97 protein-coding genes, 1 tRNA gene and 2 pseudogenes are annotated in these 104851 nt (G+C 60.9%); 64 read left to right on the top strand and 36 right to left on the bottom strand.

The features are described from left to right. The 16 genes from PTE30175_RS20500 to PTE30175_RS20425 all read left to right on the top strand — a co-directional run. A partial coding sequence (locus PTE30175_RS20500; RefSeq protein WP_476703890.1) for an EF-Tu C-terminal domain-related protein occupies positions 1-138 on the top strand: 138 nt, incomplete at its 5' end. Positions 139-204: 66 nt separating this feature from the next. Further along, a tRNA-Trp gene (locus PTE30175_RS20495) sits at positions 205-280 on the top strand. A 24-nt stretch (positions 281-304) separates the two neighbouring features. After that, the gene (gene secE, locus PTE30175_RS20490) at positions 305-685 is read left to right on the top strand and encodes a preprotein translocase subunit SecE (RefSeq protein ID WP_150698917.1); all 381 of its coding nucleotides are present in this window, start codon (positions 305-307) and stop codon (positions 683-685) included. A gap of 1 nt (position 686) precedes the next feature. Next, positions 687-1241 (top strand): transcription termination/antitermination protein NusG, encoded by a 555-nt coding sequence (gene nusG, locus PTE30175_RS20485; RefSeq protein ID WP_150698916.1) that lies wholly within the window; start codon positions 687-689, stop codon positions 1239-1241. 140 nt (positions 1242-1381) lie between these two features. Then, a complete protein-coding gene (gene rplK / locus PTE30175_RS20480; RefSeq protein WP_150698915.1) occupies positions 1382-1813 on the top strand; it encodes a 50S ribosomal protein L11 in 432 nt (143 codons plus the stop codon). After that, a complete protein-coding gene (gene rplA, locus PTE30175_RS20475) occupies positions 1814-2509 on the top strand; it encodes a 50S ribosomal protein L1 (RefSeq protein WP_150698914.1) in 696 nt (231 codons plus the stop codon). Positions 2510-2845: 336 nt separating this feature from the next. Then, entirely contained in the window at positions 2846-3343 is a 498-nt protein-coding gene (gene rplJ, locus PTE30175_RS20470) for a 50S ribosomal protein L10 (RefSeq protein WP_150698913.1), read from the top strand. A gap of 63 nt (positions 3344-3406) precedes the next feature. Beyond that, on the top strand, positions 3407-3781 hold the full coding sequence (gene rplL, locus PTE30175_RS20465) for a 50S ribosomal protein L7/L12 (protein WP_150698912.1): 375 nt from the start codon (positions 3407-3409) through the stop codon (positions 3779-3781). A gap of 395 nt (positions 3782-4176) precedes the next feature. Next, entirely contained in the window at positions 4177-8286 is a 4110-nt protein-coding gene (rpoB, locus tag PTE30175_RS20460; RefSeq protein ID WP_150698911.1) for a DNA-directed RNA polymerase subunit beta, read from the top strand. Between the two features lie 27 nt (positions 8287-8313). After that, positions 8314-12525 (top strand): DNA-directed RNA polymerase subunit beta', encoded by a 4212-nt coding sequence (gene rpoC, locus PTE30175_RS20455; protein ID WP_150698910.1) that lies wholly within the window; start codon positions 8314-8316, stop codon positions 12523-12525. A gap of 396 nt (positions 12526-12921) precedes the next feature. Beyond that, a complete protein-coding gene (locus tag PTE30175_RS20450) occupies positions 12922-13797 on the top strand; it encodes a hypothetical protein (RefSeq protein ID WP_150698909.1) in 876 nt (291 codons plus the stop codon). Between the two features lie 247 nt (positions 13798-14044). After that, positions 14045-14524 carry a GNAT family N-acetyltransferase gene (locus PTE30175_RS20445; protein ID WP_150698908.1) on the top strand — a complete coding sequence of 160 codons (480 nt, stop codon included), beginning with the start codon at positions 14045-14047 and terminating at the stop codon, positions 14522-14524. A gap of 122 nt (positions 14525-14646) precedes the next feature. Beyond that, the gene (locus tag PTE30175_RS20440) at positions 14647-14871 is read left to right on the top strand and encodes a hypothetical protein (RefSeq protein ID WP_150698907.1); all 225 of its coding nucleotides are present in this window, start codon (positions 14647-14649) and stop codon (positions 14869-14871) included. A 198-nt stretch (positions 14872-15069) separates the two neighbouring features. Beyond that, positions 15070-15774, top strand: a complete 705-nt coding sequence (locus tag PTE30175_RS20435) for a dienelactone hydrolase family protein (RefSeq protein WP_150698906.1) — start codon at positions 15070-15072, stop codon at positions 15772-15774. Positions 15775-15950: 176 nt separating this feature from the next. Next, positions 15951-16607 (top strand): methyltransferase family protein, encoded by a 657-nt coding sequence (locus PTE30175_RS20430; protein WP_150698905.1) that lies wholly within the window; start codon positions 15951-15953, stop codon positions 16605-16607. Between the two features lie 322 nt (positions 16608-16929). Further along, entirely contained in the window at positions 16930-17628 is a 699-nt protein-coding gene (locus tag PTE30175_RS20425) for an HAD-IA family hydrolase (protein ID WP_150698904.1), read from the top strand. 130 nt (positions 17629-17758) lie between these two features. On the opposite strand, the gene PTE30175_RS20420 is transcribed toward PTE30175_RS20425, so the two are convergent. Both PTE30175_RS20420 and PTE30175_RS20415 read right to left on the bottom strand, forming a co-directional pair. After that, the gene (locus PTE30175_RS20420; RefSeq protein WP_191629154.1) at positions 17759-19240 is read right to left on the bottom strand and encodes a DUF1254 domain-containing protein; all 1482 of its coding nucleotides are present in this window, start codon (positions 19238-19240) and stop codon (positions 17759-17761) included. 61 nt (positions 19241-19301) lie between these two features. Then, positions 19302-21578, bottom strand: coding sequence for an arylsulfatase (locus tag PTE30175_RS20415; RefSeq protein WP_150698902.1), 2277 nt, complete (start codon positions 21576-21578; stop codon positions 19302-19304). Positions 21579-21835: 257 nt separating this feature from the next. On the opposite strand from PTE30175_RS20415, the gene PTE30175_RS20410 reads away from it, so the two are divergent. Together PTE30175_RS20410 and PTE30175_RS20405 are read left to right on the top strand one after the other, a co-directional pair. Further along, on the top strand, positions 21836-22507 hold the full coding sequence (locus PTE30175_RS20410) for a TetR/AcrR family transcriptional regulator (protein ID WP_224788895.1): 672 nt from the start codon (positions 21836-21838) through the stop codon (positions 22505-22507). Between the two features lie 50 nt (positions 22508-22557). Further along, complete coding sequence (locus PTE30175_RS20405) at positions 22558-23673, top strand: formylglycine-generating enzyme family protein (protein WP_150698900.1); 1116 nt, start codon at positions 22558-22560, stop codon at positions 23671-23673. On the opposite strand, the gene PTE30175_RS20400 is transcribed toward PTE30175_RS20405, so the two are convergent. The 3 genes from PTE30175_RS20400 to PTE30175_RS20390 all read right to left on the bottom strand — a co-directional run bounded on the left by PTE30175_RS20400 (position 23663) and on the right by PTE30175_RS20390 (position 25264). Next, positions 23663-24613 (bottom strand): SRPBCC family protein, encoded by a 951-nt coding sequence (locus PTE30175_RS20400; RefSeq protein WP_150698899.1) that lies wholly within the window; start codon positions 24611-24613, stop codon positions 23663-23665. The genes PTE30175_RS20405 and PTE30175_RS20400 overlap by 11 nt on opposite strands. Continuing rightward, positions 24597-24953 carry an ArsR/SmtB family transcription factor gene (locus PTE30175_RS20395; protein WP_150698898.1) on the bottom strand — a complete coding sequence of 119 codons (357 nt, stop codon included), beginning with the start codon at positions 24951-24953 and terminating at the stop codon, positions 24597-24599. Before PTE30175_RS20395 ends, PTE30175_RS20400 begins: the two co-directional genes overlap by 17 nt. Positions 24954-25015: 62 nt before the next feature. Further along, positions 25016-25264: a hypothetical protein gene (locus PTE30175_RS20390; protein ID WP_150698897.1), complete on the bottom strand. Its 249-nt coding sequence runs from the start codon at positions 25262-25264 to the stop codon at positions 25016-25018. Positions 25265-25493: 229 nt separating this feature from the next. Here PTE30175_RS20390 and PTE30175_RS20380 point away from each other — a divergent pair, with 229 nt between their 5' ends. The 3 genes from PTE30175_RS20380 to PTE30175_RS20370 all read left to right on the top strand — a co-directional run bounded on the left by PTE30175_RS20380 (position 25494) and on the right by PTE30175_RS20370 (position 26838). Continuing rightward, complete coding sequence (locus tag PTE30175_RS20380) at positions 25494-25802, top strand: hypothetical protein (protein WP_150698896.1); 309 nt, start codon at positions 25494-25496, stop codon at positions 25800-25802. 9 nt (positions 25803-25811) lie between these two features. Beyond that, entirely contained in the window at positions 25812-26228 is a 417-nt protein-coding gene (locus tag PTE30175_RS20375; RefSeq protein WP_150698895.1) for a DUF1801 domain-containing protein, read from the top strand. 85 nt (positions 26229-26313) lie between these two features. After that, positions 26314-26838: a GlcG/HbpS family heme-binding protein gene (locus tag PTE30175_RS20370; RefSeq protein ID WP_150698894.1), complete on the top strand. Its 525-nt coding sequence runs from the start codon at positions 26314-26316 to the stop codon at positions 26836-26838. A 48-nt stretch (positions 26839-26886) separates the two neighbouring features. Here PTE30175_RS20370 and PTE30175_RS20365 read toward each other — a convergent pair whose 3' ends face one another. Continuing rightward, entirely contained in the window at positions 26887-27717 is an 831-nt protein-coding gene (locus PTE30175_RS20365) for an SIR2 family NAD-dependent protein deacylase (RefSeq protein WP_150698893.1), read from the bottom strand. Positions 27718-27957: 240 nt separating this feature from the next. Here PTE30175_RS20365 and PTE30175_RS20360 point away from each other — a divergent pair, with 240 nt between their 5' ends. Together PTE30175_RS20360 and PTE30175_RS20355 are read left to right on the top strand one after the other, a co-directional pair. Further along, complete coding sequence (locus tag PTE30175_RS20360; RefSeq protein WP_150698892.1) at positions 27958-28635, top strand: hypothetical protein; 678 nt, start codon at positions 27958-27960, stop codon at positions 28633-28635. A gap of 101 nt (positions 28636-28736) precedes the next feature. Continuing rightward, complete coding sequence (locus PTE30175_RS20355) at positions 28737-29828, top strand: helix-turn-helix transcriptional regulator (protein WP_150698891.1); 1092 nt, start codon at positions 28737-28739, stop codon at positions 29826-29828. 29 nt (positions 29829-29857) lie between these two features. Here PTE30175_RS20355 and PTE30175_RS20350 read toward each other — a convergent pair whose 3' ends face one another. After that, positions 29858-31963: an AAA family ATPase gene (locus PTE30175_RS20350; RefSeq protein WP_224788893.1), complete on the bottom strand. Its 2106-nt coding sequence runs from the start codon at positions 31961-31963 to the stop codon at positions 29858-29860. 87 nt (positions 31964-32050) lie between these two features. On the opposite strand from PTE30175_RS20350, the gene PTE30175_RS20345 reads away from it, so the two are divergent. Continuing rightward, on the top strand, positions 32051-32425 hold the full coding sequence (locus tag PTE30175_RS20345; protein ID WP_150698890.1) for a hypothetical protein: 375 nt from the start codon (positions 32051-32053) through the stop codon (positions 32423-32425). A 107-nt stretch (positions 32426-32532) separates the two neighbouring features. Here the strand turns inward: PTE30175_RS20345 and PTE30175_RS20340 are convergent, their stop codons facing one another. The 4 genes from PTE30175_RS20340 to PTE30175_RS20325 form a co-directional block, all read right to left on the bottom strand. Continuing rightward, complete coding sequence (locus PTE30175_RS20340; protein WP_224788892.1) at positions 32533-33363, bottom strand: histidine phosphatase family protein; 831 nt, start codon at positions 33361-33363, stop codon at positions 32533-32535. Positions 33364-33497: 134 nt separating this feature from the next. After that, complete coding sequence (locus tag PTE30175_RS20335; RefSeq protein ID WP_150698889.1) at positions 33498-33746, bottom strand: hypothetical protein; 249 nt, start codon at positions 33744-33746, stop codon at positions 33498-33500. Between the two features lie 197 nt (positions 33747-33943). Further along, the gene (locus PTE30175_RS20330) at positions 33944-34612 is read right to left on the bottom strand and encodes a response regulator transcription factor (protein WP_224788891.1); all 669 of its coding nucleotides are present in this window, start codon (positions 34610-34612) and stop codon (positions 33944-33946) included. Between the two features lie 15 nt (positions 34613-34627). Beyond that, positions 34628-35566: a S1C family serine protease gene (locus tag PTE30175_RS20325; RefSeq protein WP_150698888.1), complete on the bottom strand. Its 939-nt coding sequence runs from the start codon at positions 35564-35566 to the stop codon at positions 34628-34630. A gap of 160 nt (positions 35567-35726) precedes the next feature. Here PTE30175_RS20325 and PTE30175_RS20320 point away from each other — a divergent pair, with 160 nt between their 5' ends. Beyond that, positions 35727-36206, top strand: coding sequence for a VOC family protein (locus PTE30175_RS20320; RefSeq protein WP_150698887.1), 480 nt, complete (start codon positions 35727-35729; stop codon positions 36204-36206). Between the two features lie 139 nt (positions 36207-36345). Here the strand turns inward: PTE30175_RS20320 and PTE30175_RS20315 are convergent, their stop codons facing one another. The 5 genes from PTE30175_RS20315 to PTE30175_RS20295 form a co-directional block, all read right to left on the bottom strand. Next, positions 36346-37293 (bottom strand): pseudouridine-5'-phosphate glycosidase, encoded by a 948-nt coding sequence (locus PTE30175_RS20315; protein WP_150698886.1) that lies wholly within the window; start codon positions 37291-37293, stop codon positions 36346-36348. A 121-nt stretch (positions 37294-37414) separates the two neighbouring features. Continuing rightward, a complete protein-coding gene (locus PTE30175_RS20310; protein WP_150698885.1) occupies positions 37415-38827 on the bottom strand; it encodes a pyridoxal phosphate-dependent decarboxylase family protein in 1413 nt (470 codons plus the stop codon). 206 nt (positions 38828-39033) lie between these two features. Continuing rightward, entirely contained in the window at positions 39034-39945 is a 912-nt protein-coding gene (locus tag PTE30175_RS20305) for an alpha/beta fold hydrolase (RefSeq protein WP_150698884.1), read from the bottom strand. A 22-nt stretch (positions 39946-39967) separates the two neighbouring features. Next, positions 39968-40369 (bottom strand): cupin domain-containing protein, encoded by a 402-nt coding sequence (locus PTE30175_RS20300; protein WP_150698883.1) that lies wholly within the window; start codon positions 40367-40369, stop codon positions 39968-39970. Between the two features lie 161 nt (positions 40370-40530). After that, entirely contained in the window at positions 40531-41166 is a 636-nt protein-coding gene (locus PTE30175_RS20295; protein WP_150698882.1) for a J domain-containing protein, read from the bottom strand. 240 nt (positions 41167-41406) lie between these two features. Between PTE30175_RS20295 and PTE30175_RS20290 the strand changes: the two genes are divergently transcribed. The 4 genes from PTE30175_RS20290 (at position 41407) to PTE30175_RS20275 (ending at position 44728) form a co-directional block, all read left to right on the top strand. Continuing rightward, the gene (locus PTE30175_RS20290; protein WP_150698881.1) at positions 41407-42051 is read left to right on the top strand and encodes a DUF1326 domain-containing protein; all 645 of its coding nucleotides are present in this window, start codon (positions 41407-41409) and stop codon (positions 42049-42051) included. Then, on the top strand, positions 42048-42839 hold the full coding sequence (locus PTE30175_RS20285) for a DUF2182 domain-containing protein (protein ID WP_150698880.1): 792 nt from the start codon (positions 42048-42050) through the stop codon (positions 42837-42839). The genes PTE30175_RS20290 and PTE30175_RS20285 overlap by 4 nt, the downstream gene beginning before the upstream one ends. Positions 42840-43008: 169 nt before the next feature. Next, positions 43009-44265, top strand: coding sequence for a DEAD/DEAH box helicase (locus PTE30175_RS20280; protein ID WP_150698879.1), 1257 nt, complete (start codon positions 43009-43011; stop codon positions 44263-44265). 25 nt (positions 44266-44290) lie between these two features. Next, positions 44291-44728: a VOC family protein gene (locus PTE30175_RS20275; RefSeq protein ID WP_150698878.1), complete on the top strand. Its 438-nt coding sequence runs from the start codon at positions 44291-44293 to the stop codon at positions 44726-44728. Between the two features lie 50 nt (positions 44729-44778). Here PTE30175_RS20275 and PTE30175_RS20270 read toward each other — a convergent pair whose 3' ends face one another. The 4 genes from PTE30175_RS20270 to PTE30175_RS20255 all read right to left on the bottom strand — a co-directional run bounded on the left by PTE30175_RS20270 (position 44779) and on the right by PTE30175_RS20255 (position 50069). Beyond that, the gene (locus PTE30175_RS20270; RefSeq protein ID WP_150698877.1) at positions 44779-45087 is read right to left on the bottom strand and encodes a DUF4148 domain-containing protein; all 309 of its coding nucleotides are present in this window, start codon (positions 45085-45087) and stop codon (positions 44779-44781) included. A 307-nt stretch (positions 45088-45394) separates the two neighbouring features. After that, positions 45395-47443, bottom strand: coding sequence for an elongation factor G (fusA, locus tag PTE30175_RS20265; RefSeq protein WP_150698876.1), 2049 nt, complete (start codon positions 47441-47443; stop codon positions 45395-45397). A 104-nt stretch (positions 47444-47547) separates the two neighbouring features. Further along, a complete protein-coding gene (locus tag PTE30175_RS20260) occupies positions 47548-48312 on the bottom strand; it encodes a Mut7-C RNAse domain-containing protein (protein WP_150698875.1) in 765 nt (254 codons plus the stop codon). Between the two features lie 176 nt (positions 48313-48488). Beyond that, positions 48489-50069, bottom strand: a complete 1581-nt coding sequence (locus PTE30175_RS20255; RefSeq protein WP_150698874.1) for an isocitrate lyase — start codon at positions 50067-50069, stop codon at positions 48489-48491. 473 nt (positions 50070-50542) lie between these two features. Between PTE30175_RS20255 and PTE30175_RS20250 the strand changes: the two genes are divergently transcribed. The 5 genes from PTE30175_RS20250 (at position 50543) to PTE30175_RS20230 (ending at position 56369) form a co-directional block, all read left to right on the top strand. Beyond that, complete coding sequence (locus PTE30175_RS20250) at positions 50543-51238, top strand: dihydrofolate reductase family protein (protein ID WP_150698873.1); 696 nt, start codon at positions 50543-50545, stop codon at positions 51236-51238. Between the two features lie 195 nt (positions 51239-51433). Continuing rightward, the gene (locus tag PTE30175_RS20245) at positions 51434-53215 is read left to right on the top strand and encodes a Rieske (2Fe-2S) protein (RefSeq protein WP_191629153.1); all 1782 of its coding nucleotides are present in this window, start codon (positions 51434-51436) and stop codon (positions 53213-53215) included. Positions 53216-53320: 105 nt separating this feature from the next. Beyond that, positions 53321-54631, top strand: coding sequence for an MFS transporter (locus PTE30175_RS20240; protein ID WP_150698871.1), 1311 nt, complete (start codon positions 53321-53323; stop codon positions 54629-54631). Between the two features lie 112 nt (positions 54632-54743). After that, positions 54744-55157: a hypothetical protein gene (locus PTE30175_RS20235; RefSeq protein WP_224788890.1), complete on the top strand. Its 414-nt coding sequence runs from the start codon at positions 54744-54746 to the stop codon at positions 55155-55157. A gap of 126 nt (positions 55158-55283) precedes the next feature. Next, complete coding sequence (locus tag PTE30175_RS20230; RefSeq protein ID WP_150698870.1) at positions 55284-56369, top strand: helix-turn-helix domain-containing protein; 1086 nt, start codon at positions 55284-55286, stop codon at positions 56367-56369. Between the two features lie 144 nt (positions 56370-56513). Here the strand turns inward: PTE30175_RS20230 and PTE30175_RS28800 are convergent. After that, positions 56514-56669: pseudogene (locus PTE30175_RS28800) on the bottom strand (helix-turn-helix domain-containing protein); the annotation flags it as partial. Between PTE30175_RS28800 and PTE30175_RS20220 the strand changes: the two are divergent. The 4 genes and pseudogenes from PTE30175_RS20220 (at position 56637) to PTE30175_RS20205 (ending at position 60882) form a co-directional block, all read left to right on the top strand. After that, entirely contained in the window at positions 56637-57248 is a 612-nt protein-coding gene (locus PTE30175_RS20220) for an SDR family oxidoreductase (RefSeq protein ID WP_224788889.1), read from the top strand. The pseudogene PTE30175_RS28800 and the gene PTE30175_RS20220 overlap by 33 nt on opposite strands. Positions 57249-57703: 455 nt before the next feature. Continuing rightward, positions 57704-59341, top strand: a complete 1638-nt coding sequence (locus PTE30175_RS20215) for a hypothetical protein (RefSeq protein ID WP_150698869.1) — start codon at positions 57704-57706, stop codon at positions 59339-59341. A gap of 121 nt (positions 59342-59462) precedes the next feature. Further along, a pseudogene (locus PTE30175_RS20210) lies at positions 59463-59591 on the top strand (helix-turn-helix domain-containing protein); the annotation flags it as partial. Positions 59592-59685: 94 nt separating this feature from the next. Next, a complete protein-coding gene (locus PTE30175_RS20205; protein WP_150698868.1) occupies positions 59686-60882 on the top strand; it encodes an ATP-binding protein in 1197 nt (398 codons plus the stop codon). 57 nt (positions 60883-60939) lie between these two features. Here the strand turns inward: PTE30175_RS20205 and PTE30175_RS20200 are convergent, their stop codons facing one another. After that, positions 60940-61959 (bottom strand): patatin-like phospholipase family protein, encoded by a 1020-nt coding sequence (locus PTE30175_RS20200; protein ID WP_150698867.1) that lies wholly within the window; start codon positions 61957-61959, stop codon positions 60940-60942. A gap of 23 nt (positions 61960-61982) precedes the next feature. Here PTE30175_RS20200 and PTE30175_RS20195 point away from each other — a divergent pair, with 23 nt between their 5' ends. Then, positions 61983-62369 (top strand): hypothetical protein, encoded by a 387-nt coding sequence (locus tag PTE30175_RS20195; RefSeq protein WP_150698866.1) that lies wholly within the window; start codon positions 61983-61985, stop codon positions 62367-62369. Between the two features lie 42 nt (positions 62370-62411). Continuing rightward, positions 62412-64034 carry an NAD(P)/FAD-dependent oxidoreductase gene (locus tag PTE30175_RS20190; protein ID WP_150698865.1) on the top strand — a complete coding sequence of 541 codons (1623 nt, stop codon included), beginning with the start codon at positions 62412-62414 and terminating at the stop codon, positions 64032-64034. A 22-nt stretch (positions 64035-64056) separates the two neighbouring features. On the opposite strand, the gene PTE30175_RS20185 is transcribed toward PTE30175_RS20190, so the two are convergent. The 11 genes from PTE30175_RS20185 to PTE30175_RS20135 form a co-directional block, all read right to left on the bottom strand. Next, entirely contained in the window at positions 64057-64476 is a 420-nt protein-coding gene (locus PTE30175_RS20185; protein WP_224788888.1) for a lecithin retinol acyltransferase family protein, read from the bottom strand. Between the two features lie 415 nt (positions 64477-64891). Continuing rightward, positions 64892-66943, bottom strand: coding sequence for a sigma-54-dependent Fis family transcriptional regulator (locus PTE30175_RS20180; protein WP_224788887.1), 2052 nt, complete (start codon positions 66941-66943; stop codon positions 64892-64894). A 147-nt stretch (positions 66944-67090) separates the two neighbouring features. Further along, a complete protein-coding gene (locus PTE30175_RS20175; protein WP_150698863.1) occupies positions 67091-68023 on the bottom strand; it encodes a transporter in 933 nt (310 codons plus the stop codon). 115 nt (positions 68024-68138) lie between these two features. Continuing rightward, positions 68139-68330, bottom strand: a complete 192-nt coding sequence (locus tag PTE30175_RS20170) for a hypothetical protein (protein ID WP_150698862.1) — start codon at positions 68328-68330, stop codon at positions 68139-68141. A gap of 41 nt (positions 68331-68371) precedes the next feature. Continuing rightward, on the bottom strand, positions 68372-69478 hold the full coding sequence (locus PTE30175_RS20165) for a WD40 repeat domain-containing protein (protein WP_150698861.1): 1107 nt from the start codon (positions 69476-69478) through the stop codon (positions 68372-68374). Further along, complete coding sequence (locus PTE30175_RS20160; RefSeq protein WP_150698860.1) at positions 69475-70494, bottom strand: CobW family GTP-binding protein; 1020 nt, start codon at positions 70492-70494, stop codon at positions 69475-69477. Before PTE30175_RS20160 ends, PTE30175_RS20165 begins: the two co-directional genes overlap by 4 nt. A gap of 30 nt (positions 70495-70524) precedes the next feature. Beyond that, the gene (locus PTE30175_RS20155; protein WP_150698859.1) at positions 70525-71568 is read right to left on the bottom strand and encodes an NAD(P)-dependent alcohol dehydrogenase; all 1044 of its coding nucleotides are present in this window, start codon (positions 71566-71568) and stop codon (positions 70525-70527) included. 390 nt (positions 71569-71958) lie between these two features. Then, positions 71959-72312: a c-type cytochrome gene (locus tag PTE30175_RS20150; RefSeq protein ID WP_150698858.1), complete on the bottom strand. Its 354-nt coding sequence runs from the start codon at positions 72310-72312 to the stop codon at positions 71959-71961. Between the two features lie 16 nt (positions 72313-72328). Next, positions 72329-73897 (bottom strand): GMC family oxidoreductase, encoded by a 1569-nt coding sequence (locus tag PTE30175_RS20145; RefSeq protein ID WP_150698857.1) that lies wholly within the window; start codon positions 73895-73897, stop codon positions 72329-72331. A 33-nt stretch (positions 73898-73930) separates the two neighbouring features. Continuing rightward, positions 73931-74542 (bottom strand): tat (twin-arginine translocation) pathway signal sequence, encoded by a 612-nt coding sequence (locus tag PTE30175_RS20140; protein ID WP_224788886.1) that lies wholly within the window; start codon positions 74540-74542, stop codon positions 73931-73933. A gap of 43 nt (positions 74543-74585) precedes the next feature. Then, complete coding sequence (locus PTE30175_RS20135; RefSeq protein ID WP_150698918.1) at positions 74586-74981, bottom strand: VOC family protein; 396 nt, start codon at positions 74979-74981, stop codon at positions 74586-74588. Between the two features lie 609 nt (positions 74982-75590). On the opposite strand from PTE30175_RS20135, the gene PTE30175_RS20130 reads away from it, so the two are divergent. The 9 genes from PTE30175_RS20130 to gloB all read left to right on the top strand — a co-directional run bounded on the left by PTE30175_RS20130 (position 75591) and on the right by gloB (position 84813). Further along, positions 75591-77264: an aromatic/alkene/methane monooxygenase hydroxylase/oxygenase subunit alpha gene (locus PTE30175_RS20130; protein WP_150698856.1), complete on the top strand. Its 1674-nt coding sequence runs from the start codon at positions 75591-75593 to the stop codon at positions 77262-77264. A gap of 72 nt (positions 77265-77336) precedes the next feature. Further along, positions 77337-78377 carry an FAD-binding oxidoreductase gene (locus PTE30175_RS20125; RefSeq protein ID WP_150698855.1) on the top strand — a complete coding sequence of 347 codons (1041 nt, stop codon included), beginning with the start codon at positions 77337-77339 and terminating at the stop codon, positions 78375-78377. Positions 78378-78440: 63 nt separating this feature from the next. Beyond that, complete coding sequence (locus tag PTE30175_RS20120; protein WP_150698854.1) at positions 78441-79526, top strand: aromatic/alkene monooxygenase hydroxylase subunit beta; 1086 nt, start codon at positions 78441-78443, stop codon at positions 79524-79526. A 41-nt stretch (positions 79527-79567) separates the two neighbouring features. Next, positions 79568-79927, top strand: coding sequence for an MmoB/DmpM family protein (locus tag PTE30175_RS20115; RefSeq protein WP_150698853.1), 360 nt, complete (start codon positions 79568-79570; stop codon positions 79925-79927). A gap of 191 nt (positions 79928-80118) precedes the next feature. Next, on the top strand, positions 80119-81756 hold the full coding sequence (gene groEL, locus PTE30175_RS20110) for a molecular chaperone GroEL (RefSeq protein ID WP_150698852.1): 1638 nt from the start codon (positions 80119-80121) through the stop codon (positions 81754-81756). 32 nt (positions 81757-81788) lie between these two features. Beyond that, the gene (locus PTE30175_RS28315; RefSeq protein WP_191629152.1) at positions 81789-81953 is read left to right on the top strand and encodes a hypothetical protein; all 165 of its coding nucleotides are present in this window, start codon (positions 81789-81791) and stop codon (positions 81951-81953) included. Positions 81954-82079: 126 nt separating this feature from the next. Continuing rightward, entirely contained in the window at positions 82080-82403 is a 324-nt protein-coding gene (locus PTE30175_RS20105; protein WP_150698851.1) for a DUF4148 domain-containing protein, read from the top strand. A 141-nt stretch (positions 82404-82544) separates the two neighbouring features. Then, positions 82545-83918 (top strand): Nramp family divalent metal transporter, encoded by a 1374-nt coding sequence (locus tag PTE30175_RS20100; RefSeq protein ID WP_150698850.1) that lies wholly within the window; start codon positions 82545-82547, stop codon positions 83916-83918. A 91-nt stretch (positions 83919-84009) separates the two neighbouring features. Next, the gene (gene gloB / locus PTE30175_RS20095) at positions 84010-84813 is read left to right on the top strand and encodes a hydroxyacylglutathione hydrolase (RefSeq protein ID WP_150698849.1); all 804 of its coding nucleotides are present in this window, start codon (positions 84010-84012) and stop codon (positions 84811-84813) included. A gap of 82 nt (positions 84814-84895) precedes the next feature. On the opposite strand, the gene PTE30175_RS20090 is transcribed toward gloB, so the two are convergent. Continuing rightward, positions 84896-85435: an Lrp/AsnC family transcriptional regulator gene (locus tag PTE30175_RS20090; RefSeq protein WP_150698848.1), complete on the bottom strand. Its 540-nt coding sequence runs from the start codon at positions 85433-85435 to the stop codon at positions 84896-84898. 159 nt (positions 85436-85594) lie between these two features. On the opposite strand from PTE30175_RS20090, the gene mdeB reads away from it, so the two are divergent. The 4 genes from mdeB (at position 85595) to PTE30175_RS20070 (ending at position 92096) form a co-directional block, all read left to right on the top strand. Then, entirely contained in the window at positions 85595-88309 is a 2715-nt protein-coding gene (gene mdeB, locus PTE30175_RS20085) for an alpha-ketoglutarate dehydrogenase (protein ID WP_150698847.1), read from the top strand. A 187-nt stretch (positions 88310-88496) separates the two neighbouring features. Beyond that, complete coding sequence (locus tag PTE30175_RS20080; RefSeq protein WP_150698846.1) at positions 88497-90596, top strand: PstS family phosphate ABC transporter substrate-binding protein; 2100 nt, start codon at positions 88497-88499, stop codon at positions 90594-90596. A 532-nt stretch (positions 90597-91128) separates the two neighbouring features. Next, complete coding sequence (locus tag PTE30175_RS20075) at positions 91129-91413, top strand: hypothetical protein (protein WP_150698845.1); 285 nt, start codon at positions 91129-91131, stop codon at positions 91411-91413. 173 nt (positions 91414-91586) lie between these two features. Further along, entirely contained in the window at positions 91587-92096 is a 510-nt protein-coding gene (locus tag PTE30175_RS20070) for a DUF1697 domain-containing protein (protein ID WP_150698844.1), read from the top strand. Positions 92097-92491: 395 nt separating this feature from the next. On the opposite strand, the gene PTE30175_RS28310 is transcribed toward PTE30175_RS20070, so the two are convergent. After that, the gene (locus PTE30175_RS28310) at positions 92492-93544 is read right to left on the bottom strand and encodes a hypothetical protein (RefSeq protein WP_191629151.1); all 1053 of its coding nucleotides are present in this window, start codon (positions 93542-93544) and stop codon (positions 92492-92494) included. A gap of 1017 nt (positions 93545-94561) precedes the next feature. Continuing rightward, positions 94562-95494 carry a LysR family transcriptional regulator gene (locus tag PTE30175_RS20060; RefSeq protein WP_150698842.1) on the bottom strand — a complete coding sequence of 311 codons (933 nt, stop codon included), beginning with the start codon at positions 95492-95494 and terminating at the stop codon, positions 94562-94564. Between the two features lie 84 nt (positions 95495-95578). Here PTE30175_RS20060 and PTE30175_RS20055 point away from each other — a divergent pair, with 84 nt between their 5' ends. From PTE30175_RS20055 to PTE30175_RS20000, 11 genes are all read left to right on the top strand, one after another. Next, positions 95579-96589, top strand: a complete 1011-nt coding sequence (locus tag PTE30175_RS20055; protein ID WP_150698841.1) for a zinc-binding alcohol dehydrogenase family protein — start codon at positions 95579-95581, stop codon at positions 96587-96589. 84 nt (positions 96590-96673) lie between these two features. Further along, positions 96674-97117 (top strand): GlcG/HbpS family heme-binding protein, encoded by a 444-nt coding sequence (locus tag PTE30175_RS20050; protein ID WP_150698840.1) that lies wholly within the window; start codon positions 96674-96676, stop codon positions 97115-97117. Then, positions 97114-97563 (top strand): nuclear transport factor 2 family protein, encoded by a 450-nt coding sequence (locus tag PTE30175_RS20045; protein WP_150698839.1) that lies wholly within the window; start codon positions 97114-97116, stop codon positions 97561-97563. Before PTE30175_RS20050 ends, PTE30175_RS20045 begins: the two co-directional genes overlap by 4 nt. A 442-nt stretch (positions 97564-98005) precedes the next feature. Continuing rightward, on the top strand, positions 98006-98380 hold the full coding sequence (locus PTE30175_RS20035) for a VOC family protein (RefSeq protein ID WP_150698838.1): 375 nt from the start codon (positions 98006-98008) through the stop codon (positions 98378-98380). A gap of 359 nt (positions 98381-98739) precedes the next feature. After that, complete coding sequence (locus PTE30175_RS20030) at positions 98740-99081, top strand: hypothetical protein (RefSeq protein WP_150698837.1); 342 nt, start codon at positions 98740-98742, stop codon at positions 99079-99081. A gap of 15 nt (positions 99082-99096) precedes the next feature. Beyond that, positions 99097-99609 (top strand): hypothetical protein, encoded by a 513-nt coding sequence (locus PTE30175_RS20025; protein ID WP_150698836.1) that lies wholly within the window; start codon positions 99097-99099, stop codon positions 99607-99609. Positions 99610-100154: 545 nt separating this feature from the next. After that, complete coding sequence (locus PTE30175_RS20020; RefSeq protein ID WP_150698835.1) at positions 100155-100532, top strand: PBECR2 nuclease fold domain-containing protein; 378 nt, start codon at positions 100155-100157, stop codon at positions 100530-100532. 404 nt (positions 100533-100936) lie between these two features. Then, positions 100937-101311 (top strand): 30S ribosomal protein S12, encoded by a 375-nt coding sequence (rpsL, locus tag PTE30175_RS20015; protein ID WP_010804142.1) that lies wholly within the window; start codon positions 100937-100939, stop codon positions 101309-101311. Between the two features lie 121 nt (positions 101312-101432). Continuing rightward, positions 101433-101903 (top strand): 30S ribosomal protein S7, encoded by a 471-nt coding sequence (gene rpsG, locus PTE30175_RS20010; RefSeq protein ID WP_150698834.1) that lies wholly within the window; start codon positions 101433-101435, stop codon positions 101901-101903. A gap of 119 nt (positions 101904-102022) precedes the next feature. Further along, the gene (fusA, locus tag PTE30175_RS20005; protein WP_150698833.1) at positions 102023-104128 is read left to right on the top strand and encodes an elongation factor G; all 2106 of its coding nucleotides are present in this window, start codon (positions 102023-102025) and stop codon (positions 104126-104128) included. 43 nt (positions 104129-104171) lie between these two features. Continuing rightward, the coding region (locus PTE30175_RS20000) for a GTP-binding protein (RefSeq protein ID WP_150698832.1) at positions 104172-104851 on the top strand (680 nt) is incomplete at its 3' end.

The following is a 104851-nucleotide window of genomic DNA, read 5'->3' as shown; positions in this document are numbered from 1 at the left end:
ATGGTCATGCCGGGTGACAACGTGTCGATCACGGTCAAGCTGATCCACCCGATCGCCATGGAAGAAGGTCTGCGTTTTGCAATCCGCGAAGGTGGCCGTACCGTCGGCGCCGGCGTGGTTGCAAAGATCATCGCTTAAGCTCGGATCTTCCAAAGATCCGCGCTTATGGGGTCAGCGCTTGGCTGCTGACCCTACTGCTGTTTTAGGGGTATAGCTCAACTGGCAGAGCGTCGGTCTCCAAAACCGAAGGTTGGGGGTTCGATTCCCTCTGCCCCTGCCAAACTCAATTGTCTGCATCCTGGAAATGGCGAATTCACCCGTAGAAACTGTGCGTACCACTGGCGATAAGCTGCTGTTGGCTTTGGCAGTCGTGCTGGTGGTCGTTGGTGTGGTGGCGTTCTATGCGCTGGCACAGCAAGCACTGTTTGTGCGCGTGGGTGCGCTCATCGTGCTTCTGGTGATTGCTGCAGGCGTTGCGTTGGCAACGCAGTCCGGTAAAGGCTTCACCGCTTTTGCCAAGGACGCGTATCGTGAAGTCGGGAAGGTCGTGTGGCCATCCCGCAAAGAAGCCACTCAGACGACCGCGATCGTATTCGCCTTCGTCCTGATCATGTCGTTGTACCTCTGGCTGTCCGACAAATCGATCGAATGGGTGGTGTTCTCTCTGATTTTGGGCTGGAAGTGATATGACCGATACCGCTGCAAAGAATACTAAGCGCTGGTATGTCGTTCACGCTTATTCCGGCATGGAAAAAAGCGTGATGCGCGCGTTGCAAGAGCGCATCGACCGCGAAGGTATGCAAGGCCAATTCGGGCGCATTCTCGTGCCGACCGAAGAAGTCGTGGAAATCAAGGGTGGCCATAAAACGGTCACCGAACGTCGTTTCTTCCCGGGCTATGTGCTCGTGGAAATGGATATGACGGATGAGTCGTGGCACCTGGTAAAAAACACCCCCAAGGTGACCGGGTTCGTCGGCGGTGCACGTAACCGCCCGGCGCCGATTTCCGAAAAGGAAGTCGAGAAGATCATGTCTCAAATGCAAGAGGGGGTCGAAAAGCCCCGTCCCAAGACGTTGTTCGAAGTGGGCGAGCTGGTGCGAGTCAAGGACGGTCCTTTCACGGACTTCAATGGCTCGGTCGAAGAAGTGAACTACGAAAAATCCCGCCTCCGTGTTTCCGTCACCATCTTTGGGCGGGCAACTCCAGTCGAACTGGAGTTCGGACAAGTCGAAAAGACCTGAGTTTAATGCGCCGGCGCGACGTCCGGCGCGTTTTGCATGGTGACACCCCGTCGCCGAGGAGCGCCAGTAGTCCTGTCGGGATGAAAACGCGTTATCACTCAACCCCGAATATGCGCCACATATTCGTTCCGGAGTAAAGCATGGCAAAGAAAATCGTCGGCTTTATCAAGCTGCAGATCCCTGCAGGTAAAGCCAATCCGTCGCCCCCCGTGGGCCCGGCTCTGGGTCAGCGTGGCCTCAACATCATGGAGTTCTGCAAGGCGTTCAACGCGCAGACCCAAGGTATTGAGCCGGGTCTGCCGATCCCCGTCGTCATCACCGCGTTCGCCGACAAGAGCTTCACGTTTGTCCTGAAGACGCCGCCCGCAACCGTGCTGATCAAGAAGGCCGCCAAGCTCGACAAGGGCTCGGCCAAGCCGCATACCGACAAGGTCGGCAAGATCACCCGCGCACAAGCGGAAGAAATCGCGAAGACCAAGATGCCTGACCTTACCGCAGCCGATCTCGACGCAGCGGTTCGTACCATCGCTGGTAGCGCACGCTCGATGGGCATCACGGTGGAGGGTCTGTAAATGGCTAAGATTTCGAAACGTCAAAAGGCGCTCGCCGCCAAGGTCGACCGCAACAAGCTGTACGCCATCGACGCTGCCCTGGCACTGGTCAAGGAATGCGCAAGCGCCAAGTTCGATGAATCGATCGACGTCGCCGTTCAACTCGGCGTCGACGCGAAGAAGTCGGACCAAGTGGTGCGCGGTTCGGTCGTTCTGCCGGCCGGTACCGGCAAGTCGGTTCGCGTCGCCGTTTTCGCCCAAGGCGAAAAGGCTGAGCAAGCCAAGGCCGCCGGCGCTGATATCGTCGGTATGGAAGACCTGGCCGAGCAAGTCAAGGCCGGCAAGATGGACTTCGACATCGTGATCGCTTCGCCGGACACGATGCGCGTCGTCGGTACGCTCGGCCAGATCCTCGGCCCGCGCGGCCTGATGCCGAACCCGAAGGTCGGCACTGTGACGCCGGACGTTGCCACGGCCGTGAAGAACGCCAAGGCAGGTCAGGTCCAGTTCCGCGTCGACAAGGGCGGCATCATCCACGCGACCATCGGTCGTGCCTCGTTCGAAGCCAGCGCACTGCAACAGAACCTTTCGGCTCTGCTGGACGCACTGACCAAGGCCAAGCCGGCCACGAGCAAGGGTTCGTACCTGCGCAAGATCGCCCTGTCGAGCACGATGGGCGTCGGCGTGCGCGTCGATCAAAGCAGCCTGGCTGCCTGATCACGAGTTCACGCGGCAGTCAGCAATACGCAGGATCGTCGGGCGTTGGCGTACCCGGCGAATGACGGTGACGGTCGAAAGGCCGTTGCGTCACGCAGTAAAGAACTTTGGGCGGCAGTGAGGCTTTTGGGCAGCACTGCCGGTTATCAAAGACCGTTGGCGGGAGTGGGCACGCAATGCCATTCCCTTAATACGCCAGCCAACGCAGATGGCGAACCCGAACACGTTATGTAGTGGTGTGTCTCGCGCAAGCGAGGTGTGCAAAGCTCCTAACAAGTCGGACGCCGTTGGTGGAACGGCATCACCATTGGGTGATGTCAATTTTGGAGGTTAACCGTGGCACTTAATCTGGAAGATAAGAAAGCCGTCGTGGCTGAGGTTTCGGCAGAAGTTGCCGGCGCCCAGACCATCGTTCTGGCCGAATATCGCGGTATCACGGTTGGCGATCTGACGAAGCTTCGCGCGAATGCGCGTCAGCAAGGTGTGTATCTGCGCGTGTTGAAGAACACGCTGGCGCGTCGCGCCGTGGAAAACACGCCGTTTGCTGATCTGGCTGAGCAGATGACCGGTCCTCTGATCTACGGTATCTCGACGGATCCCGTAGCCGCTGCGAAAGTCTTGAACGACTTTTCGAAGGGCAACGACAAGTTGATCTTGAAGGCCGGTTCGTACGACGGAAAGGTGATGGACAAGGCAGGCGTGCAAGCGCTGGCTTCCATCCCGAGCCGCGACGAACTGCTCGCGAAGTTGCTGGGTGTCATGCAAGCGCCGGTTTCCGGCTTTGCCCGCGCCCTGGCTGCCCTGGCAGAGAAGAAGCAAGCGGAAGCTGCTTAATACTCGCCCGGGTATCCGAACGATCGCTGACTACGGTCCGAACACAATCTAGGAGTTTTACAAATGGCAATCACGAAAGAAGACATCCTCGAAGCCGTTGGCTCGATGAGCGTTATGGAACTGAACGACCTGGTCAAGGCGTTCGAAGAGAAGTTTGGCGTGTCGGCTGCCGCTCTGTCGGTCGCTGGCCCGGCTGGCGGCGCAGCGGCTCCGGTTGCTGAAGAGCAGACCGAGTTCAACGTTATCCTGGCCGAAATCGGCGCGAACAAGGTTGGCGTCATTAAGGCTGTCCGTGAAATCACGGGCCTGGGCCTGAAGGAAGCCAAGGACCTCGTCGACGGCGCACCGAAGGCTGTCAAGGAAGGCGTGGACAAGGCTGCCGCTGACGAAGCGAAGAAGAAGCTGGAAGACGCAGGCGCGAAGGTCGAAATCAAGTAATTCGACGCCGCGCGTAGGGAAGGCTGGCGACTATAAGTCGTCAGCCTTTTTGTGCTTTGTGGGCCGCCAAATCCCGGCGACTTTCGCATCAAGCACAAAACGGTCCAAGACCGTTGATTTACAAGGGATTCGCCGAATATGACCGGCGAGAGGCCAAAGAAAAGATCGCCATTGTTGCGGTTTTCTCTTTGTCTTCTGAAGCGACTGCAGAAGGCAAGTTTGGTCGGGCGACGGGCAACACAGGCATCCGTCGCCGTCAGCCATGGTTGGTAGCGGCCAACCACCAAGCTCGTTGCTTCACGGCAAGCCCGCCGTGGGGGACGTCTGGTCTCAGTCGAGGAACACCCGTTGGCGATGCCTGCCGTCGTCGTCACCGTAGTGATTCGGAGATCGTAATGCACTATTCCTTCACCGAGAAGAAGCGTATTCGCAAGAGCTTTGCGAAGCGTCCGACCGTGCACAAGGTGCCTTTTCTGCTGGCTACCCAGCTCGCCTCGTACACCTCATTCTTACAAGCCGACACGATCGGCACGGAACGGAAGGCCGAAGGCCTGCAAGCCGCATTCAGCTCCATCTTCCCGATCGTTTCTCATAATGGGTTCGCCCGCCTCGAGTTCGTCAGCTATTTGCTGGGAACGCCGGCGTTCGACGTCAAGGAATGTCAACAGCGTGGCCTGACTTTCTGTTCGGCCCTGCGCGCCAAGGTTCGTCTGGTGATCCTCGATAAGGAATCGCCGAACAAGCCCGTGGTCAAGGAAGTCAAGGAACAGGAAGTGTACATGGGCGAAATTCCGCTCATGACTTCGACCGGTTCGTTCGTCATCAATGGCACCGAGCGTGTCATCGTCTCGCAGCTGCACCGTTCGCCGGGCGTGTTCTTTGAACACGACAAGGGCAAGACGCACAGCTCGGGCAAACTGCTGTTCTCCGCACGGATCATCCCCTACCGCGGTTCGTGGCTCGACTTCGAATTCGATCCGAAGGATATCCTGTACTTCCGCGTGGACCGTCGCCGCAAGATGCCGGTCACGATCCTGCTCAAGGCCATCGGCCTCACGCCGGAACAGATCCTGGCGAACTTCTTCGTGTTCGACAACTTCACGCTGATGCCCGAAGGCGCGCAAGTGGAGTTCGTGCCGGAGCGTCTGCGTGGTGAAGTCGCACGCTTCGACATCAGCGACCGTGAAGGCAAGGTCATTGTCCAGAAGGACAAGCGCGTCAACGCGAAGCACATCCGCGATCTGGAAAACGCGAACACCAAGTTCATCTCGGTGCCGGAAGACTATCTGCTCGGCCGCGTGCTGGCGAAGAACGTGATCGATGCCGATACCGGCGAAGTGATCGCGAACGCCAACGACGAAATCACCGAAGGTGTGCTGGCCAAGCTGCGCGAGTGCGACGTCAAGGAAATGCAGACGCTGTACACGAACGACCTGGATCAGGGGCCGTACATTTCGGCAACGCTGCGCATCGATGAAACCATCGACCGCACGGCTGCGCGTATTGCAATCTACCGCATGATGCGCCCGGGCGAGCCGCCGACCGAAGAAGCGGTCGAGGCCCTGTTCAACCGTCTGTTCTACAGCGAAGAAGCGTACGACCTGTCGAAGGTGGGTCGTATGAAGTTCAACCGCCGTGTCGGCCGCGACGAAGTGCTCGGACCGATGACGCTGGAAGACGACGACATCCTCTCGACCATCAAGATCCTCGTGGATCTGCGCAATGGCCGCGGCGAAGTCGATGACATCGATCACCTGGGTAACCGTCGCGTGCGTTGCGTCGGCGAGCTGGCCGAAAACCAGTTCCGCGCAGGTCTCGTGCGTGTCGAACGTGCCGTCAAGGAGCGTCTGGGTCAGGCCGAGTCCGAAAACCTGATGCCGCATGACCTGATCAACAGCAAGCCGATCTCGTCGGCGATTCGCGAGTTCTTCGGTTCGTCGCAGCTGTCGCAGTTCATGGACCAGACCAACCCGCTGTCGGAAATCACCCACAAGCGCCGTGTTTCGGCCCTTGGCCCGGGCGGTCTGACGCGCGAGCGTGCCGGCTTTGAAGTCCGCGACGTGCACCCGACCCACTATGGCCGCGTGTGCCCGATTGAAACGCCGGAAGGCCCGAACATTGGTCTGATCAACTCGCTGGCGCTCTATGCCCGCCTGAACGAATACGGCTTCCTGGAAACGCCGTACCGCAAGGTGGTCGACAGCAAGGTCACCGACCAGATCGACTATCTGTCGGCCATCGAAGAAGGCCGCTACGTGATCGCCCAGGCGAACGCGACGGTCGACGTTGAAACCGGCACGCTGACCGACGAACTGGTGTCGTCGCGTGAAGCCGGCGAAACGATGATGGTCACGCCGGACCGTATCCAGTACATGGACGTGGCGCCGTCGCAGATCGTGTCGGTCGCAGCCTCGCTGATTCCGTTCCTGGAACACGATGACGCGAACCGTGCATTGATGGGTTCGAACATGCAGCGTCAGGCCGTGCCTTGCCTGCGTCCGGAGAAGGCCGTTGTCGGTACGGGTATCGAACGTACCGTGGCAGTCGACTCGGGTACGACCGTGCAGGCATTCCGTGGCGGCGTGGTGGACTACGTCGACGCGGGCCGTGTCGTGATTCGCGTGAACGATGAAGAAGCACTGGCCGGTGAAGTCGGTGTGGACATCTACAACCTGATCAAGTACACGCGTTCGAACCAGAACACCAACATCAACCAGCGCCCGATCGTGGAAGTGGGCGACAAGGTCGACCGTGGCGATGTCATCGCCGACGGCGCATCGACCGACCTGGGCGAGTTGGCGCTGGGCCAGAACATGCTGGTCGCGTTCATGCCGTGGAACGGCTACAACTTCGAGGATTCGATCCTGATTTCGGAGCGCGTCGTCGCGGAAGACCGCTACACGTCGATCCACATCGAAGAGCTGAACGTTGTCGCTCGCGACACCAAGCTCGGACCGGAAGAAATCACGCGCGATATCTCGAACCTGGCGGAAGTTCAGCTGGGTCGTCTGGATGAGTCGGGCATCGTCTACATCGGCGCGGAAGTCGAAGCGGGCGACGTGCTCGTCGGCAAGGTCACGCCGAAGGGCGAAACCCAGCTGACGCCGGAAGAAAAGCTGCTGCGCGCGATCTTCGGCGAGAAGGCTTCGGACGTGAAGGATACGTCGCTGCGCGTGCCCTCGGGCATGAACGGCACGGTCATCGACGTGCAAGTGTTCACGCGTGAAGGCATCCAGCGCGACAAGCGTGCTCAACAGATCATCGACGATGAGCTGAAGGGCTTCCGCCTGGACCTGAACGACCAGCTGCGTATCGTGGAAGGCGATGCGTTCCAGCGTCTGGAGCGTTTCCTCGTCGGCAAGACCGCCAATGGCGGCCCGAAGAAGCTGGCGAAGGGCACCAAGATCACCAAGGAATACCTGGCCGATCTGGACCGCTACCACTGGTTCGACATCCGTCTGGCCGAAGATGAAGGCGCGCAACAGCTCGAGCAGATCAAGGAATCGATCGAGCAGAAGCGTCACCAGTTCGATCTGGCCTTCGAAGAGAAGCGCAAGAAGCTGACGCAGGGCGACGAACTGCCGCCGGGCGTGCTCAAGATGGTCAAGGTGTACCTGGCCGTCAAGCGCCGTCTGCAGCCGGGCGACAAGATGGCCGGCCGTCACGGTAACAAGGGCGTGGTCTCGAAGATCGTGCCGATCGAAGACATGCCGTACATGGCCGATGGCCGTCCTGCCGATATCGTGCTGAACCCGCTGGGCGTTCCGTCGCGGATGAACGTGGGGCAGGTTCTCGAAGTGCACTTGGGCTGGGCTGCGAAGGGTCTCGGCTGGCGTATCGGCGAGATGCTCAAGCGCCACACCCAGACGCAAGAACTGCGCAAGTTCCTCACGCAGATCTACAACGAGAGCGGTCATCAGGAAGATATCGACAGCCTGAGCGACGACGAAATCGTGTCGCTGGCGCGCAACCTGCAGAACGGCGTGCCGTTCGCGACCCCGGTGTTCGACGGTGCGCATGAAGACGAAATCCGCCGCATGCTCGATCTGGCTTATCCGGACGACATCGCCAAGGAACTCGGCATGACCAAGTCGAAGAACCAGGTCACGCTGCACGACGGCCGCACGGGCGAAGCGTTCGAGCGTCCGGTGACGGTTGGCTTCATGCACATGCTGAAGCTGCACCACTTGGTCGACGACAAGATGCACGCGCGTTCGACCGGTCCGTACTCGCTGGTGACGCAGCAGCCGTTGGGCGGTAAGGCCCAGTTCGGTGGCCAGCGTTTCGGTGAGATGGAAGTGTGGGCACTGGAAGCGTACGGCGCATCGTATGTGCTGCAGGAAATGCTGACCGTGAAGTCGGATGACGTGACGGGCCGTACGAAGGTGTACGAGAACCTCGTCAAGGGCGATCACGTGATCGATGCCGGCATGCCGGAATCGTTCAATGTGCTGGTCAAGGAAATCCGTTCGCTCGGTATCGATATCGACCTGGAGCGCGGTTAATCGCGTTCAGGCAAATAGGAGAAAGCAATGAAAGCTTTGCTCGATCTATTCAAGCAAGTCCAGCAGGACGAACAGTTTGACGCGATCAAGATCGGTCTGGCTTCGCCGGACAAGATCCGTTCGTGGTCGTTCGGTGAAGTGAAGAAGCCGGAAACGATCAACTACCGGACCTTCAAGCCCGAGCGCGACGGCCTGTTCTGCGCCAAGATCTTCGGTCCGATCAAGGACTACGAGTGCCTGTGCGGCAAGTACAAGCGCTTGAAGCATCGCGGCGTGATCTGCGAAAAGTGCGGCGTGGAAGTGACGCTGGCCAAGGTGCGCCGTGAGCGCATGGGCCACATCGAACTGGCTTCGCCGGTTGCCCACATCTGGTTCCTGAAGTCGCTGCCGTCGCGTCTGGGCATGGTCCTGGACATGACGCTGCGCGACATCGAACGCGTGCTGTACTTCGAAGCCTACGTGGTCCTCGAACCTGGCATGACGCCGCTCAAGCGTTGCCAGATCATGACGGAAGAGGATTACTACAACAAGGTCGAGGAATACGGCGACGAATTCCGTGCCGAGATGGGCGCGGAAGGCGTGCGCGAGCTGCTGCGTTCGATCGACATCGATTCCGAAGTCGAGCGTCTGCGCGCCGAGCTGCAAGTCACGGGCTCGGAAGCCAAGATCAAGAAGTATGCGAAGCGCCTGAAGGTCCTCGAGGCATTCCAGCGCTCGGGCATCAAGCCCGAGTGGATGGTGCTCGAAGTGTTGCCGGTGCTGCCGCCGGAACTGCGTCCGCTGGTGCCGCTCGACGGCGGCCGTTTCGCGACGTCGGACCTGAACGACCTGTATCGCCGCGTCATCAACCGTAACAACCGTCTGAAGCGTCTGCTCGAGCTCAAGGCGCCGGACATCATCGTGCGCAACGAAAAGCGCATGCTGCAAGAGTCCGTCGACTCGCTGCTCGACAACGGCCGCCGCGGCAAGGCCATGACCGGCGCGAACAAGCGTCCGCTGAAGTCGCTGGCCGACATGATCAAGGGCAAGAGCGGTCGTTTCCGTCAGAACTTGCTCGGTAAGCGCGTCGACTACTCGGGCCGTTCGGTCATTACCGTGGGCCCGACGCTCAAGCTGCATCAGTGCGGTCTGCCGAAGCTGATGGCCCTCGAACTCTTCAAGCCGTTCATTTTCCACAAGCTGGAAGTGATGGGCGTGGCTACCACCATCAAGGCGGCCAAGAAGGAAGTCGAGAACCAGACGCCGATCGTGTGGGACATCCTCGAAGAGGTGATCCGCGAACATCCGATCATGCTGAACCGCGCGCCGACGCTGCACCGTCTGGGTATCCAGGCGTTCGAGCCGGTGCTGATCGAAGGCAAGGCCATCCAGCTGCACCCGCTCGTTTGCGCGGCGTTCAACGCCGACTTCGACGGTGACCAGATGGCTGTTCACGTGCCGCTGTCGCTCGAAGCGCAGATGGAAGCACGTACGCTGATGCTGGCGTCGAACAACGTCCTGTTCCCGGCCAACGGCGATCCGTCGATCGTGCCGTCGCAGGATATCGTGCTGGGTCTGTACTTCGCCACGCGCGACAAGATCAATGGCAAGGGCGAAGGCCTGTCGTTCATCGACGTGTCGGAAGTGCTGCGTGCGTACGACAACAAGGAAGTGGAACTGGCTTCGCGCGTGAACGTCCGTATCACGGAATACACGGTCGATGCCGAGACCGGTGAAAAGACGCCGAAGATCACGCTGTACCCGACCACGGTCGGCCGCGCGATCCTGTCGGAAATCCTGCCGCCGGGCCTGCCGTTCTCCGTCCTGAACAAGTCGCTGAAGAAGAAGGAAATTTCGAAGCTGATCAACACGGCGTTCCGCCGTTGCGGTCTGCGCGAAACCGTCATCTTCGTCGACAAGCTGATGCAGACGGGTTTCCGCCTGGCGACGCGCGCCGGCATCTCGATCTGCGTGGACGACATGCTCGTGCCGACGCAGAAGGAAGAGATCATCGGCGAGGCGTCGAAGAAGGTGAAGGAGTACGACCGTCAGTACATGTCGGGTCTCGTCACGGCGCAAGAGCGTTACAACAACGTCGTGGACATTTGGGGCGCGACCGGTGACGCCGTCGGCAAGGCGATGATGGAACAGCTGTCGACGGAAGAGACGATCGACCGCGATGGCAAGACTGTCCGTCAGGAATCGTTCAACTCGATTTACATGATGGCCGACTCGGGCGCTCGTGGTTCGTCTGCCCAGATTCGCCAGCTCGCCGGTATGCGGGGCCTGATGGCCAAGCCGGATGGCTCGATCATCGAGACGCCGATTACCGCGAACTTCCGCGAAGGCCTGAACGTGTTGCAGTACTTCATCTCGACCCACGGTGCACGTAAGGGTCTGGCCGATACGGCGTTGAAGACGGCAAACTCGGGTTACCTGACGCGTCGTCTGGTCGACGTGACGCAGGATCTGGTCGTGGTCGAAGACGATTGCGGCACCAGCAATGGTGTGGCGATGAAGGCGTTGGTCGAAGGCGGTGAAGTCGTCGAAGCGCTGCGCGACCGTATTCTCGGCCGTGTGGCAGTTGCCGACGTCGTGAATCCGGAAACGCAAGAGACGCTGTTCGAAGCCGGCACGCTGCTGGACGAAGACGTCGTCGAGGCGATCGAGCAATACGGTGTTGACGAAGTGCGTGTGCGCACGCCGCTGACTTGCGATACGCGCTATGGTCTGTGCGCGGCCTGTTATGGCCGTGACCTGGGCCGTGGCTCGCGCGTCAACGTCGGCGAAGCGGTCGGCGTGATCGCGGCGCAGTCGATTGGTGAACCGGGCACGCAGCTGACGATGCGTACGTTCCACATCGGTGGTGCGGCATCGCGTGCGGCAGTGGCCTCGTCGATCGAAGCCAAGTCGAACGGCACCGTTCGCTTCACGGCAACCATGCGTTACGTGACGAACGGCAAGGGCGAACAGATCGTGATCTCGCGTTCGGGCGAAGTCATGATCACGGACGACCATGGCCGCGAGCGCGAGCGTCACAAGGTGCCGTACGGCGCCATGCTGCTGCAACTCGACGGCGCGGTGGTCAAGGCCGGTGCGCAGCTGGGTACGTGGGATCCGCTGACGCGCCCGATCATTACCGAACACGGCGGTCTCGTGAAGTTCGAGAACGTTGAGGAAGGTGTGACGGTCGCCAAGCAGATCGACGACGTGACCGGTCTGTCGACCTTGGTCGTGATCGATCCGAAGCGTCGTGGTCCGGCGTCGAAGAACGTTCGTCCGCAAGTGAAGCTGCTTGACGAAAAGGGCGAAGAGGTCAAGATCCCCGGCACCGATCACGCTGTGACGATCGGCTTCCAGGTGGGCGCACTGATCACCGTGAAGGACGGTCAGAACGTTCACATCGGTGAAGTGCTGGCGCGTATCCCGACCGAATCGCAGAAGACCCGCGACATTACCGGGGGTCTGCCGCGTGTGGCCGAGCTGTTCGAAGCGCGTGCGCCGAAGGACGCCGGCATCCTGGCCGAAGTCACGGGTACCGTATCGTTCGGCAAGGACACGAAGGGCAAGCAGCGCCTGGTCATTACCGACCTCGACGGCAATCAGCACGAATTCCTGATTCCGAAGGAAAAGCAGGTGCTGGTGCACGACGGCCAGGTGGTGAACAAGGGCGAAATGATCGTGGACGGCCCGGCCGACCCGCACGACATCCTGCGTCTGCAGGGTATCGAAGCGCTGGCGCGTTACATTGTCGATGAAGTGCAGGACGTGTATCGCTTGCAGGGTGTGAAGATCAACGACAAGCACATCGAGGTGATTGTTCGCCAGATGCTGCGTCGTGTGCAGATCGTCGATTCGGGCGATACGCGCTTCATCACCGGCGAGCAGGTGGAACGCTCGGACATGCTCGACGAGAACGATGCCATGAACGCGGAAGACAAGCGTCCGGCAGAGTATGCGAACGTGTTGCTGGGTATTACGAAGGCGTCGCTGTCGACGGATTCGTTCATCTCGGCCGCATCGTTCCAGGAAACGACGCGCGTGTTGACCGAAGCCGCAATCATGGGCAAGAAGGACGATCTGCGTGGCCTGAAGGAAAACGTCATCGTCGGCCGTCTCATCCCGGCCGGTACCGGCCTGGCGTATCACAAGGCCCGCAAGGCCCGCGAAACGTCGGATCGCGAACGTCACGACCAGATCGCTCTGGAAGAAGCGTTCGCACCGATGCCGGCTTCGGTCGAAGAGCCGACGGCGGAGTAAGTTTTTCGCTGTAGTTCGATGCTGTGAAAACGGCGCTCTGAAAAGGGCGCCGTTTTTTTTGCCTGTCATGCTTTCGAACGGGCCGCAATGCCGGGCTCTGGCTGCCTGCCACCAGCCGAAACCTGCATCGTCAGCAGGCGGCCAAGCACCAATATGCGGATGAAAAGGACTCTGTATAACAGAGTGCATATGACGGTGCGGAACGAGCGTTGTGAAATCGCCCTGAAAGGCGCACGGCAACGTGCGACGCAGGGAAAACCCGATTCCCCATGTCACGGCTCGAACATATGGTTTATGCGAACCGCAACATAACCTTGCAAGTCTTGTCACCGGGCGTGCCTGGCGGTTATTTTGCATCCGGTCAGGATGTACTTTTTAAATAACCAGGGGACCTCAATGAAACATAAGCTTTTCCGTTCGCTCTCACGACTTTTACTCGGCACTGCAGCGCTTGGCTCGATGTGGACGACCCAGGCCCATGCTTTCGACTGGAGCGACACGTCAATCCACTATTGGTATGGTTCGACGTTCCGAGAGCCCGGTGTCACTGACTCGAATGGGAAGGCCTCTGACATCGGCAAGAACATTGTCACGTTCAACCATGTCGATGGTTATAAATACGGTACCAATTTCTTCAACATCGACGTGTTGATGTCAAACAGCAAGGATCCGTCCAACAACGGCACCTCGGGCGCTCAGGAAGTCTATGCGCTATATCGCCACAATCTCAGTCTCAATGCGGTGACCGGCACCAAGAACTTCGCTTTGGGTCCGCTTCGCGACATTTCGATCGAAGCCGGTTTCGACCTCAATACGAAGAACACCACCTTTGCACCGCGCAAACGTATGCTCGTGTTCGGCCCGAACTTTCAATTCGACGTGCCGGGTTTCTGGAACGTGGCGTTGCTGTACCACTACGAGAACAACTACAACGGGATCGTCGGACAATCAGTGCATTTCCGGGGCACCGGGATGCTGGAAAGCGCTTGGGCCATTCCGTTCAATCTCGGCGGAGTGCCTGTGAGCTTTGAAGGCTTCGCCGACGTGGTAGCCCCCAAGGGCAAGGATGGATTCGGCGAATCCACGAAGACGGAAATTCTGTTCCATCCCAAGCTGATGGTCGATGTGGGTAGTATGATCGGCATGAAGAAAAACGTGTTGCAGGCCGGCGTGGGTTGGGAATACTGGTACAACAAATTCGGTAATAACCATCACACGGTGCCCGGGGCGCTCGCGAACACCCTCTTCGTGGAGGCAGCCGTCCACTTCTGACGCACGCGATCTGATCCGCGCAGATTGAGGCGCGCCAGCATGAGTATCCTCAGATTGCTGGCAAAGCCCCCGACGCGGCGCGCTAGCGCCATCAGTGAACTGCTGCCACCGCAATGGCATCGGTTTTAGAGCCACGGCGAAGCACTGGGTGGCTCTTGTTTCCTCGATGTGTCGTTCTACAATCACCAGGGCAATGCAGTCTGTATGACGGGGTGAGGCCGATTCGCCAATTCGAAGGAGCGACAACGTGAGCGCAAACATTGAAACCGTGATTCGTCCGCTGCGCGCTGAGGATTACGCGGCATGGCTGCCGTTATGGCGCGGCTACCAGGCATTTTACGAAGTGGAGATTCCCGCTGCGGTGTCGGAGCTCACGTGGCGGCGGCTGATCGATCCGGCGGAGACCGTTGGCGGCGCTTTGGCTTGGCAGGGCGCGGATGCTGTCGGACTGGTGCATCACATTCAGCACCGCTCCTGTTGGACTGAGGGCGATTACTGTTATCTGCAGGATCTGTTTGTGAGCCCAAGCGTGCGCGGCGGTGGCGTGGGGCGAAAGCTCATTGAGCATGTGTACGAGACGGCGGCCCGAAATCAATGCTCGCGCGTGTATTGGCTCACGCATGAGACCAATACCAAAGCCATGTTGCTGTACGACAGGATTGCGGAGCGCTCTGGGTTCGTGCAATACCGGCACAAGCTTTCGACGGGGGCGATGCCGAGGGCGTGACGGCGATGGGCGCTGCCACGGTGGCTCACCCGGTGGCGGCAAGCGCACAAAGGTACAATACGGGTTGAGCCGGCGCGGTATCGTCCGCAGCCGCCATTCTGTTTTCAGCCATTCCCGTCAGCATGAGCAAACCCGCCCGCACCCTCACATTCAAGTGCAAGACGTGCACGAAGCCCGTCACGTTGTTTCTTCAGAAAGTCTCCGCATGCTCGCACATCACCCCGTACCAGGGCTGGTGCAAGTGCGGTCAATTGATGCGCCACGCCACCGGCGACAAGGAAGCTGTTGAATCCTTCGTCAGTTCAACCGACGGCAACTGGTCGCATCATCACCACCACCATCATTGAGCGGTTGTCGGCGCAGTCGCAACTTGTTCGGACGCTGCCGCGCCCTATCCAGCAGGAGACTTGGGTGTCTCTGCCGGCGTTCACAAAAGTGCCTATACTGGGCAGCTCGACGTTTTGAGTGCGTCGCCCGAAAGCCTAATTTGATATTGCCCACGCTTGGGCTGCGCGCATTTTCTACCATCAACGGAGCCAACTCCCATGTCGAACAGTCAATGGATCCCGGTAAAAACTGAAGATGGCGTTTTTGACGCGTATCTGGCGCTGCCGCCCACGGGCAAGACCACGCAAGCGCCCGGTATCGTGCTCGTGCAGGAAATCTTCGGCGTGAACGCGCATATTCGCGCGGTCGCCGACCAATACGCGGCCGACGGCTATGTCGTGATCGCGCCGGACATCTTCTGGCGTGCGGCGCCGCGCATCGAACTTGGCTACGCCGGCGACGACATGGCCCGCGGGATGGAGCTGCGCAAGACCGTCGATATCGAAAAGGCGGTGAAGGACATCGCCGCGGCCGTCGACGTGCTGCGCGGCAAACTCGACGCGGGGGCGAAAGTCGCCGCTGTCGGGTATTGCTTTGGCGGCCTGATGTCGTATCTGAGCGCCACGCGTGGCCTGGTGGACGCCGCAGTGCCGTACTACGGTGGCGGAATTCAGAACTATCTGAAGGAAGCGGCCAATCTGCGGGTGCCGGTCCAGTTCCATTTCGGCGGGCTCGACACGCATATTCCGGCGGAAGTTGTCGACGGTGTACGTACGGCGGTCGCCGGTCACGCGAACGCGGAAGTGTTCGTCTATCCGCAAGCCGACCACGGTTTCAATTGCTGGGCACGTGGCTCGTATCATCAGCCGTCGGCGGCGCTGGCCCATGGACGTGCGCTGGCTTTCCTGGCCGAGGCGCTGTAGGGCCGTAGCACTTGCAGACCGCAGTTCGGACCATCTCGTCAAGCGCGGGGCGTGATCTCGTCACCTCCTGCGCTTGACACATCTCAGGGAACCGGCGCTTGCGCCGCGTGCGCTTCTGTCGGGTTCAAGGGTCCTATACTGAGTCGAGAGAAGCGCATTCGACGGAGGTGACGGCGATGTCCAAAGTCCGAATCGTATTGATCTCGACGCTGGGCACGCTCGCCTATGTGTGGCTTGCTATCTTGGGTGCGGGTGGAATCAGCGCATTCTTCTCTCGTACATCCACTGTTGCCGCCACACTCGTGCTGATCGCATTGACGATTGCCGCGCTATTCACGGAGGGCAACCTCAGTTCGGGCGAGCGAGAGGATCGTAGCAACCGTTGGGTCCTGATTGTCTTCGGTGTCCTTGGCGTTCTATCGGCCTACATCCCCGCCTATACGGATCGCATCGGGTTCTGGGCATTCGGCGACGACGGCGTCCGCTGGATGGGTGTTGTTCTCCTCGCCGTTGGCGGAGTGCTACGCATCTGGCCTGTCTTTGTCCTCGGCAACCGCTTCAGCGGACTGGTTGCAATTCAACCGGGGCATACCCTCGTTACAGATGGCATCTATCGATACATCCGTAACCCGAGTTACCTGGGCTTGCTGGTCGGCGCGCTTGGCTGGGCGCTGGTCTTCCGCTCAGGCGCCGGGATACTGCTGGCGGCGTTGAACCTTCCCCCGTTGTTTGCCCGCATTCGTGCCGAGGAATCGCTATTGCGCTCCCAATTTGGTGATCAATACGACCAATACTGCGAGAAGACCTGGCGGCTGATTCCCGGCATTTACTAGCGTCTGACGACCGCCTCCACCGCCGACCGAGCGGGCTTTGCAATCGCGCGGGCCGGTTGTCGCGCCCACTCGCCCGGGGGGTGTGCGTTGGCGGCCATTTTTGCGGCAGGTCGACAGTCAAAACAAAATGCCGAATCGGGATTCAACAACAAAATTCTGTGCGGCGGTGGAGGGGCAGTTTGCTGCAAACGCATCCGACGGTCCCGTTAAGCTTACAACTGTTGCGCGCCCGATTGGCTTGACCGGTCCGGCCGTCGCTCGATGCGATTGTTGCGTCGGCAAGCCTTTGCGCGCCGTACAGACGGCCTCTTTGGAGTTTCACATGGCTTTGAAAGATTTCAAGGTAGTTACGTTCGACGTTGTCGGCACGCTGATTGATTTCGAAGGCGGAATGCTGGCTTATCTGCGCCGCGCGGTTCCCGACAGTACGGTGACGGATGAAGCGTTTCTCGCTGCCTATCGCGCTGCGCGCGCCGACGGCAACACCGGTGCGTATCCCGACGATCTGGAGCGTTGCTGGCATGTGATCGCGCCGAGTTTGGCGCTACCGGATTCCGACGCGCTCGCGAAAGGGTTGCGTGATTCGGTGGCCGCCTGGCCCGCGTTCCCGGATTCGGTGGAGGCATTGCAGCGTTTGCGAAAGCATTTCAAGCTGGTCACGATGACCAATGCCCAAACGTGGGCGTTGAAGCAATTTTCCGAGACGCTCGGCGAACCCTTCGACATGCTGTTGAGCTGTGACGATGCGCTTTGCGAGAAGCCTGATCCGCAATATTTCGCCTATGCGCGTGGCCGTTATGAAGGCGTGTGGGGTTTCACGCAGGCCGACAATCTGCACGTGGCGCAAAGCCAGTACCACGATATCGGCGTGTCGAAACGCCTTGGCATCACCACTTGCTGGATCGAGCGCCGGCACGGCAAGGCGAGTTCGGGCGGCACCATCGAGTCAGCGCACACCGTGCCCGATTATCACTTCCACACGCTGGCGCAACTGGCCGATGCGGTGGAAGCGGGCCGCTGAGTCCGTCTGCAACGGCAGGGCCTTTCCCTTGCGGGGAATTTATCGTCGCGATCATCGGATCGTTGGGCTGGCCGGCAGCCGCTGCTGCCACCTTGAATTAGTAGGCGGAATACATCGTTCGCTTGTGACGTTATCGAACAATTTCTGTGACGTCGCCCAGCTGCCACTTCCCTGTGTAGAACGCTTCCGTAGGTGAATAAAGCCGGAATAACAGGAAGAACCCATTGCCCGGCACTGTCTTGATCCAGTTTGACTGCATGCCTTCAGGGGCTTTGGGGCCGAAGTACAGATCCGTCGAGCCATCCGGATTGTGCTTTAGCGCCTTGAGCGAAGACAGTGAGGGGCGCCGTTGCTCCGTATTGATGAAACTGAAATTCTCGGCGTCATATGCGGAAGCGGACCAGTAATCGAGCACGGGCGCGTTAGCGGGGACATGCAGCCGGTAGGTCCGAGCGCCGTCCAGGAATGCCCCGCGCGCATCCCGGTAAGTCGTCGCATACGCGGCCCCTTTGCCAACGATCGGCTTTGCGTCAGGGTTAAGAAACTTGTGCATGGCGAACCCGAAACGGAACAGCGCGGCACGCTCGTCGACATCGGTCAATGGCCCGCGTTCTTGCGTATAACTGATCAAACCTGTCGGCAAGCGCCATTGGGTTCCCTTGAACATCACACGGCGGGGCCTGCGTGGATTGAACTCGAGGTTGGCCACCATCATTCGCCCGGTCTCGGAAGCGCGCTGCAAAATCGCGCGCAACCTCGCGTCCGGTGCAAACGGCTTTCCGCGCTCAATGCCCAACGTCGCTAGCATCCCCAGCATCATGCGGTCGCGCTCCTCGCCGGGCTCCGCATGGATCCGTTCGGCCAGCAGCGTGAAGTAGTCAAGTCCCTTCGGTGTGACGCCGTCATAGTCGGCGGATCCCATGCGGCGCATTTGCAGCGGAGGCGGTGCTGATCGCGAAGCGTAGGGATAAAGATTCGCGTGAGTCAGCTGCTCGGCGGCGCTTTCCACCGAATCGCCAGGCCCACGCACCGCCCGCAGGAACAGCACGCCGCGATTCGTCGGTGACTGACGCACGATGTACCCCTGCTCGGGCAAGTCGCCCCGATATCCCGGCGGCACGATCACATACTTGCCGCCTTTGCCTTCATCAGGGCCAATCCTGCCAACATCTTCGATCGGCCGCTGCCACGCGTCGAGCACCACGCCGTACTGGTTCCCTTGCGGGATCTCAATCACCAGCGGACCGCTGTCCTGCAGGTTGAAGTAGCTGAACGAATAGACGACATCGTCATTGCCCGTCTGCAACGTCTGATTGACTTGCTCCAGCTTGTCGAACACGAACAATTCCATCGGGCGGATGCCGATGCGTCGTGCCCCTTCGGCCATTGCGCCAAGACCCACCAGCGGCTGCGCCCAGATATACGCCTGCACTGCGCGTTGATAGTCCAGTTCGTCGTAGAGTTGTTGCGACGTGTTCGCGCTGGGGTAATGGGCAGCGTCAAACGCGAGTTTGCCCTTTTGCGCCGACGCACCGGAATCGGCGGCAATCGCCATTCCGGTGGTCAGCAACAGCGCCGCGACAACAACGCTCCGCAGACAGGTCGACTTCAACGGCACCTCCGTCAAGTGATGTGCAAAAGCCCGCCGATGGCGCACTGAATTCACCTCCGCCTTACCGCAGATCGATCGTGACATCGTTGATATGCCCCCCGGTAAAGGCGTAGCCAGGTGCAGACCCTTCGGGATAGTCGCCTGCGGGAGAGCCGTGGTCGATGCCGACGTCAAACGTCTCATCGATCGAGTAGAAAGCCGGCGGACTCGCGGGCAGATGGTCCTTGCCGACCGGTTTGCCGTCCGCGATCAAGCTGATGGCCGCGCCCTTCGCATAGCCACCGCCGTCATAGTCGAAGTCGAAACGAAGCTGGTGCTGGCCAGGCTGAAGCGGCGCAGGTCCGCGGAACGTCACCGTCTTCAGGTTGAATAGCCGATACGTAAACACCGGATGCCGTTCGGCGTCGAGATACAGCGACCATCCGGCACCGCTGCCGCCCAGCGTCGCAATCACACCGCGCGCATCCGGGCCGATATCGACGTTGCCGGTCACGCTCCACGACCGGTTGTACGTCTTGGGCAGTGCCGTCTCGGGAATGCCGACAGCACCTTCGTGGAAGGTCATGCGGGTGCGGCCCGCGTCGATTGAAGGAATCCCCTTCGAACTGTTGGCCACCATGTTCTGGAGCGGGAGCACTTGATTGCGCGCCGCTTCGCTCATGAACAACTTCTTCAACGCAGCGAGTCGCGCCGGCTCGCGCTGCGCAAGGTCGTTCCCCTGCGAGAAGTCATTTCTCAGGTCATAGAGTTCCCATTGATCGTCCTCGAACTTCTTGTTTGAGTAATCGAAGCCAGTCCACGGGAGCCTGCTGTGAAAGGCCGACGCCATCCAGCCGTCGTGGTAGATCGCGCGGTGCCCGAAAACCTCGAAATACTGTGTAGTGTGACGCTCGGGCGCCTTCGCATCGGCAAAGCTGTAGAGCATGCTGGAACCATCCATCGGCTTCTGGGCGATGCCGTTGACCGTCGTCGGCGCCTTGATATGCGCAGCCTCCAGGATGGTCGGGACAACATCGTCAACATGGCTGAACTGGCTGCGCAAGCCCCCGCGATCCGTGATCCCCTTCGGCCACGAAACCACCATCGCATTTCGCGTGCCGCCGAGATGCGAAGCGACCGTTTTCGTCCACTTGAACGGTGTGTCCAGTGCCCACGCCCAGCCGGCCGGATAGTGCGCATACGTTCCAGGTGCGCCAAGCTTGTCGAGCCTGGCGAGCTTCGAAGCATCGCTCTCCGGCAAGCCTTGGAGTTGGCCGAAATAATTCGCGCTGCCAAGCAAACCGCCCTCGGCGCTGGCGCCATTGTCGCCAACGATGTAGAAGAACATCGTGTTGTCGAATTGGCCGTTGGCCTTGAGCGCGTCGATCAGTTTGCCGACTTGGGCGTCGGTATGCGCCAGGAAGCCGGCATAAACCTCCATCAATCGCGAGGCAATGCGCTTCTGATCCGGGGTCAGCGAGTCCCATGCCGGCATGCGCGGATCACGCGGGGTGAGCGTCGTCCCCGCCGGAATGACGCCAAGCCGCTTCTGCCGCTCGAAAGTCTCCTCGCGAAGCTTGTCCCAACCTTGGTCAAACTTGCCGCGATATTTGTCGATCCATTCCTTCGGCGCCTGGAGTGGGGCATGCGTCGCTCCCGGCGCGAAATACATAAACACCGGCTTGTTCGGCGTCACCGAGTGCTGAAGACTTAACCATTGGGTCGCGCGGGTGGCGAGGTCTTCGCTCAGATGATAGTTGCGGCCCGGTGGGCGCATGATCGGCGTCGTACCGTCGTACAGCGACGGGTCGTACTGATCGGTTTCTCCGCCGAGGAAGCCGTAGAAGCGTTCGAAGCCCTCGCCGGTCGGCCAGCGATCAAAGGGCCCGCTCGGCGACACTTCCCAGTCCGGGGCCTGATGCCATTTGCCGAAGGCCGCGGTGTTGTAGCCGTGCTGACGCAAAATCTCGGCGATGGTCGCGGTGTCCTTGGTATGGAAGCCGCTGTACCCCGGACGATCATCGATCGTGTTCTCCACCGCACCGATTCCGACCGCATGCGCATTGCGGCCGGTCAGCAGCGACGCGCGCGTCGGCGAACAAATCGCAGTCGTGTGAAAACTGTTGTAACGCAGGCCTTCGTGCGCGAGCGATTCAAGCACCGGCGTCTGGACCGGCCCGCCGAACGTCGACGATGCGCCGAATCCGACATCGTCAAGCAACACGATCACCACATTGGGCGCGCCTGCAGGCGCGTTGACATGATACGCGGGGAGAGGCGCGGACTTGGCTTGCTGTGCGGAAACGGACGCCGCAAACAGCCCAAGACATAAGGCAAACCACTGACGGGAACAACGCATCAAGCATCTCCAAATTTATTCTTGTGGTGAAAAACGTGCGCCGTTCGCGCTACGTCTTGCCTGCACGGGAATTTGTTGTATCATTCGTTTGAATCAAATGATCTAATGGAATTTAGCCAGTATCTTGGAGCGCCGTCAAGTGGGGGCTTGTCTGGACCCTCGTTACAATACGTCGCGGCGCTTGCAGTCAGCAGGCGCGCAGTGACCCATGGCGCCGCTAACAGGCTGTGGCGCCTCAGAGATCGAATTCAACGTTGATGAAATCATCCATAGTCAAAGGCGAGGCAAGGGAACGCATTCTGCTGGCCGCTGAAGAATTGATTGCCAAGCACGGCGTCGATGGCGTATCGGCCCGCAGCATCAATGCTGCGGCCGGCGTCAGTGCAGGTATCCTCCACTATCACTTCGGCACGCTGGAAAACGTGCTGAACGCGCTGCTGGAGCGCCACATGGCGCCGTTGATGTCGGAGCGCCTTGTGATGTACGACGCGCTCCTGTCCATGCCTGAAGTCACGGCTCGCGGCGTCGTGGAGTTGCTCACCTTGCCGCTCGCAAGAAAAGTCATCGAGCAGGGCGAGGCGGGGGCGCGCTACGTCCGGTTCATGGCGCGCCTCAACTCCGACCGCGCCCCGGAAACCAGAAGGATTTTCGCCGAATCGTTCGGGGAGGGTGGGGCACGACTGATTGAAGTCCTTCACAGCGCGTTGCCCGCGATCCCGAAAGAGATCCTCAGACCCAGGCTAATTTTTTGCTCTCACGCGATGGTGCATAGCCTTGCCGAACTGGCAAGCACCGCCTTGCCTTCAATCCTTCCCGATCACCATCAGCGACAACAGTACCTGTGGAGCCAGGTTGAGGTGCTGATCGAGTTCCTGTGCGGCGGGTTGGCTGCGCCGACCCACATCGCTGTTCCGTCATCCTTGTCCTGACCGTCATCATGTCCGCCAAAACCCGTTCTCGCGAGCCACGCCAAGTTCTCATGCCTCGGCGTCGATTTCTATGGGTCGCCGCTTCGACGGCGGTCGTCGCCGGCGGCGCCGGCTTGGGTGTTGCCCTTTCGCGTATGCGGGCCGCTCGTGACGCGAAGGCGCCGGTTGTGGCCATCGCAGGGGATGGCAAGCGCGGCCCGATCAACATGATGTGGATACCGGGCGGCGAGTTCATGATGGGCAGCGAGAGCAAGCTTGCCCAACCCAACGAGCAACCGGCCCATCCGGTACGTGTGCATGGATTCTGGATGGATCGGCACCATGTCACGAATGCAGAATTCCGCCGCTTTGTGGAGGCAACCGGCTACGTGACTGTCGCCGAGCGCAAACCCGAATGGGAGACGCTGCGCGTGCAACTGCCGCCCGGCACGCCACGGCCGGCAGATGCCGATCTGGTCCCTGGCGCGCTTGTCTTTGTCGGCACCCAGCGACCCGTCAACCTGCAGGATTATTCGCAATGGTGGCGCTTTGTGCCCGGCGCGAACTGGCGCCGGCCTCACGGTCCTGGCACGTCAAGTGAAGGGCTCGACGACCATCCCGTCGTGCAGGTGGCGTACGACGATGTCCTGGCGTACGCAAAGTGGGCAAACAAGCGCTTGCCGACCGAGGCCGAATGGGAGTTCGCCGCGCGCGGCGGCCTGACGCAAGCGACGTACGCATGGGGCGACGATTTCGCCCCGGATGGCAAGCAGATGGCGAACGTTTGGGAGGGCCGGCAGCAGCAACCTTTCCCCGTCGTCAGCCCCAAGGCGGGCGGCGCTATCGGAACGAGTCCCGTCGGCACGTTCCCGGCGAACGCCTATGGTTTATCCGACATGACGGGCAACGCATGGCAATGGGTTGCGGACTGGTACCGGTCGGATGCATTCGGGCGCTTGGGTTCCGGCGTGCCCGTTGACCCCAGGGGGCCGTCGGAAAGCTTTGACCCGGACGAGCCAGGTGTGCCCACCGACGCGCCGAAGCGCGTCATTCGCGGCGGGTCGTTTCTGTGCAACGAGACTTACTGCCTGAGCTACCGCCCAAGCGCGAGACGCGGGTCCGACCCCTATACCGGCATGTCGCACTTGGGCTTTCGGCTGGTGTCCGACGCGCCGCCTATTGCTTGAGCGATTCGCCCAACTGGTCGAGCAGGAAGCCGGTGCCGAGTTCACGCGAGCCGGCGTCGTCGTAGCCATCAAGAAAGGCGCCTTGCTCGGTCACGACCAAACGGGTGCGGTTGCCGACGGGGGTGATTTCGACCGTCGCCAGCGATGCCGAAATCTTGCGCTCGTTCAATTGCATCTCATAGGCGTAGACGATTCGCTCGTCCGGCAAGACGTCGAGATAAACTGCGTCGAAGGTCGACACCAGGCCGTTTGCCCAACGTCCTTGAAGGTGCTCGCGACCGCCCGGGCGCACATCCATCGTGCGCGAGACGACCGTATAGTTGTCGCCGCCGGCGAACCACTTTGCCTTCGCTTTCGGTTCGGTGAACGCCCTGAAGACCAGCCACTGCGGCGCCTCATAAGTGCGCTCGATCGTGAAGGTCGCGTGCGTGACAAACCGGCCGGCAGGTTCTTCCGCGTCCATGCGCGCGACTTCTTGCGCGAGCCGGTCCAATGTCTGTTGCCAGCCGTGGAATGCGCCCTTGGTCATCCACGCATTCCCCGGGTCGGACAGCGTATAGCTTTGTGTCACCTCCAACCGCGTGCCTTCGCCCTCGTCAGTGAAAGTCGCGATCGTGTGGGCGCGGAACAGAGACGTGCCGTCCGCATCGCTCACGTCCGTTTCGATCACCAGCCGCGCGTCCGGCACGATTTCAACAAACGTGCCGCGTGACCAGTAGCGTTTGCCGTCGGCCGAGCGCATGCAGACGTTGAACGCACCGCCAACGCGAAACTCGACTTCGGCCTCCGGCACGCTGTAGCCCGCAGGACGAAACCAGTGCTGCAGGTGCTCTGCGGCGGTCCATGCTCTGAACACCAGATCGCGATCGGCCGGGAATACGCGGGACACCACCATCGGTTGCGACGGTGTGTCTTGCGGATTGTCATTCGGTGTCGTCATGACAGGCTCCTTCTCGTTCCATGGTTGCCAGGTATTCGCCGAGACGATCGAGATTGCCTTCCCATTCGTTACGGCGCTGATTGATCCACTGTTCCGCGATGCTCAGCGCCCGCGGCTCAATGCGGCAGGTGCGCGTGCGGCCGACCTTCTCCGAATGTACAAGGCCCGAGGATTCAAGAACGGCCAAGTGCTGCATCACCGCCTGGAGAGACATCGCCAACGGCCTCGCCAAGTCGGTGACCGAAGCCGGTCCACGGGTCAATTGCATCAGCATCGCGCGCCGGGTTGCGTCGGCGAGCGCCTGAAAGGTCAGATCGAGTGATATGGATTGGTCAAGCATGTACTTGAGTATAGTTCGTCGAATTACTAAAGCAAGTTATTTAGTAATTGGGTCGAGTCAGTTCACCCAAACGCACCCTGCGTCAGGTCCTTCTCAAATTCGACGGTCCAGGCGGTGCCATGTCCGATTCGGTATCCCCTTTCCTTGAGTGTCGACATACGAACGATGGTGACATGGCCCTGGATAGGGTAGACCTCGTCCACGACATCGGTGGTGTTGGTTTCTTGAAGCAGGAAGTCGGCCTCGGCAAGCTGGTGGCGGTGCAAGATGGCAACGAAATCCGCCTTTTCATCCGGCGCGATCACTGACATTTGGTGTCCCTCCAAATCGAACGCTTGACGTTTCCAAGTTAGCACAAACGCTAGCGCGGTGGCGGTGAGGCGCGCTTTCTCGTGGGACGCCATGAATATGTCTTGACGGGAATATACTCCGACAGGTATGGCTCGCGCCGTTCCGCCGATTCTGGTCGGTCCACATTGATGCACTCGAACGCCACCTGGATCAGATGAATCCTGAACCACGCCAAAAGGGTAAGAAACGATGAGCAATCGCGACGAATACATGCCGGGCCCCGCCACGGGCGCCGAGGTTCGACAGGATGCGGACCGAAGCCTCGCGTCTGTCGGCCCCGTCAAGCTTTCGACGGTCGGTACTCCGACGGCGCACATTTCGGAAACGCGGGTAACACGCGCCGACGCGCCGAACCTCCTCGATCGATTCCTCGCCGGCGAACCTCTCGGGCGCATCGTTGCTGGCGAAGCGATGAGATTCGGTTGGCCGCGCTTGAACACCGAGTATGCGAAGCGATTCGGTATCGAGCCCCACAGCGCGGCGAACGCGAAGAGCTAGGAGAAAAACATGAAAAAGTCGGATTCGATCGCGGGCCAGCCGGCATCTGAGCTGATTGACAAAAGAATCGCCGAGCTTGGGGACTGGCGTGGGGAGACCTTGCGCAGGATGCGCGAGCTCATCAAAGAGGTAGACCCGGACGTGGTGGAGGAGTGGAAGTGGATGGGCACTCCTGTATGGTCGCACGACGGGATCATCTGCACCGGCGAGTCCTACAAGTTGATAGTGAAGTTGACCTTCGCCAAGGGGGCTTCGTTGGAGGACCCGGCCAAGCTCTTCAACTCGAGCCTCGACGGGAATGTAAGGCGCGCGATTGACATCCATGAGGGCGAGGAGATCGAGGCAGGCGCGTTCAAGGCGCTCATCCGTGCCGCGATCGCTCTCAATACATCCGCCGGAAAGACAAGGGCAAGGCGAGCGAAGTAGGCTACGGGATATAGCCACGTGTCTTGCTGTAGTGGATCAATGGATCCCCGACACGGCGCTACGTTTTTCAACAGGAGATGGTGCGATGCAAAATCTTGTCCAGATGGCATGCGCAGCCTGTCTTGTCGTGGCGACCGCTGCGACGGCGCAAACCCCAGCCTCACAACCGTCCGCGGGTCGAACGCACGACAAGGTACCGTACGACATTCCCTACGGCACTGCAATTGGTTTGGACACCGCGAAGAGGCTGCTCGCAATTGCAGAAGCCGAAGCGAAGAAGCACGACTGGAAAATGACCATTGCTGTTGTTGACACGCATGGCGAACTCATCGCGTTCGAACGAATGGACGACTCACAGTATGCGTCGATTGCGATTTCGCAGAACAAAGCGCGCACGTCTGCACGATTTCGCCGCGAAACTAGGGTCTTCTACAATCAGTTCGAGTCCGGGCATACAGCCGTGAGCACGCTAGACGAGGGACTGGTCGCGGCGCCGGGAGGATTTCCGCTCGTGGAAGGAGGAAAGGTTGTCGGGGCTATCGGCTGTAGCGGTGGCTCAGGCGAACAGGACGCTTCCGTGTGCAAGGCTGCCGCGGATACGATCAAATAGTGCGGCATCACTGTCGGCCGCAGCCGACTGAGACGAGACATACAGACGTTATCCGCCAAGTTTCTTGATCATGACATCCAACGCGTCGAGGACGCCCAGTGCCGGCCCTTGCAAGCCGATACCCTTCGTTGGATCAATGGCATATTCATCCGGGTTGATGCGAATGACGCGTGGCCCGTTTCTCTCGCTCATGTTCCGAACGGTTGGAATTGCCCGGCCCGCACCGACTTCAACGACGACTCCTCGTTCCACGCTCAACTGCCACGCTTCGATCCTCATCCGCTGACGCTTCACCCGAGTTTCGATCCAGTTCGAGTCATCGAACATCAGGATATTGGGTCTCGCCACGCTGCCGCACTTCGGGCAACGCGGAAGCGGCGACGTCAACAGGCATTGCCCGTCGTCCACCTGTGGACATAATTCGTTTGCCGACCATACATCGTGCGAACAGGCTCGGGAGCATTGCAGGAAGTGAATTGAACCGTGGCATTCGAGGACGCGGTTCTCGACAAAGCCCGCCTTCTGAAAATGTCCGTCCACGTTGCTGGTGAACACGAAGGCGCCGCGTTCTTTCATGGATGCCCAACGCCGAAGGATTTCATACCCCTCGTGTGGAACGGTCTGGCGGTAGAGATTGAGCCTGTGCCCATAGAATCCCCATGCGCGTACCGGATGATTGAGGAACGTCTCACCGTTGGCGATATCCTGAAAGCCGATACCTTCGACCTGTAACGCAGGATACGCGCGCCAGAAGCCATGTTCTCCACGGAAGTCCGGCAGTCCGGAATCGATGCCCATGCCTGCGCCAGCCGTTATCAAAATGCCGTCGGCGTTTCGCAGCCATTCAGCTGCAATTTCCAGTCGGGATTGCTGGTCCATGATAAGGGTCATTTCATTCGCGGTTGAGTCGGCATAGCGTTTTGAACAGTGTCGCATTTGCCACACGACACGCGTATTTTCGCTGCGCAGTTAGACAATTCCTGTCCAACGATGCTGACTACAATGGGCAGGCATTCGAGAGTCCCATGAGATGGTTATTGCAATCAATCGGTTCGGGTTACCATCGATGGCCGGGGTGCCGCGTCCAGGAATCAGACTCATTATCAACAGAGATCGGGGATGAAAAAAAATTACGCAAACTTGATTCGGCAGCTTCTGATGAGCGAGGGATACCAACAGAGCATTGAAGATATTCACGTCCATCACAAGAACGTCAAAAATGAAGCCCGTTATCGGGATGCCCTTCTCAAGGAGATCAATAAGCAACACGGCGCACAAGGGTTGGTCGCCTATGCTGAGGTCGAACGGGTGGATCTGGTGCTTGCGGACAGGGAATCGAGTGATCGCGTTCGAATCGAGTTCAAGTATCAGTACACCTTTGACATGGCTTATCCCGTCGCGAGCAAGGTGGACGAATTCGACGCGCTTCGTGCCCGAGTTGCCGAGGGTGGAAGGGGAGTCGCCGAGCTCATCGTGGCGGATTGCGACGCCTGCGACTTTTTCGTCTTGATCGTTCAGGACCGCACGGGACATCCGGCATCCGGAAAGCTTGCGGGCGATGTGGATGCCGCTTTCATCGAAGAGCAGCGCCGGATGGACCGCGAGTTTGGCCCAGGATCGGATCGAAACAAAAAGGCGTGGCTCGAACCCACGCAAAAGTTGCTCGACAGTATTTGTCAGGTCTATGGTGGCAGGCAACTGGACCCCGTCGAGCTTGTCGTCGGTGATGCAACGGACCCGTTGACGAGCCATTTTTTCGTGCTCGACATGACCGGCAGGTGTGCGAAGGCCGCCTAGGGTGGCATTGGCCGCGGCTGTCTGGCAGTCGCTCTCATGCTGCCTGAAAAGCCGCAGCGCACATAACACTGTTACGCGAGCGTGACTGTCACTACCCGAAAATGTCGAACTACGATTCCGAAATTCTGTCGCTGTTGCCCGTGGAGGGTCCGGACGTAGAAGGGCGGACGATCGCACAACTACTGGAAAGAGCCGCTGCAAAGGGGCTGCCGTTTACGTATCGCCGGGCAATGCACCGGGCGTTGCTCGCGCTGCACGATCAAGGTCTTGTGTCCTTCGAGGTAGGGCCTGGCCGGACTTTCTACTGGAAAAAAAAGCCCGGTGCGAGTGGCTTGGCTGCCAACGCGCGGGCGATCATGCGGCCCGACGAGGCACTCGCGCTTCAGTTGCTCGAGCGCTTTGCCTACAACCAGATGCCGGCGCTGCTCGCCGGTGACCTGAAGGCGCTCTTCGACGTAGCAGGCGAGGTGCTGGCGCGTATCCCTGCCAGCGCGCCGCGCCATTATTCAAAGTGGCTGTGGAAAGTGGCCGTAGAGCCCGGCAATTTCACGCTGCGTCATCCGCAGATTGTGCGTGACGCGTTTGCAGCGGTGTCGCAAGCGCTGCTCATGGAACATGAAGTCGAAATTCATTACCGTTATCGCACTGACGATCCCTCGAAAGCCGGCAACGAGGCAATCAGGGTGGTCCAACCGCTGGGATTGGTGGAGGTCGGCGGCGTCGGCTATTTGGTCGCCGCAACAAAGGATCGGGCCAATCCCGTGATGTACCGGCTCGACCGGATGGTAACCGCGACGGTGCTTGACCCGTTCGCCTATCCGGAAACGTTTTCGATCGAGTCGTACATCAAGCGCCAACGCAACTTTGACTTTTTCCCCGAGGGAATGATCTGGCTGTCACTGCGATTTCGCGGCATGGCCGGCGATCACCTGATTGAGTCGCCCATGTCCGAAGACCAGCAAGTGAAGCGGCATGGCGACGTGTTGGAAGTGAACGGCACCGTGATGGCCAGCAAGCGACTGCGTTGGTGGGTCCGATCGTTCGGCGCCAACGTCGAGGTCGTGGCGCCGGAGGCGTTGCGTCAAGAGTTTGTCGAGGAGGCGCGAGCGCTATACGCCCAATACGCTGACACTGCGGCGAAGCCGGACGGCGCACATCGCGTGCGCCGCGCTCCGCAGGCCGGACGGCGTTGATGGCAGGCTTCCGCGTGGGCCACCCGCGCTCAGAGAAAGCCGAGACCGCTTCGCGGCCCCTCCTTCAACGCACATTCCGCTTCGAGCGCCGAAATGAAATCGGCGGGGCAGGCAAGGCCGCGTAACGGACGCTGACGCGCGATCACCGCGAAATCCCCCGGCGTCAGTGTCCGCAAGCGGCCAAGGCGGGTGCTGAGCGCCGCGCCAGGGGCCGGCAGCCCCAGCACGTCGCAGTACCGGCAAAGCAGGTCCCACGCCTGGCGGGGCAGCAGGTAGTCGAATTTGACCTTCAGGTCGAAACGCCGCAACGCAGCTTGATCGAGCCCGTCCATCAGGTTGGTCGATGCTACGAACACGCCGCAGAACGCCTCCATCTGCGTCAGCATCTCATTGACCTGCGTGACTTCCCAACTGCGCACGGCGCCCCGACGATCCTGCAAGAAGCTATCCACTTCGTCGATGAGCAGAAGCGCCCCTTCTCGCTGCGCCTGCCGAAATGCATGCGCGATATTCTTTTCGCTGCCACCCACCCACATCGACATCAAGTCCGACGCCCGCCGTACATGCAAAGGCACGCCGAGTTGGCGCGCCAGCCAACGGCCGAATGCCGTCTTGCCCGTTCCGGGCGGGCCGTAAAGGCAGAGCCGCCCGGAACGCGCACGCAACATACTGCTCGCCAGATTGCCCAGATCGACATCCGCATGAACGAATGCGGGATCGTAGGTTTGCGGCAATGCATCAGGACTCCCCTGCGCCGTAGGTGGGTGACCCTGTGCCTGAAGCGTACTGTCGATCAGGCGCTGCATTGCCGCAGCGGCTTCCTCCGGGCCCAGTTCTTCGCGAATGGAATGCACCACCGCTGCTGCCCGGGTCACAATCGCAGGCGCAAGATTTTCGGATGCGGCCATGAGATCGACAGCCGGCGCGTCGAGCAGACCGTTGCATGCGTTCTCGATGATTTTCGCGCGTTGGCTGCGAGGCGGCACGGGCAATTCGATCACCATGTCGAACCGACGAATGAAGGCAGCGTCGAGGCATTCAACCGAATTGCACAGCCAGAATGTCGGCACCGGGTTCGCTTCGAGTACCCGGTTCATCCATGCCTTGCGGGTCTGGGCAATGCTTTTGCGGCCAAAAAAGCGATCTCCGTCGTTGAATACGTCTTCCACCTCGTCGAAAACGATCATCGCACTACGTTGCCTGAGGAAGCTCTGGGCGGCTCGAAAGGCACGCATTCGCCGCTCTCCGTTGATCGGATCGCCGTCGTCGTTTTCACTCGCCACTTCGAAGAGCTCGCAGTCCACATGCGCAGCGAGTGCCTTGGCGAGTTCGCTTTTCCCCGTGCCCGGTTCCCCATGGACAAAGATGTTGACCCCCTTGCGCCGGGACGAAAGCGCGCGGCGAAGATACGGCAGCAGCACCGAAAGGGATTCGTCGACGTGCCGATAGTCACTGAGCGTCAGTTTCCCCGGCGAGGACAAGGCCACCGTATCGCGCAACAATGCAATGGGGTCGGTCTCCGAGGAGGCAATGTGATCGGCGAAGCTATCGGAGAGCAGTTGCAACTTGCCGTTCAACAACGCGGTCCTGCTACGGTCGATGCTGACAAGCCCGGAATGGGCCAGTACGCCCAGCGAGCCAAGCGACGCGCGAATCAGCGGCTCCGGCTCATCGAGCAGGACCGACAGGACATGGAACAGTTTGCTGGACGACAGTGAACCGAGAAAGTCCGCCGTATCGTCGAGCAGGCGCTCGTTCTTCAGCATCACGACGAACTCGAGAATCTTGCAATCCGTGGCGGAGAGTCCCGTGAGGCGTGCGAGCCGCGCGATATTTGCGCCGAGGCACGGCGAAATGTCGGCGTCGTCGCGTCGATTTTCGGCGGCGCGATAAAGCTTGCTCAGCTTCTTGCGTACGGCACTTGCGTCGAACGGACTTTGCTCGGCGTCGATCCACTCTCCAAAACCCAACACGTCAGCGAGCCGGTCGTCGCTGAAACCGTGGTGCTGAACAAAACTCTTGTGCCCGGCGAGGGGAACGAGCAGTCGAAGAAGCCACAACTTGATTTTCGGCGGCAAGTCGAGCGACGACTGATTTGGGCGGGTAGCGAGACGTTGCGTGTTCATGCTCGACATGTAAGCACCCCGTGCGTGGATTGAACGTTTGAATCGTCGGCCGGTGGGTCTCCGGGACAACGTCATTGTTGCGCGGGCATGAGACAAATGTTGTCTCACATCACAAATGCTCAGGCTTGTGTTGGCGCAAATGTCGGCCCCCTCCAAGCCGTTTTCGTCTTCGTCATCGGCGAAGTCGTACGCGCCTTCGCTTTGCGACTCGCGGTGGGGAAGCCGGCCAGCGCGCGTTTCATGGCCCTTGGCGCAAAGGACGACTGGACAGGCGTCAAAATTTGGGTGGAGGAAGACGGGAAACCGAGCTACGCCGGCAAACGGTTCGCCGCCATGAATGACCCCGAGATGTTCGCGGAGCTGCGCAAGACCTGTGTCACAAAGGGGGCGTCGGTGGGGCCAAACCCTCAGCAGAGGAAAATTGCAGCGAGCGACTTGATCGAGTTCCTCGACGAGACGATCGGCAAGTGAACCGATCTCAACGTGTTTTCCTGCAATGGGACGATCCCGTTCAGCAACGCGCCAACGTCATGGCGTGAACGGATGTGTCTGCCGCAATTTTCGTGCCGCCACGGCATTCACCGCTTGACGCCGGTCATATACTCGGCGTACTTCTCCAGCCCACTGGCGCGCGCGCGGTAATCGTTGCCATCCGGGCAGAGATTGATTGCCCGCACAATCCAGTCCTGGGGGCTGTCCCCCATGTCGAGTATGTTGATACATCCCGGTCCCTGCTCGATGTGCCCCAGGTAATCCGAGCCACCCGTCAGTGCCTGTGACAGGATCGCGCTGTTGACGCCGCCATGCAGGACCAATAGTGCAGTATCCCATGACGGATCGGCACGCAATTTCTCCAGCGCCGGGTACACTCGCGCTTGCAGTTCCGCAACAGGCTCACCGCCCCGTAAGGGGGCCGTGGGAGGCACGTGCGCCTGCGTAAGCACCTCGACCATTGCCTTCAACTGTGCGCGCGGCACCTGCGCAGCGCTCCAGGGGCTGATTTCCCGAAAGCCTAGCCACGGTTCCGGGGCGCCGGGCTGCCCGATCGCTGCCATAACCCGTTCGGCGGTTTCCACGGTACGCGGCAGGCCGCTAGTGATCACTTTGTCGAATTTCCTGATGCCGAGCGAACGGAAATAGCGGCCCGCTGCATCGGCTTCGGCTCGGCCTCCAGTGCTCAGAACGACCACGTCCTCGTTCTGTGCGGGTCGTCCCGCGGCATCGAAATAAGCGACGTTGCCATGACGCATTAAATAGATGCGTCGCCGGTGCGGGGCCAGATAGGGTGCTGCGGCAGTCTCTTGCGGTCGTGCGTGAACGGTGGCCGCTCCTTCGGCCCCGAAGGCCCAGCCACAAGCGGCTCCGAACAAGGTCAGGGCCGCGCCGATCATGGACAGCGTGCGAAGCATGCCTTCTCTCCTGCTGATTTGCGGAAACATCGGGAGATTGTGTCATCGCGCTTTCGCGCATGCGTCGCATATCATCGACGAACGCCGTTGCATGCTGCATCGTCTATTCAGATCACGTGAAGCTTGGGTCCTCCTCAATCGTCGAGCGCGGGGACAGCGCCTTGTTGCATGAGGACGCGCGGCGAATCCATGGCCCCCGTCTCGTTGTCTACCACCACTTCATAGGCCGCGATGCCGGCAAAGCCCGGCGCCATGGACTCGGCAATGCGGATGGCGCTGGCTTCATTGCTGGCCTGGCGCATTTCGGCGGGTTGTAACGTGCCGCCGTTACCCTTGCGGTACGGCACGATGATGAACTTGACGGCGCGGATAGCTGGCAACATGGTCGGACTCCGGACGTGGGGTAGGTGGTCCGGAATGTAGCACAAACAACTGTGTTTTTGTACAGTGCTTTTCGTCGAATATCTCAATCGCAGGGTCACAGACCATCAGACATTCGAGAGAACGCGGCCCGGCGGGATATGCAGTCGATACCTTTTTGTTCCGACCCGCGCCTGGCCAACATCGGCCTGGTCTCCGACTACACCATGATGAGGCCGTGTCGCATGCCCTGCATGACGGCCTCGGTGCGGCTGCTTGCGCCGAGCTTGCCAAAAATGGAGGAGAGGTGGAACTTCACCGTGTTATCCGATATGTCGAGATGACGCGCGATCTCCTTGTTGCCAAGCCCTTCGGCGAGCATTCTGAGCACGTCAATCTCGCGCGGGGTGAGCATTTCGATAAGCGCCGCGGATGCCGTCTGGCGAGGCGCCTTGCGCTCCGGCAGCAGTCTGGCGAGGATCTCCGGCGTCAGCACGCAAAGGCCCGCGGCCACAGCGTCTATCGCTGCGATGATTTCGTCGGGCGTCGCGCCGCGCGGCAGCAGTGCCGTGGCTCCGCCTGCCAACGCCACATGTATCCAGGTGCTGTCCGCCTCATCTGTGAGCAGGACGAGCGCCGGCGTTGCGGGATCCCGGTCCACCCCCGGCGCCGGAATGTCTGCTGCCTGCGGCTCCAGTTCGACCAGGACCACATCCGGCAATTCGCCGGCAAAGCGGTCGGCGATCACCGCAGTGTCGACCGCGCTGCCTGCGAATTCGAGCGCCGGCGTTGCCTCGACAAGCGCCTGCAGGCTTGCGCGCGCTTGTGGCGACGCGGCGACGACGGCGACCCTGAGCGGGCTCATCTGTGTCATCTCGGCACCCGACATGGGCCGTAAAGAATCTCACCGGCACGAATTCCGATGCGGGCGTTCGCCCACCGTGACCGAGCACTCGCTCAGCTCGCCGCCCCGGATCAGCCCGATCTTCAACAATTGTCCGATACGGTCGCCGCCAAGCGCGGCATGCACGTCGTCCATGTCTCGGCACGGCTTGCCATCCAGTTCGATCAGCACATCACCGATCAGCACCCCGGCTTGCTCCGCGGGTCCGCCCGCTGCAACCGAAACCACCAGCAGCCCGCGCTCGGACGCCAGATTCAGTTTCATCATCGACGACTCCGACAGCTTCACCGGTTGTGTGCCCACGCCAAGGTAGCCGTGCGACACACGTCCCATTCTCAGCAGTTCCTCGCTCACTCGCCCTACGGTCGTTGCCGGAATCAGGATCCCGGCGCCAGGCGCGAGCGCCGACGTGCACAGGCCCATGACCCGCCCCTTCATATCCACGAGGGCCGCACCGGAGAAACCCGGACGCAGGTCGCCGTCCAGCCGCACGAAGGCATCGAACTGGCCGCCCCGCCAGGTACGCCATGGACCGCTGGCAGTGCCGACAACGCCGAAATCCGCGCTGGTGCCGAGCCGGTCCACTCGCGCCACCGCGAGCACCAGATGGCCTGCTCTGAGGGCGCTCGCGTCACCGGTCTCGACCGGGTTCAGCTCCACGCCGCCGACCCTCAGTACGGCCAGGTCGGTGCCAAGGTCCCGTCCCGCCAGGACGGCCGCCACAGTACGGCCATCGGCCAAAGTCACTTCAATGCCGTCTTCGCGCCTGAGCGTATGCGCCGCCGTGACCACCACGCCGGGTATCCAGATTACTCCACTGGAGGGAAAGCGGTGTCGCCCGTGCACCGCGACGACACTCTGGCCGACGCGCTCGGCAATGGCGGCCAGGTTGACGGAAAGATCCTGCAAAGGATTTCCACTGGAGATCGGGGTTTCCATGATGACTCCTGCCATTTGCTACGTGAATCGATGCTTCGCGCGCCTGGCCAACCTGGGGATGGCGGGCAAGCGCAAACGAGTGGATTTACAATGACAGGCGCGCGGCGGCCGTGCACCACCCTAATGGGTAGCCGGTGCTCAACGCTTCAGGAGACACACAATGAACAGCAAGAACACGATCTGTCTGTGGTACGACGGCGACGCCCTCGACGCCGCAACCTTCTATGCTGAAACATTCCCCGACAGCGCCGTCGGCGCCGTCTTCCGCGCCCCGGGCGACTATCCGGACGGCAAGCAGGGCGATGTCCTGACGGTCGAGTTCACGGTCGCCGGCATTCCCTGCCTCGGGCTGAACGGCGGCCCGCATTTCAAGCACACCGAGGCCTTTTCCTTTCAAATCGCGACGGACGACCAGGAAGAAACCGACCGATTGTGGAATGCGATCGTCGGCAATGGCGGCCAGGAAAGCGCATGCGGCTGGTGCAAGGACCGGTGGGGATTGTCGTGGCAGATCACCCCGCGCGCCCTTATCGCAGCAATATCCGACCCCGATCGCGCGGCGGCCAAGCGCGCATTCGACGCGATGATGACAATGAAAAAGATCAACATCGCCGAGATAGAGGCGGCACGGCTGGGCTGAAATCCATCCAAACGCAGATCAAGCGTGTCCTGCACGTTCTGTCTTGTTCGGATCCGAGGGGATGGCTGACCGACCGAATTTCGGCCGGAAGCGGACAGCCAGTGACGCGAAGTCTTGTCGGAAGCGGACGTTGCGGCGGCTATGCTGCGCCCGCCCCGCGCCCCACGTGTGCCAGCGCCAGTGCCAGCCTTGCCCCCACCTCGGCGTTGTGTTTCACAAGTGCGATGTTTGTCGCCAGGCTGCGTCCACTCGTCAGCGCCTTGATGCGAGCGAGCAGGAACGGGGTCACGGCCTTGCCGGTGATTCCTTGCGCCGTGGCCTCGGCGAGTGCCTGCTGAGTTAGCGCATCGATCTCCTCCGACGCCATCGCCGCCGCTTCCGGCACCGGAGTGCTCAACACCACGCCTCCCGCAAGGCCCAAGTCCCACTTGGTGCGGATGAAGCGAGCCTGCTCCGCCGCGTCGTCCAGCCTGAAATCCGCGCGAAAGCCGCTGTCGCGCGTGTAGAACGCAGCGAAATTGTCTTGTTCGCAACTGAGCACCGGCACACCATGCGTTTCCAGGTATTCCAGTGTGAGCCCGATGTCGAGGATGGACTTCGCACCGGCACAGACCACCGCCACGGAGGTCTTCGCCAGTTCCTGCAGGTCGGCCGAGATGTCAAAGGTCTGCTGCGCACCGCGGTGCACGCCGCCAATGCCGCCGGTAACGAAGACCTCAATGCCGGCCAGCGCGGCACATATCATCGTGCCGGCCACTGTCGTGGCGCCGAGCCCGCCGCCGGCCAGCACGGCCGGCAGGTCGCGGCGGCTGACCTTGTGTACCTGGTCCGAGCGGCCGAGCAGTTCCAACTCGTCATCCGAAAGGCCGATATGGATTCGCCCACCGATCAGCGCAATGATCGCCGGCTCGGCGCCCTGGTCGCGGATCAAGGCCTGCACTTCGCGCGCAGTGCGAACGTTCTCCGGGTAGGGCATGCCGTGAGCGATGATGGTCGATTCCAGCGCCACGAGCGGGCGGTCGGCGGCCTGTGCAGCGGCCACGGGCGCGCTGCAGGTCAACCACGAGTGTGCAAGGTCCGCAACCATGTCGATGCTTCGGCAGTGTGATTCACTTAAAGCTTCGCTGAACGCCTCAATTCCACCCGCTATTTCAACGTAGCCTTAAGTATGCAGCAAAAGGCAGGTCCACGATGTGCCGCACAACCCATCAAGCGCCGGCATTGACTTGACGCCAGGACGCAATGATCGAATCGGCGGATCGATCGATATCCTCTTCGGTCGTTGCCCAGGAAATGACAGAGAAGCGCATCACAAGACGATCGTGCCAGGTAGCCTCGGCAACGTAGCAAGTCCCGGCAGCCTGGATGTTTTCGATGGTGGCCCTCGTCAAATGATCACGGCGCTCAGGTGGCTCCCCCGCGCCGAACTGTACGACAAACTGATTCAGCTCGACCTGATTGAGAACCTCCACACCGGCTTCGGATGTCAGGCGCATCGCCATGCGTCTGGCGAGAAGACAGTGCCGTTCGATCATTGCCGCAATGCCACGCCTTCCGAACGCGCGGATAAGTGCCCAGGTCGCGAAGCCACGCGCGCGTCTTGAAAGTTCGGGTACGTAGTGAAAGGGCTCCCGGCATTCTCCGCCTGCTGCCGGAAGATAGCTCGCTTCGTAAGCCATCGCGCGCCGATGGGCATCCGAGTCCCGGACGATCGCGTAACCACAATCGTAGGGGGTCTGAAGCCACTTGTGGCCATCAGTCGCCCAGGAGTCCGCTTGCTCAACGCCTGCGGTCAACTGGGCTAACGCTGGGCATGCGCGTGCCCACAGGCCAAACGCACCGTCGACGTGAAGCCATCCACCATAGCGATGAACGACGTCCGCAATTTCATTGAACGGGTCGAATGCACCTGTGTTTATTTGACCGGCTTGTGCGATTACGATGAGTGGCCCACCACGCGACGCCAACGCACCGGACAGGGCGGGAACCAACATGCGGCCAGCATCATCCGTCGGGATTCGGATGACACGATCGTGGCCAAGGCCCAGATAACGCAACGCGGCAAAGATCGCTGCATGCGCATCGTTGCCGATGCATACGTTGACCGGTGGTGCGCCGAACAAGCCATCTGCATCGGCATTCCAGCCCGCCAGGCGCAATACCTTGCTTCTCGCCGCAGCGAGGCAAACGAAACTTGCCATCGTCGCGCCCGTCGTGAAGCCTATCGAGCAGTCCGAGGGGAGCCCCAGCAAATCCAGAAGCCATGATGACGCGACTTGCTCGGCGACGGCGCCTGCGGGGGACCCGTGGTAGCTCCCACTGTTCTGCCCCCACATACTTGTCATCCAGTCGACCGCAACGCCGACGGGATGAGAGCCGCCCATGACCTTTGCGAAGAACCGAGGCCCTGCCGCCCCCATGAGGCCGGCATCTACCGCTGCGGCCAGTTGCGTGATGACTTCGGGGGCTGTCACCCCCTCATCCGGCGTCGGTACATACAACGCCGCCCGCAACGCTTCGAAGCTGGCTGTCGCCGCGGGGCTTCGGAGCGCGCGGGAGTCATGAAAAGCCAAGGCCAACGAATACGCCTGATCGAATGCGGCGCGATATTCGTCGGTCATGGTTGCCCCCTTGCGCGTCAAGTCTTTTATTTATAGACGCTGGGGAATCGAATTTACAGGCGATTTGCCCCCCTGGAATGTCGGATATTGGCCGCACTGAGACAAATGATGACCGTCTCGGATCGACCCTTTTCACAGCCAGCTTGCAAGCACGCGCAGCGCCCCTTGCGAGCCGCCCGACGGAATGATCGGCAGGGCCGTGACGCTCAATGCTGCTTCAGGAAGGCAAGTACTGCATCATTAAATGCAGAAGGGTTTTCAAACGGCGCGAGGTGCCGTGCATTTGGAATGACGACGAGACGGGAACCCGGGATGCAGCGGTTCGCCGTTTCGGAAAGGATCTTATAGTACGACCGTGTTGACTGCCCGACGGCGATTGCTACCGGCATTTTGAGCCCGCCGAGCGCAGCGCAGCTAATGGGTGGGGGTGGCGGTGCAGCGAACATCAGCGGGAGCGTCCGGGCATTATCCATGAGCATTGAGCGGATTGGGGGTGCAAGCGTGTCGAAGACGCCACTTTGGTTGCCTACCCAGTCAAGCATTTGACGCACGGCGCCGGCGACATCGCCGGCTTTGGACGCTGTCATTACCGGAGCAAGGCCTTTGCTCTCCCCCTTCATGGTTTCCACATCGGCAGATTCTGTTACGAGCGCGGCCAAACTGCCGGGCTCGTAAACGAATATGCTGCGGACAAGGCTCGGATTTCGCAGTGCTAGCCCAAGGACGATACCCCCGCTGTATGACCAGCCGACGACGTGCACAGGGCCTGCATTGAGCCCGCGAATAAAAGCTGCAAGGTCATCGATATGGGTGGCTACCGAAAACTTCGAGCCGTCCGTTGGCCACACGCCAGTGCCGAAGTAACGTTGGTCGAGCGCGACAAACCGATAATCACGGGCCACGGCGTCTCGCTGGTAATTCCAGGCGCGGTGATCCGAGATCGCCCCGTGGACAAAAACGACCGGTACTCCTTGGCCCTGTTCGAGATATGTCAGGCTCACGCCATTCACGTTCATCTGTTTGACGACGGGTTGGGCGGCATTACGCTGGGCGGGCGCCTGGCATCCAGTCATCAGGAAGGGCACGACCACTACCAGGATCGCTAACAGCTTTCGCATGATTCGCTCCTTATTCCCGCTTCTATTTCACATACTCGTATAAAGGCTTGTCTTTGTCGACGACATGAACGAGAAAGAGCTTGAGCGACTTGTCTCCGATAACCTTGAAGCCGCCATGAGGTACGTCCCGAAGAATCAAGATGGGAGTTCCAGTTTCCAGCATCGAAGGCTCCTTCCCAGGGCGTTGAATCATCGCCCCCTGGAGAACGTAGCCCGATTCGACACCATGATGCACATGCCGCGCAGCTTCACCTCCAGGCTTGATTTCAATAATGGAGCTGATCACTTCGATGCCGGGCGCTCCAGTCAAATCCGTGCGCTTCAATTCTGTTCGCGTCCATGAGTCCTGGGCATACACATGAGTTCCAAATGGCACCGTAAGAAGGCTGACCGCTAGCAGCAATGCCGGTCGAATTGCGCGCATCACGTCTCTCCTCTGCAGACGGGTTAACAACCATCTCAGGTATCGAGTTCAGACTCACCCCATTAACCGCACAGCAGGATACCTGTCCTCTATCGCTAAACACTGCATAGCGCCGGTCGCGCTCGATTTCCGCGTGCGCGAAACCCGCTAGTCCCCAAGATTCACGGGTGCAGCCCGAACATGCTTTGCCACAGAACGCTGAAAAAGTTCGCGTGCGCGCGTTCGTCGCCCCTTCGGGCGTCGCCCTCCGGTGCCGATTGCGGCATCCTGTCTGACGCTTGGGCGTCCTGTGGCGACGCCGTCTGTGTCGCCCCCTCATCGCGTTGCGGCATTGGGTCATCACGCTGCGCGTCCCGAGATGCGTCCGGCTGGCGCGAGGCATGCAGCTCGATTACGCTGCCGGCAATTTGCCCGGCGAGCTGCAATTCGCAATCACTGCCGAGCAGAACGCCGAACACGACGTCGCGGTTGTGCCCTTGCTCGGCGAAGCGCATCGCCAAGGCCACGAACCGCGTGTATGCTGCTTCGCGCTCTGCCTGCAAGCGCTCCTCCTCTTCGCGGCGGCGCGCGTGACGAAGCATCTCCTCAGCGTATACGGCGTCGTAGACGCGGCGCTGCGCCGGGTCCGAGAGAATCGCGTATGCCTCATTGATCTCCTGAAACCGCGCATTCGCAGACGCTTCGCACCCGACGTTGCGGTCGGGATGCGCTTTCATCGCGGCCCTCCGGTAACCGCGCTTGATTTGCTCGTCTGTGGCGTCCTCGCACACGCCAAGCATTTCGTACAAAGTCGTCATTGTGCGTCGGGGGGAAGTCGGATCGTGATGATCGTAGCATGTCACGCGCAGCGCCAATGTGTCACTGGAGCGCAAGATTGGCTTTCGTCTGCAATGATTGGCTGAGGCGCGTGCGACGCGTCGCTGTTCTTTTGAGTGCCGGGAGCGCGGCGCCTGAATTCGGCCCCAACTTTGACTTTACCCCTCACGTGAACTAGATTCGAACGATGCTGCTTGTCGCGGAGCGCAAGGAGAACAACCATGACTCCCTGGGAAATCCAAGGCAGTGAACTGATCAACTGCAATTGCTCATATGGTTGCCCTTGCCAATTCAATGCCCCCCCGACCAAAGGTTTTTGCGAAGCGATGGGCGCCATGTCGATTAGCAGCGGTTACTACGGTGACGTGCGGCTCGATGGCGTCAACATTGCGGTGGTGTTTCAGTGGCCGGGGCCGATCCACGAAGGCAAGGGCAAGTGCCAGCCGATCGTCGACGAACGGGCCAGCCCGGACCAACGCGAAGCCGTGCTGAAAATCATGACGGGGCAGGACACCGAGCCGTTCGCCACGGTGTTCTCGGTATTCGCAGCGACGCTCGAGCAGGCATTCGATCCGATTTTTACGAAGATCGACTTTGACGTCGATGTCGACGCCAGACGCGGCTGGATTCATGTCGAGGGCGTATTCGACGTCGTTGGCGAACCGATCCGCAATCCGGTGACGGGCGACGAGCATCGTGTCCGAATCGACCTGCCGCACGGCTTCGAATATGAACTCGCCGAGATCGGCTCCGGCACCAGTCGTTCGCATGGAAACATCACACTGGATCTCAAGGGGACTTACGCGCAGTTCGCGCGACTGCACATGAATAACAAAGGACTGATCCGGCATCGCGCCGCCGCATGAGCGGCATCGAAACTATCCTCGGACGAGAGCGCGTCATTACGGCGCTCGGCGTAGCCGCTGTCTTCGCGTTGTCATGGTTCTACCTGTGGACGGGCGGGGGAATCGGCATGTCCGCCCTCGAGATGACGGCTGTCGCGCTATTCCCGCATCGACTGGCAGACGGCGGCGGTGGCATGGATCCGTCGCTGCTGACCGTGGTCCTCATGTGGTGGACGATGATGATCGCGATGATGACGCCCAGCGCGGCGCCCCTCATCCTGTTGTATCGACGCGTATTGCGGTATCACGGCGCGGCCGAGGCCAAATCGGCCATCCCGTCGATGCTTCTTCTGGCCGGCTACCTGACGGCATGGCTGGTATTCTCGATCTGTGCGGCATTGCTGCAGAAGATGCTGCAACCGACCGGCCTCATTTCGGGAATGATGTTGTGGTCGAAGAGCGCGCCCCTGTCTGCGATCGTTCTTGCCGCGGCTGGGGGCTATCAGTTCTCGCCTCTCAAGCACGCTTGCCTCATGCAGTGCCGTTCACCGGGGAATTTCCTGACGGCGCATTGGCGCCCTGGCGTCGCGGGCAGTTTCCTGCTGGGGATGCGCCATGGCCTTTACTGCGTCGGCTGCTGCTGGCTGCTGATGACACTGCTGTTCGTTGGCGGCATCATGAATCTCCTCTGGATCGCCGCGCTGTCGCTCGTCGTTTTCGTGGAAAAAATCCTGCCCGGCGGTGAGCACGTCGGCCGTGTGCTGGGCGTTGTGTTGATCGCCTGGGCAGGCGCCACCATGCTGGTGTGATCGGCTTTTCAACAGCACCTCGGCCTCCGATCGCGGAATCCGGTGCAACGCGTGAGGGGAGCGCCGGCTGTTGCATTGATGCATCGCAAGCGTTCTGACCCTGGAGGCTGGGCGAAGCGTAGAATCCCCACTAGTTTCCAGCGCATTCCCCCATCGAACTTCCCACTCAGTGACCACGACATTTTCCGCCCTGGGCCTTGCCCCCGCCCTTGTGCAGGCCGTTGAGGAGCGAGGCTACCTCGCGCCGACGACCATTCAGGCAACCGCAATTCCAGCCATCCTGCGAGGCGACGATGTCGTGGGCTCAGCACAAACGGGCTCCGGCAAGACGGCGGCATTTTGTCTTCCGTTGTTGCAGCAATGGTCGGAGGCTCGCCGGGAAACGCCGCGACGTGTTCGCGCGCTGATTCTCGTGCCCACGCGCGAGCTCGCCGCACAGGTGGGGGAGTCGATTCGCGCCTATGCGCGACACCTTTCGGAGCGGGTAAAGGTCGCCGTCGTGACCGGTGGCGTATCCGTCAATCTTCAAATGCTGGACTTGCGCGGCGGCGCTGACATCGTTGTCGCTACGCCGGGCCGCTTGCTGGATTTGATTGACCGCAACGCATTGAGGATTTCCGGCGTATCGACGCTCGTCCTCGATGAAGCGGACCGCCTTTTGGATCTGGGCTTTGCCGATGAAATCGGGCGTGTCCTGTCCCGTCTTCCAGCCAATCGCCAGAACCTGTTTTTTTCGGCAACCTTTCCGCCCCCCGTGCAGGCGCTCGCCGAAAAGATGCTGCGCGATCCGACCCGCATTGAAATTCCCGCTGAGCCCATGAGTGAGCCGGCCATTACTCAAAGAGCGATCGAAGTCGATGCCAATCGACGCCACCAACTGTTGCGTCATCTGATTCAGGAAAATGACTGGTCACGCGTTCTCGTTTTTGTCGCGACGAAGCAGGCGGCCGAACGTGTTGCCGAGAAGTTGTGGCAGGCAGGAATCGATGCGGCCGCGTTTCACGGTGAATTCACGCAAGGCACGCGTAGCCGGGTTCTGGCCGACTTCAAGGATTCCCGCTTGCAAGTGGTCGTGGCTACCGATGTCGCCGCTCGGGGTATCGACATTGCACAATTGCCCGCCGTCGTGAATTACGACCTGCCCAGGTCTGCAATCGACTACACGCATCGCATTGGCCGAACCGGCCGTGCGGGCGAAAGCGGTGTGGCCGTCAGCTTCATCAGCGCGGACGTCGAGGCGCATTTCCGCCTGATCGAAAAGCGTCAGAATCAGCGAGTGCCGCGTGAACAGATTCCCGGCTTCGAGCCGATAAAGACCGCCGCGCCGGCAACGAACACGGCGGACCCATCGTCCAACGGCGGGATTAAAGGTCGGCGCAAGAGCAAGAAAGACAAGCTGCGCGAGGCGGCCGCGCGGGGGGAATGAATCCCTGCTCATTGGAGGAAGTGCTATGCGACCTGGAATAACCGTCATTACCCTCGGCGTGGACGATCTTGAGCGATCTGTCCGCTTCTATCGCGACGGACTCGGCTTTCAAACCCAAGGCATTATCGGAACGGAATTCGCATATGGCGCCGTCGCGTTCTTTGATCTGCAACCCGGACTGAAGCTGGCGGTTTGGCCGCGAGCGAGTCTTTCACAGGACACAGGACTACTGGAAGGGCGACCAAGCGCAACGGAATTTTCGCTGGGCCATAACGTGTCGACGGAAGAAGCGGTCGATGCGGTGATGCTCTTGGCCGAGCGTGCGGGTGCAACGATCGTGAAATCGGCCAGAAAGGCCTTTTGGGGCGGATATTCCGGTTACTTTCAGGATCCGGACGGGCACCTTTGGGAGATTGTCTGGAATCCCCAGTTGATGCCGACCCAGATCGATGTCGAGGCTTAATGCCTCAAGCCGACCGCCGTCCCTCATGGAAGGCTGGCGGCGCTGGCTGCTTACTGACCGAAGTAGATCGAGCCAGCGCGGTTAGCTTGGCCAACCGAACCTGGCGTCACCGGATCGACTGCCGCCTCCAGCTGGGCGCTCGGCGCTGCCTTCGGGTACACAGCGTCGTGTTGTTGCACCAGACCATCGCGTTGGGCCTGGGCCAGCTCTGCGCCAACTTGGGCGCGGCTCATGACGCTGGTTTGCGGCACCCACGAGAATTCCGACGGACCGTCGAAAGCGTCGCTAGCCATGGCCGAACCGGCGGAAAGGGCAAGCATCGAGGAAATCAGGGCAGAGGTAATAAGCGCGCGCTTCATGGTGTTTCTCCTGTCTTTTTGAAGGGGGCGATGTTCAATTCATCGTCGACAGTCCCAGTGTATTGATGCCGACATTGAAGATAAACGCGCACTTAGACAAACAACTATTTCAGAAATTGAAATAATTGGCGTAATACCCCGCTTTACGCCACCGGCGGCGGGGCGGGGCGTGTCGGGATGGGGCGGGGGAAGGCTCGGCTTAAGGCCGAACGAGGAGGGCGCGCGTGTGCGTCACGCAACAAACGCGGGGAATTCGGGGGATGGGGTAGCGATCAAGCTGTCGGCACAGCTTGCGGAATCGCTTCTACTACGTAGCGTCGTCGCTTTGCGTCTTATGCTGCGCCGCAAACCGCTCCTGCTGGGCGGGCGGCACCGGGTCGTAGTGACTTAACTGGATGGTGTAATTCCCGTGTCCACCGGCAATGGCATTCAGACGAGACTGATAGCCGTCGAGTTCTGAAAGCGGGACCTTTCCCGCGACGACCACGGCGTCGCCGGCGGCCGTGCGCGTGCCGTGGACTTGCCCGCGCTTGGACGACAGATCGCCGATGACGTCGCCCATTACCGCCGCCGGGGTGATGACCTCGATGTCCACGATAGGCTCCAGCACAACCGGCCGGGCTTTCAACACTGCGTCGATAAAGGCCTTGCGCCCCGCGGTGGCGAACGCCACTTCCTTCGAGTCGACGGGATGGCTCTTGCCGTCGTACACCGTAACCCGTACGTCATGCATCGGGAAGCCGGCCAACGGCCCGCTTTCGATGGCTTGGAGAATGCCCTTTTCCACGGCGGGAATGAACTGCCCGGGAATCGCACCGCCTTTCACGGCATCGACAAACTCGAACCCGGCACCACGCGGCAACGGCTCCACACGCAGCATCACTTCGCCGAATTGCCCCGCGCCGCCGGTTTGCTTCTTGTGACGGTAATGCCCCTCCGCCTTTGCGCTGATCGTTTCCCGATAAGCGATCTTCGGCGGACGCGTCACGACATCAAGCTTGTACTGCTCGGTCAGCCGCTCCAGCATGTAACGCAGATGCAACTCGCCCAAGCCCCGCATGACCGTCTCATTGGTGCCGACAGGGTGTTCGATGACCAGACACGGATCTTCCGCCGCCAGCTTCTGCAGCGTCTCCCAGAGTCGTTGCTCGTTGCCCCGGCGCGCCGGCTCGATCGCCAGGCCGTAAATCGGCGCGGGGAAATCGAGCGGGGTCAGGTGAATGTCCCCATCCTCCGGCGCATCGTGCAGCACAGCATCGAACCCGATCTCATCGATCTTGGCCACCGCACAGATGTCGCCGGGGCCGGCTTGCTGGATATCTTCGTGGTCCTTGCCCTGCAGCATCAGCAGATGGGCGACCCGGAACGGTTGTCGCCCGAGGCCGACATAGAGCTGGCTATCGCGCATGACCGTGCCCTGATGGATGCGGAACACCGCCAGCTTTCCGATGTAAGGGTCAATGACGATCTTGAAGGCGTGGGCCAACACATGCTTGCCGGGGTCCGGCGTGGCGGGCACAGTCTCCTGGTTGCCGTCTTTATCTCGATAGAACAGCGGCGGGTTGCCCTCCATGGGGTTGGGCAGGAGCCGGACGAACACGTCGAGCAGCTCCGTGATACCAACGCCGTTGGTGGCCGACGTGAAACAGATCGGCACCAGATGCCCTTCGCGCAACGCGCGCTCGAAGGGTTCGTGCAACTGTTCCGGGGTGATGGCTTCCCCTTGCTCCAGGTAAAGCTCCATCAAGTCCGGGTCGATCTCCACCACCTGATCGATCAGCGCATTGTGCGCCGCCGCAACCGACAGGAAATCGGACTCGCCGGACGGATTGAAGAAGCAGTCCACCACCTGCTGGCTGCGCTGCGCCGGCAGGTTGATCGGCAGGCACCGCTTGCCGAAGGCTTCCTGAATCTGTTCCACCAGCCCCGGAAGGTCAACTTTCTCGCCATCGATGCCGTTGACGATGATCATTCGGCAGAGCTTGCGGGATTCCGCCCACGCCATCATGCGCCGGGTAGTCATTTCAATGCCGGTTTGGGCATTGATGACGATGGCGGCCGTTTCCACGGCGGGAAGGGCGCTGATCGAGAGCCCGGAAAAGTCGGGATAGCCGGGGGTGTCGAGCAGGTAGATGCGCGTGTCCCGGTAATGCAGATGGGCGACGGCGGAATTCAGGGAGTGGTGATATTTGCGCTCTAGCGGGTCGAAATCGCAGACTGTCGTGCCGCGATCTACGCTGCCGGGCGTGTGTATGGCGCCGCCCAGATGCAGCAGCGTTTCGACAAGCGACGTCTTGCCGCATCCGGCATGCCCGACCAGGGCGATGGTACGGATGGCATCGGGGCTGAAGACCATGGCCGCCCTCGTCCAGTAATGGATGTGGGGCCATTATTGGCGAAAACGGGCTGAATTGCCATATGGGGAGATACCGGAGGGGGAACCCGGTACTCGATGGTGGATTACTCGCTGGCAGGCGTCGCCGTTGCCGTTCCGACGACCTCATCCAGCAGATCGCGCATCCGGCGCCAGTGCGAGCCCTCCCAGAAGACGCGTTGGCATATGTCGCATGTTGCGTAGCGCGTAAACCGGGCGCGCACGGAGGGCGGGGCGCGTGACCGTGCTACGTCTGCAGCGAGCGCGTGTAATGGCGCATTGCAATCGAGGCACAGCGAGAATGGTCGGATACTTCCGGCCAAGTCGAGGCGGCCGAAGATTTCGTGCAGTTGCTGACGGGGCTTGAGGGCGCGCACATAGCAACCGTGCGTGATGTTGCGGCGCTTCAGTAGATCCCTGTCGCGTGTGAGCACGATGCGCTCGTCGCGCGCCGAGATCGCGGCGATCTCGCGATCATCGAAATTATTGTCGTACAGCGTGTCGAAACCGGCCATTCGCAGCAGATGGGCGAGACCACCGAGATGGGCGTCGGCAACGAAGCGGACATGCCGCAGCGGATGCTCGCGCACCCGTAACAGCGAAGTGATATCGAGTGCCTCGAACTTCGGGTAGACGGCCACGCGCTCGCCATTCGCGATGAGATGGTCGAACCCGACCGATTCCCCGTCGACGAGCACCAGTTCGACTTCGGTATGCGGCACGCCGAGCGCTTCGATCATGTGCTTGGTGGTTGCCGCACGGGCGCAGGGGCAATCGAACTCCCGCCTGCGGCGCTCGCGCGGCAGGAAGTCATTTAGCTCCTCATAGAAGCGGAAGGTCGCGGTAACCATGAGGAAAGTATGGCACCGATGTCGATGGGGTGTGTTTGCCGATATCGATGCCGAGCAACGTTGTCGTGGCCAGGAACAACTCCTGAAATAAGAAAAGCCCAACAAGTGTGAACCTGCTGGGCTTCAAGGTCAGGCTGACCATTTCATCTGGTGTTTTGCTTCGGGTATTACGGGTATCAGAACTGGTTCATGGTGTTGTCTTTACCCGCCGCTTTCAGGGCCGCGTCGCCGCTGAAATACTCCTTGTGGTCGTCGCCGATGTCCGAGCCGGACATGTTCTGGTGCTTGACGCAGGCGATGCCCTGACGGATTTCCTTACGCTGCACGCCAGCCACATAACCCAGCATGCCCTGGTCGCCGAAGTATTCCTTGGCCAGGTTGTCGGTAGACAGTGCGGCGGTGTGGTAGGTCGGCAGCGTAATCAGGTGGTGGAAGATACCTGCTTCGCGCGACGCGTCGGCCTGGAAGGTCCGGATCTTTTCGTCGGCGAGCGCCGCCAGTTCGGTCTGATCGTATTCCACGCTCATCAGCTGGGCGCGTTCATATGCCGACACATCCTTGCCCGCGGCCTTCATCGCGTCGTACGCCTGCTGGCGGAAATTCAGGGTCCAGTTGAACGACGGGCTGTTGTTGTACACCAGCTTGGCGTTCGGGATGACTTTGCGAATCTCGCTGACCATGCCGCCGATCTGGGCGATATGCGGTTTTTCGGTTTCGATCCACAGCAGGTCAGCGCCGTTTTGCAGCGAGGTGATGCAATCCAGAACGCAGCGCGCTTCGCCCGTGCCGGCGCGGAACTGGAACAGGTTGCTAGGCAGGCGCTTGGGACGCAGCAGCTTGCCGTCGCGCTTGATGATGACGTCACCATTGCCCAGTTCGTCGGCCGACAATTCTTCGCAATCGAGGAAGGAATTGTATTGGTCGCCCAAGTCGCCCGGCGTGTTGGTCACGGCGATCTGCTTGGTCAGGCCGGCACCCAGCGAGTCGGTACGGGACACGATGACGCCGTCGTCCACGCCCAGTTCCAGGAAGGCATAGCGAATGGCGCGGATCTTGGCCAGGAAGTCTTCGTGCGGCACGGTGACTTTGCCATCCTGGTGGCCGCACTGCTTCTCGTCGGACACCTGGTTTTCGATCTGGATGCAGCACGCGCCCGCTTCGATGAACTGCTTGGCCAGCAGGTAGGTTGCTTCCGCGTTGCCGAAACCCGCGTCGATGTCGGCGATGATAGGCACGACGTGGGTGACGTGGTTGTCGATTTTTTCCTGGATGGCGGCCTTGGCAGGGCCAACGGCCGCATCCAGCTGGCGGAACAGGCCGCCCAGTTCACGGGCGTCGGCCTGGCGCAGGAACGTGTACAGCTCGCGGATCAGCGCGCTGACGGAGGTTTTTTCGTGCATCGACTGGTCCGGCAGCGGGCCGAACTCGGAGCGCAGCGCGGCCACCATCCATCCGGACAGGTAAAGGTAGCGGCGGTCGGTGCTGTTGAAGTGCTTCTTGATGGAGATCATCTTCTGCTGGCCGATGAAGCCGTGCCAGCAGCCCAGCGACTGGGTGTACTTGGACGGGTCAGCATCGTAGGCGGCCATGTCGGCGCGCATGATCTTGGCGGTGTACTTGGCGATGTCCAGGCCCGTTTTGAACTTGTTCTGGGCACGCATGCGAGCGGCATACTCGGGATTGATGGCATCCCAGGCGCTGCCGTGCGTCTCTTTCAAACCAGCAACTGCCTGGATGTCGTCTTGATATTGGGCCATGTGTATCTCCTGAGAGCAAAGCGCGTTTGAATAAATGGTTCAGCGTGCCGCTACGTATGTCGAAGCGAACTGCATGACTAAATAGTAACGCCGCTTGATGCGTTTCGGTGATGTCTTATATAAGACATAAGACTTAATTTATGTTTATTTTTCAATGGGTTATGTAACTATTTTTGCGATGTGAAACATGTTTTCACGCAACGAAAAAGCAATGCTGCGGAAATTTGAAGTGAACTTCACAATGCGAAACGCGTTTTCGACTGTTGGAGGCAGGACAAGCACGGATGGCTCTAGCAACGAGCACCCGTTCGATGAACATTCGAGAGAACGGACATTGGAACCCTCAACGTCAGCTTTCCGGCAGTTTGTGTGAACGCGAACTTCCGGCCAAAGCTAGAATATTTCGCACGATTCCGGCAAACCATGCAGATTTGCTGTCCACATTACGTTAGGCGTCTAAACGGAGGCAAACGATGACACGAGTTCGCGTTGACGGCTTCACCGTCTCGCTCGACGGATACGGTGCAGGCCCGAATCAAGACATCAACAATCCGCTCGGCGTTGGCGGGACGGAACTGCACCAGTGGCTAGTCCCAACACGCACATTCCAGCGGGCCTTGTTCGGCAAGGACGGCGGTACGACCGGGGTTGACGATGATTTCGCCGCCCGTGGCTTTCAGAATGTCGGGGCCTGGATTCTTGGGAGGAACATGTTCGGCCCCATTCGTGGGGACTGGCCGGACACAAACTGGAAAGGCTGGTGGGGAGACAATCCACCGTATCACGTCCCAGTCTTCGTCTTGACCCATCATGCTCGTCCCCCCATCGAGATGGAAGGCGGAACGACGTTTCACTTCATCACAGGAGGCATTCGCGAGGCGCTCGACCGTGCACGCGAGGCCGCTGCCGGAATGGACGTGCGGATCGGCGGTGGGCCGGGCACCATCCAGCAGTATCTTCGTGAGGGCCTCATTGATGAACTGCACATTGCTATCGCGCCGGTCCTGCTCGGCCGGGGAGAATCGCTGTTCGAAGGGGTTGACTTGCGGGCTCTGGGATACGAATGCGTTGAATTCGTAGCGTCGGAGAAGGCCACGCATGTCGTCCTGCGGCGCCGAGGGCACACGGACGCCGAGCCAATCGACACGGAAGATGCCGCTGCGGCGTGAGCCTTGGTCGCTTCTCGCTCCGCCTTGCGCCCGTTAACGCGTGGCAGGCGGGGCAGTAGCGGTCGTTGGCTGTTATACCCCCGCCTGCTCAGCCATTTCGCGCGCATCGCTTGGGAAGTGCCGCCAAAATAGGCATAAAGTTATCAGGTGAGGCCGTACTACGTCCCTGACGGGAAGCGTGCAGGAGGTTTGCGCATGGATGCACCGAACAAGGAATTCGTGCTTGCGGGGAGCCTTGACGCGCTGAAGGCGAAGGGGCGGCTCGTTGTGCAAGGTGGCCATCTTCCGATCCTCGTCATCTACGACCGCGGGCGCGTCTTCGCCCTCGACAATCGTTGTCCGCACATGGGCTTCCCGCTCGAGCGCGGCAGCGTTGAGGACGGCATCTTGACCTGTCATTGGCATCACGCCCGCTTCGACCTCGAAAGCGGCTGCACCTTCGACCTTTGGGCGGACGATATACCGACCTGCGCGGTCGAGATACGCAACGGCGATGTCTGGGTAACGACCACGTTCGGCCATCCCGATCCCGCGGCGCACTGGCGTCAGCGGCTTGCGGACGGCCTCGCGCACGACCTCGATCTCGTCATCGCCAAGGCCGTGCATGGTCAGCTCGCGGCCGACGTGCCGATGGCCGATATTGTGCGGCAGGTGGCGCTGTTCGGGGCGCAGAACCGCGACGGCTGGGGCGTCGGTCTCACGATACTGACGGCGCTGGGCAATCTCTTCCCTTTGCTGCCAGAGGACGAAGCCTATCTTGCCCTGTTCCACGGTGCGCGCCGCGTGGCGACGGACTGTGACGGCGAGGCGCCGCGGCGCGAACGTGCGCCGCTCGGAAGCCGGCCGGAGCCGGCCGCACTCAAGCGCTGGCTGCGACTGTGGACAAATGTGCGGCATCGCGAAGCGGCCGAGCGCACCCTGCTGACGGCGATTGCAGCCGGTGCCTCGCCAGCTGTGCTCGCCGATGCGCTGCTTTCGGCCGAGACCGAAAGGGTGTTTGCCGACACCGGTCATTCGCTCGACTTTATCAACAAGGCCTTCGAGTGCCTCGACCTGATCGGTTGGGAGCACGCGCCAGCGTTGCTGCCGACTATCGTCGGCCAGATGGTGGCCGCCCGTGGCGCGGAGGAATCGACCGCCTGGCGCCAGCCCGTTGATCTTGTTGCGCTGTGTGAAGAATCCGCCAGCCAAATGCCGGAGCTGTTCGCTGCCGCGGGCACCTTGCATGGATGGTCGCATCACGCGGCGCTCGCCCGAGAGCTGCTCGGAGACGATCCAGCGAAGATCATTGATGCGCTAAAGGCGGCGATCCGCGCAGGTGCCGCGCCTGCCGACCTGGGACGATCCCTCGCTTACGGAGCGGCGCTGCGGGTGGCCCGCTTCGGCAATGCCAACGAGCACGCCGACTGGGAGACGGCGCACCACGTCTTCACCTACGCTAACGCGGTCCACCAGATGCTCACGCGGATCGGGACCGCCAACATCGACAGTCACGTCACGGCCGTGCGCGCCATAACGCACGGCGCCATGGCGCTCTACCTTGCCCGTTATCTGAATGTGCCGCCGGCCCGCATCCCGGGTGAGGACAGCGACCCGCTCGACGACCTCCCTGCCGATGTGGAGACGATCTGCGCCGCCTTGCTCGACGCCTTCGACAAGCAGCGACAGGTTGATCTTGCGGCAAGGCTCGTGGCGCGACATCTCACGCTCGGCCATTCGCCACAGGCGCTGATCGCCACGCTCGCGCTTGCGGTGTTGCGCGAAGATGCTGGCTTCCACGCCTATCAGATGCTGGACGCCGGAGTCCGGCAGTTCGCCGCGTGGGGCAATACTGGCGAGGGCCGGCACGTCCTCATTGCGGTCGCCCGCTATCTCGCCGCCCATTCGCCGACCGAACGCGGGGCACTGCAGACGGCCGACATCGCCCGGCGCTTGATGCGTGGCGGCGCGATCCATGAGGGGGCTGGGGCGTCGTGACGACGCGTGCCGGCGATCGTAAATCTGTGCGAGCCGCGAAAGGCCCGCAATCCAATATCTACGCGCCCTTCAGTCCGGTGCATTCCCATTTAAGCTACTAAAAAAATGCTGACCGTTCCTGATCGTAATGGTTTCGAGGGCAGCGACCGAACCCTGCTGTATTTCGGTTGGCTGACCCTGTTCACCTATCTGGCGACGCCGGCAGGTTTCCTGGTTGATATACAGACGTCGTACATACTCAAGAACCAGTTGCACGCGACGGCGACGCAAATCTCGACTTTCCGGCTGCTGACGGGCATACCCGTGTACATTGCGTTCGCTTTTGGCCTCGCGCGCGACCAATGGAACCCGCTGGGATTGCGGGATCGCGGCTTCTTCCTGATCTTCGCTCCGGCGACCGCGGTGGCTTTCATCTGGATGGCGTTTTCAGGCTTCTCATACGCGCGACTGGTCGTCGGGATGCTGCTGGCAATGCTGTCGTTCCGATTCATCGCCGCAGCCTATCAGGGGTTGATCGCTCTGGTGGGCCAGGAGAAGCTCATGTCCGGGCGCCTGAGCGCTCTGTGGAACGTGGTCGGCGCCGTCCCGGTCGTTGCGGGAGCGTTCGCTTCCGGATACGTCTCCGACCATCTTGCCGCGAACCAGGCCTTCTTCCTGGTGGCGATCGTCAATTTATTGATTGCTGTGTTGGGGCTCTGGAAGCCCGTTTCCGTCTTCGGCCAGACCTACGAGAAGCCGCAAGCCAGAGGCGCGGATTTCGTTGGAAATGTCAGGCGGCTGGTGAAGCATAAGGCCGTTTATCCCGCGGTTCTCATCTGCTTTCTGTGGAACTTTGCGCCAGGAGCGGCCACTCCGCTGCAGTTCTATCTGACCAATGAGTTGCATGCGCCAGATTCCGTTTACTCGTACTACAACGGGATCTTTGCCGCCGCGTTCATCCCGACATTTTTGCTGTATGGCTTTCTGTGCAAGAGGGTATCGCTGAGCAAGCTGCTGTGGTGGGGAACGATCGTCGCAGTGCCGCAGATGATTCCGCTGGCATTCATTCACTCAGCCAATCTCGCCCTTGTAATGGCAGCACCGATAGGGCTGATGGGCGGTGTAGCCACGGCAGCATACTTCGATCTCGCGATGCGGTCCTGTCCGCCAGGCCTGCAAGGAACCTTGATGATGCTGGTGGATGGCGTTTTCGCGCTCTCGGCGCGTGCCGGCGATCTATTGGGCTCATGGATCTATAACAGCGGCGCCACGTACGGATTCACATATTGTGTGATCGCGACTACCGTGGTGTACGCACTGATCCTGCCCTTGATCCCGCTGACGCCGAAAGCATTGATTGCTACCAAGGATGGCGAACCAAACCCGGAGGTCCAGGCCGAGGTGCTCAACGAGATCCGCCAAACTGAACCTACCTAGACGCCCGCGACTTGGGCGGGAGCAGACACTCGCAAATTTCCGTGGTGGCTATCGTGCTCACGGCCTCCTCGCTAACGCGACCATTTTACGCCAGCTTATACATTCAACGCCCGTGGGCACGTTCGCCCCGCAGTGTCATCACCGTGCTGGCGATGCTCGCCACGACGCTACCGAGCAGCCGCCCGGCGGCCGGCGCCATGAACGGCGGATCGTGGTCGATTTCCTGGCGAGGGAACGCGGCATACGCAGCGAAGTGGATCGAGTCTTTTTGATCAACGGCTGCCAGCAGGGCCTGGACATCGCCACGCGCTCATTACTCCGGCCCCATGACCCGGTCGCCGTCGATGCCTTGAGGATCGCCACCGCTCTGGCCGAGTGTGGCATCGCGGTATCCAAGGCGGAGGCCTACGCGACGACCCGGCACGCCCCCCATGCGTTGCGGTTGGGCTTGAGTTCGGTCCCGATGGAGCAGCTCAGGCCTGTGCTGATGCAGGTGCGCGAAACCATTGAGCAGTTTCCGATCTAGCTGCGATACATTCGCGGGCGTGCGTTAATATGCTTGGCGAACTTCACGAGCGTGCTCCTGGCGGGCACGTGGCTTGCCATAATGCTAAGCCGCACGGGGCGAATCCAGACTGGACGAAAATCGGCGATGAGCCTTGCATCGAACAACGACACACAGCAGACCGCTTCACCGCTTAGCCGCTTGCTGTTGCCGCCGGGGCCGCCGAAGCTTGCGTCCGGTATCGTGCACAGCAATTTCAGCGTTCAAGGCGATGCCCGTCAAAGCTTCCTGGCGTGGCAAGAGCGCATGAGTCCGGTGTACGACATACGGCCTTCGTCGAAGCAAGCCGAGGATACGTTCGATGCGTCGCTGTCTCGTTACACGATCGACAATCTGAGCTTATTCGACTTCCGCACCGGGCCGAACCTGGCCGTGCGGTCGTTGGGTCGTGTTTCGACCGAGAGCGTTCGCGACATCAGCTTCAGTGTGTTCCTTGAAGGGCCGCCTGCGCAGTTCCTGGGCGGCAAGCCGCGGCGCGACGCACCGCAGATCCCGCAAGTGCCAAGTATCCTTGCACTGGACATGGATCAGCCGTGCACGATCCAGAGTTTTCGTGGCCGGATACTGCTCCTTTTCGTGCCGCGCGCCCTGGTGGAAAGGTCGTTCCCAGACGCCGCGTCGCTGCATGGCCGCCGGATTAACGCCACCACGCCTTTGGTGCGCATGCTGATCGAGCACCTGGTGGCGCTTCGTCGACAAATCGTCGGACAAAGCAAGGAAGAAGCGCATCAGTCCTTTGTCACGGCCGTGGAGCTTCTGGTGGCAGCTTTCAGCCGTGAAGCGGGTCTTTCCGGCAACTGCCGGGCAGCGGTACGCGCAGCCGTCTATGGACAAGTGCGGCGGCATGTCGAAGCCCATTTGCACGATCCGGACTTGTCGCCTGAAAGCGTATTGGCATCGCTGCGCCTCGCACGCGCCAGCGTGTACCGTCTCTTCGAGCATGAAGGCGGCCTGGCTGCGTATATTCGCAACCGCAGACTGCGAAAGGCGGCCGATGAATTGGTGCGCTTTCCGCATATGGAGGTGCAGGACATTGCTTGGGGATTGGGCTTCAACGATGCGTCGAGCTTCACCCGTGCGTTCCGTCGCGCCTTTGATATCGCGCCACGGGAATTGCACCAGTACGCGTCGTTACTCCAGCGCGGACATGCAAGACGGGGGCGCTTCACGTAGACCGTCAAGGCTGAATAGGTTGGATCGTTCGCTGCGATCGGGGATGCAAAATCATGGCGCCCATGTCAGCTCGACGAAAGCTTTTCCGGGCTGCGGGGCGCGGGGGGTAGGCAATAACACGATGAGTGGCTGGGAACAGCGTGTTCAGGCCTCCACACGCGCGTCGCGCCGGACTGCCTGAGGCGGAAGACCAAAGCCGCGCACGAACGCTTCGCGAAGATGCCGGCGATCGCGAAAGCCGGTCTCCCTGGCGATGACATCGAGCGGATGCCGGCTTTGCTCGATCATCAGCCGCGCCGCGCCGCGCAGATTCGCGAGGTCGCCGGCCAACTGATCGAACGCTATCCGGCATTGAACGTGGTGATCAACAACGCAGGCATCATGCCGTTCGACGACGCCGGCGGCCCGCTCGACGACGAGCAAGCCGTCCATCTCGTCGACACGAACCTGCTTGGCCCCGTGCGCGTGAGCGCCGCGTTTGTCGAGCACTTGAAGCGGCAGCCCGAGTCGACCATCATCAACAACAGCTCGGTGCTCGCGTATGTGCCGCTTGCGGCAACCGCCCTCTACTCGGCTACCAAAGCTGCGATTCACTCGTACACGCTGTCGCAACGCTTCGTGCTGCGCAATACGAGCGTGCGCGTGCTAGAGATCGCGCCGCCCTGGGTCGACACCGATCTCATTCACAAGAGCGGTGATTCGCGCGCCATGCCGCTCGATGCGTTCATCGCCGAAACGATGGAACGCCTGGAGACGGCGACGACCGAGGTCGTCGTCGACGCCGCCAAACCGCTGCGCGATAACGCGGGGCCCAATGAGCATGCGTTTATCGAGCAGTTCAACCAGTTCATCGTCGACAACCCGATTCCTGTCGAATGAGGGCTGCACACGCGCGGCGAATCCGCCGGCGGCTATCCGATGTTCGGCGACAGATTCGCGGGCGAGCGTTAGCTGAGCGTGATTGGCGGGTGATCGCCCGCGGTCCACTGTGGAACGGCCGTTGGATCGTACGCGGGCCTTCGCGACCCAAATATATTACTCACCTTGTGTAGATTCATGCTAACTTGAATATCACGCCCCCTCCCCACCAATGTCCGCGGATCTGGTCGATATCGCTTAACTCGGCGGGGGATTTTGCAGGGGGCTGATTTGCAAGCACTTGCCGAACAAAAGGCGACAGCGCCTGCCGTCAAAAGCCGCACCGCGCCGCAGTCGCGCTCGCGGACATGACCGACACACCCACCCGAGACTCCGCGCTCCAGCGCTACTGGGCCAAGCGCTACGAGGTCCTGCATAACCTGCTGCTCGCGCTCACGATTGCGTCCGTCACGGTCGTGTTGGAGCGGATGCCATGGTTCGCCCCGGTCGACCTGGCCGCGCGCACGGTCTTCTCGCTTAACCAGTGGATAAGCGTCGACAACGCGGAGCGCGAAGCCGCCAATAAGGGACGGGTGTCCGTCTGGAATCCGTCCGTCGTCGAGGACCGACCGCTAGTGCTCTGGGTGCCGAACCTCCTCGCGCAAGCTTGGAACCGCCGGATGCCCCCGGGCGCGTTCGCGGCCGAGCTTATCAACGCGCTCGCGGCGAAGCGCCCTAAGTTAATCGCGATCAGTTTTGACGCGCTTGATCCGTTAAACGATGACCCCATGCTGAGTGATCCCGCGTGCGACGGGCTCCGCGACAATATCAGGCGCCGGGCGGCGGCGGAGCCGGGGGTGTCGTTTCTTATGCCGCTGGAGGCTTCGCGCGGCGCATGCATGCCGCCCGAGGTCACAACAAAGGACGTCGTTGACCGGATAGTCAATAGCCAAGCCGGCTACGGGAAATTCATACGCGCGCTCGACGACGCCTCGCTCCAAACGCGGGTCGTCGTAAAAGCGAGCTTGCTGCCAAACGTCAGCGAGTTCGGCCAACAAGAAGCGGGCGATCCGATCACGTTCCGAATCATGTCGCGCGAGATCGCGTTCGTGAAGCGGCTCTGTGACAACCCGAGCCTCTACGTCGCGTGGAGTCAGCCGCAGCTCTGGGGCGGCTTCTTTTATGACCGGCACGTCGCGACGCTCGGCAATCTCGCGTCGTACGCCGCGCGCCAGCCACATGCGCCGAACGGCTTTCGTTACGTGAGCGACGATTCGTCGGTCGATGACCTCTGCGTGCCGTTCAGCGGAGCGCCGCAGTCCCGGCAGGCGCGGGCGGTGCTGCCGCCGGGCCCTGGCATCGAGCCGCTCGACGTGACCGACAGCCGCCGGATCCTCGAGGGCATCGAGGACCGTCGCAAACAAAGCGGATTCAACGTGATTGGCACCGTGACTCCGCGCTATCTCGAGATCCACTCGAACCTATGGGAGATCAACGAGAAATGGCTCAAGCCCGGCGCCCCGATCGGCGACATGATCCCGAGCGACGGCCTCGCCGGACGCGTCGTGTTCATCGGCGACGACACCCGCCGAGATGACCTGATGGGCTTAAAGAATCAGCCCGAGGTCGCGCTCAGCGCGGCCGTCTACTACGGCAACCTCCACAACGCGACCACCTTGAAGCACGCGTTCGCGTTCGCGGGCGACGTGATCTTGGGCGCCGCGCTCGGTTGGCTGTTTGCCTGGTCGTGGGGCGGATACTGGCGTGCGCGCGCGCGAATGCTCGCATCGCCGGTCGCGAGCGTCGGCGGAATGGTTCGGCAGTTCCCGTCGTGGGCGTATTCGAGGTTCCTGATCGTGCGTAACCTCGCGTTGCTCGCGGGGCTCACATACGCGCTGTTCGAGGCCGCGAACTGGATGGTGTACTGGAATGACATCTGGGTGAACCCGCTCCCGCTCATCGTTGGCATGTTCGTGAAGGGGCTGCTCGCGAGCCGAGAGGTCGGCGACACGCATCCGTACGATTGGTGGACATACTACAACCGCCACCCCGACACGCCGTATCAGGTGCTGATCGTGGCAGCGTGTCTCGCCGTGTTGTTCGCGACCGCCTAAGCGGGGCGCGGACCATCGAAACTGACCTCGCCCCCGTTTGACGAATCCCATATTCCAGCACTTCGCATAGCACCGACACCGGCCAGTGGCGTCGATTGCGCTCAATGAACGCGTACTTCACATCGATTCCTTCGCGAAGGTCGCCGAGGAGGGTTCGTTCGCTGCGGCGGCAACAGCCATGGGGGTCTCGGTCGCCACGGTCTCCCGGGCCGTTACCCGCCTTGAAGAGCGGCTCGGGGGGCGACTGTTCTGGATCCGCAAGCCTTTGCATTCGATCGCGCGTGACCTATACTGATCTTAGCTAAATTATGTAAATCCGATAAGTTTCCTAAGATCGATACATTATGGACCCAGTCCTGAATCCCTTTGCACCTGGTGCCGGTAGTCCGCCCCCCGAGTTGGCGGGGCGAAACGAGGTGCGCGAGGCGGTGCGTATCTGCATAGAACGGTTGCGCAGAGCGCGTGCGGCCAAGAGCGTCCTGTTGATCGGCCTTCGCGGTGTTGGGAAGACCGTTCTGCTGGAGCAGATGCGCCGCGACGCTGAGGCCAGCGGTGCTCATACAGTGCACTTCGAGGCGCCGGAGAACAGGTCGCTACCAGCGCTACTGGCGCCGCAACTGCGCTTGGCGCTGATGCGGTTGAACCGGGTCGAAGCCGCCAAGGACTTCGCCGTGCGGGGTCTTCGCGCGCTCGCCGGCTTCGCCAGCAAACTCAAGCTCGCATACAAGGACATAGAGGTCGGACTCGACTATGCGCCTGAGCCGGGGCTCGCGGATAACGGCGACCTGGAGGCTGATCTCGGTGCATTTCTCGAACAGGTCGGACGGGCCGCTCAGGCCGCGAATACGGTACTCGTCATTTTCATCGATGAGCTTCAGTACGTCGAGGAAGCGCAACTTGCTGCGCTGATTTCCGCATTGCACCGCTGCGCACAACAGAGGATGCCGGTGACGGTGGTCGGCGCGGGCTTACCGCAACTCCGCGGCCGCATGGGTGAGGCCAAATCCTATGCTGAACGGCTCTTCGAATTCGCCGAAATTGGCCCGCTGGCCATTGCGGACGCGAAGCTCGCGATCACCGTGCCTGCCAACGAGGAAGGCGTCGACGTCGAACCGGACGCAGTGGACCTGATCGTGACTGAAACACAGGGGTATCCGTACTTCCTGCAGGAGTGGGGAAAGTGCGCTTGGGATGTCGCTGCGGCGAGCCCGATCACCGCAAACGACGTGAAGGGGGCTTCGAGCGAGGTGATTGCGGCACTCGACGAAAGCTTTTTCCGGGTTCGGTTTGACCGGCTTACGCCTGCCGAGAAGAAGTATCTGCGCGCCATGGCGGAGCTCGGGCCGGGTCCGCACCGCTCCGGCGATATTGCCCAGCAGTTGGGGCGCCGCGTAGAGTCGTTCGGCCCACTTCGAAGCAGCCTGATCCTCAAGGGCATGATCTGGAGTCCAACGCATGGTGACACGGCGTTTACCGTTCCGCTCTTCGACGGGTTCATGAAACGGATCATGCCTGGCGACGCCTGGCGCACTGCAAGCTAGGAGGGTTGTACGTAAATTAGCAACCTTATCGTAGCTTCATAAGATCGCTAATTTCGATCAATGCAGCAGTTCGCCCAGGTCGAAGGAGGAACGCGCGCCGATGTGGGCGAAATTCTCGTCAAGCCATGCTTCGGCGCGCCGGCACCCTTCGTCGCGCAAGGCGTTGATGAACGACGGATGGGCATTGAGCTTGCTCAATGTGCTCAATTGATTCATCAACTCTTGGGCGTCGATCAGGTGGAAGCGGAAGCGCCGCAGCCGGCGTTCGAGCCGGCCGACCGAAAACGGCCAGCGCGCGACCTCGCGCTTGGCCAGCCATAAGCTTTGCAGCTCGGCGAAGAAGGCCGAGCTGAAGCTGATTTCGTTCAAGCGGTGCCAGATCTCGTCGGCCAGGGCGGGCACTTTCGGCCGATGCGCCGGATGCAGCAGCACGACGATCGTATCGCTGGACGAACAGTGCGTCAGTAGCGGGAACAGGGGCGGGTTGGCGACCAGGCCGCCATCCCAGTACGCTTCGCCGTCGATGGTGACAGCGTGATGGATTGACGGCAGACAGGCCGAGGCGAGCACCGCCTCGAGGGTCAGTTGCCGGGTCCGGAACAGCCGCAGCGTCCCGGTGCTCACCTGGGTCGCTGCAATGAAGAGCCGGGTCGGGCACGACGCGCGCAAGCGCTCGAAATCGACTTGGCTGGCGAGGATGTCACGCAGCGGATTGATGTCGAACGGGTTCAACTGGTAAGGCGAGAAGAACCGCGTCAGCGACAGCATCGCGTGCACCGCCGGTCCCGGGCTCGCATGCATCGCATCCTGGTGCGTGGCCGGCTGCGGCATGAAGTAGAAGGGCGCCTTGCTGGCGACGGTTTCCCAGAAGTCCTGCAAGGCGCGGCGCGCGCCCTGCGGGCCTCCGGCGGTGAGGCCGTGCGCGAGCACGACGGCGTTCATCGCGCCCGCACTGGCGCCGCTGATGCCTTCGATCTCGATGCGCTTGTCATCGAGCAGCCGGTCGAGCACGCCCCAGGTGAATGCCCCGTGGGACCCGCCGCCTTGCAATGCCAGGGTCACGACTTTCTTTCGCATGTCGGAATTCGCTCGGAAGTTGGATGACGTCGCGCCGGAACGGCTCGCGAAAACAAACAGCCGCGCAAAGGCGTGTGCCGGCGCATGAGGCTTACCATGATGGCACGGCGGCATGGCATCGTGATGACGCGGGCTGCCGGGCGCGAAGTGGGAAATGGAAAATGGCCGCGCGGCGGCGCGCCGTGTTGCCGGACGGTGCCGACGGGGGTACGAATGGGCAGCGGGAAGCGTTGCATATTCGCTCGCATCCCGTCCAGCGCTTTGCTCACCTTCGCGGAATTACGGAAAAAGCGCAAGGCCGCAAAGAATATCTGTTGCGCCGCTGCAAAATGATGCGGCGGGAAAAATCAGGTTCCGTGGATTTCATCGCATGGCGCCTTTCCCATTCGAAAAGCCGCCGAACCGTATAAAATACGGCTTCACAATTCCCCGGCGACCGCATCCCGGTACTCATGTTACGTCTAAGCGAAGTCAAACTCCCACTCGACCATGCCGAAACCGATCTCGAAGCTGCGATTCGCGCGCGCCTCGCGGATCTCGGCGTGGCGGCAGACGGGCTCCTCCGTTACACCGTGTTCCGCCGTGCGCACGATGCACGCAAGCGCTCCGATATCAGGCTGACCTATATCGTCGATGTCGAAGTCGCGGACGAAGCGCTCGCGCGCAAACGGCTCGCCGGCAAGCCGCATTGCGGGGTGACGCCGGACATGACATACCGCTTTGTCGCAAAGGCCCCCGAGCACACGACTGCCCTGCGCCCGGTGGTAATCGGCATGGGGCCGTGCGGCCTGTTCGCAGGACTTATTCTCGCGCAGATGGGGTTCCGTCCCATCATTCTCGAACGCGGCAAAGCCGTGCGCGAGCGCACCAAGGACACTTTTGGCCTGTGGCGCAAGGCCGTACTCAACCCTGAATCCAATGTGCAGTTCGGTGAAGGCGGCGCCGGAACGTTTTCCGACGGCAAGCTGTACAGCCAGATCAAGGATCCGAACCACTATGGCCGCAAGGTGCTCGAAGAATTCGTCAAGGCGGGCGCACCGGAAGACATCCTGTATCTGAGCCGGCCGCACATCGGCACTTTCCGCCTCGTCAGCATGGTAGAAAAAATGCGCGCCGCCATTTACGAATTGGGCGGCGAAGTGCGCTTCGAGACCAGGGTCGACGACATCGAAATCGATCAGGGCAAGGTGCGCTCGCTCAAGCTCTCGAACGGTGAAACGCTGCGGTGCGACCACGTGGTGCTGGCTGTCGGCCACAGCGCGCGCGACACCTTCCAGATGCTGCACGATCGCGGTGTTTATATGGAAGCCAAGCCGTTTTCGCTGGGTTTCCGCATCGAACATCCGCAGGGACTGATCGACCGCCAGCGCTTCGGCAAATTTGCGGGCCACAAGCAACTCGGCGCGGCCGACTACAAGGTGGTACATCACTGCAGTAATGGGCGCGCAGTCTACAGCTTTTGCATGTGCCCTGGGGGCACCGTGGTTGCGGCGACCTCCGAGCCGGGTCGCGTGGTCACCAATGGCATGAGCCAGTATTCCCGAGCCGAGCGTAATGCGAATGCGGGCATTGTCGTCGGCATCACGCCGGACGACTATCCCGGCGGTCCGCTGGCGGGCATCGCGTTCCAGCGCAAATGGGAAGAGCGCGCATTCGAACTCGGCGGCGGCAATTACCACGCGCCGGGTCAACTGGTCGGTGATTTTATCGCCGGCCGGCCCTCGACTTCGCTTGGCTCCGTGGTGCCGTCATACAAGCCGGGCGTGCACCCGACCGATCTCAGCACCGCGCTCCCTGACTACGTGATCGAAGCCATCCGTGAAGCGCTGCCCCAGATCGACAAGAAGATCGCAGGCTTCGCGATGCACGATGCCGTGCTCACCGGCGTGGAGACGCGCACTTCGTCACCGATCCGGATTCGACGCAGAGACAATTACCAGAGCATGAACGTCGAAGGTCTGTATCCGGCAGGAGAAGGCGCGGGGTATGCGGGTGGTATCTATTCGGCGGCCATCGACGGCATCGAAGTCGCGCAAGCTTTGGCGCTCAATCTGACGTCGGCGCACGCGTCCTGAGTGTCCGGCAAGAAAGGGCAATTCATGCCATTTCCAGCTGGCAAGACCTTGAATTGCTCCCGAAAAACGCCAGGAGCAGTTGCGCCACGGCGCGCACGACGGCGGTGGGATGCGTTACATACCATTCCACCTGTTCGCTGCGGCTTTCGCCATAGAGGCTCCAGGTGCACAGATGCTCACAGTTGTTCGTCAGGAGCCGGTAGCTATTTTCTCCCAGACGGGAGCGGGCTCGACGCACGGCTTCATGGCCAGGGTACTTGGGAGCCACGCCGGGCATGATCCAGACGCCTTGGCCAGCGGCGAAGCTTGCGATGCTCACTTCCTCCACCGGTCCGTGGCAAAGCGATCTGGACAGTCCGGCGTAATGTACAACTCGGCCGTTGCCGGCGTAAATGCCGTGGTGCAGATAGCTCGGGCGTGGCGTGATGAGATGCGAGCCCATTGGAGGTTCAGGTGTACCGCTGACACGCCACGGGGTGGAGGCGAGAGAGCTGCACGTGCTCTTGAGGGCAGAGCCCTCGTCTGGTTGCCGGATTTCCATCGTATGCCCCTCCTGCCCGCATCCACGCACGCTTCTGTTGCGCGGGTCACTGTCCTGTATCAGCAATGACGCATCAATCGTGCCAATGGAACTTGCGACGACGGAACAAGCGGGGGGAGGGCGCGGCCTCAGCCTGGGGGCTTGGCGCTGAGGCCTTGTAGGCTGAGGACCGGCGGTTGCGGGCCAGGAGCGAATCGTCTGGCACGCGCGATGACTGTCTCAAATTCGGACTGTCACGAACGATTTTGAGACGCAAGACGACACGATAAATCGGTACGAATGTTCGAAGGGACCGGGAGAGCGCGGGCGCAAGGACTTACCTCACGATGTCTTCCAGGCGGTAGAGCTCGACCTTACGATACAGCGTGCTGCGTGAGACCCCGAGCAAGCGAGCTGCTTGGGCAAGGTTTCCCTGAGTGTTGTGCAGTGCGCGCGCGATCGCCACGCGTTCGGCCTGTTCCAGGCTGTCGGACGGCATCGGAGGCGCGCTCGCCGCCCCTATGCCGGCACTCTCCAGCAATTCCGGTGGCAGATCGCTCAAGCCCACCATCTCGCCGTTGGAGGTAAGCAGCAGGCTCTCGACCACGTTGCGCAGCTCGCGCGCATTTCCGGGCCATGCATAAGCGCGTAGCGCGGCCTTCGCGTCAGCGCTCCACCGCAGCTCCGCCACGTCGTGCCGGCGCGCAAGGCAACAATTGAAGTGCTCAATCAACAAGTCGATATCAATATCCCGCTCACGTAAAGGCGGGATACGCACTTGCGTGACGCTGATACGGTAATAGAGGTCGCGACGGAAACGTCCGGCTTCGACTTCATCTCGCAGGTTGCGATTGGTCAGCGATAACAGGCGCACGTTGACCCGACGTGGCTGGCTGTCGCCCAGGCGATAGACAATGCCTTCCTCGAGCACTCGCAACAGCACGGGTTGCAGGTCGAGCGGCAATTCTCCGATCTCGTCCAGGCATAAAGTGCCGCCGTGCGCGAGTTCGAACCGCCCCGGCCGGCCTTCCGAGGTCGCCCCCGTGAACGCACCGCGGACGTGGCCAAACAACTCGCCCGCGATCAGCTCCTTTGTTGCGGCACCGCAATTAAACGCAATGAACGGCTTGCAGGCACCTTCCTCGCCATGCATCGCGCGAGCAAACAATTCCTTGCCGACGCCGGTTTCCCCCTGGATCAGCACGGGAACCTGCTTGCCCACGAGTTGCCGCCCGCGTTCGATCGCGGCCAGCATCGCCGCGCTGCGTCCGATAATGTGACGGAAGGAACTGCGCTCAGGGTCGGCCTCAGAGCCCTGCTCGATCGCACGATTCGCGTTGGCCGGACGGGAACGGCTGGGCACCACGATCATCGCGCCAATGCGTTTTCCCTCGACTGTGATGGGATTCAACCATTCGGCACGCAGCCCCTCAGGCAGTTGCTTCGCCCACTCCTCGATGGGGGAGCACTCGTCAATGCCTTGCAGTTGCTCGCCGAGGTCGAGCGCCACTGGCACACGGCCACTCGCGTGGATCAGCCGGCCATGTCGGTCCAGTGCCAACATCGCCGTGGCGTCCCTGCCGGTCACCTGTTGCAGGCAGACTTCCAGCAGTCGCATCCGCTCATTCATGGCGCGCTCAGCCAGGATCAGCTCGATCTGACGTGCCGCGGCTACCGCGAGCGTCAGGTTATTACGCTGGTACGTTTGCGGCGGACCCGAAATATCGATGACACCGACCAGCGCGCCGCTCAGCGGGTCGCATATCGGTGCCGCCGCACATGTCCAGGATTTGATGCCCTCGCAAAAATGCTCAGCGGCGTGGATCTGCACCGGCCGGCGGGTGGCGATGGCTGTGCCGATGCCATTGGTGCCGACTGAACTTTCGCCCCAGTCCCCGCCCTCCATGAGATGGATGTCTTGCCCACGTTCCAGCGTGTGCATGTCGCCGGCTGTCTCGAGTACAACACCCTCCGGCGTAGTCAGCAGCATGATCGTGCTGGAGTCGACCAACAGATCCTTCGTCACTGCGAAAATGCTGGCCGCCGCCTTGAGGAGTTCGCGGTGGCGCCAGCGCAGGCGCGCGACGTCGTCACCGCGTGCGGCGAGAGGCGCGGAGCGGTTGGTGGGACAGACGCCGCTGCTCACGCTACGTTGCCATGACGCCCCCAGGTGCTCGCTGACCGTTACTTCGGCAAGCGGTACACCGCTGAGGAAGCGCTCCCACGCCCGCATGGTTTCCCTCTGGATCTGCAGGGCATCGGCCGCATCGTGCGTCGGGCGCAATTCCTTCCCGGTCACTGGTTGCGCCACACCCAACGGACGATCTGTTACTTGAAACCCGGGCATCGCACTCCTCCTCATGTACCGCCGTGCCGGATCGTTGCGCATCAACGATCCGGCACGCACGGTCTGCGGTCATCCATTTATGATATATGGCTTTTTAACGCTTCCATTTCTGCATGGCGCCCGCCTTGAGACGTTTTCACCTCATTGCAAAGTGACCGACGCGGGCGGCAAGGCACCACCCCACCACTGTCAGAAGGCCTTGAGCAAACGCAAGTTGATGCGGTTAGTCTCCTTGAAACCGTTGGCCACTGATATATCACGTCCCCAGGTCGTCAGGATCTGCGTGGTTGGATTGAAGAACCAAGCCGCGCCCACATAAAACTTCTGCTGCTGGGAAGCGTTGTGTTGGTCGACGCCGTCGACTTTCGTTTGGCCGCCCCAGAAATGCGCGTAGCCGGCGCGCAGGTCGAGGGTATCAGTCACCTTATAGTGAACGGCCACTTGCAACTCGTAAAGTGGGTCTTGCCTCAGGGTCTGCGAGCGGGGCCCGAAATCGTTGTTAGCGCCGAAGAAGCTGACGTCGCCGGTCAGGTTGAGAAAGAGTTTCTGCGTAATGCCGGCGAGATAGCCGAACTGCAAGGTGTATTGCCAACGATTGTTGCCCAGGTTCAGTGCGCTGTTCTTGTCGTACGACCCCGTGGGTGCGATCAGGAAGGGTGTGACCGCGAAATACTGCTGGTGATCGGCGTCGTTGAGGAGCCAGGTCGGCAGACCCAGGATGACGTCACCCGCGCCGCTGGCGTTGCCAAGTGAACTCGTTGCGCCATGCGCGTCCAGTCGGCCGAACGGCACCAGAATTTCCGGTGCGGTGAGAAAGCCCCCCACATTCATGTAGTGCAGGTAACGGAATATGCCGATATCGGAATCCAGGCGGTTGTCGCCGGGCACGCGCTGCCCCCCCGAATACAACTGGTTACGATCTACATGCTGGTAGTAAAGCAGCGCGAGGTTGGTGCCGGGCGGTACGGGTTGGTACTCCGCAGCATCCACGTCGATGGCGCGCGCTGGCATCGAAAGGCCAAGTGCCGCCAGGGTGACGCTCAGGACAAACGCCTTGTGAAGCGCCGAGAACAGGCTGCGATTGAATCGATCGTCTCCATCTTGTTTTGTAATGCTAATCATTTGTTTTCCTCTGTTGTTATCGTCAGTGACTGATTATGTTTTTCGTGATCTTCCTCGCCGAGCCGGTGCCCGGCTGTTTCGCCGCAGGTCGTTGTATCCCGCAGGCGCCGTTGCATTAGCCGGCAGGTTCGCTTTCTTTCATCGCGGTAGGCTTGCCTTCGGCAATGAACCGCGCCGCCAGGATCAAGGCGCCCATCGCAAACTCCTTGCCGTGTGCATTGATCATCGCGTCGGCGAGCGCGCCCAGTTGTTGGAAAAAGAGATCCTTGGATGCGGCCTCCACGCTTGCTGATGTGCTCTCACTCATAGTCGTTTCCTCGATAGTGGGTGGATGCAGGGCCGGTCACGTCAAGCGCCGGCGTTGAAACGAAACAGGGATGCCGGCAGGTTGACCCAGCCGATGTGGCCGCTCTCGGTGCCTAGCGCCAGGTGAGTGCCGTCATCCGACCACGCCAAGGCGCTGACCGTGCCACCGCCGGAGCCCTTGATGAACAGGACGTCCTCGGAACCCGGCTGCGTAAGGAGCACCGCACCGTTGTGGTAGCCGGCGGCGATCAGCGCTTGCGTGGGATGACAAGCCACTACGGTGACCGGCGTCTTGCTCGCGATGCCGCATTGCACGGGCTGCGCATCGCGGCCCGGGGTGTCGAAGTGCCAGCACGTGACGCGAGGCGCGCCGCTGGTGGCCAGCATTTGGCCCCCCGCCATGAAGGAAAGCGACAGCGGTTGCCCGGGATATCCGCCCATCTCGATATCGCCGTAGTCGGCCAGCCGCCAACCGTGCAAGGCGTTTTCCTGCATGCCGGTAAAGAGGTAGCGGCCGTCGCGCGACCACGCCACCGCACGGTGGTAACCCGGCCAGGCGAGCTGGTGCGGCTCGCCATCCACGGGCCAGAGTGTGACGCCGCCGTGGTACGCGACCGCGAGCCGCGACCCGGTCGGGTCGAACGCCAGCGCGGTCGCCGAAGCGTGCACATCGACGCAAATATCGACGTTTTCGTCATCGCGTTTGAGGAGGTGCACATGACGGCCGCAGGAGAACGCGCGCCAGCCCGTCGCGCTCGCGGCAACGTGATCGATCCAAAGCCCTGCGTTGTCAGCAAGAACATCCGTGGCGCCCTGCCGTGAAGTGCGCACCAGACGGCCGTCGTCGCCACCGCTCAGGAAGCCGTCGCCGGCATCCGCCACGAGGGCCAGGCAGACACCCTGATGCGCGGGCACGTACCGCGGGGACGGCGGTGGTTCCTGCTGCACGGCGACCTCGGCGCGGCCGTCGGCGTGTGTCAGAATGCGAGGCCCTGCCGGCCACCCGGTATCTGCGAGCGCGAGTGAGCCGTCGCCCAGCGCGAAACCGAATACTCGCGACTTCGCGTTCCAGGCCAGCGCCACCACCGGCGCGTCAAGGTGCCACTGGGCGCCCAGCCATTCAATCAGACTGCAGGCCGGCATGTTCATCGGTGCGCTCCGCAGGTATCCAGTTCCTTGCGCAGGCTTTGCTGGTTGAGGTTGCGGCCAATGAAGACCAGGCGGCTGTCGCGCTGCTCGCATGGCTCCCACGAGGTGCCGAACACCAGGTCAAGCGTCATGTGTACGCCCTGGAACACCAGGCGCCGGTCACTGTCGTCGAGATCGACGATACCCTTGAGCCGAAGCAGGTCCTGGCCGCGTTCGCGCACGAGTTGTTGCAACCAGGGCAGGAACCGCTCGCGAGCCAGCGGCCGTTCGAGCTGGAACGAAGCGCATTCGATGCCATGACTGTGGCGGGCCGGCGTAATCGTCATGAGGCGGCCCGGCGCGTCGCCCTTGGCCGTGGCCAGTACGGGGCGCAACGGGTTCAGACGCAGACGCCCCGGATCGAATGCGCTACGCCCGAGCAGCAGGTCGAGTGGCACATCGCATCGCACGCCGTGCAGCAACTGGGCGGTCGGATTGATCGCCCGCACGGAATCGTCCAGCGCACTCAGTGCGTCCGCTTCGGAGGCCGTGCCAGGTTCAAGCAGGTCGACCTTGTTGAGGACGACGGTGTCGGCCTGCGCCAGTTGCTGTGCCGCTTCACAGTTGTCTGAAAGCTGGCGCTGCAGATGTCGGGCGTCAGCAACGCAGATAACGGTGTCAATACAGGTATGCTGCCGAATGTAGTCATCTGCGAAAAACGTCTGGATGACCGGCGCCGGGTCGGCAAGCCCGGACGTCTCGATCAGAATGCCGTCGAGCGTGCCTTTGCGCCTGAGCAGCGCTGACACCACTCGGATCAGGTCACCGCGCACCTTGCAGCACAGGCAACCGTTGTTGAGTTCCAGCACTTCATCCTCGGCGCCCATCACCAGGTCGCCATCGATACCGAGCTTGCCGTACTCGTTGACGATCACCGCGTAGCGTTTGCCATGCGATTCGCCGAGGATCCTGTTGAGCAGGGTGGTCTTTCCTGCACCGAGAAAACCCGTAAGAACGCTGACGGGAATACGTGTCATTTCAGCCTCCACGCAATGTGTGATGCCGTCCTATGGAAGTAACACTGCACGGCCTACCACACGGCCATGGTGAAGATCCTTGAGCGCGAGATTGGCGTCCGCCAGGGAATACTCGCGCGTGGCAAGGCGCACGCGTCCGCTATCGGCCAGCGCCATGAGTTCCATCAGTTCGGGGTAAGTGCCCACCAGGTTGCCCACGATGGTCTTTTCACTGGTGATCAGGTCGATGGTCGGCACTTCAAGGCGCCCGCCGTAGCCGACTACGTAATAGAAGCCGGCATTGCGCGTCATGGCCAACCCGTTGGCGACTGAATCGCCCTCGCCGACGAAGTCCAGTACCGCCTCTGCACCATGTCCGCCCGTCAGTTCAAGCACTCGGTCGACGACATGTTCGTCACCCATGACCAAGTGTTGCGCGCCACAATCGGCAGCCAGGTGCAGCGCCTGTTCCGTGCGGTCGATCACGATGATTTCCGCGGCGCACAAGGCGTGAAGCACTTGAATGCCAATGTGCCCCAGCCCGCCGGCTCCGATCACCACGGCGTACTGCCCCGGGAGCAGATGGTGTGCGGCCTTGCGTGCGGCGTGATACGCGGTCAAGCCCGCATCCGTGTATGGCGCCACGTCCTTGGGCGCCAGCGATTTCGGCAGTTTGATAAGCGAACGCTCGCCCGTGAGCATGTACTCAGCGTAACCGCCGTTGGCGTTGATACCGGGGAAGCGACTCTCGGCGGCATGCATGTCGTTTCCGCGCCGGCAGGCCAGGCAGTGACCGCCAGTCACCAGCGGGTGACAGATGACCGGATCGCCGACCTTGACATGCTCGACCGCGCTGCCCGTGGCTTCGACCCACCCGGCGTTCTCGTGTCCGAGGATGTGGGGCAGCGCCACGTCGGCCTTGCCGCGCCAGATACCTTCGATAACATGCAGGTCAGTGCGGCATACGCCTGCTCCACCGACGCGGACGATGACGTCTGTCGGCCGTTCAATCCTGGGATCTTCGACCTCCTCGCAGCGCAACCACGCATCGTTTACGAGGTGCTCGTCGTACTCATGCAGTACGGCAGCCTTCATGGGATTGTCTCCTTTGCCCCTGAGGGGTTCTGTTTTGTCGGAACCCTTTTGGCTACCTGCTCTTTTGTCGTGCCTGCGGCAGGTTCGGATTCCGTTCGCCGGTGTGCCGGCTTTATGCCTTCTTGTTTGCAGCTTTTGTGCCACGCCCGGTTGTCAAGTCCTCATGCCCGATAGAGCATTGATTCAAAAGGCGATTTCTCTGGGTCCGTACGCCGCGCGACGTCAGGCGGGGGATTTCGTGTCGCAAAACCGTACGAACTGTGTGCCACGCGCCGGGTTCAGGTGTCCGATTCCCGGACGCGTGGCCGACGGAAGAAAACGCACGGCCTGCCCGAGCATGAGCGCGGCCGCAAAAAATGCCCGCGCGCGGGCCGCATCACCTCGCGGCACTCACTGATGCCCGGGTGTCTGTTTCAGGATCCATGCGAGGACCGTACGCAAGTCCGCGTCCGTGATGCCGGGGTTGGGTGGCATCGCCACCTGACCCCAGACGCCACTGCCGCCGCTACGTACCTTCCCCACCAACCGATCCGCTGCGTCCGGAGTGTTCGCGTACTTTGCGGCGACGGCATTGAAGGCCGGCCCTACGACCGGTTCCGTCTTGCCATGACAGGCACTGCAATTGTTGGTGTCGAGCACGCGCTGGATGTTCGCCGGCGTGTCCGCTGCGAAGCATTGGAGCGCCAGGAATACCCCGCCTGACGTCAATGCTGTGATGAGAAGGCGACTGATTGAGATGTCCATGCTGCCTGGCTCCATGTCAGATCGCCCCGCGGGACATCTGCTGCGCGATGAAGTCAGCCTGACGAATTGCCAGGGTGACGATCGTCAGCGTGGGGTTTTCGGCTGCGCTCGAGGTGAACTGGCTGCCATCCGAAATGAACAGGTTGGCGATATCGTGGGTTTGCCCGTGCTTGTTGCACACACCGTCCTCGGGCTTGTCGCTCATGCGGCAGGTACCAAGATTGTGCGTGGACGGATACGGCGGCGTGCGCATCACCTTCTTGGCACCAACGGCTCGATAGACCGCCTCACCTTGACGATAGGCGTGCTCGCGCATCGCGATGTCGTTCGGGTGGTCGTCATAGTGGACGTTCGGTACCGGCAAACCGTACTGGTCCTTGGCCGCGGAATTCAGCGTCACGCGGTTTGATTGCTGAGGCATGTCTTCGCCAACCAGCCACATGCCGGCCGTGTTGGCGTAGTTGTCGATGAAGTCGGCGAACTCCGGACCCCATGAACCCGGGTTGAGAAAAGCAGCGTAGAACGAAAGACCCAGCGAGATGGTCTCCATCTCGTATCCGCCGACGAAACCCCGCTTCGGATTGTGTTCGACTTCGTCCTGGATGATGCCGGCCATCACCGTGCCGCGATAGAAATGCACCGGATGGTCGAAGTACGCATATACCGAGCCTGTCATGTGCCGCATATAGTTGCGCCCGACCTGGTCCGAACTGTTGGCGAGTCCGTGCGGGAATTTTCCGCTGGCCGAAAGCAGCAGCAAGCGCGGGGTTTCGATCGAATTCCCGGCAACGCATACGACGCGAGCCTTCTGACGCTGTTGCTTGCCTTGAGCGTCGTAGTAAACGACCCCGGTGACCTTGCCCTGGCTATTGTGTTCGATCTGGGTGACGTGGGCCTGGGTGCGCAGCTCCAGGTTGCCGGTCGTTTCGGCGGCGGGAATCTCGGTGTAAAGGGTTGACCATTTGGCGCCCGACTTGCAACCCTGGAAGCAGAAGCCCAATTGCATGCAGCGGCCGCGGCCCGCGCGCGGCGCACTGTTGATGGCCATGCGCCCGGTACTGCACTGTTTGTAGCCAAGCTTGGTGGCGCCGTTGTACATCACCTTGAAGTTGTTGTTGCCGGGCAGGCCCGCAATGTCGTTGGTGCGCGTCACGCCCATCTTGTCTTCGGCCTTGGCGTAATATGGCTCGAGATCCGCAAGGCTGATCGGCCAGTCGAGCAGGTTGGCCCCGGCCACCGCGCCATAGTGGGTGCGTGCCTTGAGCTCGTGCTCATGAAAACGCAACGATGCGCCAGCCCAATGGGTCGTCGTTCCGCCAACGGTCTTGCAGATCCATGCGGGCAGGTTCGGGAAGTCGAGCGCCACGCGCCAACTCCCGGACGTGGTCCGCTTGTCGGTCCAGGCCAATTGCTTGAAGGACGGCCACTCGTCGTTGATGAAGGTTGCCGACGACTGACGTTGGCCGGCTTCGAGCAACACAACCTTGACGCCCTTCTGGCAGAGTTCATTCGCCAAGGTTCCACCACCCGCGCCAGAGCCGATAATGACGACGACCGAGTCGTCGTCAAGCGAGAATTGAGTCATGATTTCGTTCTCCTCTGAATTGTTATCGATGTATCAGGCAGCCAATGCCGGACTGGCGCTGGCCGGCGGGTTGGGCAGCCACGTCAGGTCGTTGAAGCCGCGGAAGACGTAGCCGCCCTTCGAGAACGCCTCACCCTGGTACCCGAAATGTGCGAAAGCCAGCTCGTTGTCATACAGCGACGTCAGGCACATGCCGCGCACCTTCTGGACGAACGGATCCTCGATCAGATCTGCGACGATCTTGTGTCGTGCCTCAGCGGACAGCTTTGACCACCTGCCTCCCGCCTTGGCGTTCAGCCGGCGCACGCCGTTCGCGACCAACTGTCGGCCATCCGCGCCTGCGGCGAGACCGTCGACGTCCTTGACCGCGAGCGCGTAGATGGCGTCGGGCAGGTTCCTGTGGGGGTACAGCGTCTTGATGAGCGCCAGCACTGCATCGGCCTGCGCTTGGTTGAGATGCTTCACTTCGAGCGCCCAAGCCAAGCTGGGGGCCAGTAACCCGACTGCGCTTTGTGCGGCCAGCACGCCGGTCAGCAGCGCCGAGGCCTTCATGACGTTGCGGCGGGCAATGCTGCTGGGCTCGCCGTCGCTGTCTGCGGTTGCGCGACCTTCCGTTTGACGCGGCTTGAAGAACATGGGGATCATTTTTTGTCTCCTGGTGAGATGGAAGCTGCTTGCTTGTTGTTCTCTACACGTAGTGCCCGGCCTTCTTGAGCACCTCGATCTTGTAACCGTCCGGGTCGGTCACGAAGAAGAACTGCGCGACCGGCTCGCCATCGATGGACAATGACTTGATGTCGGTCGGCTGGCCGCCGAGCGCATCCAGCGACTGCCGCAACGCGTCGAGGTCATCGGTGCAGAACGCCATATGCCCATACCCTGTTCCAAGGTCATACGGTTCGGTGCGCCCCTTGTTTTGAGTCAACTCGATCTCAAAGCCGCTTTCCGGGTCGCGCAGGTACACCAGGGTGAAGGAGGGGAAGTCGAGCCGATGCGACTCTCGCAGACCAAAGCCCTGCGTATAGAAACGAATGGCGGGCGCCAGCTCGCGCACACGAATCATGGAATGAATGTATTTAGGCAACGTGCCTCCTCGATAAAGATGGTGATGATGGCAATACATGAAAGCAGCTTGCATGCCAGCCCTCGAAGGTCGGCCGGATGCTTTCCAAGCCTTTGAATCCATTTGGATATTTTTGCGCTGCCGTCAGTGCGTAAATTTGCCTGTCGTAAAATCGGACGCCTACACACGATTGCCTGGTCGGCACCTGTCCGAAAATCGGGCGGCTGTGTGGTTCGATTCGTCCGCACCGCCGCGCGTTACGCGTCGGCCCGCTCCGTCCGATATTGAGACGCACCCACAGCCGGGCTGTCGCAAAACAAGACCCCCCTCAATCCGCCTCGTACAAAACTCCCATTGAAATCAGGGCAGTAGCAGGCGCCTTGCGCATGGCACGCGACTTGCTCGTATGAGTGCAGGTCGATGGCCGGCGCCGAAGAGTTGACGGCGCACAACAAGAAGAACATGGAGACGCAAGGACAAGTCGAGCGACGCCTCTCAAGTGGCGCGATCGCTGCCAACGCCTTCCTGTTCAAGCAAGCGTCCGGACATCGATCAAGGCAACGGCAGTGGTGGACGCGCCACGCACACATCTGCCGTTGTACGGACAGCAACCATCACAGGAGAAGACCCATGGCAGACACGCTGACGTTGAACAAGATCACGTCACAGAAAGGCATAAGCATTGGCGAAGCGGCGAAGCGCATTGCGGATCTCGGCTGGCAGCCGAGCTACGTGCAGGAAGCGATGACGTTTCCGACGGACTACAAAATAAGCAAAGCGCCGCGTGACCCGATGAAGCAAGTGCTTCGCTCTTATTTCCCGATGCAGGAGGAAAAAGATAACCGTGTTTACGGCGCACTCGACGCCGCGCTACGCGGTGACATGTTCCGTAATGTAGAAGCCCGTTGGGTTGAGTGGATGAAGCTGTTTCTGGCGATCATTCCGTTCCCCGAGATCTCGGCTGCGCGCTCGATGTCGATGCTTGGCCGCCTGGCGCCAGGGGAGGAACTGCGCACCGGCTTCACCATGCAGATGGTCGACGAATTCCGCCACTCCACGATTCAGATGAACCTGAAGAAGTGGTACATGGAAAACTACATCGACCCGGCCGGATTCGACATCACCGAAGCCGCCTTCGGCAAGTGCTACGCCACCACCATTGGACGCCAGTTCGGTGAAGGCTTCCTGACGGGTGATGCGCTGACCGCCGCCAACATCTACCTGCAAGTGGTTGCCGAGACAGGCTTCACCAATACGCTGTTCGTGGCCATGCCATCTGAAGCCGCCCGCAACGGCGACTATGCGCTGCCCACAGTGTTCCTCTCGGTCCAGTCGGATGAAAGCCGCCACATCGGCAACGGCCACTCGCTGTTGATGTCGGTCATCAACGATCCGGACAACCACCTGCTGCTCGAGCGCGACATCCGTTACGCATTCTGGCAGAACCACGCGATCGTCGATGCTGCCATTGGCACGATCATTGAATACGGCACGACGGATCGCAGCAAGAGTAAGGAGTCCTATGCTGAACTGTGGCACCGCTGGATTTATGAAGACTACTACCGTACCTACATGCTGCCGCTCGAGAAATACGGCATCAAGATCCATCACGACGACGTCAGCGCGGCATGGGATCGGCTCGTCAAGAAGAACTACGTTCACAAGGTCGCACAGTTCTTTGCGGTCGGCTGGCCGGTGAACTTCTGGCGCATCGAAGCCCAGACGGAGAAGGACTTCGAATGGTTCGAGCACAAATACCCGGGCTGGTATGCGGAGTTTGGCGACTTCTGGAAGTGGTACGCGAAGAAGAGTGTGCCGGGCGAGACCAACATCCTGTTCGACCAGGAAAACGGCTACGTGTACCCGCACCGCTGCTGGAGTTGCATGGTGCCGTGCCTGATCCGCGAGGATTTCGTGACCGACGAAGTAGACGGCCAGCTCTACACCTATTGCTCGGACCTGTGCCGCTGGACGCACAAGGTCGCCTTTGCCGCCGAGTATGAAGGCCGGCCGACACCGGCAATGGGCCGCTTCAGCGGCCGCCGCGAGTGGGAGGAGTGCTACCACGGTTGGGACCTCGCCGACGTTGTCAAGGACCTCGGATTCGTTCGCCCCGACGGGAAGACCCTTGTCTCGCAGCCGCACCTGCGCTTCGACGAAAAGCAGATGTGGACACTCGACCACGTCCGCGGTCACAAGCTCCAGAGCCCGCTGATCCTGCTGCGTGAAATGACGCCCGAGCAACGCGAGAAACACATCGCCGAGTACCGGGCGGGCTTCAAGATCAACCCGTTCGCCGCGTAATAGTGTTCATGCGCGTTCAGCCGGCATCCCGGCCGGACGCGCCGCCACGGGCAAAAATGAAAGAGAACTGATATGTCTGAGAAACGTGTACATACCGTCCGGTTCGAGCCGGTCGGTGTCGAGATGGAGGTCGAGGAGGGCGAGTGGGTGCTCGACGCCGCCTTCCGCCAGGGCATCGCGGTCATGCATGGTTGCCGCGAAGGTCAGTGCAGCAGTTGCAAGTGCGTACTCGTGGATGGCGATGCGGAGGTGCAGAAGTATTCGACCTTCGCATTGCCGGACTACGAGCGCGATACGGGACATATCCTGCTGTGCCGGACCTATGCATATAGCGACATCACCGTAGAACTGCTCAACTACGACGAGGACGTATTGAGCCGTTCCATCGCAGTCAAGGAGTTCCAGGGGAAGCTCGCCGGCATCAAGACCCTGACCCACGACATCCGGCTACTGCAAGTGCAGCTCGACGAGCCCTTGAAGTTCTGGGCCGGGCAGTTTGTCGAACTGACGGTGCCCGGCATCGGCATCATGCGCTCCTATTCGATGGCGAACACGCCGAACCAGCCGACTCAGCTGGAGTTCATCATCAAGAAATACCCGGACGGCGCGTTTTCTTCCCTGCTCGACGGATCGCTGGAGGTTGGCACCCCCGTGCGGGTCAAAGGTCCGTATGGCGGCTGCTTCCGGCGCGAAGGACGGCCGGGGCCGCTGATCCTGGTGGGGGGCGGCTCAGGCATGTCTCCGCTGTGGTCCATCCTGAACGACCACATGCAAAGCGGGGAACAGCGCCCTGTGCGGTTCTTCTATGGCGCGCGTAATCGGCGCGACCTGTTCTACATGGAACAGTTCGCCGAGCTTGAGCAGAAGCTCGATGACTTCCGCTTCATTCCAGCACTGTCGCAACCATCGGACGACGACGCGTGGACTGGCGAGACCGGCTATATCCACGACGTGGTCGAGCGCACGCTGCGGGCCGAACAGCTCGAGGGGCAGATGGACGCCTTCTCGTGCGGTCCGCCCCCGATGATCGATGCGCTGCTGCCGGTGTTGCAGCGCGCCGGCGTCGCGCCCGAGCACATCTATTTCGACAAGTTCACGCCGGCTGCGCGCTGAGCGAACGGTGGTGGCCAGCACAAACGCGTTGTTGAAACCATAAGTCAATTTAGGAGAATGAACATGAGTGCAGTACGAGATGAATCGACACCTGTGACGTCCGGGGCCGCAGGTGCCGCTCAGTTCCCGGGGTGGGACAGCCGGAAGTACAACTACTACGAACCGAAAGGGCGAAAGGCGACCCACTACGAGGACATGACGCTCGACGTGCAGCCGGACCCGAAGCGGTATCTGCTGCAGGACTGGATTCTGTCGTTTCCCGACGGCACGTCTACCTACTCGGAGGACTGGACCGAAGCCAGGAGTTCGAATTGGCACGTGTTCCGGGCCGTCGACGAGGAGTGGGAGCGCACGCACTACCAACGCCAGTCGACCATCGTAGGCATGGTGACGCACGCGATCGAGAACGCCCGTCGCTCCGGCGCTCCCGCTCGCTTCGACAAAACGTGGGTGAAAGTCCTCGAGCAGCACGTGAGCGCGTACAAGCACGCCGAGTTCGGTCTCGGGACGGCGACCATGCACGCGCAGCGCTATGGCTATACGCAGATGATCAATAGCGCGATTTTGACGAATTCGTCGTACAAGCTGCGATTCGCTCAGGACCTGACGCTATATCTCAGCGATATCGGACTGGACATCGGCGGATTCAACATCGATGCGGGCAAGGAACACTGGCTGAACGATCCGATCTGGCAGGGTACACGCAAGTTGATCGAAACGATCGGCGGCGCAACGGATTATCTTGAAAAGTATTTCTCCGTCAACGTCGTATTCGAGCCTCTGGTCGCAGAACTGTTCCGTAGCGGCTTCATCATGCAGGTTGCCGCGGCGCAGAACGACTTCGTCACGCCCACGGTAGTCTCGTCGGCCGAGGGCGACTATCAACGCAACCTGGCCAACGCGGTGGATCTGTTCCATATCCTGGCCAACGATCCCGAGCACGGTGCTCACAACCGGAAGTTGTTCGCTCGCTGGCTCGCGCAATACGGCGAACTTGCATTGTCGGCGGCCAAGCAGTTGCAGCCGATCTGGTCGCTGCCCCACGTCAAGGTCGCGCAATTCGACGGTGTACTCGACAGTGCGCTCGAGCGTGCACGGCACATCGCCAGCCAGATCGGCGTCGAGCTGCCGGCCTGCCTGGCTGCCTGAGCCCGTTTGCCAATCCATCAGCAAAACCCAAGGACCTTCCCATGTCTACTCAACAAGAGCCTGACAACATCTTCAAATCGTTTTCGGAAATTCGTTTCGAAGACACGATTTCCCATCAGTGCGGCGTGACCATGAACGATAGCGTCGAAGCCCGCGCCATTGCCGAGCTGATGCATTCCAAGCCCGGCATCAAGGTTACCTACCTTCCGGCGATGATCCGCATCGATGGCGAAGGCAAGATCGAGTTCAAGATGAACGAGATCAGCGAGGTGCTCGGCCGCGAGATGACCCCGCATCTGTTCGAGATCTCCACGTCGACCCACTACGGGCGCATGGTGATGATCGACGACAACACGGTGGTGCTGTTCGGCAACATGGAAGACGCGATGGCGTACGAGTGACGCGCAACGCGGCCCTGTCCGGCTGAGAGGACGGGCGCGGGCCGCGTTTCGATGCGTCGCCGGCAGGCCCGAGCACGCAGTCCATAGAGCGAACGGCACGCATCGCCCAAGTCCTCCGGCGCAGGGAGGACAGTTGACAAAGCAAGTCCATAAAACCGTCCGGCAGGACGAGACAATGCAAGGAGACAAACATGCCCAACATCATGTTGCACGACGAGGAAGCCCGCACGGCGCTCGGTCGGGGCGTGGCCAAGCTGGCCCGCACCGTACGAGGCACGCTCGGTCCGCGTGGAATGAACGCGATCATTGATCGCCCGATAGGCACACCGATCATTTCCCGGGATGGCGTGAGCATCGCCAGCGAGATCGAACTCGAAGACCCGTTCGAGAACATTGGCGCGCAGGTGGTGCGCGAGGTGTCACGGCAGACCAATGAAGTTGCGGGTGACGGCACCACCACCGCGACCGTATTGGCCGATGCGCTCGTGCAGGGCGGCCTGGCCTGTCTGGCGGAGGGCGCGAATCCGGTCGAACTCGTCGAGGGACTGGACCTTGCCGTCGCAGAGACGATCGCCGCGCTCAAGCGCGCTGCCTCGCCGCTTGCGGGGAGCGCGGACCTTCGCGCGGTCGCCGTGGTGGCGGCTAACGACGACGTAACTGGCGCACTCGTGGCCGACGCGCTGGAGCGGGTCGGAGCCAACGGCATTGTCGAGGTCGAGTACGGCAGCACGGTGGAGACGATCCTTGAAGTCGTCGATGGCATGGCCTTCGACCGGGGATATCTCTCGCATCACATGGTCACCGATGTCGAGCGCATGCAGGTGGTCCTGGAAAATCCCGTGATCCTGATGACCGACCAGAAGCTGCAGACGCAGGATGAGGTTGCCGCATTGCAGCGCGTGGTCGGAGACAGTGAACGGCCGCTGCTGGTCATTGCCGAGGAGGTCGCCCCTGCCTGTGTCGTCGCGCTGCTTGCCTGGAGCGAAAAGCGCGGCGTGCCCGTGGCGGCGATTCACCCGCCCGAGTACGGTCATTGGCGCAAGGCGATGCTTGAAGACATCGGCATCGTCACCGGGGGACGTGTGCTTTCGCGCGACCTGGGCGGGTGCATCGTCGACGTGCAGTGGCGCGACTTGGGTAGCGCGCGGCAAATCCGCATTTCGGCCAACCAGACCATTATCACGGCGGGTGGTGGCGATGCCGCAGCCGTCGCGGCACGGCGGCAGCAGGTGGCCCGGCAGTACGAAATGGCGCCGCAGAACGTCGAGCGCGACAAGATCAAGGAACGGCTGGCCAAGCTCTCAGGCGGCACCGCGATGATCCTGGCCGGCGGCGCCACACCCGTCGAGCAAAAGCGTCGCCTGCATCTGATCGAAGACGCGGTCCATGCGGCGCGCGCCGCGATCGAGGAAGGCGTGGTACCGGGAGGGGGCAGCGCCTTGCTGCGCGTGGCGGGTGAACTCGAGGGGCTGATTGCCCGCCACGAAGGCAGCGTTCGCGAAGGCGTGCGCCTGCTGCAAGGCGCCCTCGTGCGACCACTGCACCAGATCGCCGTCAATCGTGGCCTCAACGGCGATGCGATTGTTGCCCGTGCCGCGCTGACGCCGAACGGCGTCGGCTTCGACGCGCGCAACAACACCTTCGTTGACTTGGCCGAGGCCGGCATCATCGATCCGGTCAAGGTCAGCTATAGCGCCGTACGCAATGCCGCTTCAGTGGCAGGACTCATCCTCACGACACAAACGCTGGTGGCCAAGAAGCCCGAGTACGTTGATCCGACCGCGAGCCCTGCATTGGGTGGCGGCATGGAGAACTTCGGTCGGTCATGACACAGGTCTTCTCCACACAAGGATGACGGTACATGAATACGGAATCCCGCTTGCCCGGCCAACCCGGCACGCCGCTTGGGAACGGACACGCACGTCTGCGTTTGCTGCAGCGTGGGGTGGGCGTTTCGATAGTCGTGCTGGGCTGGTTGCAACTGTTCACGCCGCTGGTTGAAGTTGTCACGCATTTGCCGCGTTGACGTGCTTCGGCGCGGACCAACACCGAGGTGCCCACCGGAGCGGATACGGCCTGCTCCGCTTGAGAAAGGCGCCGTCATTACAAAGCCGTCAATAACTTATGTATCCCTATCGAGAGGAGTTAAATCATGAAGCATTCGAACCTTGCCATGACATCTGTCTGTATGGCTCTCATGGTGTGTGCCGGCGCTACCCTTGCGGCCGATGGAATACCGGGCGGTTCATTGCCCGGCTCGGAGATTGACCAACTGGCGGGATCCGGTGGCCGCTTGACGCGCGCTCAAGTCCAGACGGAACTCGAACAGGCCCAAGCCCAGGGTTTGATCGGCCACAGCGACAACGCCTACCCGCAGTCACCTGCGAGCGCACCGCCGCAGAAACTGGCTGAACCTCAGTACGCGTTGCCGCCGGCGCGTACGGAACTGGACAGGCAGGTCTATGACCGCGCGTGAGCCGCGGTCCCGGCACGGCGCCCGTCACACCCGGCGGGTGCCGTCAATGCCAGGGTGCGGGCAGCCGCTCGGCTGCGGCCAGCGTGTAGCCGCTGGATGTGGCGCCCACGTGTACGCAAGCTCACCTGCACAGGTAATAAGATGACCGATCTCGGCCAAAGTATCGATATTCGTGCGATTGCGCCCGGCGGACGGCGTCTGTTGGGGTATGTCGGCCCCGCAGCGATGGTGAGTGTCGGCTACATCGACCCCGGCAACTGGGCGACCGACCTGGAGGGAGGCTCCCGCTTCGGCTACCAGTTGTTGTGGGTTCTGCTCGCAGCCAACCTGATTGCCCTGTTGCTGCAGTCACTTGCGGCACGGCTGGGCATCGTCGCCAACAAGGACCTGGCTCAGGCCTGCCGCGCCTACTATCCCCGCTCGGTCGCGATATCGTTGTGGCTACTGTGCGAAATCGCCATCATCGCCTGCGATCTGGCCGAAGTCCTGGGCAGCGCGATCGCGCTGAACCTGCTATTCGGCATTCCGTTGGTGTGGGGCTCGGTCATTACGGGCTTCGATGTCGTGTTCATCATGTCGATGCAGTATTTCGGAATCCGCAAGCTCGAGGCAGTCGTGGCGGCGCTGATCCTGACGGTCGGTGTCTGCCTGGGCCTGGAGTGGTATCTGGCGGGTCCGTCCTGGCGCGGCATTGCCGGCGGATTCGTCCCCAGGCTGGACTCGTCGATGCTGTACATTGCCATCGGCATTCTCGGCGCCACGGTGATGCCGCACAATCTCTACCTCCATTCATCCCTGGTGCAGACCCGCCGCATCGACAGCAGTCCCTGTGCGCGACGCGAGGCGATCCGCTTCAACTTCATCGACACAGCGCTCTCACTCAACGTTGCGTTCGTGTTCAACGCGGCGGTCCTGGTTCTCTCGTCGGCGACATTCTTCACTCGCGGCATTGTTGCAACGGACCTGCGTCAGGCGCACGAACTGCTTACGCCGTTGCTGGGTACGTCGGCAGCATCGCTGGCGTTTGCGGTCGGCTTGCTCGCCGCGGGCCAGAGCTCGACCATCACCGGTACGCTTGCCGGACAAATCGTCATGGACGGATTTTTGCGCATTCGCCTGAATCCGGTGTTGCGGCGAATCCTCACCCGGGGCTTGGCGATCATTCCGGCAGTGTCCGTGCTGTCCTTCACGGGTGACAAGGGCGTCATGCAATTGCTGGTACTCAGTCAGGTAGTGCTGAGTCTTCAACTGCCGTTTGCGATGGTGCCGCTGCTGCGTTTCACCAACAGCCGGACAATCATGGGGGCGTTTGCCAATCCGCCTTGGGTCAGGTTGACCGCATGGATCGCCATTGTCGGCATTACCGTGCTCAACGCACGGTTGGTCATCAATGTGCTTGACGCGCCTGACAGCAAAGCCGGCGCTGTCGCATTCGTAGCGGGCGGGGTGATCGCAAGCCTGCTGCTGGGGCTGCTGGCGTGGATCTCCTGCACGCCGATGAAGAGACACCCGTGAACCCGCTGCCCGCGACACGAACCCTAAAGTCAAATTTCCATGTCTTGACGGATGGCGCTGACGCCGAGTCCAACCCGAATAGCGATCTCAGATGAAAGCACTGCAATACCATCCCATCCCGGCATTCGACGATAACTACATCTGGCTGGTGACTGACGGGGTCGATTGCCTCGTCGTGGATCCCGGTGAGGCGGCGCCGGTCACGGCTTACTGCAAGCAACATGGATTACGTCTCAGGGCAATCTTGCTTACGCATCACCATCATGACCACGTGGGGGGCGTTGAATCGCTGCTTGCGGCGTGGCCGGAAAGTACGGACATACGGGTCTACGGTCCTGCAGGGGAAGACATTCCGAATGTCTCGACGCGCTTGTCGCACGGCGGCAAAGTCAGGATTGAACACCCGGCTTTCGAAGCGACGGTGATCGACGTCCCGGGACACACCTTGGGACATATTGCGTACTATCAGCCTGCCGAAGCAGAGGGTGCACCGCATCTGTTCTGCGGCGACACGCTTTTTGCCAGCGGATGCGGCAGACTGTTCGAAGGAACGTCGGAGCAGATGCTTGCCTCCCTTGATATCCTGGCGGGGCTTCCTTCTTCGACTCATGTCCATTGCGCACACGAGTACACCTTGTCCAATGCCCTGTTTGCGGTAGCCTGTGAGCCAGGGAATGGTCACGCCGATCAGTGGCTGGCAGCTGTGAAGACCCTTCGCACGGATGGCCAACCGACCCTGCCGACCACGATAGGGCATGAGAAGGCAGTCAATCCATTCCTCAGGGTGGATGAGCCGACCGTTCAAGCGAGGCTGACAACGCGGTTCGGCGCGCCAGTCACCGATCGGCTTACCGCGTTCACCCTGATGCGTCTTTGGAAAGACCGATTCCATTGATCGAAGCGACGGGCATGAGAGACCGTCCGCACGCGCATGCCTCCACACCACGCATACGATTGCCTCTCGCATCGAGGCGAGCTCAAGTCCACTCGAGCGGCGTCTCGTCGTTTGCCGGTAGCGTCAGGCCCCCGACGGGCAGCGGCAACGCGGTCTTGTAGCGCACTTGCTTGAGCGCGAAGCTGGACCGGATATTCGATACGCCGGGTATTTTTGTGAGCCACTGCACGATAAACCGCTCGAGGCTTTGCATATCGGGCATGACGACGCGCAGCAGATAGTCGGCATCGCCCGTCATCAGATAGCACTCCATGACCTCAGGTCGCTCGCCAACCGCCTGCTCGAAGCGGCTCAGCGCGTTTTCGACCTGCCTTTCGAGACTTACCTGAATAAAGACATTGAGGCGTAGCCCGAGCGCCTCGGCGTCGAGCAGCGACACATGCTGCCGAAACAGGCCGAGCTTTTCGAGCGCGCGCACACGGTTGAAGCAGGGCGTTGACGACAGGTTGACGGCGCGCGCCAGCTCGGCGTTCGTGATGCGGGCGTCCTTCTGAAGATGCTGAAGGATCGCAATGTCGATACGGTCGAGCCGCTTCGCGGCGGATCTGGGTTCGGATGACATAGTGTAAATATTCCGTAAATTGATTATTTGTGAGAATAGATACACTATCGTAAAGCGTGTTAACAGGCAAAAGAGATGCACATTCTGCGACTTGGCGGGTAAGCTGATTCAATATTTTCGGGTTGCGTCAGACGTCCATTTCTAGTTCGGAGTTGTGCCATGACCGATTTATCGAGCGGTACTCAACCAGTTCTCGCCCTCAGTCGAGCCCTAGAAGACCATGATCCACAGGAGACAGCCGAATGGTTGGACGCGCTGGATGGGGTCGTTCGTTGCGTCGGCGTCGAGCGCGCGCAGTACCTGTTCGATCGGCTGGCCGCTCACGCGCTGACGCGGGGCATCGCGACGGCGCGCGCGAACGTAACGCCCTATGCGAACACGATCTCCGTCGATCAGCAGCCCCCGTATCCGGGTGACCTCGACATCGAGGAGAAGCTAGCCGCCGCGTTGCGTTGGAACGCGCTGGCGATGGTAGTGCGCGCCAATCGCGCATATGGTGAACTAGGTGGGCATATCGCGAGCTACGCGTCGGCAGCGGATCTGTTCGAAGTCGGCTTCAATCATTTTTTCCGCGGATCGGCCGATGCGCATGGCGACGATCTCGTATACTTCCAGCCCCATTCGTCGCCGGGTGTCTACGCACGAGCGTATCTGGAAGGCTTCCTGGACGAGACTCACCTCGAACACTATCGGCGTGAAATCGCGGGGCCGGGGCTGTGTTCGTATCCGCACCCATGGTTGATGCCGGATTTCTGGCAGTTTCCGACGGGTTCGATGGGCATCGGTCCGATCAATGCTATCTATCAGGCGCGCTTCATGCGTTACCTGCAAAACCGGGGTTTGCTGAAGACCGAGGGTCGCAAGGTCTGGGGCTTCTTCGGCGACGGCGAGATGGACGAGCCCGAATCGATCGGCGCATTGTCGCTCGCGGCGCGTGAAGGTCTCGACAATCTGGTGTTCGTGATCAATTGCAATCTGCAGCGGCTCGACGGTCCCGTGCGCAGCAACGGCCGCATCATCGATGAGCTGGAGGCGCAGTTCACGGGCGCGGGCTGGAACGTGATCAAGGTGTTGTGGGGCTCGGACTGGGATGCGCTCTTTGCGCGCGATCGCACCGGCGCATTGCTGCGCGCATTCGCGAACACCGTCGACGGGCAATTCCAGACCTTCTCGGCCAACGACGGCGCGTATAACCGCGAGCGCTTCTTCGGCCAGAACGCCGAACTTGCCGCACTTGCAGCGCATTTGAGCAACGATGACATCGACCGTCTGCGGCGCGGTGGTCATGACGCGCGCAAGCTCCATGCGGCCTACGACAAAGCGTTGAAGCATCGCGGCCAACCCACGGTGATCCTTGCGAAGACGATGAAGGGTTTCGGCATGGGGCCGATCGGTCAGGGCCGCATGACCACGCACCAGCAGAAGAAGCTCGACGTCGAACAATTGAAGGCATTCCGCGACCGTTTCCGTTTGCCGCTGACCGACGATGACGTCGAGCAGTTGAAGTTCTACAAGCCCGCAGAAAACAGTCCGGAAATGCAGTACCTGCATGTGCGCCGGGCTGCCTTGGGAGGCTATCTGCCCAGAAGGCGGAGCGTGGCATCGGAGGTACCGACCGTGCCAGCGCTGCCGTCCTGGGGGCAATTTGCGCTGGAAGCGAACGGTAAGGAAATGTCGACCACGATGGCGATCGTGCGCATGCTCGGCAGTCTGCTGAAGGACGCGTCTCTCGGCCCGCGCATCGTGCCCGTCGTTGCGGACGAGGCGCGCACGTTCGGCATGGCGAACCTGTTCCGCCAAGTTGGCATCTATTCGCCGCTAGGCCAGCTCTACGAGCCGGAAGACCTCGGCTCGATGTTGTACTACCGTGAAGACATGAGGGGGCAGATTCTCGAAGAGGGCATTTCTGAAGCGGGCGCGGTGTCGTCGTGGATCGCGGCGGCGACCTCGTACAGTGTCCACGACCTGCCGATGCTGCCGTACTACATCTACTATTCGATGTTCGGTTTCCAGCGCATCGGCGACCTGATCTGGGCCGCCGCCGACCAGCGCGCCCGCGGCTTCCTGATCGGCGCCACGGCAGGCAAGACAACGCTCGGCGGCGAGGGCCTGCAGCATCAAGACGGCACGAGCCATCTCGCGGCGTCGGCGGTACCGAATTGCCGGGCCTACGACCCCGCTTTCGCGTACGAGGTAGCGATCATCGTCGACGAAGGCATGCGCGAGATGATCGAACGCCAGCATGACGTGTTCTATTACCTCACCGTGATGAACGAGAACTACGCGCAGCCATCAATGCCTTCGGTCGATGTCGAACGGGTTCGAGAGGGCGTGCTGAAGGGCATCTATTCGCTCGATGCGGCGTCGTTGGAAGGCGCAGAGGTTCAACTGCTCGGTTCGGGAGCGATTCTGGGCGAGGTTCAGGCGGCCGCGCGCATGCTGAAGGACGACTGGAACATTGACGCAGCGGTGTGGAGCGTTACGAGCTTCACGGAGCTGCATCGCGATGGCGTGGCGACGGAACGAGCAAGGCGTCTGTTCAATGATGAGGCAAGGGCGGTGCCGTATGCGACGGCCGCGCTTGCCGCGTCGCGCGGGCCGGTGATCGCCGCGACGGACTACGTGCGTGCCGTGCCTGAGCTGATCCGTGCATACGTGCCGCGTCGATACGTGACCCTTGGAACAGACGGCTTCGGGCGCAGCGACACGCGTGCAGCGTTGCGTGCGTTCTTCGAAGTGGACCGCGCGGCCATCGTGATTGCTGCGTTGAACGCGCTGGTTGATGAAGGGGCGATCGCACGGAATATTGTCCGTGAGGCGATCGAGCGCTACGGAAGGCAAGACGCGGAGAGGGCCCCGGCTTGGGAGCGGTGAACACTCGCCAATGGCCCGGTTATCGGAAAGACAAACAGACATTAATAGAAATTTCAGATTCTGTTCAGGTTCGGCGCATAGGGTACGTGGATGCGTCGGACCATCGAGAGCAAAGGCTCCTGGCAGCGCCGGGGGCTGAAAGCCCGCAGCATGCTGTCGCGCCGACATCAGGGGCAAGCTACCGAACATGCAATCTAACCTCATTGTGCTGCGTCTTGCCCTCGTGGCGGCATTCCTGCTGCCATGCGCGGTGTCGACTGCCTCCGCCGAAGACGCCGGCGGCTCGGGGGCTGCGTGGGCGCGCGAGGGCCGACCACTCCCCGAGCCTGAGTGGCTACAACCCCGGCTCGACAAAGACCTTCCTGCCTACCAACCGTGTTCTGCGCAGCCGCTGCAGGGGTCTTTCGAAGGCAGCGCGAGCGCCATCATGCCGCAGCTCGTCCATGCCTGGGTGACGGGGTTTCACGCGCGACAGCCCGGCGTGAGCATCAGCGTGCCGCCGCCGTACCTCGCTCCACAAGGTGACCTGAGCCCTCCGATGCACCGATTCCTGGACGGTGACAGCGACTTCGCCTTCGTATCGCGCGACATGACGGCGTCCGACGTTGCCGCGTTCCGACGCGCGCACGGCATGGCGCCGCAAGCGATTCCGGTGGTCGGCGGCGCCTATCGGCACTTCGGATTTCTCGACACCATCGGCGTGGTCGTGAACGATGCCAATCCGGTCAAGGGCCTGACTTTGGCTCAGCTCGACGCAATCTTTTCCAGGACGCGCCTTCGCGGCCACGGACCGGTGCGCACTTGGGGCGACCTGGGGGTGGCCGAATGGGGGGACAAGCCGATACACGTGGTCGGCGCCGCCGCCTGGGAAGGCCGGGAAAATTCGGCCCGGGCCGTGGTCGTGCGTGAGCGCGTGCTAAGCGTGGGTCCGTTGCAGGGGCAGTGGCGCGACGACGTGCCAGTCGATGGCACCGAGGCCGAAGTGCCCAAACAGGTGGCGGCGGATCCCTACGCGATTGGCTTCACCGGCATGGGGCACCTGGCCGCGGGCATCAAGACGGTGCCGTTGGCGCAGGACGCGGGCAAGCCCTTCGTCGATGTGTCATATGAAAACGTCGCGCTGGCTCGCTATCCGCTCAGCCGCGTTGCCGACATCGTGTTGACGCGCTGGCCCGGCCGCCCGCTGGATCCGGCGCTGCGGGAGTTCGTGCGCTTCATCTTGAGCCGCGAGGGTCAGCAGATTGCACTGGACCAGGGGGTGATGCTGCCGCTGCGCGCTGCCCAGGCGAATGACGCACGGCGACTGTTGGTGGCAAGCGGGAGTGCCGACGGCTGCGATCCGGTTGCCGGTGTGCACGCCGCGGAGGTCGATCCTGATTTGCCGCACTACCAACCGGCCACGCTGGAAACGCCAAAAGGTGCCAGTTACCTGACGCCCGACGGCGCTATCGCCATCGTTGGCTACAACGACATGCAACAGATGCTGGACCGTCAAGTGGCGCGTTTTGCTGCCACGCATCCGGGCATCCGGGTATCCCTGAATTTGCCCGGCACTCGCTTTGCGCCTGCGGCGCTTGCGAGAGGGCAATCGGCAATTGCACCGATGGGTGCAGAGTTCACGCCGCAGCAACTGGCCGACTATCGTGCTGTCACCGGTAGCGACCCGATCGAGTTCCGCGTGGCCCATGCTTCGCTCGACCCGAGGGCGTTGAGCGGTCCTCTGGCGGTTTTCGTTCATCGCGACAATCCGATCGGCAGGTTGACGCTCGAACAACTCGCGCAAGCCTATACGGGTAAGGCCACGCGTTGGGGGGATTTGGGAGCGCAAGGCGATTGGGCGGCACGGCCCATACATCTCTATGGTGTCGAGCGGGGTACGCCGCTCGCGCAATTCATGCAGAAGGCCGGACTCGGCGGACAGACGTTTGCCCACGGCATGACTGAATTCCATCAGTCCGCCGATGTGGTGCGGCACATGTCCGAGGATCCGCTGGCAATCGGATATGCGGCCGCCATGCGGACAACGCCGTCCGTGCGTGCGCTAGCGCTGGCGAGACACGCCGGAGAGGAACCGGTGGCGCTGACGGAGGAAAACATCATGTCTGGTCGCTATCCGCTGGATCGCCAACTGCTTATCTACGTCCGGCAGCCGCTAAATTCCTTCGCCCGTGAATTTCTGCGGCTCGTCTTGTCCCGCGAAGGACAGGAGGCGGTTGCTGCCTCGCCCCAAGGCTACTTGCCGCTTTCCGAAAGGGAAGCGGCTATCGAGCGGGCCAAGCTGGACTGACGGGTTCCAGGCGGCGGGACATGAGCGTGCCCGCCGTGAGTATTTCGGCGAGTCCTTCGTGCGAGCGGTCTGAATGCAAACGCTGAACGTACGCACGCCATTGGCGCGACTTCGTGCGAAACGCGAAAAAATACGGTGGATGTTACGCATCAAACGTACCTTCTACGTAGTTTTCCCATTTCCCGAATCGGACGATTCTGAAAAGCAGGCGAAACCATAGAATTCGGGTTGTGCAGGGCGCGTGGGGATCGTAATCTTTTGCTGTCGCGGGATACAAACCGCGATGCAGGAGTGAGATCCTGGAGCTAGCGCTGGCACACGACCGCGAAGTTTGCGGTCGCACGTGCCGCGGCACGAGTGCGCCATTTTTATATGGGCGGGCTCAGGCTGGGTGACCTAACGGTCAGCCGTTGTAGCGCTAGTGCGGTATCTCACCCCGGCTTGTAGCCCGCCCACCCGTCGTTATCGAGGTCTCCTCTTCGCTGGCAGCGTCAGGGCGGGCGCTTTTTTCCGCGCAGCAAGGAGCCTGACTATGTCTGAAGTCCAGCGTCAACTCCCCCCCGAAGAAGACGAAGCAATCAACGAAGCACTGAAGTACGGAGACGCGGAATCACTGCGACTCAATGAACTGACGAGCCGAATCGTGGCGCTATCCGCGATCGGCAGCCAGGGCACGATCTCATCGCTAGACGAGAATTTCATTAGCGCGTTTTTCGAGCAGATGGAAGAACTCGCGACGGAAGCCTACGCACTCGCCGAGAAGATCGGCCGGCAACGCATGACAGCCAAGACTGGTGTCGCACAGCCATCGGTATAAAGGGAAGCAGCAGTAAGTAGCCAATTTCGCCGGACTGCAACCTGAATTGCAGTTCGGCGTTTTTGCGTCGGTGGTCTGAAAGCGACCGCGCCCGCGTGCATTACGGCCAATCGCGATCCGATCCACCGCGCCGCGCAGAGTGAAGTCGGCGAAAGTGGCGATAGAATCCTTTCATGACCACATATATAGCTCTGTTGCGGGCCGTGAACGTTGGCGGCACTGGCAAACTTCCGATGGCCGAGCTACGGAAGATGTGTGAATCCGTCGGATTCTCAGACGTTCGCACGTACATTGCCAGCGGCAACGTCGTCTTCAAAAGTAGGCTGTCGGCAAAATCGGTGAAGGCGGCGCTGAAGCGTTGCCTTGAGGCATATGCCGGTAAGCCCGTTGGTGTTCTGATTCGTACGGGGCAAGAAATGGAAGAGGTCCTTGCTGCGAATCCATTCAAGTCCACGGCACCGAACCGAACGGTTGCGATATTCCTCGACACTCCGCCGCCTGCGGAGACTCTGGATGGGGTAAGCGGCCAACAAACTGAAGAAATTGCGCTCGGGAAGCGTGAGATTTACGTGCACTACGGGACCGGAATGGCGGACTCGAAACTGAAAATCCCAGTCGCCAAGACGGGAACCGCTCGCAATATGAACACCGTGGCGAAGCTCGCTGAGATGTCCGCAGAGTAGTCGATCCCGCAGACGGGGTTCATGCTACCGGAACCCACGTGATAGGGATGGGCTTCGCACAATCATGTGCGCATACAACTTCAATGGTTCGGATCGGTCGATCTTGACGGCGAGGCTATGATGGCGAGTGTCCGCTATCGGACATCGTCAGCGTCTGGCAGCATCCGGCCATCTCCCGCCATTGGACAGTGCGCAAAAACCGACACTCAAATGTCCGGTCCACTCTGATGTCGGACTGTCGCCCGGCAGGACGCTGGTCGGTCGCAAGCGCCTGGATGGAGCATGGGGTCAGATACCGTCCCGACGCGCGGTCGTGCTGCCGCTATGCCCACTCGACGTCTCACCGTATGATTATCGCCAGCGCGGCGCGTTGATCGACCCCGGCGCGTGGCACGTCAACGCGCCAACTGCAGTTGGTCCAACCCGGTTCGCTTGGCCGGATCGAGTTGCCACGCGATCCGATTATCCACCGCATACAGCCAGCATTGCGCGCCGTCCGCCAGACAACGTTCCAGGGCGTCGTGCATGACCGTGGGACGACCCGAATAGAAGCGCCAGCCCCCACGATTTGAAATCACGAAGGCACGGGGATACGGGAGCGTCAAGAAATGCTTGTAGCGTTCTCGCACTTTATCGCTCACTAGCGGCAATGCCATGGCGTCTTCCAGCGACGCGAATCCGGAAGCCTGCGGCACAACGAACTTATGACCCACCACTGGAACTGCTGCGGGTGTACTTGCAGGCGCATCGGCAGCTGACTTGACCGACGGGCTAGTCTGTATGTTAGTGGCGGTGGTTTCCGGGGTCCAGACGACCACGTCGTCATAAGCATACAGGCGGCAATTCGAATATTTGGCACGGCAGACGTCCAGCGCCTGCTGGACGGCGGCACTGGTGTTGTACCGATAAGCGTACGCGCCGCCATCTCCGAGCACGAACGCTTTCGGCACCGGCTTGGTCACATACTCGACATAGCCTTTGCGCGCAGCCGGATAGGGGACGGCCTGAACGTCAGATCCCGCCGCAAATCCGGAGGTGGGAGGCAGGTCGAAGCGGCGATCGTGTACGGCGGCTCGCCGGGCAGGCTGTGCTTCCGGTGGCATGGCGGCCGCCCCCGTAGCGCCCATCACGACATTGACGCGTGGCGGATACTCATAGCCGGCACCCGACGAATGGTCGACGGCGACGCCGATCAGCCCGCCGACCAAGAGATTCGCATACATGGCGTCGCGCGTCTTGGAGGGCGCGACAAGCGTGCCTTCCGGTAAAGGCGGGTTGACGCACTTGATCACCAAGGCATTATTCGAACGGTTGACTGCCACTGACCCCGGGCTGGTGACGTTCCACGCGCCTTTTTCGTTGGAGAGCAGGCAGTTGCTACCCTCTACGCCCGCGCCGTCCTTGGTCGACGTGGTAACCAGAATCTCCTGCGATGAACCGCCCGTCATCGACGCACATCCGCCCAACATAACCAAGACGGAGAGGACACACAGAACCCCGATTCGCATTTACTTATTATTCTCCACTGTGACTGCCTGCAGAATATAACCGATCGATCGGTCATGCAGTACGTTGGCATACTACAGAATGCGCATTCCCATTACGATGATACGCGGCCGCACAGTGTGCTGAATGGCCTATCACCGGCCGAATTCCCGGATTGTCAGGATCAGATTCAAGTTAGCACATCAGCGCCTCAGGCCACGCGAAGCCGTTGAGCGGCGCGTTTGCTTGAATGCCGAGCGCTCCCAGTGTGAGTCAGCGCGTTCGCGGATCAAAGCCAAGGGAACTCAGGCACGACAACGGTTTCCAAGTCGCCCGCCCCCCCATTTACGGATGCGGGATTCGATGTTGACGCCCTTGACTGGAAACGAGAAATCGATATGGAGCGGTACGCGATCGCGAACGGCACATGAGATCATGAATGTCCGGTACCTGAAGCGGATCGGTCACTCGGTTGTCTGCGCGAACACACGCGCCATCGGTCGGTAATGGCCGGAGGTCCGCGCTCACACATACTGCCTGAAAGCTGCCGTTGAGGACTCCAATGTCCGTTCTGCCGAACGCTCATCGAACTAGTGCTTTCGGCCAAAACCGGTCCCTGCCGAGGGGCTAATATTGCAACAATGACCGTCCGCTGCTGGCCAGACAAGGGACATCCGCGAAGATGGGGCAGATGGCAGTGGCTCGGCCATTGCTGCCATTTGCACCTCCCATGCTCGAGGCCGGCAGTGTGACGAACACCGGCCATTGGGACTGGTGGGCGCTCCCCCGCCGCCCCAGAGCTTCTGCTCGAAGCGAACTAGCCCCCCAAACGGCAGATAATGCCGCGATTCGCGCCGCCGCTCGGACGCGATGCGAGCAAACTTCAATGATGGGCAGTGCCACGTCCGACCTGGCCAGTTTCGGGGCCATGACCGTTCCAAAGGCGCTGCGTGATCAACTCGGACTGCCGGACGCCTTCTTCAGTGCTCCGTGTTTGATAGCCAGAGTTCAGCAAAGCGCCCAGCGATGAAGTCCACGAGCGCGCGAACGCGATTGGGGACGAAGCGCCCGCTAGGTAAGAGAGCATGCAAGGGATACGGATCTGTCTCCCATTCGGTCAGTAGCCGCACCAGATTGCCGCTTTGCAGATCACGCCGTTGTTCGATCTCTGTCATGAAGATGATTCCGGCTCCCGAAACTGCCCATTCGCGTGCCAGCGAGGCGTCATCCACGATCCGGTCTCCACTGACCCTTACCGTGGTCCATTGGCCGTTCTGACCGAAGCGCCACGAGCTGAACGTGCGTCCGCCGCGAATGAATGAGATGCAGTTGTGGTCCACCAAGTCTGTTGGCGTACGTGGCGTGCCGTGACGACGTAAATAGTCGGAAGAAGCGCTCAGGACGGGGTGTGCAAGCGAAAGTAGGCGGGCCACGAGGCGAGAGTCGCTCAACTCGCCGTACCGAATAGCCAAGTCCACCTCGTCTCGTAGCACGTCGAGCACGCGGTCGCCAACATTGAGCGCCAGTTTCACCCCGGGGTGAAGGCGCAAGAACTCATCAAACATTGGCATTAGCACGGTCCGAGCAAGGTCCGACGGTGCCGAGACACGCACGGTGCCCACCAGTGCGCCGCGTTCGGCATCGAGCTGGGATTCCCCCTCTGCAAGCAGTTCGAACGCGCGCTGGGCGTACTCCAGAAGGATTTGACCTGACGGCGTAAGCCGCATCGCACGTGTGGAGCGTTCGAACAGACGCGTGCCCAGCTGAGCCTCGAGCCGCTTTAACGTTGCGCTGGCCGCCGCTGGCGTGATGCCGAGTGCCCGGGCAGCGGCAGTCAATGACCCTCCGCTGACCGTGTGCAGCAGCACTTGGAGGTCGTTCACATTTTCTATTCTGGTTTGAAAGTGAAACATCTGGAAGCCCGCTTATCAAGTACAGACATTCTATTTATATTGCCTTCCATCGACATCACTTAAACCCAGGAAGGAAAAAGAGCCATGAAAGCAGTTGCTTATCACAAGAACCTGCCCATCAACGCGCCCAAGGCGCTCGAGGACGTGGAACTGCCCGCGCCGGAGTCCGGTGCGCGTGACCTGCTGGTGCGCGTGCACGCGGTCTCGGTCAATCCGGTCGACACCAAGGTGCGCGCCGGCAGCGCGCCGGCCGCCGGCGAAGTCAAGGTGCTCGGCTGGGACGCAGTGGGCGTGGTGGAGGCCGTCGGCGCGCAGGCCACCGGCTTTGCGGTCGGTGACCGCGTCTGGTACGCCGGCTCGATCAAGCGCCCGGGCGCCAACAGCGAGCTGCATGCGGTGGACGCGCGCATCGTCTCCAAGGCCCCCAAGTCGCTTTCGGATGCGCAAGCCGCGGCGCTGCCGCTGACGGCCATCACCGCGTGGGAGCTGCTGTTCGATCGGCTGCGCATTGCCCAAGGCGGTGGCGAAGGCCAGACGCTGATGGTCGTGGGCGGCGCCGGCGGCGTGGGCTCGATCCTGATCCAGCTGGCCCGGCAGCTGACCAAGCTGCGCGTGATCGCCACGGCGTCGCGTCCGGAGTCGCGTGAATGGTGCCTGGAGCTGGGCGCGCACGCGGTCATCGATCACTCCAAGCCGCTGTCGCAGGCGCTGCGCTCGGCCGGCATCGAGCAAGTCGACTACGTGGCCTCGCTCACGCAGACCGGCACACACTACCAAGAGATCATCCATAGCCTGAAGCCGCAGGGCGCGCTGGCCGTCATCGACGACATGGAAGGGCTGGATCCGATCGCGCTCAAGAGCAAGTCGCTGTCGCTGCACTGGGAGCTGATGTTCACGCGCTCGATGTTCGAGACGCCTGACATGCACGAGCAGGGCGTTCTGCTCGGGCGCGTGGCTGAGCTGGTCGACTCCGGCCGCGTCAAGACGACCGCCAACGCCGTCTTCGGCCGCATCAACGCGGAAAATCTGACCCGTGCGCATGCGCTGATCGAAAGCGGCAAGGCCGTGGGCAAGATCGTGCTCGAAGGCTTCTGATTTCGAGCGCACCTCATACAAGCACTCAGGCTCACAACTTCAATTCTTTCACCCCCCGTTAATTTCATCTCAAGGAAACTCATCATGGCTCAAAGCAACGCTACCCAAATCCAAACCAAGGCTTCCATCACGCGCGACAGCGCGCTGGCGCTGGCCGTCGCTGCGCGCGACGCGGCCACCAAGATCGGCCTGAATCTGGCCATTGCGGTCACCGACGAAGGCGGCCACCTGATCGCCTTCGAGCGCGCCGACGCCACGCCGTTCCTGGCCGCCGAAGTGGCCATCAACAAGGCTTGGACTGCCGCCTCCTTCGGTCTGGACACGATGATCTGGAACCAGGTCGTCGCTCAGCCGGCCACGGCTCCGCTGGCCAACCATCCGCGCGTCATGCCGGTGGGCGGCGGTGTTCCCATCGTGGTGGGCGGTCGTGTGGTCGGTGGCATCGGCATCTCTGGTGGCAACGCCCAGCAAGACCACGACGTGGCTGTCGCTGCGCTCAAGGCCGCTGGCTTCGAGGTCGCCAAGTGAACGCAACCATCTTTCGGTGCGTCGCCGGCGTCGTGTTGGCTGCGGTGGCACTGGCGGCCTCGACGGCGAGCAGGGCGGCCGCTGATGTCGATGTCGCTTCTGCCGCGGTTGACCTCTATGCGCGGATGACTGCACGGGATCTGGCTGGCGTCCTTCGCTACATCCCCGCTGCCGGATTCACCGAGATCGGCCCGTCGGCACCTTCGGTTCACGTCCTGAAGCCTGCGGCGTTTGAGGCGCTGTTCAATTCGGATGCAGTGATCAAGCTCCGCGCCGAAGACGTGAACGTCCAACGCTTCGGTAGCACTGCGGTCGTAACGGGCGTACGTGTTGGCTCGGTAGGCCCGAAGGAGAAGCCGTCTACTGAGCTTCGGGCGCCGTTCACGATGGTTTGGACCAGCGGCAACGGTAGCTGGCAGCTGCTACACATCCATCTGTCTTACTGAGACAGTGGGGGGCAACACATTGCTAAACCGTAAAGAGAAGGGCCACCCCTCAATCGGGGTGGCCCTCCCTACATTAAGGAATCCGCAAACTTTGGAAGAATCATCCTACAGGTACCCAGTCGCTCTATTTTCCTAAGAGAAACAGGCCTGTGCTGAAGAGTTTGTTAATAGTCTCATCTGCCCTCTCCATTGGTTTGATGGCGATGGCCTCTCGCGCTGGTGAAAGGCGGCTCGCCGCAGAAATGCCCCCCTGTCTCATATTTGGAAGCGTGAGAAGCTTCTGGGTTTGCTGTGGACATAGCAAAAGAACTGTCTCAAAAAGGCGGTCAACATGGCTTCGTGAGTGGCATAAGCTCAACTCTGCCACCAGCCGCACGATACTGCCAAAATCTGACAGTATCGACCCTTAGACTGAGCTTCCTTTCTTAGCGAGGAGCTCGCAATGAAGTTTGCATCGGTTCGTGTTGTTACCCGGGATGTCGATGGCCTGGTCGAGTTTTATCAAAGGCTTTCCGGCATCGAGGCTGTACGTCTGGCTGACGGATTTGCTGAAATGCGATTCGAAGGAGCGACGCTTGCGATTTCGTCTGAGCACCGGATCAAGCTTTTCAATGTCGGAGCGGCCACTGCGGCTGCAAATCAATCGGCCATCCTGGAGCTCGAAGTGGAGGACGTTGACGTGGTGTTTGAACGGATGAATGCGTGCGGGACAACCATCGTGATGCCGACGACGTTGATGCCGTGGGGCAATCGCTCGCTCTTGCTGCGTGACCCGGATGGGAATCTCGTCAACATATTTTCTCGACCCAAGCGTTGAGGAAACCAGCCGTCACGGCCGCCCGCCGCTTCGCTGTTCGTTCATCGCGAACGCCCGATTCACGAAAACACCAGCGTCTCTTGCAGGGCGGGAGCGGCCGGTCGCTTCTCAGCAAGCCAACGACCGCTTCGGCCGACTTTTGACCGCCCAGCCTTCGGGCGCAACGGCCGCTTCCCTGTCCGCGGTCCGTGATCGGCAATTTCTCGCCTCTCGATCGTTCGTCGGAATGCATTGCGCGCCGCCCCCGATCGCCTATGCTAAATGCTGACGCGATGCAGGCAACAGCCTCCAGCCGGCGACGAACCCGTCAAGACGGGCGGTTACGCTCCGCCATTGTCAACACCTCGGGAGTGTGCGCGATGCGTACAAGAACGTACCTGAATGTAGCCGTCGCGCTGACAACCGTCCTCGCCGGATGCGGTACAACGCCGGTGGGTAGCCCTCAGCTGTTAGCGTTCTTGAACGATGGCACGACCACGCGCGAGGATGTCTTCATGCACTTGGCGGAACCCAGCGCCACGTTCGAGGGAGGGCGCATCCTGACCTATCTGCTGGATCAGGATGCCGGGGGCTACATCCTGATGCGGCGAAGGGAGAAAGTATGGAATGGCAAGTTCAGTCTGGTCCTAGCCTTTGACGAGCATGGCGTGCTGCGGCGCCACGCCTTGGTCAGAATCCGGGCGTACCCGGGCTCACCTTGATTGGCGAATTCACGGATGCGCGCTTACCAACTCAGGACCATCGGCATTGCCGCCAGTGCCGCGCTGCTGCTGGCTGCTTGCCCGCTGCCGCTTCCGAGGGGCTATTGGAGTGATGCTCGCGCAAACGTACCTGAGACCGCCCCGGATTCGATCAAGAAGGGCGAAACCACCCGCGAGGACGTCTTGATGCAGTTCGGCGAGCCCGATACTGTGGCGGTCGATGAAACCTGGATAGAGTACGGCAGCAGCTACTCCCTGGGAGGGGTGGTATTTGTCTTGCCCTCGGGCGAAAACATTGGCGCCGCCGGTGCAGTGCGCGTCCGATACCGCCGAATGATCATTGAATTCGATCCGCAGGGCGTCACGACAGAAGTCATCCTGGAATCAAGCAAGTGCTTCCAGTACTTCGCCGGGATGACCGGCACCACGCGTACAGACCACGACGCCGGGGGCGAGACCAAGCCCTGCTTGGATCAATTCGGGATGGATGTTCCTGAGAAATTCCATTTGCCCGACGTCCGTAAATGACGGCAGCTCTACTCAGCAAGCGGTCATTCGATCGCCCAGAGCAAGCGTCTCATCATCGGCCTTATGCGAAGCTTTCCATAAGGCCGAGCACCTGCCGGCCGACACGAATTCAGGAATGACCGTTGCACCCTGGAAGCTGTCCTACGCCTCGGACGCGCTCCGTGTTCAACTTGCCGTCAACGGAACCAGCAGCAGCCCAGTGCGACGCAAAAGCGACGATTGAATTTGTATTGTGGACAGCAGTAATTGTCGGGTGCTGTGATCGGGGCAAGGCCCAAGACAATATTTTGCCTACAAGGAAACGCGGGCGAGGGCTGGGGAGATTCTGAAAACGAAAAGGGCCCGCCGTACGGCGAGCCCTTCGGGATGGATTGGGGAACAGAAAATGCAGCGGGACACCGCCCAGACCCACACCCCTGACCCCTTGATAATCGTGCCGTCGGAAAACGCGACGGACTTGCTGAACTCAGACGTACTGTAGGCGGCCAGCGTTCCTCGGTCAACAAAAAAGCTGCTACAAAATGCGGTAAGCCAACCCGGGAGAGGTGGACATAGTCTATCTCGCATCCCCGCTGGGTGACATTGCCGTGCATCGTGAGCACCTAATCCATATCGTTGAAAAGCGCGCTGACGCTCGCGAGCGGTATGTGCGGCTAGCCATTGTTACGATGGCGGATCCGTTCGAAGTCTGGCGTGTCGAGTATGACGATGGCTCATTCAGGCACGCATATATCGGCCTGTTTGAGGAAAAGACGCAAATGTTGGTTATCGTGACGCATCACAACGGCCAGCTGCTTTGGAATTTCATGCATTGCGAGCGCAAGTCGCTCAACAAGCATAGGCATGGGGACCTTCTTTATGAGCGCCCCAAAAAGACAAAAGGCGAACCCGTGGATTCGCCTGAAATAGCTGTGTCTGCCTGATTTATACCCTGCAGGCTGAGGGAGAAGGTCTCACACGACGTAATGTCAAGGGCATTCCGGTGTCCCTCCGCTGGCTATAGCCCCCCTTGAGGGCAGCCAGTTTCGCGCTTCTGAAGCCGATTATACCCATTTTTCTGTGCCGCATACAAGTCATGCCGGCAGCGCTCCATAAGCCCAGGGCTGGAGGGGGTTCCCCGTTTACAATCAACAACTTACCCCGCCCACAAAAGTGGCACGTGCCTTGACACTTGCCATTTGATCCCTTATAGTCGCAGGCTCCGGTTTTTCCGGCGGTAGGGGCGTGTCCGCACGTCTGGTATACCAGCCGGGTCAAAAATGCCGGGGTTTGTTTGTATTCCAGCCCGCCTTGGCTGTAATGCTTTTGACATATTTGGGAAAACACAATGCCAACGATTAACCAATTGGTCCGCAAGCCGCGCACCTCTGCTCAAATCAAGAGCAAGAGCCCGGCACTGCAGGACTGCCCGCAGCGTCGCGGTGTGTGCACGCGTGTGTACACGACGACGCCGAAGAAGCCTAACTCCGCTCTGCGTAAGGTCGCCAAGGTGCGCCTGACGAACGGTTTCGAAGTCATTTCGTACATCGGCGGTGAAGGCCACAACCTGCAAGAACACTCGGTCGTGCTGATTCGCGGCGGCCGTGTGAAGGACTTGCCGGGTGTGCGTTACCACATGGTGCGCGGTAGCCTCGACACGCAAGGCGTCAAGGACCGTAAGCAAGCTCGTTCGAAGTACGGCGCGAAGCGTCCGAAGGCCTAAGTTTTTAGGCCCGGTTCGGCGGTGCCATCCGGCATTCGTCGAGTAAGTGGCTCGCCCGGCCAATGTTGGCTAGTAGGCGGCCTGGAGCCTGGCTCCAACTGAAACATTTAAGGAAGAAATTATGCCGCGTCGTCGCGAAGTCCCCAAGCGCGAAGTGTTGCCCGATCCCAAATTCGGCAACGTTGAAGTCGCTAAATTCATGAACGTGTTGATGCTCTCCGGCAAGAAGTCTGTTGCCGAGCGTATCGTCTATGGCGCGTTCGAGCAGATCCAAGGCAAGGCGGGCAAGGATCCGCTGGAAGTCTTCAACACGGCTCTCGGCAATGTGAAGCCGGTCGTTGAAGTGAAGAGCCGCCGTGTTGGCGGTGCCAACTACCAGGTTCCGGTCGAAGTGCGTCCGGCGCGTCGTATGGCATTGGCGATGCGTTGGTTGCGCGAAGCTGCGAAGAAGCGCAGCGAGAAGTCGATGGCCCTGCGTCTGGCAGGCGAGTTGCTGGAAGCGTCCGAAGGACGTGGCGGCGCCATGAAGAAGCGTGACGAAGTTCACCGCATGGCCGAAGCCAACAAGGCATTCTCGCACTTCCGCTTCTGACGCTGGCTAGGTAGTTCCAAAAGCAGAAACCGGGGCGGGTGCGCATCAATTTGCGCCTCGCCCGTTTGTGTTAGTAGCCCCGCCAAAATGTGCTTGGGCTACATTGAAAGAGGCTTAAAGTGGCTCGCAAAACCCCTATCGAGCGCTACCGCAACATCGGTATTAGCGCTCACATCGACGCAGGTAAAACCACGACGACCGAGCGCATTCTGTTCTACACCGGTGTGAACCACAAGATCGGTGAAGTGCACGATGGCGCTGCCACGATGGACTGGATGGAGCAGGAGCAAGAGCGCGGCATCACGATCACGTCGGCCGCGACGACCTGCTTCTGGAGCGGGATGGCCAACAACTATCCCCAACACCGCGTGAACATCATTGACACGCCGGGCCACGTCGACTTCACGATTGAAGTCGAACGCTCGATGCGTGTGCTCGACGGCGCCTGCATGGTCTACTGTGCAGTGGGCGGCGTTCAGCCCCAGTCGGAAACCGTTTGGCGCCAAGCCAACAAGTACAAGGTGCCGCGTCTCGCGTTCGTCAACAAGATGGACCGTACCGGCGCGAACTTCTTCAAGGTCTACGACCAGCTGAAGAACCGCCTGAAGGCCAACCCGGTGCCGGTGGTGGTGCCGATCGGCGCGGAAGAAACGTTCAAGGGCGTGGTCGACCTGATCAAGATGAAGGCTATCTTGTGGGACGAAGCCAGCCAGGGCATGAAGTTCGACTACGTCGACATCCCGGCTGAACTGGCTGAATCCGCCAAGGAATGGCGCGAAAACATGGTCGAAGCCGCCGCCGAGTCGAACGAAGACCTGATGAACAAGTACCTCGAATCGGGCGAACTGTCCGAAGAAGAGATCATCAAGGGTCTGCGTGACCGTACCATCGCCTGCGAAATCCAGCCGATGCTGTGCGGCACTGCGTTCAAGAACAAGGGCGTGCAGCGTATGCTCGACGCCGTGATCGACTTCCTGCCGTCGCCGGTCGACATCCCGCCGGTCAACGGCACGGATGAAAAGGAACAGCCGGTCACCCGCCGCGCAGCTGACGACGAGAAGTTCTCGTCGCTGGCGTTCAAGATCATGACCGACCCGTTCGTCGGCCAGCTGATCTTCTTCCGCGTGTATTCGGGCGTGGTGAATTCGGGCGACACGGTCTACAACTCGGTCAAGGAAAAGAAGGAACGCCTGGGCCGTATTCTGCAGATGCACGCCAACCAGCGCGAAGAAATCAAGGAAGTGCGCGCAGGCGACATCGCCGCTGCCGTCGGCCTGAAGGACGCGACGACGGGCGACACGCTGTGCGATCCGGATGCCGTGATCGTGCTGGAACGCATGGTGTTCCCGGAGCCGGTGATTTCGCAGGCTGTCGAGCCGAAGACCAAGGCTGACCAGGAAAAGATGGGCCTGGCACTGAACCGTCTGGCTCAGGAAGATCCGTCGTTCCGCGTGCAAACCGACGAAGAGTCGGGTCAGACGATTATTTCGGGCATGGGCGAGCTCCACCTCGAAATTCTGGTCGACCGCATGAAGCGTGAATTCGGCGTGGAAGCCAACATCGGCGCCCCGCAAGTTGCTTACCGCGAAACCATCCGCAAGACGGCTGAAGACGTGGACGGCAAGTTCGTCAAGCAGTCGGGCGGTCGCGGTCAGTACGGCCACGCTGTCATTACGCTTGAGCCGAACGAGCAAGGCAAGGGCTACGAGTTCCTGGACGAGATCAAGGGTGGTGTCATTCCGCGTGAATACATCCCGGCGGTCAACAAGGGTATCGAAGAAACGCTCAAGAGCGGTGTTCTGGCCGGCTTCCCGGTGGTCGACGTCAAGGTTCACCTGACGTTCGGTTCGTACCACGATGTGGACTCGAACGAAAACGCGTTCCGTATGGCAGGTTCGATGGCTTTCAAGGAAGCCATGCGCCGCGCCAGCCCGGTCATCCTCGAGCCGATGATGGCCGTGGAAGTGGAAACGCCGGAAGACTACATGGGTAACGTGATGGGTGACCTGTCGAGCCGTCGAGGCATCATTCAGGGCATGGACGACATGGTGGGCGGCGGCAAGATCCTGCGCGCCGAAGTCCCGCTGTCGGAAATGTTCGGTTACTCGACGTCGCTGCGCTCGGCAACGCAAGGCCGCGCAACGTACTCGATGGAGTTCAAGCACTACGCTGAAGCTCCGAAGAACGTGGCTGACGGCATCATCAACGCCAAGGGCAGCAAGTAATCGGCTCGCCGAAAACAATTGATTGAATATTGAGGATTAGGAAATGGCAAAGGAAAAATTCGAACGGACCAAGCCCCACGTCAACGTCGGCACGATTGGTCACGTTGACCACGGCAAGACGACCCTGACGGCGGCTATTGCGACCGTTCTGTCGGCCAAGTTCGGCGGCACCGCCAAGAAGTACGACGAAATCGACGCAGCACCGGAAGAAAAGGCGCGCGGTATTACCATCAATACCGCCCACGTCGAGTACGAAACGGCTAACCGCCACTACGCGCACGTTGACTGCCCGGGCCACGCCGACTACGTCAAGAACATGATTACCGGTGCCGCCCAGATGGACGGCGCAATCCTGGTGTGCTCGGCCGCTGACGGCCCGATGCCGCAAACGCGCGAGCACATCCTGCTGGCCCGTCAGGTTGGCGTGCCGTACATCATCGTGTTCCTGAACAAGTGCGACATGGTCGATGACGCCGAGCTGCTGGAACTGGTGGAAATGGAAGTTCGCGAACTTCTGTCGAAGTACGACTTCCCGGGCGACGATCTGCCGATCATCAAGGGTTCGGCCAAGCTGGCGCTGGAAGGCGACAAGGGCGAACTGGGTGAAGTGGCGATCATGAACCTGGCCGAAGCGCTGGATACGTACATCCCGACGCCGGAACGTGCCGTTGACGGCGCCTTCCTGATGCCGGTCGAAGACGTGTTCTCGATCTCGGGCCGTGG

The organism is Pandoraea terrae (assembly GCF_902459695.1).
Lineage (GTDB): Bacteria > Pseudomonadota > Gammaproteobacteria > Burkholderiales > Burkholderiaceae > Pandoraea > Pandoraea terrae.
The sequence above is the reverse complement of the archived record's forward strand: the minus strand, read 5'-3'. Positions and strand labels throughout refer to the sequence as shown.

Excerpts from the sequence above, each read along its gene's own strand:
- PTE30175_RS28315 (WP_191629152.1), top strand. The coding sequence starts at position 81,789 with ATGAATACGGAATCCCGCTTGCCCGGCCAACCCGGCACGCCGCTTGGG.
- rplK (WP_150698915.1), top strand. The coding sequence starts at position 1,382 with ATGGCAAAGAAAATCGTCGGCTTTATCAAGCTGCAGATCCCTGCAGGT.
- PTE30175_RS20190 (WP_150698865.1), top strand. The coding sequence starts at position 62,412 with ATGTTACGTCTAAGCGAAGTCAAACTCCCACTCGACCATGCCGAAACC.
- PTE30175_RS20270 (WP_150698877.1), bottom strand. The coding sequence starts at position 45,087 with ATGAAGCGCGCGCTTATTACCTCTGCCCTGATTTCCTCGATGCTTGCC.
- PTE30175_RS20050 (WP_150698840.1), top strand. The coding sequence starts at position 96,674 with ATGGCTCAAAGCAACGCTACCCAAATCCAAACCAAGGCTTCCATCACG.
- PTE30175_RS20440 (WP_150698907.1), top strand. The coding sequence starts at position 14,647 with ATGAGCAAACCCGCCCGCACCCTCACATTCAAGTGCAAGACGTGCACG.
- PTE30175_RS20060 (WP_150698842.1), bottom strand. The coding sequence starts at position 95,494 with ATGTTTCACTTTCAAACCAGAATAGAAAATGTGAACGACCTCCAAGTG.
- PTE30175_RS20285 (WP_150698880.1), top strand. The coding sequence starts at position 42,048 with ATGAGCGGCATCGAAACTATCCTCGGACGAGAGCGCGTCATTACGGCG.
- PTE30175_RS20300 (WP_150698883.1), bottom strand. The coding sequence starts at position 40,369 with ATGCGCGCAATTCGACCGGCATTGCTGCTAGCGGTCAGCCTTCTTACG.
- PTE30175_RS20425 (WP_150698904.1), top strand. The coding sequence starts at position 16,930 with ATGGCTTTGAAAGATTTCAAGGTAGTTACGTTCGACGTTGTCGGCACG.
- rplA (WP_150698914.1), top strand. The coding sequence starts at position 1,814 with ATGGCTAAGATTTCGAAACGTCAAAAGGCGCTCGCCGCCAAGGTCGAC.
- PTE30175_RS20340 (WP_224788892.1), bottom strand. The coding sequence starts at position 33,363 with ATGCTTCGCACGCTGTCCATGATCGGCGCGGCCCTGACCTTGTTCGGA.
- PTE30175_RS20250 (WP_150698873.1), top strand. The coding sequence starts at position 50,543 with ATGACACGAGTTCGCGTTGACGGCTTCACCGTCTCGCTCGACGGATAC.
- rpoB (WP_150698911.1), top strand. The coding sequence starts at position 4,177 with ATGCACTATTCCTTCACCGAGAAGAAGCGTATTCGCAAGAGCTTTGCG.
- PTE30175_RS20075 (WP_150698845.1), top strand. The coding sequence starts at position 91,129 with ATGTCTGAAGTCCAGCGTCAACTCCCCCCCGAAGAAGACGAAGCAATC.
- PTE30175_RS20155 (WP_150698859.1), bottom strand. The coding sequence starts at position 71,568 with ATGAAGGCTGCCGTACTGCATGAGTACGACGAGCACCTCGTAAACGAT.
- PTE30175_RS20200 (WP_150698867.1), bottom strand. The coding sequence starts at position 61,959 with ATGCGAAAGAAAGTCGTGACCCTGGCATTGCAAGGCGGCGGGTCCCAC.
- PTE30175_RS20205 (WP_150698868.1), top strand. The coding sequence starts at position 59,686 with ATGGACCCAGTCCTGAATCCCTTTGCACCTGGTGCCGGTAGTCCGCCC.
- gloB (WP_150698849.1), top strand. The coding sequence starts at position 84,010 with ATGAAAGCACTGCAATACCATCCCATCCCGGCATTCGACGATAACTAC.
- PTE30175_RS20145 (WP_150698857.1), bottom strand. The coding sequence starts at position 73,897 with ATGACTCAATTCTCGCTTGACGACGACTCGGTCGTCGTCATTATCGGC.
- PTE30175_RS20030 (WP_150698837.1), top strand. The coding sequence starts at position 98,740 with ATGCGTACAAGAACGTACCTGAATGTAGCCGTCGCGCTGACAACCGTC.
- PTE30175_RS20240 (WP_150698871.1), top strand. The coding sequence starts at position 53,321 with ATGCTGACCGTTCCTGATCGTAATGGTTTCGAGGGCAGCGACCGAACC.
- PTE30175_RS20450 (WP_150698909.1), top strand. The coding sequence starts at position 12,922 with ATGAAACATAAGCTTTTCCGTTCGCTCTCACGACTTTTACTCGGCACT.
- PTE30175_RS20360 (WP_150698892.1), top strand. The coding sequence starts at position 27,958 with ATGAAAAAAAATTACGCAAACTTGATTCGGCAGCTTCTGATGAGCGAG.
- PTE30175_RS20275 (WP_150698878.1), top strand. The coding sequence starts at position 44,291 with ATGCGACCTGGAATAACCGTCATTACCCTCGGCGTGGACGATCTTGAG.
- PTE30175_RS20320 (WP_150698887.1), top strand. The coding sequence starts at position 35,727 with ATGAACAGCAAGAACACGATCTGTCTGTGGTACGACGGCGACGCCCTC.
- PTE30175_RS20350 (WP_224788893.1), bottom strand. The coding sequence starts at position 31,963 with ATGTCGAGCATGAACACGCAACGTCTCGCTACCCGCCCAAATCAGTCG.
- PTE30175_RS20220 (WP_224788889.1), top strand. The coding sequence starts at position 56,637 with ATGCCGGCTTTGCTCGATCATCAGCCGCGCCGCGCCGCGCAGATTCGC.
- PTE30175_RS20165 (WP_150698861.1), bottom strand. The coding sequence starts at position 69,478 with ATGAACATGCCGGCCTGCAGTCTGATTGAATGGCTGGGCGCCCAGTGG.
- PTE30175_RS20150 (WP_150698858.1), bottom strand. The coding sequence starts at position 72,312 with ATGGACATCTCAATCAGTCGCCTTCTCATCACAGCATTGACGTCAGGC.
- PTE30175_RS20195 (WP_150698866.1), top strand. The coding sequence starts at position 61,983 with ATGACGTCGCGCCGGAACGGCTCGCGAAAACAAACAGCCGCGCAAAGG.
- nusG (WP_150698916.1), top strand. The coding sequence starts at position 687 with ATGACCGATACCGCTGCAAAGAATACTAAGCGCTGGTATGTCGTTCAC.
- PTE30175_RS20245 (WP_191629153.1), top strand. The coding sequence starts at position 51,434 with ATGGATGCACCGAACAAGGAATTCGTGCTTGCGGGGAGCCTTGACGCG.
- PTE30175_RS20105 (WP_150698851.1), top strand. The coding sequence starts at position 82,080 with ATGAAGCATTCGAACCTTGCCATGACATCTGTCTGTATGGCTCTCATG.
- PTE30175_RS20055 (WP_150698841.1), top strand. The coding sequence starts at position 95,579 with ATGAAAGCAGTTGCTTATCACAAGAACCTGCCCATCAACGCGCCCAAG.
- PTE30175_RS20345 (WP_150698890.1), top strand. The coding sequence starts at position 32,051 with ATGTTGTCTCACATCACAAATGCTCAGGCTTGTGTTGGCGCAAATGTC.
- PTE30175_RS20100 (WP_150698850.1), top strand. The coding sequence starts at position 82,545 with ATGACCGATCTCGGCCAAAGTATCGATATTCGTGCGATTGCGCCCGGC.
- PTE30175_RS20325 (WP_150698888.1), bottom strand. The coding sequence starts at position 35,566 with ATGGAAACCCCGATCTCCAGTGGAAATCCTTTGCAGGATCTTTCCGTC.
- rpsL (WP_010804142.1), top strand. The coding sequence starts at position 100,937 with ATGCCAACGATTAACCAATTGGTCCGCAAGCCGCGCACCTCTGCTCAA.
- PTE30175_RS20175 (WP_150698863.1), bottom strand. The coding sequence starts at position 68,023 with ATGATTAGCATTACAAAACAAGATGGAGACGATCGATTCAATCGCAGC.
- PTE30175_RS20160 (WP_150698860.1), bottom strand. The coding sequence starts at position 70,494 with ATGACACGTATTCCCGTCAGCGTTCTTACGGGTTTTCTCGGTGCAGGA.
- PTE30175_RS20170 (WP_150698862.1), bottom strand. The coding sequence starts at position 68,330 with ATGAGTGAGAGCACATCAGCAAGCGTGGAGGCCGCATCCAAGGATCTC.
- PTE30175_RS20130 (WP_150698856.1), top strand. The coding sequence starts at position 75,591 with ATGGCAGACACGCTGACGTTGAACAAGATCACGTCACAGAAAGGCATA.
- PTE30175_RS20400 (WP_150698899.1), bottom strand. The coding sequence starts at position 24,613 with ATGACGACACCGAATGACAATCCGCAAGACACACCGTCGCAACCGATG.
- PTE30175_RS20025 (WP_150698836.1), top strand. The coding sequence starts at position 99,097 with ATGCGCGCTTACCAACTCAGGACCATCGGCATTGCCGCCAGTGCCGCG.
- PTE30175_RS20330 (WP_224788891.1), bottom strand. The coding sequence starts at position 34,612 with ATGTCGGGTGCCGAGATGACACAGATGAGCCCGCTCAGGGTCGCCGTC.
- fusA (WP_150698876.1), bottom strand. The coding sequence starts at position 47,443 with ATGGTCTTCAGCCCCGATGCCATCCGTACCATCGCCCTGGTCGGGCAT.
- PTE30175_RS20080 (WP_150698846.1), top strand. The coding sequence starts at position 88,497 with ATGCAATCTAACCTCATTGTGCTGCGTCTTGCCCTCGTGGCGGCATTC.
- PTE30175_RS20260 (WP_150698875.1), bottom strand. The coding sequence starts at position 48,312 with ATGGTTACCGCGACCTTCCGCTTCTATGAGGAGCTAAATGACTTCCTG.
- PTE30175_RS20365 (WP_150698893.1), bottom strand. The coding sequence starts at position 27,717 with ATGGACCAGCAATCCCGACTGGAAATTGCAGCTGAATGGCTGCGAAAC.
- PTE30175_RS20230 (WP_150698870.1), top strand. The coding sequence starts at position 55,284 with ATGAGCCTTGCATCGAACAACGACACACAGCAGACCGCTTCACCGCTT.
- PTE30175_RS20120 (WP_150698854.1), top strand. The coding sequence starts at position 78,441 with ATGAGTGCAGTACGAGATGAATCGACACCTGTGACGTCCGGGGCCGCA.
- PTE30175_RS20255 (WP_150698874.1), bottom strand. The coding sequence starts at position 50,069 with ATGGCCCAATATCAAGACGACATCCAGGCAGTTGCTGGTTTGAAAGAG.
- PTE30175_RS20295 (WP_150698882.1), bottom strand. The coding sequence starts at position 41,166 with ATGACGACTTTGTACGAAATGCTTGGCGTGTGCGAGGACGCCACAGAC.
- PTE30175_RS20335 (WP_150698889.1), bottom strand. The coding sequence starts at position 33,746 with ATGTTGCCAGCTATCCGCGCCGTCAAGTTCATCATCGTGCCGTACCGC.
- PTE30175_RS20415 (WP_150698902.1), bottom strand. The coding sequence starts at position 21,578 with ATGCGTTGTTCCCGTCAGTGGTTTGCCTTATGTCTTGGGCTGTTTGCG.
- PTE30175_RS20070 (WP_150698844.1), top strand. The coding sequence starts at position 91,587 with ATGACCACATATATAGCTCTGTTGCGGGCCGTGAACGTTGGCGGCACT.
- PTE30175_RS20140 (WP_224788886.1), bottom strand. The coding sequence starts at position 74,542 with ATGATCCCCATGTTCTTCAAGCCGCGTCAAACGGAAGGTCGCGCAACC.
- rpoC (WP_150698910.1), top strand. The coding sequence starts at position 8,314 with ATGAAAGCTTTGCTCGATCTATTCAAGCAAGTCCAGCAGGACGAACAG.
- PTE30175_RS20180 (WP_224788887.1), bottom strand. The coding sequence starts at position 66,943 with ATGCGCAACGATCCGGCACGGCGGTACATGAGGAGGAGTGCGATGCCC.
- PTE30175_RS20310 (WP_150698885.1), bottom strand. The coding sequence starts at position 38,827 with ATGACCGACGAATATCGCGCCGCATTCGATCAGGCGTATTCGTTGGCC.
- PTE30175_RS20435 (WP_150698906.1), top strand. The coding sequence starts at position 15,070 with ATGTCGAACAGTCAATGGATCCCGGTAAAAACTGAAGATGGCGTTTTT.
- PTE30175_RS20305 (WP_150698884.1), bottom strand. The coding sequence starts at position 39,945 with ATGCGAAAGCTGTTAGCGATCCTGGTAGTGGTCGTGCCCTTCCTGATG.
- PTE30175_RS20115 (WP_150698853.1), top strand. The coding sequence starts at position 79,568 with ATGTCTACTCAACAAGAGCCTGACAACATCTTCAAATCGTTTTCGGAA.
- PTE30175_RS20185 (WP_224788888.1), bottom strand. The coding sequence starts at position 64,476 with ATGGGCTCGCATCTCATCACGCCACGCCCGAGCTATCTGCACCACGGC.
- PTE30175_RS20430 (WP_150698905.1), top strand. The coding sequence starts at position 15,951 with ATGTCCAAAGTCCGAATCGTATTGATCTCGACGCTGGGCACGCTCGCC.
- PTE30175_RS20035 (WP_150698838.1), top strand. The coding sequence starts at position 98,006 with ATGAAGTTTGCATCGGTTCGTGTTGTTACCCGGGATGTCGATGGCCTG.
- PTE30175_RS20405 (WP_150698900.1), top strand. The coding sequence starts at position 22,558 with ATGCCTCGGCGTCGATTTCTATGGGTCGCCGCTTCGACGGCGGTCGTC.
- PTE30175_RS28310 (WP_191629151.1), bottom strand. The coding sequence starts at position 93,544 with ATGACGGGCGGTTCATCGCAGGAGATTCTGGTTACCACGTCGACCAAG.
- PTE30175_RS20380 (WP_150698896.1), top strand. The coding sequence starts at position 25,494 with ATGAGCAATCGCGACGAATACATGCCGGGCCCCGCCACGGGCGCCGAG.
- PTE30175_RS20355 (WP_150698891.1), top strand. The coding sequence starts at position 28,737 with ATGTCGAACTACGATTCCGAAATTCTGTCGCTGTTGCCCGTGGAGGGT.
- PTE30175_RS20370 (WP_150698894.1), top strand. The coding sequence starts at position 26,314 with ATGCAAAATCTTGTCCAGATGGCATGCGCAGCCTGTCTTGTCGTGGCG.
- PTE30175_RS20090 (WP_150698848.1), bottom strand. The coding sequence starts at position 85,435 with ATGTCATCCGAACCCAGATCCGCCGCGAAGCGGCTCGACCGTATCGAC.
- rplL (WP_150698912.1), top strand. The coding sequence starts at position 3,407 with ATGGCAATCACGAAAGAAGACATCCTCGAAGCCGTTGGCTCGATGAGC.
- PTE30175_RS20390 (WP_150698897.1), bottom strand. The coding sequence starts at position 25,264 with ATGTCAGTGATCGCGCCGGATGAAAAGGCGGATTTCGTTGCCATCTTG.
- PTE30175_RS20315 (WP_150698886.1), bottom strand. The coding sequence starts at position 37,293 with ATGGTTGCGGACCTTGCACACTCGTGGTTGACCTGCAGCGCGCCCGTG.
- PTE30175_RS20125 (WP_150698855.1), top strand. The coding sequence starts at position 77,337 with ATGTCTGAGAAACGTGTACATACCGTCCGGTTCGAGCCGGTCGGTGTC.
- PTE30175_RS20410 (WP_224788895.1), top strand. The coding sequence starts at position 21,836 with ATGAAATCATCCATAGTCAAAGGCGAGGCAAGGGAACGCATTCTGCTG.
- mdeB (WP_150698847.1), top strand. The coding sequence starts at position 85,595 with ATGACCGATTTATCGAGCGGTACTCAACCAGTTCTCGCCCTCAGTCGA.
- PTE30175_RS20375 (WP_150698895.1), top strand. The coding sequence starts at position 25,812 with ATGAAAAAGTCGGATTCGATCGCGGGCCAGCCGGCATCTGAGCTGATT.
- PTE30175_RS20290 (WP_150698881.1), top strand. The coding sequence starts at position 41,407 with ATGACTCCCTGGGAAATCCAAGGCAGTGAACTGATCAACTGCAATTGC.
- secE (WP_150698917.1), top strand. The coding sequence starts at position 305 with ATGGCGAATTCACCCGTAGAAACTGTGCGTACCACTGGCGATAAGCTG.
- PTE30175_RS20395 (WP_150698898.1), bottom strand. The coding sequence starts at position 24,953 with ATGCTTGACCAATCCATATCACTCGATCTGACCTTTCAGGCGCTCGCC.
- groEL (WP_150698852.1), top strand. The coding sequence starts at position 80,119 with ATGCCCAACATCATGTTGCACGACGAGGAAGCCCGCACGGCGCTCGGT.
- rpsG (WP_150698834.1), top strand. The coding sequence starts at position 101,433 with ATGCCGCGTCGTCGCGAAGTCCCCAAGCGCGAAGTGTTGCCCGATCCC.